Annotated in this window: 98 protein-coding genes, 1 tRNA gene and 1 other RNA gene (2 of these 100 only partly in view); 67 read left to right on the top strand and 33 right to left on the bottom strand. The window is 67.5% G+C overall.

Going from position 1 to position 115343, the window contains the following annotated elements; all coding sequences use genetic code 11:
- From urtC to CEK29_RS17885, 17 genes are all read left to right on the top strand, one after another.
- Positions 1 to 191 carry the 3' end of an urea ABC transporter permease subunit UrtC gene (gene urtC, locus CEK29_RS17960; protein ID WP_094858866.1) on the top strand. Its footprint begins 931 nt before the window's first position, so 191 of the gene's 1122 nt are visible here — the last part of the coding sequence; the start codon falls outside the window, past its left edge; the stop codon is at positions 189 to 191.
- Positions 188 to 931 (top strand): urea ABC transporter ATP-binding protein UrtD, encoded by a 744-nt coding sequence (gene urtD, locus CEK29_RS17955; protein ID WP_094802771.1) that lies wholly within the window; start codon positions 188 to 190, stop codon positions 929 to 931. Before urtC ends, urtD begins: the two co-directional genes overlap by 4 nt.
- A gap of 17 nt (positions 932 to 948) precedes the next feature.
- The gene (gene urtE, locus CEK29_RS17950) at positions 949 to 1641 is read left to right on the top strand and encodes an urea ABC transporter ATP-binding subunit UrtE (protein WP_094858865.1); all 693 of its coding nucleotides are present in this window, start codon (positions 949 to 951) and stop codon (positions 1639 to 1641) included.
- A 33-nt stretch (positions 1642 to 1674) separates the two neighbouring features.
- Positions 1675 to 2904, top strand: a complete 1230-nt coding sequence (gene fmdA, locus CEK29_RS17945; protein WP_094802767.1) for a formamidase — start codon at positions 1675 to 1677, stop codon at positions 2902 to 2904.
- 10 nt (positions 2905 to 2914) lie between these two features.
- Positions 2915 to 3247, top strand: a complete 333-nt coding sequence (locus CEK29_RS17940; RefSeq protein WP_094802765.1) for an FmdB family zinc ribbon protein — start codon at positions 2915 to 2917, stop codon at positions 3245 to 3247.
- Positions 3248 to 3483: 236 nt separating this feature from the next.
- Positions 3484 to 4695 (top strand): MFS transporter, encoded by a 1212-nt coding sequence (locus CEK29_RS17935; RefSeq protein ID WP_094858864.1) that lies wholly within the window; start codon positions 3484 to 3486, stop codon positions 4693 to 4695.
- 68 nt (positions 4696 to 4763) lie between these two features.
- The gene (locus CEK29_RS23950) at positions 4764 to 4928 is read left to right on the top strand and encodes a hypothetical protein (RefSeq protein WP_170948535.1); all 165 of its coding nucleotides are present in this window, start codon (positions 4764 to 4766) and stop codon (positions 4926 to 4928) included.
- Between the two features lie 98 nt (positions 4929 to 5026).
- Positions 5027 to 7696, top strand: a complete 2670-nt coding sequence (locus tag CEK29_RS17930; RefSeq protein ID WP_094858863.1) for a PD-(D/E)XK nuclease family protein — start codon at positions 5027 to 5029, stop codon at positions 7694 to 7696.
- A 4-nt stretch (positions 7697 to 7700) separates the two neighbouring features.
- Entirely contained in the window at positions 7701 to 11132 is a 3432-nt protein-coding gene (locus tag CEK29_RS17925; RefSeq protein ID WP_094858862.1) for a UvrD-helicase domain-containing protein, read from the top strand.
- Positions 11133 to 11419: 287 nt separating this feature from the next.
- An RNA gene (ffs, locus tag CEK29_RS17920) (signal recognition particle sRNA small type) lies at positions 11420 to 11517 on the top strand.
- 157 nt (positions 11518 to 11674) lie between these two features.
- On the top strand, positions 11675 to 13927 hold the full coding sequence (locus tag CEK29_RS17915) for a DNA polymerase III subunit gamma/tau (protein WP_094858861.1): 2253 nt from the start codon (positions 11675 to 11677) through the stop codon (positions 13925 to 13927).
- Positions 13928 to 13966: 39 nt separating this feature from the next.
- Positions 13967 to 14293 (top strand): YbaB/EbfC family nucleoid-associated protein, encoded by a 327-nt coding sequence (locus CEK29_RS17910; RefSeq protein WP_094802755.1) that lies wholly within the window; start codon positions 13967 to 13969, stop codon positions 14291 to 14293.
- Positions 14294 to 14357: 64 nt separating this feature from the next.
- Complete coding sequence (recR, locus tag CEK29_RS17905) at positions 14358 to 14969, top strand: recombination mediator RecR (RefSeq protein WP_094803285.1); 612 nt, start codon at positions 14358 to 14360, stop codon at positions 14967 to 14969.
- 187 nt (positions 14970 to 15156) lie between these two features.
- Positions 15157 to 16437 (top strand): CaiB/BaiF CoA transferase family protein, encoded by a 1281-nt coding sequence (locus CEK29_RS17900; RefSeq protein ID WP_094802753.1) that lies wholly within the window; start codon positions 15157 to 15159, stop codon positions 16435 to 16437.
- Between the two features lie 111 nt (positions 16438 to 16548).
- Complete coding sequence (locus CEK29_RS17895; RefSeq protein WP_094802751.1) at positions 16549 to 17589, top strand: ABC transporter substrate-binding protein; 1041 nt, start codon at positions 16549 to 16551, stop codon at positions 17587 to 17589.
- Complete coding sequence (locus CEK29_RS17890; protein WP_094802749.1) at positions 17582 to 18391, top strand: ABC transporter ATP-binding protein; 810 nt, start codon at positions 17582 to 17584, stop codon at positions 18389 to 18391. Before CEK29_RS17895 ends, CEK29_RS17890 begins: the two co-directional genes overlap by 8 nt.
- A 3-nt stretch (positions 18392 to 18394) precedes the next feature.
- The gene (locus tag CEK29_RS17885) at positions 18395 to 19189 is read left to right on the top strand and encodes an ABC transporter permease (protein ID WP_094802747.1); all 795 of its coding nucleotides are present in this window, start codon (positions 18395 to 18397) and stop codon (positions 19187 to 19189) included.
- A 93-nt stretch (positions 19190 to 19282) separates the two neighbouring features.
- Here CEK29_RS17885 and CEK29_RS17880 read toward each other — a convergent pair whose 3' ends face one another.
- Both CEK29_RS17880 and tal read right to left on the bottom strand, forming a co-directional pair.
- Complete coding sequence (locus tag CEK29_RS17880) at positions 19283 to 20782, bottom strand: amino acid permease (RefSeq protein WP_094858860.1); 1500 nt, start codon at positions 20780 to 20782, stop codon at positions 19283 to 19285.
- Positions 20783 to 21067: 285 nt separating this feature from the next.
- Complete coding sequence (gene tal, locus CEK29_RS17875) at positions 21068 to 22027, bottom strand: transaldolase (RefSeq protein WP_170948534.1); 960 nt, start codon at positions 22025 to 22027, stop codon at positions 21068 to 21070.
- A 312-nt stretch (positions 22028 to 22339) separates the two neighbouring features.
- Here tal and carA point away from each other — a divergent pair, with 312 nt between their 5' ends.
- From carA to CEK29_RS17855, 4 genes are all read left to right on the top strand, one after another.
- Entirely contained in the window at positions 22340 to 23494 is a 1155-nt protein-coding gene (carA, locus tag CEK29_RS17870) for a glutamine-hydrolyzing carbamoyl-phosphate synthase small subunit (protein ID WP_170948533.1), read from the top strand.
- Positions 23495 to 23504: 10 nt separating this feature from the next.
- Positions 23505 to 26738, top strand: a complete 3234-nt coding sequence (carB, locus tag CEK29_RS17865) for a carbamoyl-phosphate synthase large subunit (protein WP_094802739.1) — start codon at positions 23505 to 23507, stop codon at positions 26736 to 26738.
- A gap of 65 nt (positions 26739 to 26803) precedes the next feature.
- Entirely contained in the window at positions 26804 to 27700 is an 897-nt protein-coding gene (lpxO, locus tag CEK29_RS17860; RefSeq protein WP_094802737.1) for a lipid A hydroxylase LpxO, read from the top strand.
- Between the two features lie 102 nt (positions 27701 to 27802).
- Complete coding sequence (locus tag CEK29_RS17855; protein ID WP_094858948.1) at positions 27803 to 28570, top strand: SDR family oxidoreductase; 768 nt, start codon at positions 27803 to 27805, stop codon at positions 28568 to 28570.
- 87 nt (positions 28571 to 28657) lie between these two features.
- Here CEK29_RS17855 and CEK29_RS17850 read toward each other — a convergent pair whose 3' ends face one another.
- From CEK29_RS17850 to CEK29_RS17830, 5 genes are all read right to left on the bottom strand, one after another.
- On the bottom strand, positions 28658 to 29299 hold the full coding sequence (locus CEK29_RS17850) for a histidine phosphatase family protein (RefSeq protein ID WP_094858859.1): 642 nt from the start codon (positions 29297 to 29299) through the stop codon (positions 28658 to 28660).
- Entirely contained in the window at positions 29292 to 30209 is a 918-nt protein-coding gene (locus CEK29_RS17845) for a LysR family transcriptional regulator (protein WP_094802733.1), read from the bottom strand. The genes CEK29_RS17850 and CEK29_RS17845 overlap by 8 nt, the downstream gene beginning before the upstream one ends.
- A 55-nt stretch (positions 30210 to 30264) precedes the next feature.
- Positions 30265 to 31350: an ABC transporter ATP-binding protein gene (locus CEK29_RS17840; RefSeq protein WP_094802731.1), complete on the bottom strand. Its 1086-nt coding sequence runs from the start codon at positions 31348 to 31350 to the stop codon at positions 30265 to 30267.
- Positions 31347 to 33056: an ABC transporter permease gene (locus CEK29_RS17835; protein ID WP_094802729.1), complete on the bottom strand. Its 1710-nt coding sequence runs from the start codon at positions 33054 to 33056 to the stop codon at positions 31347 to 31349. The genes CEK29_RS17840 and CEK29_RS17835 overlap by 4 nt, the downstream gene beginning before the upstream one ends.
- A gap of 92 nt (positions 33057 to 33148) precedes the next feature.
- Complete coding sequence (locus CEK29_RS17830; protein ID WP_094858858.1) at positions 33149 to 34471, bottom strand: ABC transporter substrate-binding protein; 1323 nt, start codon at positions 34469 to 34471, stop codon at positions 33149 to 33151.
- 185 nt (positions 34472 to 34656) lie between these two features.
- On the opposite strand from CEK29_RS17830, the gene CEK29_RS17825 reads away from it, so the two are divergent.
- Together CEK29_RS17825 and greA are read left to right on the top strand one after the other, a co-directional pair.
- A complete protein-coding gene (locus CEK29_RS17825) occupies positions 34657 to 35982 on the top strand; it encodes a solute carrier family 23 protein (RefSeq protein ID WP_094858857.1) in 1326 nt (441 codons plus the stop codon).
- A gap of 378 nt (positions 35983 to 36360) precedes the next feature.
- The gene (greA, locus tag CEK29_RS17820; protein WP_094802723.1) at positions 36361 to 36837 is read left to right on the top strand and encodes a transcription elongation factor GreA; all 477 of its coding nucleotides are present in this window, start codon (positions 36361 to 36363) and stop codon (positions 36835 to 36837) included.
- Between the two features lie 476 nt (positions 36838 to 37313).
- Here greA and CEK29_RS17815 read toward each other — a convergent pair whose 3' ends face one another.
- Positions 37314 to 37931 carry a YhbY family RNA-binding protein gene (locus tag CEK29_RS17815; protein WP_094858856.1) on the bottom strand — a complete coding sequence of 206 codons (618 nt, stop codon included), beginning with the start codon at positions 37929 to 37931 and terminating at the stop codon, positions 37314 to 37316.
- An 18-nt stretch (positions 37932 to 37949) separates the two neighbouring features.
- Here CEK29_RS17815 and CEK29_RS17810 point away from each other — a divergent pair, with 18 nt between their 5' ends.
- The 5 genes from CEK29_RS17810 (at position 37950) to CEK29_RS17790 (ending at position 44023) form a co-directional block, all read left to right on the top strand.
- Positions 37950 to 38582, top strand: coding sequence for an RlmE family RNA methyltransferase (locus CEK29_RS17810; protein WP_094802719.1), 633 nt, complete (start codon positions 37950 to 37952; stop codon positions 38580 to 38582).
- A 279-nt stretch (positions 38583 to 38861) separates the two neighbouring features.
- Complete coding sequence (gene ftsH, locus CEK29_RS17805) at positions 38862 to 40745, top strand: ATP-dependent zinc metalloprotease FtsH (protein ID WP_094802717.1); 1884 nt, start codon at positions 38862 to 38864, stop codon at positions 40743 to 40745.
- Between the two features lie 39 nt (positions 40746 to 40784).
- Complete coding sequence (gene folP, locus CEK29_RS17800) at positions 40785 to 41627, top strand: dihydropteroate synthase (RefSeq protein WP_094802715.1); 843 nt, start codon at positions 40785 to 40787, stop codon at positions 41625 to 41627.
- The gene (gene glmM, locus CEK29_RS17795; protein ID WP_094802713.1) at positions 41624 to 42970 is read left to right on the top strand and encodes a phosphoglucosamine mutase; all 1347 of its coding nucleotides are present in this window, start codon (positions 41624 to 41626) and stop codon (positions 42968 to 42970) included. The genes folP and glmM overlap by 4 nt, the downstream gene beginning before the upstream one ends.
- Before the next feature lie 231 nt (positions 42971 to 43201).
- Positions 43202 to 44023 (top strand): GNAT family N-acetyltransferase, encoded by an 822-nt coding sequence (locus CEK29_RS17790; protein ID WP_094802672.1) that lies wholly within the window; start codon positions 43202 to 43204, stop codon positions 44021 to 44023.
- A gap of 65 nt (positions 44024 to 44088) precedes the next feature.
- Here the strand turns inward: CEK29_RS17790 and ppx are convergent, their stop codons facing one another.
- Complete coding sequence (gene ppx, locus CEK29_RS17785; protein ID WP_094802670.1) at positions 44089 to 45576, bottom strand: exopolyphosphatase; 1488 nt, start codon at positions 45574 to 45576, stop codon at positions 44089 to 44091.
- A gap of 257 nt (positions 45577 to 45833) precedes the next feature.
- Between ppx and ppk1 the strand changes: the two genes are divergently transcribed.
- The 8 genes from ppk1 (at position 45834) to CEK29_RS17745 (ending at position 55464) form a co-directional block, all read left to right on the top strand.
- A complete protein-coding gene (gene ppk1 / locus CEK29_RS17780; RefSeq protein ID WP_094802668.1) occupies positions 45834 to 47909 on the top strand; it encodes a polyphosphate kinase 1 in 2076 nt (691 codons plus the stop codon).
- Between the two features lie 318 nt (positions 47910 to 48227).
- Positions 48228 to 49274 (top strand): phosphate ABC transporter substrate-binding protein PstS, encoded by a 1047-nt coding sequence (gene pstS, locus CEK29_RS17775; protein WP_094802666.1) that lies wholly within the window; start codon positions 48228 to 48230, stop codon positions 49272 to 49274.
- A gap of 141 nt (positions 49275 to 49415) precedes the next feature.
- Positions 49416 to 50426 (top strand): phosphate ABC transporter permease subunit PstC, encoded by a 1011-nt coding sequence (gene pstC / locus CEK29_RS17770; protein WP_094802664.1) that lies wholly within the window; start codon positions 49416 to 49418, stop codon positions 50424 to 50426.
- Positions 50427 to 50451: 25 nt separating this feature from the next.
- Complete coding sequence (gene pstA / locus CEK29_RS17765; protein WP_094802662.1) at positions 50452 to 51306, top strand: phosphate ABC transporter permease PstA; 855 nt, start codon at positions 50452 to 50454, stop codon at positions 51304 to 51306.
- 59 nt (positions 51307 to 51365) lie between these two features.
- Positions 51366 to 52142 carry a phosphate ABC transporter ATP-binding protein PstB gene (pstB, locus tag CEK29_RS17760; RefSeq protein ID WP_094802660.1) on the top strand — a complete coding sequence of 259 codons (777 nt, stop codon included), beginning with the start codon at positions 51366 to 51368 and terminating at the stop codon, positions 52140 to 52142.
- Positions 52143 to 52187: 45 nt separating this feature from the next.
- Positions 52188 to 52264 (top strand) — tRNA-Pro (locus CEK29_RS17755).
- 433 nt (positions 52265 to 52697) lie between these two features.
- The gene (locus tag CEK29_RS17750; protein WP_094802658.1) at positions 52698 to 53708 is read left to right on the top strand and encodes a Bug family tripartite tricarboxylate transporter substrate binding protein; all 1011 of its coding nucleotides are present in this window, start codon (positions 52698 to 52700) and stop codon (positions 53706 to 53708) included.
- 19 nt (positions 53709 to 53727) lie between these two features.
- Positions 53728 to 55464 carry an IlvD/Edd family dehydratase gene (locus CEK29_RS17745; RefSeq protein ID WP_094858855.1) on the top strand — a complete coding sequence of 579 codons (1737 nt, stop codon included), beginning with the start codon at positions 53728 to 53730 and terminating at the stop codon, positions 55462 to 55464.
- Positions 55465 to 55466: 2 nt separating this feature from the next.
- Here the strand turns inward: CEK29_RS17745 and CEK29_RS17740 are convergent, their stop codons facing one another.
- Positions 55467 to 56360, bottom strand: a complete 894-nt coding sequence (locus CEK29_RS17740; RefSeq protein WP_094802654.1) for a LysR family transcriptional regulator — start codon at positions 56358 to 56360, stop codon at positions 55467 to 55469.
- Positions 56361 to 56563: 203 nt separating this feature from the next.
- A complete protein-coding gene (locus tag CEK29_RS17735; RefSeq protein ID WP_094858854.1) occupies positions 56564 to 58120 on the bottom strand; it encodes a sensor domain-containing diguanylate cyclase in 1557 nt (518 codons plus the stop codon).
- Positions 58121 to 58374: 254 nt separating this feature from the next.
- Between CEK29_RS17735 and CEK29_RS17730 the strand changes: the two genes are divergently transcribed.
- From CEK29_RS17730 to CEK29_RS17690, 9 genes are all read left to right on the top strand, one after another.
- Positions 58375 to 58881 carry a sigma-70 family RNA polymerase sigma factor gene (locus CEK29_RS17730; protein WP_094802650.1) on the top strand — a complete coding sequence of 169 codons (507 nt, stop codon included), beginning with the start codon at positions 58375 to 58377 and terminating at the stop codon, positions 58879 to 58881.
- On the top strand, positions 58878 to 59858 hold the full coding sequence (locus CEK29_RS17725; protein WP_094802648.1) for a FecR domain-containing protein: 981 nt from the start codon (positions 58878 to 58880) through the stop codon (positions 59856 to 59858). Before CEK29_RS17730 ends, CEK29_RS17725 begins: the two co-directional genes overlap by 4 nt.
- Positions 59859 to 59982: 124 nt before the next feature.
- Positions 59983 to 62460, top strand: a complete 2478-nt coding sequence (locus CEK29_RS17720; RefSeq protein ID WP_094858853.1) for a TonB-dependent siderophore receptor — start codon at positions 59983 to 59985, stop codon at positions 62458 to 62460.
- A gap of 2 nt (positions 62461 to 62462) precedes the next feature.
- The gene (locus CEK29_RS17715; protein WP_094858852.1) at positions 62463 to 64340 is read left to right on the top strand and encodes a PepSY-associated TM helix domain-containing protein; all 1878 of its coding nucleotides are present in this window, start codon (positions 62463 to 62465) and stop codon (positions 64338 to 64340) included.
- Positions 64337 to 64696, top strand: a complete 360-nt coding sequence (locus CEK29_RS17710) for a DUF3325 domain-containing protein (protein ID WP_094858851.1) — start codon at positions 64337 to 64339, stop codon at positions 64694 to 64696. The genes CEK29_RS17715 and CEK29_RS17710 overlap by 4 nt, the downstream gene beginning before the upstream one ends.
- Before the next feature lie 350 nt (positions 64697 to 65046).
- The gene (locus CEK29_RS17705; RefSeq protein WP_094858850.1) at positions 65047 to 65973 is read left to right on the top strand and encodes a DUF6963 family protein; all 927 of its coding nucleotides are present in this window, start codon (positions 65047 to 65049) and stop codon (positions 65971 to 65973) included.
- Positions 65960 to 66595 (top strand): TetR/AcrR family transcriptional regulator, encoded by a 636-nt coding sequence (locus CEK29_RS17700; RefSeq protein WP_094858849.1) that lies wholly within the window; start codon positions 65960 to 65962, stop codon positions 66593 to 66595. The genes CEK29_RS17705 and CEK29_RS17700 overlap by 14 nt, the downstream gene beginning before the upstream one ends.
- Before the next feature lie 42 nt (positions 66596 to 66637).
- The gene (locus CEK29_RS17695) at positions 66638 to 68227 is read left to right on the top strand and encodes an ABC transporter substrate-binding protein (RefSeq protein WP_094858848.1); all 1590 of its coding nucleotides are present in this window, start codon (positions 66638 to 66640) and stop codon (positions 68225 to 68227) included.
- Entirely contained in the window at positions 68224 to 69663 is a 1440-nt protein-coding gene (locus tag CEK29_RS17690) for an N-acyl-D-amino-acid deacylase family protein (protein WP_094858847.1), read from the top strand. The genes CEK29_RS17695 and CEK29_RS17690 overlap by 4 nt, the downstream gene beginning before the upstream one ends.
- On the opposite strand, the gene CEK29_RS17685 is transcribed toward CEK29_RS17690, so the two are convergent.
- Positions 69660 to 70883: an MFS transporter gene (locus CEK29_RS17685; protein ID WP_255176187.1), complete on the bottom strand. Its 1224-nt coding sequence runs from the start codon at positions 70881 to 70883 to the stop codon at positions 69660 to 69662. The two genes, CEK29_RS17690 and CEK29_RS17685, sit on opposite strands and share 4 nt — an antisense overlap.
- A 94-nt stretch (positions 70884 to 70977) precedes the next feature.
- Here CEK29_RS17685 and CEK29_RS17680 point away from each other — a divergent pair, with 94 nt between their 5' ends.
- On the top strand, positions 70978 to 71787 hold the full coding sequence (locus CEK29_RS17680) for a helix-turn-helix transcriptional regulator (protein WP_094858846.1): 810 nt from the start codon (positions 70978 to 70980) through the stop codon (positions 71785 to 71787).
- Positions 71788 to 71895: 108 nt separating this feature from the next.
- Here the strand turns inward: CEK29_RS17680 and CEK29_RS17675 are convergent, their stop codons facing one another.
- The 5 genes from CEK29_RS17675 to CEK29_RS17655 all read right to left on the bottom strand — a co-directional run bounded on the left by CEK29_RS17675 (position 71896) and on the right by CEK29_RS17655 (position 77474).
- The gene (locus tag CEK29_RS17675) at positions 71896 to 72768 is read right to left on the bottom strand and encodes a lysozyme inhibitor LprI family protein (RefSeq protein WP_094858845.1); all 873 of its coding nucleotides are present in this window, start codon (positions 72766 to 72768) and stop codon (positions 71896 to 71898) included.
- Positions 72769 to 72787: 19 nt separating this feature from the next.
- Entirely contained in the window at positions 72788 to 73993 is a 1206-nt protein-coding gene (locus CEK29_RS17670) for a hypothetical protein (protein WP_094858844.1), read from the bottom strand.
- Between the two features lie 40 nt (positions 73994 to 74033).
- Positions 74034 to 74693 (bottom strand): hypothetical protein, encoded by a 660-nt coding sequence (locus CEK29_RS17665; protein ID WP_094858843.1) that lies wholly within the window; start codon positions 74691 to 74693, stop codon positions 74034 to 74036.
- A 137-nt stretch (positions 74694 to 74830) separates the two neighbouring features.
- Positions 74831 to 76429 carry a gamma-glutamyltransferase family protein gene (locus CEK29_RS17660; RefSeq protein ID WP_094858842.1) on the bottom strand — a complete coding sequence of 533 codons (1599 nt, stop codon included), beginning with the start codon at positions 76427 to 76429 and terminating at the stop codon, positions 74831 to 74833.
- Between the two features lie 31 nt (positions 76430 to 76460).
- Entirely contained in the window at positions 76461 to 77474 is a 1014-nt protein-coding gene (locus tag CEK29_RS17655; RefSeq protein ID WP_170948532.1) for a Bug family tripartite tricarboxylate transporter substrate binding protein, read from the bottom strand.
- Positions 77475 to 77641: 167 nt separating this feature from the next.
- Between CEK29_RS17655 and CEK29_RS17650 the strand changes: the two genes are divergently transcribed.
- Complete coding sequence (locus CEK29_RS17650) at positions 77642 to 78568, top strand: LysR family transcriptional regulator (RefSeq protein ID WP_094858841.1); 927 nt, start codon at positions 77642 to 77644, stop codon at positions 78566 to 78568.
- Here the strand turns inward: CEK29_RS17650 and CEK29_RS17645 are convergent.
- Entirely contained in the window at positions 78556 to 79344 is a 789-nt protein-coding gene (locus CEK29_RS17645) for a class II aldolase/adducin family protein (RefSeq protein ID WP_094858946.1), read from the bottom strand. The two genes, CEK29_RS17650 and CEK29_RS17645, sit on opposite strands and share 13 nt — an antisense overlap.
- Positions 79345 to 79492: 148 nt before the next feature.
- Between CEK29_RS17645 and CEK29_RS17640 the strand changes: the two genes are divergently transcribed.
- The 4 genes from CEK29_RS17640 to CEK29_RS17625 all read left to right on the top strand — a co-directional run bounded on the left by CEK29_RS17640 (position 79493) and on the right by CEK29_RS17625 (position 84119).
- Positions 79493 to 80407: a LysR substrate-binding domain-containing protein gene (locus tag CEK29_RS17640; protein WP_094858840.1), complete on the top strand. Its 915-nt coding sequence runs from the start codon at positions 79493 to 79495 to the stop codon at positions 80405 to 80407.
- An 87-nt stretch (positions 80408 to 80494) separates the two neighbouring features.
- Positions 80495 to 81199, top strand: a complete 705-nt coding sequence (gene pepE, locus CEK29_RS17635; protein ID WP_094858839.1) for a dipeptidase PepE — start codon at positions 80495 to 80497, stop codon at positions 81197 to 81199.
- A 333-nt stretch (positions 81200 to 81532) separates the two neighbouring features.
- On the top strand, positions 81533 to 82627 hold the full coding sequence (locus CEK29_RS17630; protein ID WP_094858838.1) for a porin: 1095 nt from the start codon (positions 81533 to 81535) through the stop codon (positions 82625 to 82627).
- Between the two features lie 376 nt (positions 82628 to 83003).
- Positions 83004 to 84119 (top strand): porin, encoded by a 1116-nt coding sequence (locus CEK29_RS17625; RefSeq protein ID WP_094802614.1) that lies wholly within the window; start codon positions 83004 to 83006, stop codon positions 84117 to 84119.
- 274 nt (positions 84120 to 84393) lie between these two features.
- On the opposite strand, the gene CEK29_RS17620 is transcribed toward CEK29_RS17625, so the two are convergent.
- The gene (locus tag CEK29_RS17620) at positions 84394 to 85197 is read right to left on the bottom strand and encodes an SDR family NAD(P)-dependent oxidoreductase (RefSeq protein ID WP_094802612.1); all 804 of its coding nucleotides are present in this window, start codon (positions 85195 to 85197) and stop codon (positions 84394 to 84396) included.
- Between the two features lie 125 nt (positions 85198 to 85322).
- Here CEK29_RS17620 and CEK29_RS17615 point away from each other — a divergent pair, with 125 nt between their 5' ends.
- The gene (locus CEK29_RS17615; protein ID WP_094858837.1) at positions 85323 to 85676 is read left to right on the top strand and encodes a DOPA 4,5-dioxygenase family protein; all 354 of its coding nucleotides are present in this window, start codon (positions 85323 to 85325) and stop codon (positions 85674 to 85676) included.
- A 53-nt stretch (positions 85677 to 85729) separates the two neighbouring features.
- Here the strand turns inward: CEK29_RS17615 and CEK29_RS17610 are convergent, their stop codons facing one another.
- The 4 genes from CEK29_RS17610 to CEK29_RS17595 all read right to left on the bottom strand — a co-directional run bounded on the left by CEK29_RS17610 (position 85730) and on the right by CEK29_RS17595 (position 90590).
- Positions 85730 to 86779 carry a LacI family DNA-binding transcriptional regulator gene (locus tag CEK29_RS17610; RefSeq protein ID WP_094802608.1) on the bottom strand — a complete coding sequence of 350 codons (1050 nt, stop codon included), beginning with the start codon at positions 86777 to 86779 and terminating at the stop codon, positions 85730 to 85732.
- Between the two features lie 29 nt (positions 86780 to 86808).
- On the bottom strand, positions 86809 to 87972 hold the full coding sequence (locus CEK29_RS17605; RefSeq protein ID WP_094858836.1) for an iron-containing alcohol dehydrogenase: 1164 nt from the start codon (positions 87970 to 87972) through the stop codon (positions 86809 to 86811).
- A gap of 14 nt (positions 87973 to 87986) precedes the next feature.
- A complete protein-coding gene (locus CEK29_RS17600) occupies positions 87987 to 89435 on the bottom strand; it encodes an aldehyde dehydrogenase family protein (RefSeq protein WP_094858945.1) in 1449 nt (482 codons plus the stop codon).
- Between the two features lie 237 nt (positions 89436 to 89672).
- The gene (locus tag CEK29_RS17595) at positions 89673 to 90590 is read right to left on the bottom strand and encodes a LysR family transcriptional regulator (protein ID WP_094858835.1); all 918 of its coding nucleotides are present in this window, start codon (positions 90588 to 90590) and stop codon (positions 89673 to 89675) included.
- Between the two features lie 138 nt (positions 90591 to 90728).
- Here CEK29_RS17595 and CEK29_RS17590 point away from each other — a divergent pair, with 138 nt between their 5' ends.
- The 7 genes from CEK29_RS17590 to CEK29_RS17560 are packed head-to-tail and all read left to right on the top strand — an operon-like array spanning position 90729 to position 97413.
- Complete coding sequence (locus CEK29_RS17590) at positions 90729 to 91694, top strand: tripartite tricarboxylate transporter substrate binding protein (protein ID WP_094858834.1); 966 nt, start codon at positions 90729 to 90731, stop codon at positions 91692 to 91694.
- A gap of 37 nt (positions 91695 to 91731) precedes the next feature.
- Complete coding sequence (locus tag CEK29_RS17585; RefSeq protein WP_094858833.1) at positions 91732 to 92664, top strand: NAD(P)-dependent oxidoreductase; 933 nt, start codon at positions 91732 to 91734, stop codon at positions 92662 to 92664.
- Positions 92661 to 93479 carry a shikimate dehydrogenase family protein gene (locus CEK29_RS17580; RefSeq protein WP_094858832.1) on the top strand — a complete coding sequence of 273 codons (819 nt, stop codon included), beginning with the start codon at positions 92661 to 92663 and terminating at the stop codon, positions 93477 to 93479. The genes CEK29_RS17585 and CEK29_RS17580 overlap by 4 nt, the downstream gene beginning before the upstream one ends.
- Positions 93480 to 94289 carry an SDR family NAD(P)-dependent oxidoreductase gene (locus tag CEK29_RS17575; protein ID WP_094802596.1) on the top strand — a complete coding sequence of 270 codons (810 nt, stop codon included), beginning with the start codon at positions 93480 to 93482 and terminating at the stop codon, positions 94287 to 94289.
- Between the two features lie 11 nt (positions 94290 to 94300).
- The gene (locus tag CEK29_RS17570) at positions 94301 to 95911 is read left to right on the top strand and encodes a GMC family oxidoreductase (protein WP_094858831.1); all 1611 of its coding nucleotides are present in this window, start codon (positions 94301 to 94303) and stop codon (positions 95909 to 95911) included.
- Positions 95912 to 95940: 29 nt separating this feature from the next.
- The gene (locus tag CEK29_RS17565; RefSeq protein WP_094802592.1) at positions 95941 to 96357 is read left to right on the top strand and encodes a carboxymuconolactone decarboxylase family protein; all 417 of its coding nucleotides are present in this window, start codon (positions 95941 to 95943) and stop codon (positions 96355 to 96357) included.
- 42 nt (positions 96358 to 96399) lie between these two features.
- Complete coding sequence (locus CEK29_RS17560; protein ID WP_255176186.1) at positions 96400 to 97413, top strand: Bug family tripartite tricarboxylate transporter substrate binding protein; 1014 nt, start codon at positions 96400 to 96402, stop codon at positions 97411 to 97413.
- A 56-nt stretch (positions 97414 to 97469) separates the two neighbouring features.
- On the opposite strand, the gene cynS is transcribed toward CEK29_RS17560, so the two are convergent.
- The 7 genes from cynS to CEK29_RS17525 all read right to left on the bottom strand — a co-directional run bounded on the left by cynS (position 97470) and on the right by CEK29_RS17525 (position 103604).
- A complete protein-coding gene (gene cynS / locus CEK29_RS17555; protein WP_094803275.1) occupies positions 97470 to 97913 on the bottom strand; it encodes a cyanase in 444 nt (147 codons plus the stop codon).
- Positions 97914 to 97959: 46 nt separating this feature from the next.
- The gene (locus CEK29_RS17550; protein ID WP_094802588.1) at positions 97960 to 98748 is read right to left on the bottom strand and encodes an ABC transporter ATP-binding protein; all 789 of its coding nucleotides are present in this window, start codon (positions 98746 to 98748) and stop codon (positions 97960 to 97962) included.
- A 4-nt stretch (positions 98749 to 98752) separates the two neighbouring features.
- Positions 98753 to 99604 (bottom strand): nitrate ABC transporter permease, encoded by an 852-nt coding sequence (gene ntrB / locus CEK29_RS17545; RefSeq protein WP_094802586.1) that lies wholly within the window; start codon positions 99602 to 99604, stop codon positions 98753 to 98755.
- Entirely contained in the window at positions 99604 to 100956 is a 1353-nt protein-coding gene (locus tag CEK29_RS17540; RefSeq protein ID WP_094858829.1) for a CmpA/NrtA family ABC transporter substrate-binding protein, read from the bottom strand. The genes ntrB and CEK29_RS17540 overlap by 1 nt, the downstream gene beginning before the upstream one ends.
- 16 nt (positions 100957 to 100972) lie before the next feature.
- Complete coding sequence (locus tag CEK29_RS17535; RefSeq protein WP_094802582.1) at positions 100973 to 101653, bottom strand: DJ-1/PfpI family protein; 681 nt, start codon at positions 101651 to 101653, stop codon at positions 100973 to 100975.
- 140 nt (positions 101654 to 101793) lie between these two features.
- A complete protein-coding gene (locus CEK29_RS17530; protein WP_094802580.1) occupies positions 101794 to 102429 on the bottom strand; it encodes a response regulator in 636 nt (211 codons plus the stop codon).
- Positions 102426 to 103604 (bottom strand): PAS domain-containing sensor histidine kinase, encoded by a 1179-nt coding sequence (locus tag CEK29_RS17525; protein ID WP_094858828.1) that lies wholly within the window; start codon positions 103602 to 103604, stop codon positions 102426 to 102428. Before CEK29_RS17525 ends, CEK29_RS17530 begins: the two co-directional genes overlap by 4 nt.
- Positions 103605 to 103936: 332 nt before the next feature.
- Here CEK29_RS17525 and CEK29_RS17520 point away from each other — a divergent pair, with 332 nt between their 5' ends.
- The 8 genes from CEK29_RS17520 to CEK29_RS17485 all read left to right on the top strand — a co-directional run bounded on the left by CEK29_RS17520 (position 103937) and on the right by CEK29_RS17485 (position 113562).
- A complete protein-coding gene (locus tag CEK29_RS17520; protein ID WP_094858827.1) occupies positions 103937 to 105556 on the top strand; it encodes a methyl-accepting chemotaxis protein in 1620 nt (539 codons plus the stop codon).
- Between the two features lie 24 nt (positions 105557 to 105580).
- Positions 105581 to 106099: a chemotaxis protein CheW gene (locus tag CEK29_RS17515; protein ID WP_094858826.1), complete on the top strand. Its 519-nt coding sequence runs from the start codon at positions 105581 to 105583 to the stop codon at positions 106097 to 106099.
- Complete coding sequence (locus tag CEK29_RS17510) at positions 106096 to 107460, top strand: CheR family methyltransferase (protein ID WP_094858825.1); 1365 nt, start codon at positions 106096 to 106098, stop codon at positions 107458 to 107460. Before CEK29_RS17515 ends, CEK29_RS17510 begins: the two co-directional genes overlap by 4 nt.
- Entirely contained in the window at positions 107453 to 108124 is a 672-nt protein-coding gene (locus CEK29_RS17505) for a chemotaxis protein CheW (protein ID WP_094858824.1), read from the top strand. The genes CEK29_RS17510 and CEK29_RS17505 overlap by 8 nt, the downstream gene beginning before the upstream one ends.
- Positions 108121 to 110460, top strand: coding sequence for a hybrid sensor histidine kinase/response regulator (locus CEK29_RS17500; RefSeq protein WP_094858823.1), 2340 nt, complete (start codon positions 108121 to 108123; stop codon positions 110458 to 110460). The genes CEK29_RS17505 and CEK29_RS17500 overlap by 4 nt, the downstream gene beginning before the upstream one ends.
- Entirely contained in the window at positions 110457 to 111470 is a 1014-nt protein-coding gene (locus CEK29_RS17495) for a chemotaxis response regulator protein-glutamate methylesterase (RefSeq protein ID WP_094802566.1), read from the top strand. The genes CEK29_RS17500 and CEK29_RS17495 overlap by 4 nt, the downstream gene beginning before the upstream one ends.
- A 36-nt stretch (positions 111471 to 111506) precedes the next feature.
- Entirely contained in the window at positions 111507 to 112571 is a 1065-nt protein-coding gene (locus tag CEK29_RS17490; RefSeq protein ID WP_094802564.1) for a response regulator, read from the top strand.
- 283 nt (positions 112572 to 112854) lie between these two features.
- A complete protein-coding gene (locus CEK29_RS17485; protein WP_094802562.1) occupies positions 112855 to 113562 on the top strand; it encodes a flagellar brake protein in 708 nt (235 codons plus the stop codon).
- Positions 113563 to 113596: 34 nt separating this feature from the next.
- Here the strand turns inward: CEK29_RS17485 and CEK29_RS17480 are convergent, their stop codons facing one another.
- From CEK29_RS17480 to CEK29_RS17470, 3 genes are all read right to left on the bottom strand, one after another.
- The gene (locus CEK29_RS17480) at positions 113597 to 113827 is read right to left on the bottom strand and encodes a hypothetical protein (RefSeq protein WP_094858822.1); all 231 of its coding nucleotides are present in this window, start codon (positions 113825 to 113827) and stop codon (positions 113597 to 113599) included.
- A gap of 99 nt (positions 113828 to 113926) precedes the next feature.
- A complete protein-coding gene (locus tag CEK29_RS17475) occupies positions 113927 to 114619 on the bottom strand; it encodes an aspartate/glutamate racemase family protein (protein WP_094802558.1) in 693 nt (230 codons plus the stop codon).
- 302 nt (positions 114620 to 114921) lie between these two features.
- Positions 114922 to 115343 carry the 3' portion of a hypothetical protein gene (locus CEK29_RS17470; RefSeq protein ID WP_094858821.1) on the bottom strand. 250 nt of this gene lie beyond the right edge of the window, so 422 of the gene's 672 nt are visible here — the last part of the coding sequence; its start codon lies beyond the right edge, outside the window; it ends in the stop codon at positions 114922 to 114924.

Genomic DNA, 115343 nt, shown 5'->3' with positions numbered 1-115343 from the left:
TGAACTTCGGCAAGAGCTACTTCTCGGAAAGCTTTCCGCAGCTGTGGCTGTTCCTGATGGGCGGTCTGTTCATTGCGGTGGTGATGGCGTTTCCCAACGGTCTGGCCGGCCTGTACGGTCAGTACATCAAGCCCCGGCTGGCGCGCAGGCGCAAGGCCGATACGGGCAGCGGTGTGACGGAGGCAGCATGAGCACGCAAGCGTTCGCACTCTACATCGAAAGCCTGACCGTCTCGTTCAACGGCTTCGTCGCCGTCAACGACCTGAACCTGTACGTCGATCAGGGCGAACTGCGGGTCATCATCGGTCCCAACGGCGCCGGCAAGACCACGCTGCTCGACCTCATCTGCGGCCGCACGCGCGCCACCTCCGGCTCGATCCGGTTCAAGGACGCCGAGCTGACCCGCATGGCCGAGTACGAGATCGTGCGCGCCGGCGTGGGCCGCAAGTTTCAGACGCCCTCCATTTACGAAACCCTCAGCGTGCGCGAGAACCTCGAGGTGTCGTTTCCGCGCGGCCGCAGCGTGTGGGGCGCGCTCGCGTTCCGCCGCACGCCGGATGTGGTCGAGCGGGTCGAGCAGGTCGCAGAAGAGATTTTCCTGTCGGGCATGCTCGATCGCTCCGCCGAGCTGCTGTCGCATGGGCAAAAGCAGTGGCTGGAGATCGGCATGCTGCTGATGCAGGAGCCCGAGCTGATGATGCTCGACGAGCCCGTGGCCGGCATGAGCGTGTCCGAGCGAGAGCGCACCGCCGAACTACTCACGCGCATCAGCCGCAATCGATCGCTCATCGTGATCGAGCACGACATGGAGTTCGTGAAAAACATCGCGCACAAGGTGACGGTGTTGCACCAGGGCCAGGTACTCGCCGAGGGCAGCATGGACCACGTCCAGTCGGATCCCCGCGTGATCGAAGTCTATCTCGGCCATTGACGGGCCACGGAGGCGAAATGTTCAACGTAAACGGGCTGATGTCGGGCTACGGCCAGAGCCGGGTGATCCACGGCGTGGACCTGCATGTGGGGCAGGGCGAGATCGTGGCGATCATGGGGCGCAACGGCATGGGCAAGACCACGCTGTTCAAGACCCTGATGGGACTGCTGCCCGCGATGCACGGCTCGATGTCGATCGATGGCAAGGACCTCGGCGGCCTGGAAAGCCACCAGCGTGTGCGCAGCGGCGTGGCCTATGTGCCGCAGGGCCGCATGATCTTTCCCACGCTCACGGTCGAGGAGAACATCCGTACCGGCCTGCGCGGGCGGGCGCTGCGCGATGCCGTGCCGGCGGATATCTACGCGCTGTTTCCGGTGCTGCACGACATGCGCAACCGGCGCGGCGGCGATCTGTCGGGCGGACAGCAGCAGCAACTCGCGATCGCGCGGGCCCTCGTGACCGAGCCCAAGGTGCTGCTGCTGGACGAGCCCACCGAAGGCATCCAGCCGTCCATCATCAAAGACATCGCGCGCAGCCTGCTCGAGATCCGCCAGCTCAAGAACCTGGCGATCGTCGTGTCGGAGCAGGTACTCAGTTTCACGATGCAGATCGCGGATCGTCTGATCGTCATCGACAAGGGCCGATTCGTTCACGAAGACCTGCGCGATAACGTCGACGAGCAGTCGATCAGCAAGTACCTGTCGGTCTGAGGCCGACGCTGTTCATCCCCAAAGGAGCAAGCCATGCCTGAAACGTTGATCAAGGTGGACCTGGCGCAATCGCCCTACGAGAACGAGATGGTGCACAACCGCTGGCACCCCGACATCCCGCTGGCGGTGTGGGTCAAGCCGGGCGACGACTTCGTGCTCGAGACCTACGACTGGACCGGCGGCGCCATCAAGAACGACGATGACGCCTCGGACGTGCGCGACGTCGATCTTTCCACGGTGCATTTCCTGTCCGGGCCGGTCGGCGTCGAAGGCGCGGAGCCCGGCGATCTGCTGGTCGTCGATCTGCTCGACATCGGCGCCAAGCCCGACAGCCTCTGGGGCTTCAACGGCTTCTTCAGCAAGAAGAACGGCGGCGGCTTCCTGACGGATCACTTTCCGCTGGCCCAGAAATCCATCTGGGACTTCGAGGGCATGTTCACGCGCTCGCGCCATATCCCCGGCGTGCGCTTCGCCGGCCTCATCCATCCCGGGCTGATCGGCTGCCTGCCGGATCAGGCCATGCTCGATACGTGGAACAAGCGCGAGCAGGCGTTGATCGACACCGAACCCGACCGCGTGCCGCCGCTGGCCAATCCGCCGGCGCCCAAGACCGCCCACATGGGCAAGCTGCAAGGGGAGGCGCGCGACCGCGCCGCGGCCCAGGGCGCGCGCACGGTGCCGCCGCGCGAGCACGGCGGCAACTGCGACATCAAGGATCTGTCGCGGGGCTCGCGCGTGTTTTTCCCGGTGTATGTGAAGGGCGGCGGGCTCTCGGTGGGCGACCTGCATTTTTCGCAGGGCGATGGCGAGATCACCTTCTGCGGCGCCATCGAGATGGCGGGATGGGTGCACATGCGGGTCTCGCTCATCAAGGGCGGGATGGACAAGTACGGCATCCGCAATCCGATCTTCAAGCCCAGCCCGATCGTGCCCAACTACAAGGATTACCTGATTTTCGAGGGGATCTCGGTCGACGAAGGTGGCAAGCAGCATTACCTCGACGTGCACATCGCCTACCGGCAGGCCTGCCTCAACGCGATCGAGTATCTCAAGAAGTTCGGCTATTCCGGCGCTCAGGCGTATTCGATCCTGGGCACGGCGCCGGTGCAGGGGCACATCAGCGGGGTGGTCGACATTCCCAATGCCTGCGCCACCCTGTGGCTGCCGACCGAGATCTTCGAGTTCGACATCCAGCCGCAGGCGTCCGGTCCCGTCAAACACATCAAGGGCGACGTCGACATGCCCATCGCCCAGGACCGCTGAGGAGACCGGCATGCCGCTCTACGATTACCGGTGTGAAGCGTGCGGCGAGTTCGCCGTGCTGAGGCCATTGGCACAGTGGCGCGATCCGGCGGCCTGCCCGGACTGCGGCGCATCGTGCGCGCGGTACGTCAGTGGCGCGCCGGCGGTGTCGGCGCTGTCCTCGGCGGTCAACCGCGCCCGCGCCCTCAACGAGCGCAACGCGGCCGAACCGCGCAGCTCGCGTGGCGGCCATGGGATGGGTTGCGGTTGCTGCCAGGGGGGCAAACTGCCTTCCAAGACGCGCCGCACGGCCGACGGCGGCAAGACGTTCGCCGGGGCACGACCCTGGATGATCAGTCACTGACCCGCGCCGGCCGGCGCACGGGGCGGTCCCTGGCGGGGCCGCCCTTTTTGTTGCGCGTGCGCCAACCCGCGGAGGGCCTGCCCAGACGCCGGCCGACAGGACTATGATGGAGCGGCCCGCGCTTCACGGCGCGGGCCGCCCACGGGAAAGGGGGGCGGATACCAACAGCAGCGGCGCCAGGCTCGCAGTGTGGGCAGGGGTGCCAGCGGCACATAACACGCGAGACAAACCTGCTTATGTCCAATACAGAAGCGGTATCCGTACGCACGATCGTCATCGGCACGATCGTGGTGTTGCTGGCGATGGGCGTGCGCGCCACGTTCGGGCTCTTCATGCAGCCCATGGGCCTCGATCGGGGCTGGGGGCGCGAGGTTTTTTCCTTCGCCTTCGCGCTGCAGAATCTGGTCTGGGGTATCTCCTGTATTTTCATGGGCATGCTGGCCGACCGCTACGGCTCGGGCCGCACGGTTGCGCTCGGCGCCTTGCTCTATGTGCTGGGCCTGATCGGCACCCGCTATGCCGCCGATCCCTTTACCCTCTGTTTCATGAGCGGCGTCGTCGTCGGCCTGGGACAGGCGGGCACCACCTTCCCGATCATTCTTCCCGTCATTGCCCGCGCGGTGCCGCCGGCCTACCGCAGCACCGCCATGGGAATCGCCAGCGCGGGCGGATCGCTGGGGCAGTTTCTGGTGGTGCCGGCCGGTCAGCAGATGATCGTGCACGCCGACTGGACCGGTGCGCTCTGGCTGCTGTCGCTGCTCGTGGCGGTGGCGCTGCCGCTGGCGTGGTTCCTGCGCGGCAAGCCCGCGCCGCACACCGGTCCGCAGGCGCTCGGCTTCGCCGTGCGCCAGGCCATCACGCATCCCTCGTTTCACTTTCTGTTCGGCAGCTACTTCGTCTGTGGTTTCCACACGGCGTTCATCACGCTGCATCTGCCCGCCTTCGTGGGCGACGCGGGTCTGAACGCCGGGCAGGGCGCCACCGCCATCGCGCTGATCGGGCTCTTCAATGTGTTCGGGTCGTTCTATGCCGGCAAGCTGGGCGGGCGCTACAGCAAGAAGTGGCTGCTGGCCATCATGTATGCGATGCGGGCCGTGGGCATCGCGCTGATCCTGGTGCTGCCGCTCACGCCCTGGGTGCTGTATGGCTTCGCCGCCTGGATGGGGCTGTTCTGGCTCGGCACGGTGCCGCTTACGCAGGGGCTGATCGGCGAAATCTACGGTTTGCGCTATGCCGCCACGCTTTCGGGTATCGTCTTTCTTGGCCATCAGATCGGCAGTTTCATCGGCGTGTGGCTGGGCGGTTATGTCTATGCCCAGACCGGCGCCTACACCTTGATCTGGTGGATCGGTCTGGTCCTGGCGGTCGTCGCCGCGCTGCTCTGCCTGCCGGTGCGCGAGCGCCCGGTCGGCTCGGCGCACCCGCCGGGCTTGGTGCGCAGCGTGTAACGCTCGCCGAGTCCGCGCGTCGCCGCCGTCCTCGCATTGCCTTGCACACTCGCCTCTCGCCCTGAGTCATGACCTCGCCCGCCGACGTTCGCGCTTCGTCTCCCCGCCGCTCCGCCTGGCGCTGGACCGGCTATGGCGCGCTCGCGCTGGTCATGGCGCTGGGCTTCTGGGGCTATCTGAGCCCGTCCATGCGGCTCAACTGGGAAAGCGTCGCCGCCTTGTGCGGCTTCTGATCGCCCCGATTTGTTCGGTATCCTAGGGCCCATTCGCTGGCGCTCGCGCCGGCGCTTCCCTTGTTGCCCGCCTCGCCGGGCTTCCGTGAGCCGAATTCATGCAGGACGACCTGCTTTCTTCATTGCCCGTGTGCCCCTCGGATGCGTTGGGCGAGCTGCCCGCCGATGGCACGCTGGTCCTGACCGTCAACAACCGTCTTGCGCGCCGCCTCACGCTCGAGGTCGCCGCGCGCTTGCGGCACGAGCGCCAGGTGAGCGAGTTGCCGCGCATCCTGCCGCTGTCGGCCTGGCTGGTCGAGGCCGCCGCCGAGCTGGCCTTCGCGCCGCAGGCGGAGCTGCCCGCGTACCGCCTGGGATCGTTCGCGACCCAGCTGGTGTGGCGCGAGGCGATCCTGGCCGAGCAGCGCGATCATGTGCTGCTCGATACCGATCAGGCGGCCCGGCTCGCGCTCGACGCCGATCTGTTGTGCGACGAATGGCAGCTCGACGTCCCCGAGCCCGCCCAGACCGACGAGTACCGGGGCTTTCTGCGCTGGCGCGCCCGCTACCGCGCGATGCTGGCGCAGCTTGATGCCGAAGACGCCAACCAGGGCTATGCGCGGGTCGCGCGCGCCGTGATGCAGGGCGAGCTGCGCCTGCCCGAACGCGTGGTGCTGGCCGGCTTCGGCGAGCTCTCGCCGCGTTTCGCGGCCCTGCTGACGGCCCTGCAGTCGCAGGGCGTTGCGCTGTCGTCGTGGCGGGAAGCCCAGCGCGAGGCCGCGCCTGCGGGCCGCTATGCCGCCCATGACCGGGGCGCGGAGTGGCGTGCCGCCGCGGCCTGGGCCGCGGAACGTCTGCGCGCGCAACCTCACGGACGCTACGCCATCGTCTCGGCCTCGCTCGAGGCCGAGGCGCCGTTCGCGCGGCGGGTGCTGAGCCACGCGCTCGCGGCCGCCGGCGGGCAGCCCGCCTTGCCCTTCAACGTCGCGGTGGGCCGCTCGCTCATCGAGTGGCCGGCCGTGCATGCCGCGCTGTGCTGGCTGGAGGCGCTGGCCGCGTTCGCCGCCGACGGACATGTCGATGCGCCGGCGCTGGGCGCGGCGCTGCTGGCGGGACATTGCGCCGGAGATCGGAGCGAGGGCGCCCGCCTGGGCGCGATCGATGTGCGCTGGCGCCGCCAGGGCCGTGTGCGCGTGACCGCCGAGGGCTGGAAAAAAGACCTGGAGCTGTCGCCGCGGCTGGCGCAGGGCTGGGAGGCGGCGCTCGCCACCTGGCGTGATGGCCCCGGACGGGCGCCCTGCGATGTCTGGGCGCCGCGCATCAAGGCCACGCTCAAGGCGCTCGGGTTTCCGGGCGAGCACGCGCTCGATAGCGTGGGCTATCAGGTGATGGGCGCCTTCGGCGAGCTGCTGGGCGATTTCGCCGCGCTGGCGCCCGCCGTCGGCCCGATCAACGGCAAGGGCGCCGTACGCCTGCTGGCCAGCGCGGCGCGCGCCGGTGCCTTCCAGCCGCAGCGCGATCCCGCGGCGCGCCTCGACGTGCTCGGTCTGCTGGAGGCCGAAGGCGGCGCCTGGGACGGGGTCTGGATGCTGGGCCTCACCGATGATGTGCTGCCCGCCTCGCCCAAACCCAATCCCCTGATTCCGCTGGCCGTGCTGCGCCAGGCCGGCGCGCCGCGCGCCACGCCCGAGCGCGAGCGCCTGTGGGCCGACACGCTGTTCGACGCGCTGTCGCGCTGCGCGCCCGAGCTGGTGGTGAGTCATGCCGAGATGGATGGCGAGCGCGAACTGCGGCCGTCGCCGCTCATTGCCGAGGTGCCCTTGCTGCGCTGGCAACCCGCCTCGGGCGATGCGGCCGAGCCCTGGGCCCAGCAGTCGCTCGACGATCATCAGGGCCCGCCGCTCACCTCCGACAACACCAGTACGGGCGGCCTGGACGTGCTCGACACCCAGGCGCGCAATCCCTTGTGGGCGTTCGTGCGGCACCGCCTCGGCGCGCGCGCGCTGGCGCCGTACGCGGATGCCGCCAGCGTCAACGTGCGCGGCCAGTTTTTGCACGGCGCGCTCGAAGTGATCTGGCGCATGCTGCCCGATCAGGAGGCGCTGCATCAGGCCATGACCGAGGGCCGTCTGGCGGCCCTGGTCGATGGTGCCGTGGCGCAGGCAGCGGATGTCGAGCTCAAGGCCTATCCGGCCGCGCTGCGCGCGCTCGAGTGCGATCGCGCACGCAGCGTGATCTCGCGCTGGCTCGAGCTCGAGGCCAGCCGTCTGCCCTTTGCCGTGGCGCAGGTCGAAGAGACGCATCAATGGCGCCGTGGCGCCCTTGCGCTCAAGGTGCGCCTGGATCGCATGGACACGCTGGCCGATGGCCGCGCCGTCATCATCGACTACAAGACCGGCGCCAATGCGGCCCGGCCCGAATCCGACTGGGCGCGCGCGCGGCCGGTCAATCTGCAACTGCCTTTTTACGCCTCGGTGCTGGCGGGCGACGCGCCCGACACGCGCGTGGCCGGCCTGTTGCTGGCCCAGGTGCATGCGCGCCAGGTCACGGCACAGGGCCTGGCCGAAGAAGACCTCGGCATCGACGGCGTGACCGAAGCGGCCGACAGCAAAGCGTTCGAAGGCCGGCCCTGGAACGACATCGTGCGGCATTGGCGCGATGCGATCGAGATGCTGGCCGACGAGTACGCGAGCGGCCACGCGGCCAACCTGAGCTGGCGCCGCGACGATCTGAAGTATTGCGATGCCGGGCCGTTCCTGCGCCTGGACCTGGAAGACGAGGAAGCCTGAGCGCATGGCCCATCACGACGAACGCCTGCCGCAGGACCACGAAGCCCGCCTGCGCGCACTGGATCCGCAGCGCTCCTACCTGGTGCAGGCGCCTGCCGGCTCCGGCAAGACCGAGCTGCTGACCGACCGCATCCTCGCGCTGCTCGCCACGGTGAACAAGCCCGAAGAAATCGTGGCCATCACCTTCACGCGCAAGGCCGCCTCCGAGATGCATGCCCGCGTGCTGCAGAAGCTCGCGCGCGCGCGGCCCGGTGAACCCGAGCCCGAAGCCGCGCACGAGCATCGCAGCTGGGTGCTGGCGCGCGCCGCGCTGGCCCGCGACGCCGAGCGCGGCTGGCATCTGCTGCAGCATCCCGCGCGGCTGGCGATCCGCACCATCGATTCGTTCTGCGCGGGGCTGGTGCGCGGGATGCCGTGGCTGTCCGGCTTGGGCGGCATGCCCGAGATCGCCGACGACGCGCGCGTGCATTACGAAGCGGCCGCGCGCGCCACGCTGGCGCTGGCCGATCAACACGAGGCCGTGCGGACCTTGCTCGCCCACCTCGACGTCGACGTGCAGGCGGCGCAGCAGGCGATCGCCGACATGCTGGGTCAGCGCGATCAGTGGCTGCGCCTGCTGCATCACGGTCTCGACCGCGAAGGGCTGGAGCGCGCGATGGCCGAAACGCTCGCCGCCGAGCTTGCGGGCCTGGACGACAGCCTGCCCTTCGGCTGGGACGAGACGCTCTGCGGCATCGCGCGTCTGGCCGCGGCGCAGCTGGGCGACATCGGCGACGCGCGGCTGCAGGCCCTGTGCGATTGGGATGGCCCGATCGAGGTCGACGCCGAGGCCTTGCCGCAGTGGCGTGCGCTCGCCCATCTGCTGCTCACCGGACAGGACGAGCTGCGCAAACCCAAAGGCATCAACAAGAATCTCGGCTTTCCGGCCGGCTGCGCGCACAAGGATCCGTTCACGGTCTGGCTGGCCGGCTTCGACGGCAGCGAGCCCTGGGTGCGCCGGCTCGCCTCGGTGCGCAGCATGCCCGACGCGCGCTTCACCGATGCGCAGTGGGATGTGCTGTCGGCCCAACTCATCACGCTGGCGCTTGCGGCCGGGCAGTTGCAGCACGTTTTCGGCGCCGCGGGCGAGGTCGATTTCATCGAGATCGCGCAGCGCGCGTCGCGAGCCCTGGGCAGCGCCGATGATCCGGGCGAGCTGCTGCTCAAGCTCGACGCCTCCATCCGTCATCTGCTGATCGATGAGTTTCAAGACACCAGCCAGACACAGATCGAGCTGCTGCGCACGCTGACCGCGGGCTGGCAGGAAAGCGATGGCCGCACGCTGTTCCTGGTGGGCGACCCGATGCAGTCGATCTACCGCTTCCGCAAGGCCGAAGTGGGCCTGTTCCTCGAGGCCGCCGCGGGCGGCGTCGGCGAAGTGCCGCTCGATTTCCTGCAGCTCACCGACAACTTCCGCTCGCAGGGCGGGGTGGTCGACTGGGTCAATGCCTCGTTCGCGCGGCTGCTGCCGGCCGACAACGATCCCCAGGCGGGCGCGATCCGCTATAGCGCCTCGGCGGCCTTCCATCCGGTGCTGCCGGGCCCCGCCGTGCGCTTTCATCCGGCCTGGAGCCCCGACGGACTGTCGTCCGGCGACGCGCTGGCCGAAGACATCGCGGTGGAACTGGTGCGCGAGGCCCTGGCGGAATACGCCGGCGCGGCGCATCCGGTCGCGATCCTGGTGCGCGCGCGCTCGCATCTGGGCAGCCTCACGCGCCGGCTGGCGCAAGAGGGCATCCCGAGCCGGGCGGTCGAGCTGGTGCCGCTGGCGCAGCGTCCGGTCGTGGCCGACCTGGTGCAACTGCTGCGCGCGCTCACGCATCCCGGCGACCGCATGGCGTGGCTGTCGGTGTTGCGCGCGCCGTGGTGCGGCCTCACGCTGCGTTCGCTCGAAAGCCTGTGCGGCGCCGACCACATCACGCCGATTCCAGATCTGCTCGCCCGCAGCCTGCGGCCGCAGACCGACGTGCCGGCGCAGGGCGGACTCTTCGGCGACGAGACCGACGCCGTGACGCCGGTGACTACCCTGGGCGACAGCACGGCGCGGCAACGCCTCGCGCCCGACGAATACGCCCGCCTGACCCGGGTGGCCGCGATCCTGCTCGACCGCGCCAACGCCGCGGGCACGCTGCCGCTCGCGACCTGGCTCGAAACCGTCTGGCGCCGCCTGGGCGGGCCGCGCCTGTATGGCGGCGGCGCCGCCAACACCGATGCCGAAAGCCTGTTCCAGCTGGTCGAGCGGCTCGCGCCGCACGGCGCGCTCGACATGACGGCCTTCGACACCGCCGTGGCGCGTCTCTTTGCCGCGCCCGATGCCGTGGGGCAGGGCGGCGCGGTCGAGATCATGACCATGCACAAGTCCAAGGGTCTGCAATTCGAGTCCGTGATCCTGTTCGGCCTGCACAAGGCGCCGCGCGGCGATCAGGCGCCGCTGGTGCGATTCGAGCAGCAGGGCGGCAAGGTGCTGCTGGGCCCGATCAAGCCGCGCGCCGAATCCGAAGCCGATCCGGTGTCGCGCTATCTCGGCGCCCGCGAGGCCCGCCGGGCGGCCTTCGAGACCGATCGTCTGCTGTACGTGGCCGCCACCCGTGCGCGCAAGCGCCTGCACCTGGTCGGCAACGTCGCGCTCGACCGCGCCAGCGGCGCCGTGCGCGATCCCGCCGCCGCCAGCCTGCTGGCGCGCCTGTGGCCCTACGTGGGGCCAGTGGCCGCGCCCGAAGGCATCCAGCCGCCCGCCGCCGACGAACAGGCGCAACCGCAATGGCGCGGCGAACCGCTGCGCCGCATCGACGCCAGCGTGCTGCGGCAGGCCGAGGCGCCCATCCTGCCCGCCGGTCTGGTGGGCGTGACGGGCGCACAGGCCGGCGAACATCCGGCCTGGCAACTCGACGCCGGCTACGAGGCCGCCGTCGGCACCCTCGCGCACGCCTGGCTGGCCCGCATGGGCGAGGAGGGCGCCGCCGCCTGGAGCGCAGACCGCCTGGCGCACAGCCTGCCCGCCATGCGCCGCCAGCTCACCCGCGCCGGCATTCCCGACAGCCAGGCCGACGAAGCCGCCGACGCCGTCCTGCACACCCTGCAGGCCACACTCGACGACGAGCGCGGCACCTGGCTCCTGGCCCAATCCCGCGCCCGCCGCGAATGGCCCCTGATCGACGCCGCCGGCCGCGTCTCCGTCATCGACCTCGCCCTCTCCACCGACGCAGGCTGGCTCATCGTCGACTACAAAACCGGCCAACCCCACCCCGGCGAATCCTCCGACGCCTTCGCCCAACGCATGCGCCTGCGCCACGCAGACCAACTCGCCCGCTACTGCGCCCAAGTCACAGCCCTGGACGGCCGCCAAGCCCAAGCCGCCCTCTACTTCCCCAGAGCCAAAACCTGGATCGAGGTGTGAAAGGCGCGAGCAGCCTGATAGCAGTCCTGACGGACTGAATGCCCGCCAAATAGCTGTCCTGACGGATTGAACACCCACAAGGAAACTGCAAGCGGGCAAAGCCCGCGAGCAGTTTCCAAACCCCTGGGAGACGAGCGGGCAAAGCCCGCAAGGCTCCCCCAACCACAAAAGCTCCCTCCCCCTCGGGGGGAGGGCGGGGGGCGGGGGCACACCGTCAGGCCCCCCCGGGGACCGCCAAATGAGAGGCTGGCAAGCGGGCGAACGCCCGCTCTGCTAGAATCTCATTTGGCGGGCCCCTTCGCATGGTTCGACGGTGAACCTGGTCAGGTCGGGAACGAAGCAGCCATAGTCGTTTAGGACCAGTGCCGGAGTAAGGCTCGCCTCCGGTTTCCCCAGAAAAGGGGCGCCGCGAGCGGAATCCTCGATGCCCAGCGCATCGTGCAGGTTTCGCCCGCGGCGCCCCTTTTTTGCATTTCACGCGCCCTCCGTCCCCCAGTCCGGCTGCGGTGGCCCGGGGCGCCCAGAGGCTCTACAATCCCGGCATGACTTATCTGGTACTGGCCCGCAAGTGGCGCCCGCGATCGTTCGACACCCTGGTGGGCCAGGATCACGTGGTGCGCGCGCTCACCCACGCGCTCGACACCCAGCGCCTGCACCATGCCTGGCTGTTCACCGGTACGCGCGGGGTCGGCAAGACCACGCTGTCGCGCATCCTGGCCAAGTCGCTCAACTGCGAAACCGGCATCACCTCCAAGCCTTGCGGCGTGTGCCGGGCCTGTACCGAGATCGATGCCGGGCGTTTCGTCGACTACCTCGAGCTCGATGCCGCCTCCAACCGCGGCGTCGAAGAAATGACCCAGCTGCTGGAGCAGGCGGTGTACTCGCCCGGCGCCGGCCGCTTCAAGGTCTACATGATCGACGAAGTGCACATGCTCACCGGGCACGCGTTCAACGCGATGCTCAAGACGCTCGAAGAGCCGCCGCCGCACGTCAAGTTCATTCTCGCCACCACCGATCCGCAGAAGATCCCGGTCACGGTGTTGTCGCGCTGTCTCCAGTTCAATCTCAAGCAGATGCCGTCCGACTCCATCGTCGGGCATCTGCAGGCCGTGCTCGGCCAGGAGCAGGTCGCGTTCGACGTGCCGGCCCTGCGTCTCATCGGCCAGGCCGCGGGCGGTTCGATGCGCGACGCGCTCTCGCTCACCGACCAGGCCATCGCCTATAGCGCCGGCAATCTCACCGAAGACGCCGTGCGCGGCATGCTGGGCACGATCGATCAGCGCCATCTCGTGCGCCTGCTCGACGCCCTCGCCGCGAACGACGCCGCCGGCGTGCTGGCCGTGGCCGACGAGCTGTCCACCCGCGGGCTCTCATACGCCGGCGCGCTGGCCGACCTGGCCGTGCTGCTCTCGCGCGTCGCGATCGAGCAGCGCGTCACCGGCGTCACCGCCGCCGATGATCCGCTGGCCGCCGACATCGCGCGCCTGGCGCTCGCCCTGCATCCCGATGCGGTGCAGCTGTTCTACTCGGTCGCCGTGCACAGCCGCGGCGAGCTCACGCTCGCGCCCGACGAATACGCCGGCTTCATCATGGCCTGCCTGCGCATGCTGGCACTGCATGGCGACGCCGGTCCGGCCACGCAGGCCGAATCGCCCGCGCGTGTCGCGCCGGTGCCGCGCGCCGAGCCGGTCGCCGCCGCCGCGCCCGCGGCCGTCGCGGCTCCGGTGACGCCGGCTCAGCCCGCCGCGCAGCCCGCACCCTCTGCGGTCGAGGCCCGGGCGCCCGAGGCTGCACCCAGCCCCGCCGCCGACACTCCCGCTGCCGCTGCCGCTACGCCCGCCGCCGGTACGCCGGCCGCCGGTACGCCGGCCGCCGACGCGCCGTCGCAGAGCGCGGCGCTGGCGCGCAATCCCGTCGCCGCGGTCGTGTCGGCCCCGGCCTCGCCTCCGGCACCCCCCGCGCCGCCCGCCGTCTCGGCCGGCCCCGCGGGCGTGCCGCCCTGGGAAGACAATCCCGCGGCCACGTCTGACGCGGCCGCGTCGGGTTCCGTTGCGTCGGGCGCCGCCGCGCCGGGCGCCGCTGCGCCTGAACAGGCCGCACCTATGCCGGCCGCGCCCCAATCCACGGCGGTGGCTGATGCACGGCAGGCCGTCGCTACGCGCGACGTCGCGACCTCCGCCGCGCCCGCCGACGACGACGGCCCGCCGTCGTGGGTCGACGAAGCCATCCCGGACGAGGCCGAAGGGGGCTATGCCGCCGAGGCCTTCACCCAGGATCCTGACGACGATTTCGAAACGCTCGCGCCCGCCGCCAGCGCCGAGCGCGCGCCGCCGCCCAGCCGCGGCCCCGCCGCGCCCGCGCCGCGCCGCGCGCGCGGGGGTTCGCGCAGCCGCGTCACCGACATGTCGTCCGAGGCCTGGCCCGATCTCGCCGCCAAGCTGCCCGTCACCGGGCTGGCCGCCGAGCTCGCGCGCCAGAGCGAATGGGCGGGCGTGCAGGGCGACGCCGTGCTGCTGCGCGTGGCCGTGCGCACGCTGGCCGAGAGCGAGAGCCGTGTGCGCCTCCAGACCGTGCTGTGCGAGCACTTCGGCCAGGGCCTGCGCCTCGAGATCGAGGTGGGCGCCACCGGCGATGCCACGGCGCACGCCGTCGCACAGATCGAACGCGCGGCGCGCCAGCAGGCCGCCGAAGACGCGGTTCAGGTCGATCCTTTCGTACAAGCCCTGGTTGCCGATTTCGGCGGCCAGGTGGTGCCCGGCTCGGTGCGCCACGTCGACAATCCGCCGGCCGCCTGAGGCGCCGGCTTTTTCACCCGAACACAGGAAGACTCCATCATGATGAAAGGTCAATTGGCCGGCCTGATGCGCCAGGCGCAGCAGATGCAGGAAAACATGAAGAAGGCCCAGGAAGCCCTCTCCGAGGTCCTGGTCGAAGGCGAATCCGGTGGCGGCCTCGTCAAGGTCACCATGACCGCCCGCAACGACGTCAAACGCGTCGCGATCGATCCCAGCCTGCTGGCCGACGACAAAGACATGCTCGAAGACCTGGTCGCCGCCGCGTTCAACGACGCGCTGCGCAAGGCCGAAGCCACCGCTCAGGAAAAGATGGCGGGCGTCACCGCCGGCATGCCGCTGCCCCCGGGCATGAAGCTGCCTTTCTGAGTCTGGCGTTTTTCGGCCGCCCGCGGGCGGCCGTCCTCAGCGCCCCTGGCGGCGCATGGTCACGATGGACAACTCGCTTCCCGAACCCGAACCGCTCGTCACGCTGATCGAGGCGTTGCGGCGCCTGCCCGGCGTCGGCGTGCGCTCGGCGCGCCGCATGGCCTATCACCTGCTGCAGCATGATCTGCAAGGGGCCGACATGCTCGGCCGCGCGCTCACCGGCGCCTTGCAGAACCTGCGGCATTGCGTGCGCTGCAACAGCTTCACCGAAGAAGAAATCTGCCACGTCTGCGCCAATCCCAAGCGCGATGGCGCGGTGCTCTGCATCGTCGAGACCCCGGCCGACCAGAACGTCATCGAATCCAGCCATGGCTATCGCGGGCTGTATTACGTGCTGATGGGCAGGCTGGCGCCTCTCGAGGGCGTGGGGCCGCGCGAGCTGGATTTTCAGCGCGTGTTCGATCGCGCGAGCGATGGCGTGGTGCAGGAGGTCATCCTGGCCACCAACTTCACCGCCGAAGGCGAGACCACCGCGCACTTCCTGGGCGAAGCCCTGGCCGAGCGCGGCCTCAAGGTCACGCGTCTGGCGCGTGGCGTGCCGGCCGGCAGCGAGCTCGAGTACGTCGATGCGGGCACGATCGCCTGGGCATTGATGGAGCGGCGCAGCGCCAGTTAGCCGCGGCGTCCAGGATCCGGTCACTCTCCCTGCCTGCCCTGGGCGAGCCGCAAAAAAAGGCGTAGTCTGACGGCTCCTGGCGGGTTCGCCCTCGCGGCGCCGACCAGGATGCAGCCGTTGCGTCATCCGAGGGTTTCGAGTCCCGGCGCCGGCCGAGTCTAAAAAAGAAACTGGAGGAAGACTGCGCATGTCAGCCCTGAACGGTCTGAAAGTGCTGGAATTGGGCACGTTGATCGCCGGGCCGTTCGCGGCCCGCATGTTCGGCGAGTTCGGCGCCAGCGTCATCAAGGTCGAGACCCCGCATGGTCCCGACGGCAAGGGCGGCGGTGATCCGATCCGCAGTTGGCGCCACCTGCACGAGGGCAACTCGCTGTGGTGGACCGTCCAGGCCCGCAACAAACAATCCATCGCGCTCAACCTCAAGCATCCCGCAGGCCGCGAGATCGCGCGCAAGCTCGCGCTCGAAGCCGACGTGGTCGTCGAAAACTACCGGCCCGGCGTGCTCGAGAAGTGGGGCCTGGGCTACGAAGACCTGCGCGCCATCAACCCGGCCATCATCATGGTGCGGCTCTCCGGCTACGGCCAGACCGGCCCCATGCGCGATCAGCCCGGCTTCGGCGCCATCGGCGAATCCATGGGCGGCCTGCGCTACGTCTCGGGACATCCCGACCGGCCTCCCGTGCGCGTGGGGATCTCGATCGGCGACTCGATCGCCGCGCTGCACGGCGTGATCGGTGCCCTGATGGCGCTGCGCCATCGCGACGCCACCGGCGGACGCTGGAACGGCAAACTCGGCGCGGACTGCGTGGCGGGGCAGGGCCAGATGGTCGACGTCGCGCTGTACGAATCGGTGTTCAACCTCATGGAAAGCCTGGTGCCCGAGTACGACGTGGCCGGCGTGATCCGCGAGCGCACCGGCGGCGCGCTGCCCGGCATCGTGCCCTCCAACACCTACACCACCAACGACGGCCAGAACATCGTGATCGCCGGCAATGGCGATGCGATCTTCCATCGCCTGATGCTGGCCATGGGCCGCGACGACCTCGCCCACGATCCCGATCTGGTGCGCAACGACGGCCGGGCGCGCCGCGCGGCCGAGATCGACGGCGCGATCCAGGCCTGGTGCGACGGCCGCCCGATCGACGAGGCGCTCGCCACGCTGCGCGCCGCCGATGTGCCGGTGGGCAAGATCTACAGCGTGGCCGACATGTTCACCGACCCGCAGTTCATCGCGCGCGGCATGATCGAGCAGCACGCCTTCCCCGATGGCCGTCCGGTCAAGCTGCCGGCCGTGGTGCCCAAGCTCTCCGAGACCCCTGGCGGCACGCGCTGGCTGGGCCCGCGCTTAGGGGAACATACCGAGGAAGTCCTGAAAACGCTGGGGTATGATGCAGCGGCGATTGCGGAACTGGCTCAGACCGGCGCGATCAGCCTGGGGATCACACCAGAATCTTCGCCGCGCTCCTGAGGGGGCTGCCACAGGCAGTCCGGGAGCACGGCGTAATGCCTATTGCCGGCGCGGCGTCATGGTCCGCGCCGCCGACATTGCCGTCATTCGACGGCGCCAGAGGAGACACCCATGTCAGTCACGCGTCGTGATTTGCTCAAATTTGCCGGTGCCGCCGGTGCCCTGAGCATGGCCCCCGCCTTCGTGCGGGCCCAGAAGCTCGAACGGGCCAAGGTCCAGATCGCCGTGGGCGGCAAGGCCCTTGTCTATTACCTTCCGCTGACCATCGCCGAAGTGAAGGGCTTCTTCAAGGACGAAGGCCTGGATGTTTCGATCGCCGACTTCGCGGGCGGCTCCAAGGCCCTGCAGGCCGTGGTGGGCGGCAGTGCCGACGTGGTGTCGGGTGCCTTCGAGCACACGCTCGCCATGCAAGGCAAGGGCCAGATGTACCGCGCCTTCGTGCTGCAAGGCCGCGCGCCGATGATCGGCGTGGGCGTGTCCAAGAAAAACATGCCCAACTACAAGGGCCCGGCCGACCTGAAGGGCAAGAAGATCGGCGTGACCGCGCCGGGATCGTCCACCAACATGGTGGTCAACTTCTTCCTGGCCAAGCACGGCCTCAAGCCCAGTGATGTGTCCATCATCGGCGTGGGCGCCGGCGCGGGCGCCGTGACCGCGCTGCGCAGCGGCCAGATCGACGCCATCTCCAATACCGACCCCGTCGTGTCGATGCTCGAGCTCGCCGGCGACATCCAGACCATCGTCGATACGCGCACCCTCAAAGACACGCTCGACATCTTCGGCGGCAACATGCCCGCCGGCTGCCTCTACGCGCCGCAGAAGTTCGTCGAAGCCAATCCCAACGTCGTGCAGGCCCTCACCAATGCCATGGTGCGCGCCGACAAGTGGATCCAGAAGGCCGGCGTCGACGAGATCGTGAAGGTCGTGCCCGAATCCTATCTGCTGGGCGATCCCACCGTATACAAGGCCGCCATCGCCAAGAGCATGGAAGGCCTGTCGCCCGATGGCCTGATCCCCGACGACGGCGCCGCCACCGCGGTCAAGGCGCTGGCCGCATTCTCGGCCGAGTTCGATGCAGGCAAGATCGATCCGGCCAAGGCCTGGACCAACGACTTTGCGCGCCGCGCCAACGAGAAGTATCCCAATGTCTGAAGCTGCACTGACGCTGGAAAACATTACTTGCACGTTCGTCGCGCGCGACGATCGCAGCAAGCGCTACACCGCGGTGCAGGACACCACGCTGTCCATCGCGCCGGGCGAGTTCGTCTCCGTGGTCGGTCCGACCGGCTGCGGCAAGTCCACGCTGCTCAACGTGGGGGCCGGCCTGCTGTCCCCCTCGTCGGGGCAGGTCAAGGTGTTCGGTCAGCCGCTCACGGGCATCAACGAACGCGCCGGCTACATGTTCCAGGGCGAAGCGTTGCTGCCCTGGCGCAGCGCGCTCGAAAACGTGATGGCGGGTCTCGAGTTCGCGGGCGTTGCGCGCCCCGAACGCGAGGCCAACGCCCGCGAATGGATGCGCCGTGTGGGTCTGGGCGGTTTCGAAGATCGTTATCCGCACCAGATGTCCGGGGGCATGCGCAAGCGCGTGATGCTGGCCCAGACGCTGATCCGCGATCCCGACATCATTCTGATGGACGAGCCGTTCTCGGCACTCGACATCCAGACGCGCCAGCTCATGGAAAACGAAGTGCTCGAGCTCTGGATGGCCAAGCGCAAGGCCGTGCTCTTCATCACGCACGATCTCGACGAAGCCATCGCCATGAGCGATCGCGTCGTGGTGCTGTCGGCCGGTCCGGGTACCCACCCGATCGGCGAGTTCCAGATCGATCTGCCGCGTCCGCGTGACGTGGCCGAGGTGCGCGTGCACCCGCGTTTCGTCGAGCTGCATGCCGCCATCTGGGGCGTGCTGCGCGAAGAAGTCCTGAAGGGCTATGCCCAGCAGAAGCGAGCCTGAACCATGTCGAAGCTGATCAAACCGGGCTCCGCGAGCCTGCGCCTGTGGCAATTGTTGCTGCTGGTCATCATCCTGGCCGTGTGGCACATCGCCACCCGTGATTCTCAAATTGCCTTCTTCTTTGGCGAGCCGCTCAAGGTGGCGGGCCGGATCTGGGCGTGGTTCGTCACCAACGGCGATATCTACGGCCATCTCTGGGTCACCCTCACCGAGACCGTGCTGGCGTTCGTGATCGGCACCGTCGCCGGCCTGGGCTTCGGCCTGTGGCTGGGGCTCTCGCCGGTGGCCAGCGCCATTCTCGATCCCTACATCAAGGCGGCCAACTCCATGCCGCGCGTGATTCTGGCGCCGATCTTCGGCATGTGGTTCGGCCTGGGCATCTGGTCCAAGGTCGCGCTGGCCGTCACGCTGGTGTTCTTCATCGTGTTCTTCAACGTCTACCAGGGCGTGCGCGAGGTGAGCCCCACGCTGCTCGACAACGCCCGCATGCTGGGCGCGCGCCGCCGTCAGCTGCTGCGCCACGTCTACCTGCCGTCGGCCACCAGCTGGGTGTTCTCCAGCCTCCACACCTCCGTCGGCCTGGCCTTCGTGGGTGCCGTGGTGGGCGAGTACCTGGGCTCGGCCAGCGGCGTGGGCTACCTGATCCTGCAGGCCGAAGGCACGTTCGACGTGAACACGGTGTTCGCGGGCATCGTGGTGCTGACCGCCTTCGCGCTCGTCCTCGATTACGTCGTGGGCGTGGGCGAAAAGCGCCTGATGAAGTGGCAGCCCAAATCGGGCGAGACCGAGAAGCTCTAGCGCGCCTTCGGGCTCCGCGGCTTCCAAAACAGAAGAGCCAGGGCGATGCCCTGGCTCTTCTGTTTTGTGCGCCCGGCGGGGCGTCGGCGATGCCTATCCGCCGTTGCGCGCGGGCTCGTGGCGGATCTCCGTGGGCTCGAAGCGCATGGCGTCGTACGGAACCCAGGTCGGGCCATTAATCAGCCGGTAGCCCAGCCACATCAGCAGGAACATCGGGATGCCGATGTAGGTCGCCGCCGCGCCGATCCAGTCGATCCGATCCTGCATGAAGGCCTGGTAGTTCTGGCCCAGCGTCACAACCAAGCACAGCACGAAGGCGAGAATCGGCGCCACCGGAAAAGCGCCGGCGAGATAGGGCAGGCGCGCCAGGTCCAGGCCGTGGCGCACGTAGCCGCGGCGAAATCGATAATGGCTGACCACGATGCTCAGCCACACGATGAACTCCGTCATGCCGGCCAGATTCAGCAGCCAGATGTACACGGCGGCCGGGCTGTAGATCGCGCTCGCCAGGCACAGGCAGGCCAGCGCGGTGGTGCCCAGCAGCGCATAGAGCGGCACGCCCGCACGCGTCACGCGCGCGAAGATGCGCGGCGCCTGGCCTTCGGTGGCCATGTTGTAGAGCATGCGCGTGGCCGCATACATTCCGGAGTTGCCGGCCGACAGCACCGAGGTCAGGATCACCGCGTTCATGACCGAGGCGGCGGCCAGCAGGCCGGCGTGTTCGAACACCAGCGTGAACGGACTCACCGCGATGTCGCTGACCTCCGAGCGCAGCAGCTGCGGGTCGGTGTACGGGATCAGAAAGCCGATCACCACGATCGACAGCACATAGAACAGCAGGATGCGCCAGAACACCTGGCGGATCGCGCGCGGCACGTCGCGCTGCGGGTTTTCGGACTCGCCCGCCGCCACGCCGACCAGCTCGGTGCCCTGAAACGAATAGGCCACGATCATCGCCACGCCCACCAGCGTCGCGAGGTTGCCCACGATCGGCGCATCGCCCACGGTCCAGTTCTGGAAGCCCGGCATGTGGCCGGTGTGCAGAATGCCGGTGATGATGGCGACGCCGGTCACCAGGAAGCAGATGACGGCGATCACTTTGATCAGCGCGAACCAGTACTCAGACTCCGCGAAGCCCCTTGCCGAGAAGGCGTTGAGCCCGATCATCAGCAACAGAAACAGGCCGCTCCACAGGATGCCGGGTATATCGGGCAGCCAATATGCCATCACGATCTGGGCCGCGACCAGGTCCACGGCGACCACGATGGCCCAGCTGAACCAGAAGTTCCAGCCCAGCGCGAACCCGAAGCCGCGATCCACGTAGCGCGCCGCGTAAGTGGAGAACGACCCGGCCACCGGCATGAAGGCCGCCAGTTCGCCCAGGCTGGTCATGATGAAGTACACCATCAGCCCGATGACGAGGTAGGTGAGGAGCGCGCCGCCCGGCCCGGCCTGGGCGATGGCCGATCCCGATGCCACGAAGAGCCCGGTGCCGATGGCCCCGCCGATGGCGATCATGTTCAGGTGGCGGGTTTTCAGCACGCGGCGCAAGCCCTCGGGGGCGCCCTGCGTGGGGCCAGACGGTTCGGCCATGGATGTTCTCCTCAATTCGATAGCGGTGGTGCGGGCGTGGCGTGCGGGAGCATGCGATGCCCCGCGCGGTCCGCCGGGCGCAAGTGTACGACTCGCGCCCGCCCGGCCGCGGCGGGCGCGCCAACGCCGGGCGCCGGCTCACCGTGCGCGCGGGCGGGTCCGCCTCGGGCGCGTGGGTGGTGAGCACGTTCCATACCGGAAGCGCGCCACATCGGAAGAAAGGGAACAATAGGACAGCGGCGTGGGCTGCTCGGCCACGGCGGGACGCCGTGGCCGGGGGCGGGCTCAGCGGCCGGCCTGTGCCTCGAGCAGGGCGTCGAGCTTGCGGCCATCGGCCACGAACGCGCGGATGCCTTCGGACAGCTTTTCGCTCGCCATCGCATCTTCGTTGAGCAGCGTGCGGAAGCTCACCTCGTCGGCGGGCACCACGGCCGGCACCTCCTGAGTGGCCTGCGCCGGGTCGAGGCGCGCGGGCGCGTCGCCCTGCGCCTGCGACAGTTCCGTGAGCAGCTCCGGACTGATGGTGAGCAGGTCGCAGCCCGAGAGCGCGAGGATCTGCCCGCTGTTGCGGAAGCTGGCGCCCATGATCTCGGTGGCGATGCCGTGTGCCTTGTAGTAGCGGTAGATGCGCGCCACCGACAGCACGCCGGGATCACGCTCGCCGCTGTTCGAGGCTTCGTCCCAGGCGGTGCCGGCGCTCTTCTTGTACCAGTCGTAGATGCGGCCCACGAACGGCGAGATCAATTGCACGCCGGCCTGCGCGCAGGCCACGGCCTGGGGCAGCGCGAACAACAGGGTGAGGTTGCAGCGGATGCCTTCCTGCTGCAGCACGCGGGCGGCCTCGATGCCTTCCCAGGTGGACGCGATCTTGATCAGGACGCGCTCGCGCGGCACGCCCGCCGCCTGATACAGGGCGATCAGCCCGCGGGCCCGCTCGACGGTGGCGCGCGTGTCGAACGACAGGCGCGCATCGACTTCGGTGGACACGCGGCCCGGCACGATGCCGAGGATCTCGCGGCCGAACGCGACCAGCAGCCGGTCGGTCTGCTCGGCCAGGCTGGCGCCGCGATGGTCGCGCACGGTCTGCTCGAGCAGCGGCCGGTAGGCGTCTTTCTGGACGGCCTTGAGAATCAGCGAGGGATTGGTGGTGGCGTCGGTGGGGCGCAACGCGCGCATCGTTTCGAAATCGCCGGTGTCGGCGACGACGGTGGTGTGGCGGCGCAGGGCATCGAGCTGACTGGTCATGACGGGACGGCGTGCCTTCAAAGGTTGGGAAGAGGAATCTCCCAAGCGTAGCATCGGCCCGGCGACAGCCGGCTCTGGCGGGCGGCTACAGAGCGCAACAATATGGGGACAAAAGATGCGGGGGGCGGGGCAGGCGCGGCGAGGCGGGCAGGGCGCGGAGGAGGAATCGGACCGAAACCTGGACGGCCGCGGGGTGGGTTCGCCCCCCCAAAACGGGCGTTTCAGCCTTTAACGGCGCGGTTTTTACGGGAAGATGACCGGTCGAGGTATAATCTGAAAGTTTGATTATCGATTCAGAAACCGGGGTTTACTGTGCTGCCGCAACTTTTTCCCGAGGGGATCAACCGCTTCCCTCCTGCAATTCTGGCTTTGGCGGACGGTACCATTTTTCGGGGCGTATCGATAGGCGCGCCGGGTCATACCGTGGCCGAGGTGGTGTTCAACACCTCCATGACGGGCTACCAGGAAATTCTCACTGATCCCAGCTACAGCGAACAGATCGTCACGCTGACCTATCCCCACATTGGCAATACCGGCGTCAACACCGAAGACGTCGAAGCCAACCGTGTGTACGCCTCCGGTCTGGTGGTGCGCGACTGTCCCGCCCGAGTGTCCAATTTCCGTTCCACCCAATCCCTGCCCGAGTACCTCGCGGCCCAGGGCGTGGTCGCCATCGCGGGTATCGACACCCGCAAGCTCACCCGTATCCTGCGCGACAAGGGCGCCCAGGGCGGGTGCATCTTCGTTGGTGATGATGCCGAACGCGCCGTCGAGCTGGCGCGCAGCTTCCCGGGCATGTCCGGCCAGGATCTGGCCAAGGTCGTTTCCCAGAAAGACACCACCTCCTGGACCCAGGGAACCTGGGAGCTTGGCAGCGGTTTCTCCGCGCCGTCCCAGGACCAGTTCCATGTGGTCGCCTACGACTACGGCGTGAAGCAGAACATTCTGCGTCTGCTGGCCGACCGCGGCTGCCGCATCACGCTGGTGCCCGCCCAGACCAGCGCCGACGAGGTGCTCAAGCTCAATCCCGACGGTGTGTTCCTGTCCAATGGCCCCGGGGATCCCGAGCCCTGCGACTACGCCATCGCCGCGACCAAGGTGTTCCTCGAGCGCAAGCTGCCGGTTTTCGGCATCTGCCTGGGTCACCAGATCATGGGCCTGGCCGTCGGCGGCAAGACCGTCAAGATGAAGACCGGTCACCACGGTGCCAACCACCCGGTCCAGGACATGCAGTCCAAGCGCGTCTTCATCACCAGCCAGAACCACGGCTTCGCGGTCGACGCCGCCAGCCTGCCGGCCAACACCCGCGTGACCCACGTGTCGCTGTTCGACGGCACGCTGCAAGGCTTCGAACTCACCGACCGTCCCGCGTTCTGCTTCCAGGGCCACCCCGAAGCGAGCCCCGGTCCGCACGACATCATCGTGCTGTTCGACAAGTTCATCAGCCTGATGGCCGGCCAGAAATAAAGATTCCACCATGCCCAAGCGTACAGACATAAAGAGCATCCTCATCATCGGCGCCGGCCCGATCATCATCGGGCAGGCCTGCGAGTTCGACTATTCGGGCGCGCAGGCGTGCAAGGCGCTCAAGGCCGAGGGCTATCGCACCATTCTGGTCAACAGCAATCCGGCCACCATCATGACCGACCCGGAGACGGCCGATGTCACGTACATCGAGCCCATCACCTGGCAGGCGGTCGAGAAGATCATCGAGCGCGAGAAGCCCGATGCGCTGCTGCCCACGATGGGCGGCCAGACCGCGCTGAACTGCGCGCTCGACCTGGCCCACAACGGCGTGCTGGCCAAGCACAACGTCGAACTGATCGGCGCCAACGAGCATGCCATCGAGAAGGCCGAAGACCGCCAGAAGTTCAAGCAGGCCATGACCGACATCGGTCTCGAGTCGGCCAAGTCCGGCGTGGCGCACAGCATGGACGAAGCCTGGGAAGTGCAGCGCCGCATCGCGGCCGAAGTCGGCACCTCCGGCTTCCCGGCGGTGATCCGCCCCAGCTTCACGATGGGCGGTTCGGGCGGCGGTATCGCCTACAACGCCGAAGAATTCGAAACCATCTGCCGCCGCGGCCTCGAGGCTTCGCCGACCAGCGAACTGCTGATCGAAGAATCGCTGCTGGGCTGGAAGGAATTCGAGATGGAAGTGGTCCGCGACAAGGCGGACAACTGCATCATCGTCTGCTCGATCGAAAACCTCGATCCGATGGGCGTGCACACCGGTGACTCGATCACCGTGGCGCCGGCCCAGACGCTGACGGACAAGGAATACCAGATCATGCGTGACGCCTCCATCGCGGTGCTCCGCGAGATCGGCGTCGACACCGGCGGCTCGAACGTGCAGTTCGCGGTCAATCCGCAGAACGGCCGCATGATCGTCATCGAAATGAACCCGCGCGTGTCGCGTTCGTCGGCGCTGGCCTCCAAGGCCACCGGCTTCCCGATCGCCAAGGTCGCCGCGCGTCTGGCCGTGGGCTACACGCTCGACGAGCTCAAGAACGAAATCACCGGCGGCGCGACCCCGGCCTCGTTCGAGCCCACGATCGACTACGTCGTCACCAAGGTGCCGCGTTTCGCCTTCGAAAAATTCCCGCAGGCCGATGCGCGCCTGACCACCCAGATGAAGTCGGTGGGCGAAGTGATGGCGATCGGCCGCACGTTCCAGGAATCCTTCCAGAAGGCCCTGCGTGGCCTCGAGGTCGGCGTCGACGGCCTCAACCAGAAAACCACCGATCGCGAAAAGCTGCAGGTCGAACTGGGCGAGCCCGGTCCCGAGCGCATCTGGTACGTGGGCGATGCCTTCGCCCAGGGCTTCTCGCTCGACGAAGTGCACAACATCACGCACATCGATCCGTGGTTCCTGGCTCAGATCAAGGAAATCGTCGACATCGAGCTCGCGCTCGAACAAAAGACGCTGGCCGATCTCGACTACGCCACGCTGTTCGAACTCAAGCGCCGCGGCTTCTCCGATCGCCGTCTGGCCTTCCTGCTCGACTCGTCCGAGTCCGAAGTGCGCAAGCTGCGTCATCAGCTCAACGTGCGCCCGGTCTATAAGCGCGTCGACACCTGCGCCGCCGAGTTCGCCACCCGCACGGCGTACATGTACTCGACCTACGAGGAAGAGTGCGAGTCGCAGCCGACCGATCGCAAGAAGATCATCGTGCTGGGCGGTGGTCCCAACCGCATCGGCCAGGGCATCGAGTTCGACTACTGCTGCGTCCACGCCGCGCTGGCGCTGCGCGAAGATGGTTACGAAACCATCATGGTCAACTGCAACCCCGAAACGGTTTCCACCGACTACGACACCTCCGACCGCCTGTACTTCGAGCCGCTCACGCTCGAAGACGTGCTCGAGATCGTCCACAAGGAAAACCCCGCCGGCATGATCGTGCAGTACGGTGGCCAGACCCCGCTGAAGCTCGCGCGCGCCCTCGAGGCCAACGGCGTGCCCATCATCGGTACCAGCCCCGAATCGATCGACGTCGCCGAAGACCGCGAGCGCTTCCAGAAGCTGCTCAACAAGCTCGGCCTGCGCCAGCCGCCCAACCGCACGGCCCGTACCGAAGGCGAAGCCCTCGCGCACGCCGCCGAGATCGGCTACCCGCTGGTGGTGCGTCCGAGCTACGTGCTCGGCGGCCGCGCCATGGAAATCGTGCACGAACAGCAAGACCTCGAGCGCTACATGCGCGAAGCGGTCAAGGTGAGCAATGACTCGCCCGTGCTGCTCGACCGCTTCCTGAACGACGCCACCGAAGTCGACGTCGACTGCCTGTCCGACGGCGAAACCGTCTTCATCGGCGGCGTCATGGAACACATCGAGCAGGCTGGCGTGCACTCGGGCGACTCCGCCTGCAGCCTGCCGCCGTACTCGCTGTCGGCCGAGGTCATCGCCGAGATCAAGCGCCAGACCGCCACCATGGCCAAGGCGCTCAACGTCTCCGGCCTGATGAACGTGCAGTTCGCCATCCAGGGCGGCGACGTCTACGTGCTCGAAGTCAATCCGCGCGCCTCGCGCACGGTGCCTTACGTGTCCAAGGCCACCGGCCTGCAGCTCGCCAAGATCGCCGCGCGCGCCATGGCCGGCCGCACGCTGGCCGACCAGGGCATCACCAAGGAAGTCGTGCCCTCGTACTTCTCGGTCAAGGAAGCCGTGTTCCCGTTCGTCAAATTCCCGGGCGTGGACACGATCCTCGGCCCCGAGATGAAGTCGACCGGTGAAGTCATGGGCGTGGGCCAGAGCTTCGGCGAGGCCTTCGTGAAGTCGCAACTCGCGGCCGGCGTGCGCCTGCCCGAGGGTGGCACCGTGTTCATCAGCGTGAAAAACCAGGACAAGCCCCGCGCCGTCGAAGTGGCCCGCGGTCTGTTCAACCTGGGCTTCTCGCTGGTCGCCACGCGTGGCACCGCGGCCGAGATCCAGGCTGCCGGCATCCCGGTGCAGGTCGTCAACAAGGTCACCGAAGGCCGTCCGCACATCGTCGACATGGTCAAGAACGGCGAGATCTCGCTGGTGATCAACACGGTCGAAGAGCGCCGCAACGCCATCGTCGACTCGCGCACGATCCGTACGCAGGCGCTGGCCAACCGCGTGACGTTCTTCACCACGATCGCCGGTGCCCGCGCCGCGGTCGAGGGCATGCAATACCTGCGCCAGGGCCTCGGCCTGCAGGTGTATCCTTTGCAGGAGTTGCACGCCGCGCTCTAAGGCGTGATGCAGGACCACCCCGGGTGCGTGCGCTCACGCACCCGGGACATTCGGAGACTCATCCCATGAAGTGGATCATTCTCGCGATTTTCGTTGCCACCGCAGTGGTGGTGCATTACCGCGGACGCGTGCGCCATCGGTTCGCGCGCCAGGCGTTGGATCACTCCACCTTCACCGCCCCGCTCAACGTCTTCATGTACGCCTTCTCTGGCGTGCCCAATCAGCCTTATCTCGATCTGCAGTCGTTTCCGCAACTCAAGGTGTTGCAGGAGCGCTGGGAAGAGATTCGCGCCGAGGCCGAGCAGTTGTTCGGTGATGGCCACATCAAGGCCTCGGGCAAGTACGACGACGCCGGCTTCAATTCCTTCTTCAAGAGCGGCTGGAAGCGGTTCTACCTGAGCTGGTACGACCAGGCCCATCCCTCGGCCAAGGCGCTCTGTCCGGTCACCACCGAGCTGGTCAGCCAGATCCCCGGCATCAAGGCCGCGATGTTCGCGGCGCTGCCCCCGGGCAGCCGCCTGCCGCGTCACCGCGACCCCTATGCCGGTTCGCTGCGCTATCACATGGGCCTCATCACCCCGAACAGCCCGGACTGCTACATCAACGTCGACGGCCAGGACTACTACTGGCGCGACGGCGAAGCGGTGATGTTCGACGAGACCTACATTCATTACGCCGAGAACAAAACCGACCAGAACCGCATCATTCTGTTTGCCGACATCGAGCGGCCGATGCGATATCGCTGGGCCCAGGCCATCAACGCGTTTTTCGGCAAGCTGCTGCTGAAGGCGGCCGCCTCGCCCAACCAGGACGGCGATCGCACCGGCGGCATCAACCGCATCTTCGGCACGGTCTATGCCGTGCGGCGCTTCGGCAAGCGCCTCAAGAAGAAAAGCAAGCCGCTGTACTATGCGTCGAAGTGGTTGCTGGTCATCGGCATCTTCGCGCTGATCTTTTTCTGATCGGGCGCCTGCCCGGCCGGTGCGCGCCCGCCACGGAGGCCTCCGTCGCGGGCGTTTTCATTGTCGTGTCCTTCAGGAGTGCTCCGGCCCATGCCGCATCCCGTGCAGAATGTCTTCATCACCGGCGCCAGCAGCGGTCTGGGCGTGGCCCTGGCGGAACGCTATGCCGCCGCGGGTGCCCGGCTGGCGTTGGTCGGCCGGCGCGGAGAGGCCCTGCGCGCGCTGGCCGATCGGCTGCCCGGAGACCATCGTTGCTACGCGCTCGACGTGCGTGATCGCGCCGCCCTGCATGCGGCGGCGCACGATTTCATCGGGGTGTGCGAAGGCCGGGTGGACGTGGTCATCGCCAGCGCGGGCATCAGCGCCGGCACCGTCACGGGCGAGGCCGATGACTACACCGTGTTCAAGGCCATCTTCGACACCAATGTGCTGGCCATGTTCGCGACCTTCGAGCCGTTTGTCGAACTCATGCGCGAGCGGGGGGCCGGCCGGTTGGTGGGGATCGCCAGCGTGGCGGGGATCCGGGGGCTGCCGGGCGCCGGTGGCTACAGCGCGTCGAAATCGGCGGTGGTGAGTTATTGCGAAAGCCTGCGGCTCGAGCTGTCGGGATCGGGCGTGGAGGTGGTCACGATCGCGCCGGGCTACATCAAGACGGCCATGACGGCCAAGAATCCCTATCGCATGCCGTTTCTGATGCCGGCGGAGCGCTTCGCCGAACGGGCCTACGAGGCCATCGAGCAAGGCGTGTCGTACACGGTGATTCCGTGGCAGATGGGCATCGTGGCAAAGCTCATGCGCCTGCTGCCCAATGCGCTGTACGACAGGCTCGCCCGCAACGCGCCGCGCAAGCCCCGGCACGGCGCCGACTGAGCCGCGGCCCGCGTGCGGGCCACGAGCCGCCGCACGTCGGTGGCGCCGCAGCGGTCGGACCTGCCCAGGCGAGACAGCGGGACAGGCTCAGGGCGTGACGTCGTCGCCCACTTCGTCAAGCACGTGGCTCACGTCGCCCCAGTCGATCACGCGCCACTGACGCGGCGCCACCTCGACCCGATTGATGCTGACATTCAGCAGCGCCGCGTCGCGCGGGCCATTGAGCGGCACGCCGCTGGCGTGGCGCCAGATGATGTCCAGCACGCCGCCATGCGTGAACGCGAGAATGCGTTCGCCTTCGTGACGCGCGGCGATGTCTTCGACGGTGGCGATGATGCGCGACTGGAACTGGCCGAGCGTTTCGCCGCCTTCGAGGGCGCGCAGGGGATCGCGGCTCTTCCAGGCCGCGGCGGCCTCGGGTGCCTTGGTGTCGAGCGAGTCGTAGTCCAGGCCTTCGAGCACGCCGAAGCCGCGTTCGCGCAGCCCGGGCTCGGTGCGCACGCGCAGATCGAGCACCGCGCTGACCGGTTCGGCGGTGTGCAGCGCGCGCTGCAGATCGCTGCTGTAGATGGCCGCGAAGCGCGTGTCGTCGAGCTGGCGCATGCGATGGGCCAGCAGGCCGGCCTGGTTGCGGCCGTTGTCGTTCAGCGGGATGTCCTGCCAGCCCTGCAGGCGGCGCTGGTGATTCCAGTCGGTTTCGCCGTGGCGGATGAACCAGATTTCAGTCATGAGATGCGAGAGCCAGTGCGGAAGCCGGTCCCGGCTTCCAGATTTTGCGGATCATGGAGCTTAACGCCACCATCAAGGCTTCGCCAGCCCGTTCCGGCGGCACGATGAAGCCCAGGGTCGCGTCGGCGCGCGCCTGGCCCCAGACGATGAACTCGCGCGAGGCGGCGCCCGCCAGCGCGGTTTCTTCGCGCAGCAGCGCGCACCCGGCGCCGGCGCGCACGAGCGCGTCGATGTTGGCCTGGTCGTCGTTCTGCATCACGACGCGCGGCGTCAGCCCATGGCGCTCGAACATATCGCGCAGCAGCAGATGCGTGTGGCTGCCCGCCGGGCCGTCGAGCCAGGGCAGCTGCGCGATATCGCGCCAGCCCGCGCGCTTGAGCGTGTCGCCCAGCGCGTTGGGCAGCGCGATGCGATAGCGCACGCTGCGCAGCGCCAGCCATTGCACGCCTCGCGGCGGATTGGCCACGATGGCGAAGGCGGCCGCGAGCTTGCCCGTGCCGACCTGCTCGAGCAGTTGCGCCGCGGGCAGGACGTGGGTCTTGAGCTCGACCAGGGGCAGGCGCTGCGTCAGCGCGGCGGCCAGCTCTCCCAGCCGCAGAAAGTCGGGCTGCTCGCTCGGCACGCCCAGGTCCACCGCGCCCTGCAGCGCGCCCTGCATCTGTTGCGCTTCGGACTTGAGCTGTCCGCCCAATACGAGCAGGGATTCGGCGGTGGGCAGCAGCAGCTCGCCCGACTTCGACAGTGTCATGCGCCCGGCCGCGCGCTCGAAGAGCGCCACGCCCAGGCTCTGCTCCAGGGCCTTGATCTGCGCCGTGACGGCGGGCTGGGTCAGCGACAGGGCCTCGGCCGCGCGCGTGAGGTTGCCCAGCCGCGCGACGGTCACGAAAGCCCGGATCTGATAGATTTCCATGGCGTAAGGGTAGGGTCGACCCGTTGCGTGCGCAACGGGTCTTACCCCGAGGACATCAGGCCGCGAGCAGGCGGATCTGCGTGGGCTCCAGGCCCACCGATACCGGCGCGCCGACCGGGAACGGCGAGAGCCCGGCCAGATGCGTCTGGTCCGCCGTCAGGCGTTGCTCGCCCACCTGTACCTGATAGCGCGTGAACTCGCCCAGGAACTCGCTGGCCTCCACCACGCCGGGCAGCCACACGTAGCGCGCGTCGCCCAGGCCGTCGGCCATCTCGATCTGCACGGTGTGGGGCCGGAAGCTGGCCGCCAGTCGCGGCGCATCCGGAATCTCGCCCGCGACCGGCAGATGCAGTTCGCCCACGCCCTCGACGCTGAGCAGCACGCCGCCGCGTCCGCGCTCGCGCACCGCGCCCTCGAGCACATTCATCGTGCCCACGAAGTTCGCCACGAAGCGATTCACCGGATAGTCGAACAGGGTGGTGGGCGAGCCGATCTGCTGCACGACGCCGTGATCCAGCACGGCCATGCGGTCGGCCGTGGTCATGGCCTCCTCCTGATCGTGCGTCACGAAGATCGTGGTGATGCCGAGACGACGCTGCAGCGACAGCAGGTCCTGGCGCATCTGCACGCGCAACTTCTTGTCGAGGTTGGAGAGCGGCTCGTCGAGCAGCAAGACCTGCGGCTCGATCACGATGGTGCGCGCGAGCGCCACGCGCTGCTGCTGCCCGCCCGAGAGCTGGTTGGGCCGGCGTTTGCCGAACGCCGACAGGCCGACCAGATCGAGCGCGGCCTGCACCTTGGCGCGGATTTCCTCGCGGGGCAGCTTGCGCTCGACCAGCCCGAAGGCCACGTTGTCCCACACCGTCATGTGCGGCCACAGGGCATAGTTCTGGAACACCATGCCGATGTTGCGCTTCCAGGGCGGGGTGCCCGAGACGTCGCGGCCATCGATCAGCAGCTCGCCGTGGCTGTGCTGATTGAAGCCGGCGATCAGGCGCAGCAACGTGGACTTGCCCGAGCCCGAGGGGCCGAGCAGGGCGAAGAACTCACCCGGCTCGATGTCGATGTTCACATCCTTCAGCACTTCGTTCTTGCCGTAGGAGAGCCGGATATTGCGGCATTGGACGCTGACTTTCTTCATGCGGATTCCTCGTTGCGTGCGGGGCGCTGCCGGACGGAGGCGCGCTCGACCAGGAGATGCGAGATATAGGTGCCGATGCCGACCGCCACGACGGCCAGAACACCGAGGGCGGCGCCGGGCCCGCGGCCCGCGGCGCTCTGCATATAGAGATAGATGCCGTAGCTCATGGGAGCCTGGCTGTCGCGCGTGACGAGCATGATGGTGGCCGACAGCTCCACGGCCGCGGTCACGAAGCTCGTGACGAAGCCGGCCAGCATGCCGCCCGCCATGAGCGGAATCACGACCCGCCGGATCGTGCTCATCCGGTTCGCCCCGAGCGACTGGGCGGCTTCCTCGAGCGACACGTTGATCTGCTGCAGCGCGGCCACGCACGACCGCAGCGCATACGGCAGTCGCCTGACCGAGTACGCGATCATGATCACGATCCACGACGAGGTGAGCAGCGTGCCGGTGCCCGGGATCTCCACGCCGCGGAAGGTGCGCAGGAAGCCGATCGCCAGCACGATGCCTGGGATCGCCAGTGCGGCGGATGCGAGGAAGTCCAGCCATTGGCGCGCGGGCAGCCGCGTGCGCAGCATCAGGTAGGCGATCGCGGTGCCCAGGATGACGTCGATGCCGGCGGCCAGGCCGCAATAGAGCAGGGTGTTGCCGATCATGCCCTGCGACTCGCTGAACACGGCCGTGTAGTGAGCCAGCGTGTAGCCGTCGGGCAGCGGAGCAAAGCTCCACACGCTCGCCAGCGACAGCAGCAGCACGCCAAGGTGGGGCGACAGCACGAGCAGCAGAACGAGGCCGATCCAGCCATAGGCCAGCACCGACTCCGCGGGGCGCAGCTTGCGCTTCTGGATCGACGAGCCGCCTTTCTGCAGCGTGGAGTAGTCTTTGCCGCGCAGGACGCGGGCGGACAGCCACAGCGCCAGAATCGAGAACGCGATCATGATCACGCTGATCACGTAGCCCAGCGGATCCTCCAGCCCGACCTGCGTGATGCGCAGATAGGCTTGCGGCGCCAGCATGTTGGTGGTGCCCAGTACCAGCGGCGTGCCCAGATCGTCGAACACCTTCACGAACACCAGCGAGGTGCCCGCCACATAACCGGGCAGTGCCAGCGGGAAGATGACCCGTCGGAACAGACGAAAGCCGCGCGATCCCAGATTGAACGCCGCCTCTTCCATCGAGCCGTCGATATTGCGCAGCGCCACCACCAGGTTCATCAGGATGAACGGGAAGTAATGCAGCGCTTCGACGAAGATCACGCCGTTCAGGCCATCCATGAACGGAATCGTGAAGCCGAACCACTCATCGAGCAGCAGGTTGACCGTGCCCGAACGGCCGAACAACAACTGCATCGCGACCGCGCCGACGAAGGGCGGCATGATGAGCGGCAGCACGCCGAGGGTCTGGATCAGCAGCGCGCCGCGGAAGTCGAAGCGCACGGTGAAGTACGCGAGCGGCACCGCGATCAGCGAGGCCAGCAGTGCCGACCACCCGGCCACATACAGGCTGTTGAAGAACGCCTCGCGCATCAGCGGCTGCGCCGCGAAGGCGCCGAAGTGCCCGAGCGTGAAGCTGCCGTCGGCGTTGACGAAGGCACTGTAGAAAACGGTGCCCACCGGGAACACCAGGAACAGGCCGAGAAACCCCAGCACCAGCAAGGCGGCGAACAGGGGACCGGCAGGCAAGCGGGAAGAGCCCGATAGCATCATGGACCATCCAGGAAAAAAACGGGAAAGAGTAGGGGGAGCGGGCGGCCAGAAACCTGGCCGGCCGCTCCAAGCCGGTCGTTACCGGCCCTCGATCAGAGCGCGGCGGCTTGGCGGGCCAGCTTCACCGCTTCTTCATAGTTGGCGCGGGCCTTGCCGTTCCATTCGCCTTCCATCTGCGTGATCTGCTGGTTCACCGCGGCATCTTTCTTGTTGCCGGCGAAGATCTTCAGGAACGCGGGATCGGCGGCGCGCTTGCCGTCGACCAGCGGTGCCCAGGTGAGTTTGCGCGCCTGCGCCAGCAGCTCGGCCGGCTTGCCGCTCTTGGCCTTGTCGCCCAGCTTGGCTTCCGCCTCGTAGATGGCGCGCGTGGCCGCCTGCAGCTCCTTCAGGCGGAACGTGATGGTCTGGTCGTACAGGCTCTGCACCACGTAATAGCGCGACTGCGACAGGTCGGCGTCGAAGTGCACCTTGCTGCGCTTGGCGATCTCGGCCGGATCCGGGTAGCCCTCCGGAATCTTGCCCTTCATCTGGTCGTAGGGCAGCACGGGCAGGCGCGAGATCTTGGGTTCGAGCAGCAGCTCCTGACCGGCTTCGCTCAGCGTGAAGGCGATGAACTTCTTGCCTTCCTCGCTATTCTTCGCGCCGTCGATCAGCGCGATGTTGGCCGGCACGATCGCGGTCTCGGAGGGATACACGAACTCCACGGGGAACTTCGAATACTTGCTCGACAGGCCGAAGAAGTCGATCACCGGGCCGGCGGCAAACTGGCCGTTGTTCACGCCATCGGGCACGCCGAACGAGCGTTCGGTGACCGCGCTGGCGTTGCCCGACATGCGCAGCAAGGTCTGCCACCCTTCGTCCCAGCCCTCGCCCTGCAGAATGGTCTCGACCGTGAGGTGCATCGTGCCGGAGCGCGACGGCGCCGTGATGCCGACGTGGCCGAACCATTGCGGCGCGAGCAGATCCTTCCACTCGACCGGCGGCGTCAGCTTGTGCGCCTTGATATAGCGGGTGTTGTACATGATGCCGTAGCCGGCCAGGGCCTGGCCCATGTACATGCCCGAGGGGTCGTTGATCGGGTAGCTGCCGATCTTGTCCGGCACATTCTTGTTCAGCGCGTCCGGCGCCTTGGCGAGCAGCTTGTCGCGGTTCAGCACCTCGAACGCGTCGGGCGCGCTGGCCCAGAACACTTCCGGGCGCTGGCCGGCGGGCGTCTCGCGCACGAACGCGATGCCCGCGACGGTGTTCTTGTTGAGGATTTCCAGCGTGATGCCGGGATTGGCCTTCTCGAAGGCCGTTTTGTAGGCCTGGGTCAGGTCCTTGGGAAAGGACGTGATCACCGTCACGGTGCCGGCCAGGGCCGGCCCGCAGGCGGCCAGCAACGCGGCTGCCAGCGTGGGACGCAGGATGCGCATGGTCTGTCTCCTCTTGTATTGGATTTGTAGGACGACCATAGACGCGCCCCCGCGGACCGTCCAATCACAAATTCTGATGTGCCCGATCATTGCGAACGCGCGCCCATCGGCATAAATCCCGTTGCAGGCTGTTTGCCGTGGCCCTTACACTTGCGCCCGCCTATCCCTTCCTGAGTGGAATTTCCATGTCCGACTCCTATTTCCCGCGCTGGCGTCAGGTCGACGACTCGGTCCCCGGCACCATCATCGCGCCCGACGAGCGCCTGTCCTGGCCCAAGAACGTGGCCATGGGCGCGCAGCACGTCGTCGCCATGTTCGGCTCCACCGTGCTCGCCCCGCTGCTGATGGGTTTCGACCCGAACGTGGCGATCCTGATGTCGGGCATCGGTACCCTGATCTTCTTCCTGTTCGTGGGCGGGCGCGTGCCCAGCTATCTCGGCTCGAGCTTTGCCTTCATCGGCGGCGTCGTCGCCGTCACGGGCTACGCCGGCTCGGGGCCCAACGCCAATATCGGCGTGGCGCTCGGCGCGATCATCGCCTGCGGTCTCGCTTACACGCTGATCGGCGTGCTGGTCTGGTTCGTCGGTGACCGACGCGGCGGCGGCGCGCGCTGGATCGAAGCGCTGATGCCTCCGGTCGTGACCGGCGCGGTCGTGGCCGTGATCGGGCTGAACCTGGCGCCGATCGCCGCCAAGGGGGCGATGGGCACGTCCACGTTCGATGCCACCATGGCCATCGTCACCATGTTCTGCGTGGGCGGGATTGCCGTGGCCACGCGCGGCATGGTGCAACGCCTGCTGATCCTGGTGGGCCTGATCCTGGCCTGCGTGATCTACGCGATCTGCGCCAACGGGCTGGGCCTGGGCAAGCCGATCGACTCTTCCGGCGTGGCCGCCGCGGCCTGGGTCGGTCTGCCGACCTTCGCCGCGCCGGTGTTCAAGGCCGAGGCCATGGGCCTCATCGTCCCGATCGCGATCATCCTGGTGGCCGAGAATCTCGGCCACGTAAAGGCCGTGAGCGCCATGACCGGCCGCGACATGGACCGCTACCTGGGCCGGGCCTTCGTGGGCGACGGCGTGGCGACCATGGTCTCCGGCGCCGTCGGCGGCACGGGCGTCACCACCTACGCCGAGAACATCGGCGTCATGGCGGTCACGCGCATTTATTCCTCGCTGGTGTTCGTGCTGGCCGCGCTCATCGCCATCGTGCTGGGCTTCTCGCCCAAGTTCGGCGCGCTCATCCAGACCATCCCCGGTCCGGTGCTGGGCGGCATGTCGGTCGTGGTGTTCGGTCTGATTGCCATCGCCGGCGCGCGCATCTGGGTGGTCAACCAGGTCGACTTCGCCGATAACCGCAACCTGATCGTGGCGGCCGTCACGCTGGTGCTGGGCGCGGGCGATTTCACCCTCAAGATCGGCGACTTCCTGCTCGGTGGCATCGGGACCGCCACGTTCGGCGCCATCATCCTGTATGCGGTGCTGGGCCTGCTGCGCCGGCCCGCGCGCCGTTGAGGGTTCTGTGGCGATACGACGATAACGACGGCGAAATCATGCCGAAATAGGGTCGAAATCGCAGCAACATCGGCAGCCGGTGGGGCCACTTGCATTTTCTTTCGGCTTTGACCACAATGATGACTTGATTGCCCCGGTTCCGACCCGAGCCGGGGTTTTGTTTTGGTCGAAGCCTCGCCGCATCACGACGGCAGTGCCGGCCCAGGAGACAAAAAAGGGGAGCGTGGGCTCAGGCCCTCGAACTCTCCCGGGTCCCCCTTGCTCGCCTCGCCCGGCCGTGCCGTTTGCTCAAGCATCGGACGCGGGGGTGCAGCTCGGCCTAGACCTTCACCGAAGCGCTCCATCGGAGCGTTTTCATTTTTTTGTTTGGGAAACGACATGTCTGCCATTCCGTTGACAGTGCGCGGGGCCGAGCGCTTGCAGGCCGAGTTGCACCGCTTGAAAACCATCGAACGCCCGTCCGTGATCAATGCGATCGCCGAAGCGCGTGCGCAGGGTGATCTGTCGGAAAACGCCGAATACGACGCCGCCCGCGAGCGTCAGGGTTTCATCGAAGGCCGCATCGCCGAACTCGAGGGCACGCTCTCGAACGCCCACTTGATCGACCCCACGGCGCTGGACGCCGAAGGCCGTGCCGTGTTCGGCGCGACCGTCGACATCGAAGACCTGGATTCGGGCGACCGCCTGACCTACCAGATCGTCGGCGACGTCGAAGCCGATATCAAGTCCAACCTCATCTCCGTCTCGAGTCCCGTCGCGCGCGCGCTGATCGGCAAGAGCGAAGGCGATGTGGTCGAAGTGCAGGCCCCGTCGGGCGTGCGTGAGTACGAAGTCCTCGGCGTGCGTTACCTCTGACGCCGATTCCGCCCCCGCGGAGCCCGGCCGCAGTTTCCTGCGCGCCACGCAACGGCAGCCCGAGCGGCGCCGTCGATCCAGGCACCTGAGCGGTGCCGCCCTTTCCAGCCCGGCTAGTGGCCAGGAACGGGTGCAAAGCGTGGTTCCGAGCTCCAGGCCCAGGGTATGCCAGACGCAGGTCTGGTCGTCCCGATCCGGGTTGGGGGCGCGGTTTTATCTTCTTGGAAGTTTCCCTGCGAGTCCCGGCCGCGCGCCCGGGTGCCGTCCTTAAGGCTGGGCACCAGGTGCCGTCGTTATAGGCCGTGCACGACAGCTCGTGCCTGAGCGGCAGTGCGCCTTACAGGCCGTGCGTTACCGGCCCTGCCTTACGAGCGCACGCAAGCGTGCCATCTGCCTGGGCAGATCGCAAAGGACGGACAGGGGAAAAAAGAAAACGCAGCCGGCGCCGCATGAGCGGCGACGGCTGGTAGAGAGACTTACTTGCGGCCCGTGCGGGTCGTCTTGCGAACGGCGCCGGTGCGCACGCCGCCGCCCGAACGGGCACCGGCTCGTAGGCTGAGCGCGCTGCCGGCGCGGCGCGGCACACCGTGCGGCGTGGCGGCGGCCTTGCGGTTGCTCGGGCGGGCCGGACGGCCGTTTTCGTTGAGCAGCTCGCGCGCCTTCGAATGGCCCAGCTTGTCGGGCACGGCGGCCTCGGGCTTGCTGCGGGCGGGACGGCTCTTGGTGAGCGTCTTGCCTTCGGCGGCGAGCTTCTTGGGCGTGTGCGGCTCGGACGCGCGGCGCTTGGTGCCGGTGCTTTCCGATTCGGCTTGCGCGCGGGTATCGTGGCGGTAGAGGATGAACAGCTTGCCCAGGTGATGCACCGGGGCGCACGACAGCGTGTCGCAGATGGTCGCGAGCATGGCTTCGCGGGCCTCGCGGTCGTCGCCGCCAGCGCGAACCTTGATCAGTTCGTGGGCGTTGAGGGCGCGGTCGATTTCTTTGAGCACGGCCTCGGTCAGGCCGTTGTCACCGATGAGGACGACCGGGCGCAGGGCATGCGCGGCGGACCGCAGGTCGCCGCGTTCGCGAGAGGTGAGTTCTAATATAGGCATGCGTGGAATTGTACGGTAATGGCCAAGAATAAATTCTCCAAAGACTGGATTCACCAGCACATCAACGATCCTTATGTGAAGCTGGCGCAACAGAAGGGTTATCGCGCCCGGGCGGCGTTCAAGCTGATCGAGATCGTCGATGCCGAAAAGCTGCTGCGCCGCGGCGACGTCGTCGTAGATCTGGGGTCGGCCCCCGGTAGTTGGTCGCAGGTCGCGCGCGAGCGTCTGGCCGGACCCGGCGGCGTGGTCGACGGCCGCATCATCGCGCTCGACATGCTGCCGATGGAGCCGATCGCGGGCGTCGAGTTCTTCATCGGCGACTTCCGCGACGACGAAGTCCTGCACGAGCTCGAAACCCGCGTCGGATCGCAGGCGGTAGACCTTGTAATCTCCGACATGGCCCCCAACTTGTCCGGGGTAGGCTCTGCCGACTCGGCGCGCATTGCGCACTGTTGTGATCTGGCCCTTGAATTTGCCCGGTCGCACCTGAAGCCCAATGGCGCCCTGATCGTCAAAGCCTTCCATGGCAGCGGGTTTTCTCAGATCGTCCAGTCGTACAAGCAGGTGTTCAAGCGGGTCGTCGAGCGCAAGCCCAAGGCTTCGCGCGATCGGTCCTCCGAAACTTTCCTGGTGGCACGCGATCTGAAATAGCCGTTTTGTCGCAGTAACGCCCCGCAGTACCGTCCAAAGGGGGGGCGCCCGCCTTCTGCACGATCCGCTCTCACGGCCTGCGCCCTGGGCCGCAGACCGGCAAATGTCACTGGCAAATCCCTACGGCAAAAGTCTTACACCAAACGAAACCGTCCGGTCCCGGGCGGCGTCCCACGCGAACCGCTCTGACAGGGTAGAATGGGCCATTGACAAATTTGTTGGCTGGGTTTTCTCGCGGGAAGCCAGCCACCGGTCGGAATCGATAGCAGGAGATCGACCTTGAACAATTCGTTTTCTAAAGTCGCGGTCTGGATGGTGATCGCACTGGTCCTGTTCACGGTATTCAAGCAGTTTGATGGCCGTGCACAAAGCCAGGACGGTGTGTCGTACACCCAGTTCATGGACGACGCCAAGGCGGGTCGTATCCGCAAGGTCGATGTGCAGGGCGACGTGCTTTACGTCACGCCCGACTCCGGCCGCTCGTACACCCTGACGTCGCCCGGCGACCTCTGGATGGTGTCCGATCTGCTCAAGTACGGCGTGCAGGTCTCCGGCAAGGCGCGCGAAGAGCCGTCGCTGCTGATGAGCATCTTCGTGTCGTGGTTCCCGATGCTGCTGCTGATCGGCGTGTGGATCTTCTTCATGCGACAGATGCAGGGGGGAGGCCGTGGCGGCGCGTTCAGCTTCGGCAAGTCGCGCGCTCGCATGCTCGACGAAAACACCAATCAGGTCACCTTCGCCGACGTCGCCGGTTGCGACGAAGCCAAGGAAGACGTGCAGGAGCTGGTGGATTTCCTGCGCGACCCCAGCAAGTTCCAGAAGCTCGGCGGCCGCATTCCCCGCGGCGTGCTGATGGTCGGTTCGCCCGGTACCGGCAAGACCCTGCTCGCCAAGGCCATTGCCGGCGAAGCCAAGGTGCCGTTCTTCAGCATCTCGGGTTCCGACTTCGTTGAAATGTTCGTCGGCGTGGGCGCGGCCCGCGTGCGCGACATGTTCGAAAACGCCAAGAAGCACGCGCCTTGCATCATCTTCATCGACGAAATCGATGCGGTGGGCCGTCAGCGCGGCGCCGGTCTCGGCGGCGGCAACGACGAACGCGAGCAAACCCTCAACCAGATGCTGGTCGAGATGGACGGCTTCGAGTCGGGCCAGGGCGTGATCGTGATCGCGGCCACCAACCGTCCCGACGTGCTCGATCCCGCGCTGCTGCGTCCGGGCCGCTTCGACCGTCAGGTCGTGGTGCCGCTGCCCGACATCCGCGGCCGCGAGCAGATCCTCAAGGTGCACATGCGCAAGGTGCCCCTGTCGCCCAACGTCGACGCCACCATCCTGGCGCGCGGCACCCCGGGCTTCTCCGGCGCCGATCTGGCCAACCTGGTCAACGAAGCCGCGCTGTTCGCCGCCCGCCGCAATGGCCGCACGGTCGATATGTCCGACTTCGAAAAGGCCAAGGACAAGATCATCATGGGTGCGGAACGCCGCTCCATCGTGATGCCCGAAGAAGAGCGCAAGAACACCGCTTACCACGAGTCCGGCCATGCCATCGTGGCGCGCATGCTGCCCAAGACCGACCCCGTGCACAAGGTCACCATCATCCCGCGCGGTCGTGCGCTGGGCGTGACCATGCAGTTGCCCGAGGGTGACCGCTACAGCATGGACAAGGAGCGTCTGCTCAGCACCATCGCCGTGCTGTTCGGTGGCCGTATCGCCGAAGAGATCTTCATGAACCAGATGACGACCGGTGCCTCGAACGACTTCGAACGCGCCACCGCCATCGCTCGCGACATCGTGACCCGCTACGGCATGACCGACGAGCTGGGCCCGATGGTCTACGCCGAAAACGAAGGCGAAGTGTTCCTGGGCCGCAGCGTGACCAAAACCACGCATGTGTCCGAAGCCACGATGCAGAAGGTCGACAGCGCGATTCGTCACATCATCGACGAGCAGTACGGCGTAGCCCGCCGCATCCTCGAAGACAACCGTGACAAGGTCGAAGTCATGACCAGCGCGCTGCTCGAGTGGGAGACGATCGACGCCGACCAGATCGACGACATCATCTCGGGCCGCCCGCCGCGTCCCCCGAAGACCCCCCAAGGTCCGTCCGACACGCCGGATTCGCCCGCGTCGGGCGTGGCGTCGGGCAGCACGCCTGCCGCGGTCTGATCCCGATCAGACCGCCTTCGCGGCCCCACTTGCAGTTCCATGGCCAGTAACCTTCTTTGCGGGCGTTTCGAGTTGGATCTCGAACGCCCGCTTGTCATGGGCATCGTCAATTGCACGCCGGACTCGTTTTCCGATGCCGGTGAGCACCCCGATGCCGATGCCGCCATCGCGCACGCGCGTCAGCTCGTCGCCGAAGGCGCCCATATTCTCGACCTCGGTGGCGAATCCACCCGGCCGGGCGCCGATCCGGTGCCGGCCGACGAAGAGCTGCGCCGGCTGCTGCCGGTGATCGAGGCGATGCGCGACTGCGGCGTGCCGGTGTCGGTCGACACCTTCAAGCCCGAGGTCATGCGCGCCGTGCTCGACGCCGGCGCCGACATGATCAACGACATCTACGGCTTCCGGCAGCCCGGCGCCATCGAGGCGGTGGCGCAATCGCGCTGCGGCCTGTGTGTCATGCACATGAAGGGTGAGCCGCGCACCATGCAGACGGCGCCCGAGTACACCGACCTGATTGGCGAGATCGGCGTGTTCCTGGGATCCCGGGCGCAGCGTCTGCGCGCCGCCTGGGTCGACCCGAAGCGCATCGTGCTCGATCCCGGTTTCGGCTTCGGCAAGACGCAAGCCCAGAATTATGAATTGCTGCGCAGGCTTCCCAGCCTGCGGGCATCCGGATATCCGCTGTTGATCGGCGTTTCACGTAAATCCATGATCGGGGCGGCGACGGGCCGCCCGGTGGAGGAACGCCTGGCGGGAAGTATTGCCGCCGCCCTGGCAAGCGTGGCTCGGGGTGCCGCGATCGTGCGTGTGCACGACGTGGCGGCCACGGTAGATGCCCTGAAAGTGTGGCAGGCGGCCGAACAAGGAGGACTACCTTTATGAGTCAACGCAAGTATTTCGGCACCGACGGCGTGCGCGGCGAAGTGGGTGGGCAGGTCATCAATGCCGCCTTCGCCCTGCGCCTCGGCTATGCCGCGGGCCGGGTGCTCGCCAAGCGGCACGCGGGCAAAAGCACGACGGGTCGTCCGACGGTCGTGATCGGCAAGGACACGCGGATTTCCGGCTACATGCTGGAATCGGCGCTGGAAGCAGGGCTGTCGGCCGCGGGGATCGACGTGCTGCTGGCCGGCGTGATTCCGACGCCGGCGGTCGCCTACCTCACGCGCGCATTGCGTCTGGTGGCCGGCATCGTGATCAGCGCCTCGCACAATCCCTACCAAGACAACGGCATCAAGTTCTTCTCGGCCGAGGGCACCAAGCTGCCCGATGACGTCGAAGCAGAGATCGAGGCCGCGCTGGAAGGCGAAGTCGGCTGCGTCACGTCCGAGCATCTCGGCCGCGCCCGCCGCATGTCCGACTCCCAGGGCCGCTACATCGAATTCTGCAAGAGCACGGTGCCGCACACGCTCGACCTGGACGGTTTCCGTCTGGTGGTGGACGCGGCCAACGGCGCCGCGTATCACATCGCCGCGCATGTGTTCCGCGAACTCGGTGCCGAGGTTCACGCCATCGGCGTTTCGCCCGATGGCTTCAACATCAACAAGGGCGTGGGCGCCCTGCACCCCGAGGCGCTGGCCGCCGAGGTCCAGGCCCGCGGCGCGCAGCTGGGCATCGCGCTCGACGGCGACGCCGACCGTCTGCAGATGGTCGACAGCACCGGCCGCATCTACAACGGCGACGAGCTGCTGTACGCCATCGTGCGCGAGCGCATGCAGCGCACCACCGTCGAAGGCGTGGTGGGCACGCTCATGACCAATTACGGTTTCGAGCGCGCCATGGAAGAACTCGGCGTGGGCTTCGAGCGCGCCAACGTGGGCGACCGCTACGTGCTCGAGCAACTGCAGGCGCGAGGCTGGCTGTTCGGCGGCGAGAGCTCCGGGCATCTGCTTTGCCTGGATTGCCACACCACGGGCGACGGCATCATCGCCGCGCTGCAGGTGCTGGCGGCGCTGCGCAAGAGCGGCCGCACGCTGGGCCAGTGGGTCGCCGAACTGCGTCTGTACCCGCAGGTCATGATCAACGTGCCGCTCAAGCCGGGCCAGGACTGGCAGTCGCACGAAGGTCTGGCGCAGGCCCGCAAAGAGGTCGAGGCCGAGCTCGCCGGCCGCGGCCGGGTGCTGATCCGGGCGTCGGGCACCGAGCCGAAGCTGCGGCTCATGGTCGAGGCCGAGGACGAGGCGCTGGCACAATCCAACGCCCAAAAGCTGGCCGATAGTCTGGCCTGAGCCTATCGTCCCCTAATTTGTCGGCTCGCCGGCAAATTGCCCGAAGGCCCGCCTCGCGCGGGCCTTCGGCATTCAGGCATGTGAAGTTATGCAAAGCGTCGTCGTTTTTTTGCGCCGCAACAAAGCGGCCGTCCGACGGCCGGCGTAAACTTCATGGTCACGTAACATATCGGTCAGATTACTGACATGACGCTGGGCCAAACTTGCGCCACGTCTTAGGAGTTTCCCGCAATGCTCGAACTAGTTCGTTTGGATTCCAGCGGCAAGGGCTCGGCCAATTGGGCAGGTGCAACAGCCCCTGCGCTCGCTGTGGGACTGGCACGAACGGCCGATGAGGTCGAGCAAAGCCAGCGTCTGCGCTACCAGGTTTTCACGGAAGACATGGGTGTGGTTTTCCCCGACGCCCAGGACGGCATCGAGCAGGATCGCTTCGACCGCTGGTGTGAACACCTGATCGTGCGCGAGCTGGACTCCGGCCGCGTGGTCGGCACCTACCGCATCCTCACGCCCGAGAAGGCACGCGAGGCGGGCGGCTACTACTCCGAATCCGAATTCGACCTCTCCGGCCTGGGCGCCATGCGCGACCAGGTCGTCGAGCTGGGCCGCTCGTGCACCCACGCCGACTATCGCGGCGGTGCGGTCATCATGCTGCTGTGGTCCGGCATCGCCAACTTCCTGCACCGCAACGGCTACCGCTACGCGCTCGGATGCGCCAGCGTAAGCCTGCGCGACGACGGCGTCACGGCGGCCGAGGTGTGGCGCACGGTGGCGCGCCAGATGCCCGCCGACGGCGAGCTGCGCGTGGCGCCGCTGCACCGCTATCCCGTCGAAAAGCTCGACAGCACGCTGCCTGCGCGCGTGCCGCCGCTCATCAAGGGCTATCTGAAGGTGGGTGCGCGCGTGTGCGGCGAGCCGGCCTGGGATCCCGATTTCAATGCGGCCGACTTTCCGGTGCTGCTCGACATGGAAGCCATGGACGAGCGCTACCGCCGCCACTTTGGCCTGGACGAGCCGGGCGCAGCGGCGCCGCTGGCCGCGACCGGGACGCGCTGATCATGCGCCGGTTACTGCGTCGCATGAAAGTTCGCTTCGTGCGACGCGTAACCCGGCAAATACGTTTAGAGCTCAAGCAGCTCGAACGAGAAACCGATCTTGCTCCATTCTGATTCTTCGCCCCGCAGGGTGAAGTCGGAGAGCGGATGGCTGTCGAGCCAGCTGCGCTCGGCCTGAACCACGATCGACGTGCCCTTGACCGACACCTTGATCGGCAGAGGATCCACGTCCTCGCGACGGCGCAGCAGCAAGGCCGCCAGCCTGAGGCAGAGAATCGCGATCCACTGCTCACGCGAGCGGACCATGCCCTCGACCTTGCCGAGTTTGCCCTGGTGCGTGAGCGCGAGCAGGGCCATCAGCTGCTGGTCGGCGCGCGAGAAGCCCGGCATGTCGGCATTGTCGAGCACGTAGGCCGTGTGCTTGTGATACGCGTTGTGCGCGATGGACAGGCCCAGCTCGTGCAGGTCGGCGGTCCAGCCGATGGCGTTGCGCAGCTCGGCGCGCTCGGCGCCCTCGGGCATCAACTCATCGAACAGCGCTAGGGCCGTGTTGCGCACGCGCTTGGCCTGGTTCACGTCGACGTGATAGCGCTTCATGAACTGCCGCACCGACTCGTAACGCTTGTCGTGTTCGTCGTCGCGGCCCAGCAGGTCGTACAGCACCCCCAGGCGCAGGGCGCCGTCGCCCGTGTGCATGGTGTCGATGTTGAGCTCGTCGAACAGCGCGCTCATGATGGCCAGCCCGCCGGGCAGCACGTCGGCGCGCTCGAGCTTGATGCCGGGCAGCTCGCTCGGCACCACGCGGCCCGAGCGGATGATGCGGTCTTTCAGCTTGGCCAGGCCGGCGCGCGTGATGCCGCGGTCGGAGAAGCCGCATTCGGTCAGGATGGCGTACAGCGCCTTGGCGGTGCCGGAGGACGCGTAGGCTTCTTTCCAGCCCGTCTTGCGATACTGCTTGGCGATGACTTCGATCTCGCGGCGCGCCGCGAGCTCGGCCAGCTTCATCTGATAGGCGTCGACCGAGCCGTCACTGAAGAACTGGCGGCTGTAGCTGACGCAACCCATGTACAGCGAAGACATCAGGTTGGGCTCGAAGCCCTTGCCGATGATCACTTCGGTGGAGCCGCCGCCGATGTCGATGACCAGGCGCTTGTTGGGCGAGGGCGGCAGGCTGTGCGCCACGCCCGAGAAGATCAGGCGGGCCTCTTCGCGGCCGGCGATGACTTCGATCGGGAAGCCCAGCGCGGCTTCGGCGCGCGGCAGGAATTCCGGCGTGTTGCGCGCCACGCGGAACGTATTGGTGGCGACGGCGCGTACGCGATTGGGATGGAAACTGCGCAGTCGCTCGCCGAAACGCTCGAGCACGGAGACGGCGCGGTTGATCGCGTCGTCGTCGAGGCGGCGGTCGCTGGACAGGCCGGCGGCAAGGCGTACGGTTTCTTTGAGGCGGTCGATCTGGTAGATCTGAGCCACGCCGTTCTCGAGAACGACGCGGCCGATGGACAGGCGAAAGCTATTGGACCCGAGGTCCACGGCAGCCAGTAGATGATCCATGCGGCGTGTGGGTGAGGCTTGATGACTTGAAGTGCCGGCCATTATAGAGACCCCATATGACAGCTCCGTCCGTAGATGCGATTTCCATGACAAGAAAAACGTAACTGTCATATGTCCCGCATTTGGCGTACGCTAGATGCGCGCAGACATATCATGACGCAACTCCGCAGGCCCCGCGAGCCGCGGGTGCAGTGTCATGGAACCGTCACGAATTTGCAGTAAAAACCGAAGCTGCTATTTTTGCCATGGAATCCGGTATGTCCACTCGTTCGTCCACCGAGCCGCTGCTCCTCAATCGTGAACTCTCGCTGCTGAAATTCAACGAACGGGTGCTGGCGATGGCCGAAAACCCGCGGACGCCGTTGCTCGAACGCCTGCGCTATGTGTGCATCGTCAGCTCCAACCTCGACGAGTTTTTCGAGATCCGGATTTCGAGCCTGAAAGAGCAGAAGCGCCAGGATCCGGACGTGGTCGGCGTGGACGGCCGCACGCTGCGCGAGGCGTTCAACGAGGTGCAGAGCGGGGTGCACGCGCTGGTGCAGCGCCAGTACGACCTGCTCAACGATCAGATCCTGCCGCGTCTGCAGGCCGAAGGCATCGTGCTGCACCACGCCTCGGAGTGGAACGAGGCACAGTCGGCGTGGGCGCTCGAGGTGTTCAACCGCGACGTGATGCCGCTGCTCACACCGATCGGTCTGGACCCGGCCCATCCGTTTCCCCGCGTCTACAACAAGAGCCTGAACTTCATCGTTGCCCTCTCGGGTGCCGATGCCTTTGGCCGCCAGGCCTCGATCGCCGTGGTGCAGGCGCCGCGCGCGCTGCCGCGTCTGATCAAGATGCCGCCGGAAATCTCCGGCCATCCCGATGGCTACATCCTGCTCACTTCGCTGCTGCGCGCCTTCGTGGGCGAGCTGTTTCCGGGCCTGGAGATGCTGGGCTGCTATCAGTGGCGCGTCACCCGCAACAGCGACCTGTTCGTCGACGAGGAAGAAGTCACGAACCTGCGTCACGCGCTGCAGGGCGAGCTGTCGCAGCGCAACTTCGGCGCCGCCGTGCGCCTGGAGATCGACAAGCTCACGCCGCCCGATCTCGAGGCCTATCTGCAACGCGAGTTCTCGCTCAAGCCCGAAGACACCTATCGCGTGAGCGGCCCGGTGAATCTGTCGCGCCTGATGCAGATCTGCAATACCAATACCCGGCCCGACCTGCTGTTCCCGTCGTACCACGCGCCGGTGCCGGCGCCGTTCGACGAGGTGAGCGACAAGCCCGCCGAGTTGTTTGCCGCCGTGGCCGAGCGCGATCAGCTGCTGCACCATCCTTATCAATCGTTCCAGCCGGTGATCTCGTTCCTGACCGCCGCCGCGCGCGATCCGGATGTGATGGCCATCAAGCAGACCATCTACCGCACCGGCGAAGACTCCGAGCTGATGCAGATCCTGCTGGCGGCCGCACGTGCCGGCAAGGAAGTGACGGTGGTCGTGGAGCTGATGGCGCGCTTCGACGAGCAGACCAACATCAACTGGGCCGCCCGCCTCGAAGAGGTGGGTGCGCATGTGGTGTACGGGGTGGTCGCGCACAAGACCCACGCCAAGATGGCGCTGGTGCTGCGCCGCGAAGGTGGCCGCCTGAGGCGTTACGCGCACTTGGGCACCGGCAACTATCATCCCCGCACGGCACGGCTTTACACCGACTTCGGCCTCATCACCGCCGATCCGCGTCTGTGCGAAGACATGGACAAGGTCTTCGGCCAGCTCACCGGCCTGGGCGCGCGGCGTCAGCTCAAGTCGCTGCTGCAGTCGCCGTTCTCGCTGCACGAAGGCATGGTGCACCTGATCCGCGCCGAGGCGAAGGCGGCCAAGGCCGGCAAGCGGGCCCGCATCATGGCCAAGATGAATTCGCTGCTGGAAGAGCAGGTGATCGAAGAGCTCTACAAGGCCAGCCAGGCCGGGGTCAAGATCGATCTGATCGTGCGGGGCGTGTGCGCGCTGCGCGCCGGTGTGCCCGGCCTGTCGGAGAACATCAAGGTGCGTTCCATCATCGGGCGCTTCCTCGAACACTCGCGCGTGTTCTATTTCTACGCGGACGGCGCGGAGACGGTCTATCTTTCGTCGGCCGACTGGATGGACCGCAACTTCTTCCGCCGCGTCGAGATCGCGTTCCCGATCTACGACAAGACGCTCAAGAAGCGCGTGATCGACGAGGCCTTCACGTATGCCCTGCGCGACAACCAGCTCTCCTGGCAGGGGCTGCCGGACGGCAGCTACGCCCGCGTGCGCAGCCGCCGCGAGCCGTTCGATCTGCACGATCATCTGATGCACAAGCTCGGCGGCTGACCGCCGCGCGAGCGCAAAAAACGGGGCCGGCATTGCCGGCCCTTTGTCATGAAAGTGGATAGGGACGGATCGGACGCCGCCGCTTGGGCTGGCCGCGTTCTTGCGTGGATTTGCCTGAAATTGCGCGTAATTCGGCGCTTTTTACCCGCGCGCCGCATGTGGCCCCGGGCTGCGAATGAAAATTTTTATTCATTTTGCCCGCCGTTTATGACTGTCACTATCCCGTCATATTGAGGCTCTACCATTCGTTCCGTGCCCAGACAGGCGACCTCAGAAAGCCTGCAGGACCTCTTTAAACGAGCACAGAAGGAACCCTCAATGTTCAACCGTGTCTTCAAGCAAGTTTCCCTCGGCGTCGCCCTGAGCGCCGCTGTTTTCGCCGTGCAAGCCGCCGACATCACCGGCGCCGGCGCATCGTTCCCGTACCCGATCTACGCCAAGTGGGCGTCGGATTACAAGGCAGCCACCAACAACGCCGTGAACTATCAGTCGATCGGTTCGGGCGGTGGCCAGCAACAGATCAAGGCCAAGACGGTCGATTTCGGCGCTTCGGATGACCCCCTCAAGGCGGAAGACCTCGAGAAGAGCGGTCTGCTCCAGTTCCCGGCCGTGATCGGTGGCACCGTGGCCGTCGTGAACGTCGACGGCGTGGCCCCGGGCCAACTGAAGCTGTCGGGCAAGGTTCTGGCCGACATCTACCTCGGCAAGGTCAAGAAGTGGGACGACGCGGCCATCAAGTCGCTGAACGGCGATCTGAAGCTGCCCTCGACCGACATCGTCGTGGTGCACCGTTCGGACGGTTCGGGCACGACCTTCGGCTGGACGAACTACCTCTCGAAGGTGTCGCCCGAGTGGAAGTCGCAAGTCGGTGAAGGCAAGGCCGTGAAGTGGCCCACCGGTCAGGGCGGCAAGGGTAACGAAGGCGTCGCCGCCTACGTCGGCCAGCTGAAGAACTCGATCGGCTACGTCGAATACGCCTACGCCAAGCAGAACAAGCTGGCCTGGACCCAACTGCAGAACGCCGATGGCAAGTTCGTGCAGCCCGAGCAGAAGGCCTTCGCCGCCGCTGCCGCCAACGCCGACTGGAAGAGCGCGCCTGGCATGGGCGTGGTCCTGACCAACGAGCCGGGTGCCGAGTCGTGGCCCGTCACCGCCGCCACCTTCATCCTGATCCACAAGAATCAGGACAAGCCGGCGCAAGGCAAGGCCGTGCTCGAGTTCTTCGACTGGGCCTTCAAGAATGGCGCCAAGTCGGCTGAAGCGCTCGACTACGTGCCGCTGCCCGACGCCGTGACGAACCAGATCCGTACCGCCTGGCAAGAAGTGAAGGGCGCCGACGGCAAGCCGGTCTACACGTCGAAGTAATACCCGCGTGACCGGCCGCCCTCGGGCGGCCGGCACGAAATGCCGGCCGGGTCACACCGGCCGGCGTGCCCAGAAGACCTTGTCGCTGTTCCTTGTGCAGCGCGTGCAGCAACGACAGAGCAACTACAGGAAAGCCTTTCCATGAGCGCGGTAATGGATAATAGTGTGCCGCTGTCCAAACGGGCGGACTCCACAACCGGTACGCCTTCGCCTATGAAGCCTAGCAATAACGCGCTGATGGATGCGCTTTTCAAGAACCTGACCCGCCTGTTCGCCTTCCTGGTGTTCATTCTGCTGGCGGCGATCATGGTCTCCCTGATCTACGGTAGCCGCGAATCGCTCGCCAAGTATGGCCTGTCGTTCCTGTGGCTCAACGACTGGGACCCCGTCAATCAGAACTTCGGCGCGGTCGTGCCGATCATCGGCACGCTGCTGACCTCGGCCATCGCGCTCATCATCGCGGTGCCCGTGTCGTTCGGCATCGCCGTCTTCCTGACCGAACTCTCGCCCACGTGGCTGCGCCGTCCGCTCGGCACCGCCATCGAAATGCTGGCCGCCATCCCGTCGATCATCTACGGCATGTGGGGCCTGTTCGTGTTCGTGCCGGTGTTCCAGGTCTACGTGCAGCCCTATCTGATCGCCACGCTCGGCAGCCTGCCGGTGATCGGCGGCCTGTTCGCGGGGCCGCCGTTCGGTATCGGCATCTTCACCGCCGGCCTGATTCTCTCGATCATGATCATCCCGTTCATCGCGGCGGTCATGCGCGACGTGTTCGAACTGGTGCCGCCGCTGCTCAAAGAGTCGGCTTACGGCCTGGGCAGCACGACCTGGGAAGTGATGTGGAAAGTGGTGTTGCCGTTCACGCGTTCGGGTGTCATCGGCGGCATCATGCTGGGCCTGGGCCGCGCGCTCGGCGAAACGATGGCGGTCACGTTCGTGATCGGTAACGCGTTCCGCTTTTCCGAGTCGCTGTTCTCACCGGGCAACTCGATCGCCTCGGCACTGGCCAACGAATTCAACGAGGCCGGTGGCATTCAGAAGTCCGCGCTGCTCGAGCTTGGCCTGATCCTCTTCCTGATCACGACCGTCGTGCTGGCCATCGCCAAGGTGATGCTGGTTCGCCTGTCGGCCAGCGAAGGCACCAAGACCTGACGCCCACGTACCGAGAAGACGACTCATGGCTTACTCCGCCCTCTCCATGCACAACAGCGTGTACCAGCGCCGCCGCATCATCAATCGCCTGATGCTGACGGTCTCGCTGGGCGCGCTCGTGTTCGGCCTGTTCTGGCTGTTCTGGATCATCCTGACGCTGCTGACGAAAGGCGCGCCCGCGCTGTCGTTCGCGCTCTTCACCGAGATCACGCCGCCGCCGGGCCAGACCGGTGGTCTGCTGAACGCGGTGGTGGGCAGCCTGATGATGGCCGGCATCGGCACGCTCATCGGCACGCCGATCGGCATCCTGGCCGGCACCTACCTGGCCGAGTACGGCCAGCGCGGCTGGCTCGCGCCGGCCACGCGCTTCCTGAACGACGTGCTGCTGTCGGCGCCGTCGATCATCATCGGTCTGTTCATCTACGCCGTGTATGTGGCGCAGGTGGGCCACTACTCGGGTTGGGCCGGTGCGCTGGCGCTGTCCATCCTGGTGATTCCGGTGGTGGTGCGCACGACCGACAACATGCTGCTGCTGGTGCCCAACAGCCTGCGCGAGGCGACCGCCGCGCTGGGCTGCCCGAAGTACCGCATGATCACGCTGGTGTGCTACCGCGCTGCCCGCAGCGGCATCATCACCGGCATCCTGCTGGCGGTGGCCCGCATCTCCGGCGAAACCGCGCCGCTGCTGTTCACCGCGCTGTCCAACCAATTCATGTCCTGGAACATGAACGCGCCGATGGCCAACCTGCCCGTCGTGATCTACCAATACGCCGCCAGCCCCTTCAAGGACTGGAATGACCTGGCCTGGGCCGGCGCCACGTTGATCACGCTGCTGGTGCTTGGCATCAACATCCTGGCCCGTAACCTGTTCCGCAAGTAATTCATCGACGCCCGCCGGCGGGGGCAACACGACCCGCCGCCGGCACCAAGGAAAGTCAAATGGAAAACACCGCTACCGCCGTCAAATCCAAGCTTGAGGTCAAGAACCTCAACTTCTACTACGGCAAGTTTCATGCGATCCGCAATGTGAACATGTCGATCCGCGAAAACAAGGTCACGGCCTTCATCGGTCCGTCGGGCTGCGGCAAGTCGACGCTGCTGCGCACCTTCAATCGCATGTTCGAACTCTATCCGGGCCAACGCGCCGAGGGCGAAATCCTCCTCGACGGCGAGAACCTGCTCACCTCCAAGACCGATATCTCGCTGATCCGCGCGAAGGTCGGCATGGTGTTCCAGAAGCCCACGCCGTTCCCGATGAGCATCTACGACAACATCGCCTTCGGCGTGCGTCTGTTCGAGAAACTGAGCAAGGGCGAAATGGACGAGCGCGTCGAATGGGCGCTCACCAAGGCCGCGCTCTGGAACGAAGTGAAGGACAAGCTGCACCAGAACGGCAACAGCCTGTCGGGCGGCCAGCAACAGCGTCTGTGCATCGCGCGCGGCGTGGCCATCAAGCCCGAAGTGCTGCTGCTCGACGAGCCCTGCTCGGCCCTGGACCCGATCTCGACCGCCAAGATCGAAGAGCTGATCGCCGAACTGAAGCATGAATACACCGTGGTCATCGTGACCCACAACATGCAACAGGCTGCGCGCTGCTCCGACTACACCGCCTACATGTACCTGGGCGAGCTGATGGAGTTCGGCGCGACCGACCAGATCTTCGTGAAGCCCTCGCGCAAAGAAACCGAGGACTACATCACAGGCCGCTTCGGCTGATCGCAGTACAGCCGCCCACCCCGATCTGGTATAGTTTCGGTCCTTCGGGGCGTAGCGCAGCCTGGTAGCGCATCTGCTTTGGGAGCAGAGGGTCGTGAGTTCGAATCCCACCGCCCCGACCAATAAAATCAAAGGGTTAGCTCAATGTTGTTGAGCTAACCTTTTTTTTTGCTCGGCATATGGGACAACATATGGGACAACGAACCTGCAGTTGGCGGTGAGCAAGTTCAGGCGGCATCAAGGCAAGGATGTGCACTCGGTGGCAGCAGCGCATTTCGGGACTTGCCGGGTCTCTGCCTGGTTCGGGTGGGCGGGCGCTTTCGCTGCGCTTCGCGCCCATCAGGCCCATCCCGTGGGTTGGGGGCTGACATCGGCCCGCGGGTGGTCGCGTTGGCCCGAGAAACGGAAAGATTGCTGGGACTTGCCTGACCGGCTCCGCCTCCGAGCGTAGAGATTTTTTGGACAGAACATAAATTTTTTTTTCTTTTCCCGGACGATAGTTTGCGAACATGCGCCTAGAGCTTTAAGGCCATAAGAACGCATCGGGAGACAAAAATGTTCTGTAAGAATGCCGCGCGCAAGCGCATACACATCGCGGCGGCTGCGTTCATCGCGGCCGCTGCGTTCACCGTTTCCGGTCATGCATCCGCGCAGGCTGCCGACACCTATCCCAGCAAGCCCATTCGCCTGATCATCCCGTACCCGCCCGGCGGCGCGACCGACGTCATCGGACGTATCGTAGGCCAGCGCCTGAGCGAGCAGATCGGGGGCCAGGTCGTGATCGAGAACCGGGGCGGGGCGGGCGGCAATATCGGCGCTGCCGAAGTGGCGCGCGCGCAGCCTGACGGGTACACCCTCCTGATGGGAGCGCTGACCTCGCACTCGGTCATGGCGACCCTGGAAAAGGACACCATTGCCTATGACCTGCGCAAAGACTTTGCGCCGGTCGGGGTAGTTGGTTTCGTCCCGCTGGTGGCGGTGGTCAATCCCGAGCTGCCGATCAAATCCTTGGCCGAGCTGGTGAGCTACGCAAAAGCCAAACCCGGAAAACTCAACTTCGCCTCATCGGGCGCCGGCGCTCCCCAGCGCATGGCCATGGAACTGTTCAAGCAGATCACGGGCGTCAACATCGTGCACGTGGCTTACCGCGGCAGCGGCCCGGCCATGACCGACCTGGTCGGTGGCCAGGTGGAGACGATGACGGAGACGGTCCCGGCCGCGATCTCCTTTATCAAGTCCGGCCAGCTGCGGCCGCTGGCCGTGTTGACGCCGCAACGCGTGTCGATGCTGCCGGACGTCCCGACCGCAGAGGAGCAGGGCTTCAGCGGCTTCAACGTCAGTTCGCTCTTTGGCGTCATGGCGCCGGCGGGCACGCCGGCTCCCATCGTCGCCAAGATCAACAAAGCGCTGGTGACTGCGCTGGCCAAGGACGATGCCAAGGCCCAGCTGCTGCAGCAAGGCGTCTACGCCGACGCGCTCGACGTCGATGCCTCCAAGGCGCGCCTGAACGCGGAAATCGAGCAGTGGGCCAAGGTCATCCGCGACGGTGGCATCACCGCAAAGTAACTGGAAGCAGCCGAACAAGATGAGCAAGAGAACTAACGTGGCGGCGCAGGACGAGGCTAGCGGCCTGCGCAAGGGCCTTACCAGCTACGGCGACAGCGGATTCTCGCTGTTCCTGAGAAAGGCCTTCATCAAGGGTGCGGGGTATACGGACGGGGCGCTGGATCGGCCCGTCATCGGCATCGCCAACACGGGCAGCGCCTACAACCCCTGCCATGGCAATGCGCCGCAGCTGCTGGAAGCGGTCAAGCGCGGCATCATGTTCGCCGGCGGGCTGCCAATGGACTTCCCGACCATCTCCATCCACGAGAGCTTCTCCTTTCCCACGAGCATGTACCTGCGCAACCTCATGTCCATGGACACCGAGGAGCTGATACGCGCGCAGCCCATGGATGCGGTGGTGTTGATAGGCGGATGCGACAAGACCGTGCCTGCCCAGCTGATGGGCGCCGCCTCCGCGGACATTCCTGCGATCCAGCTGGTGACGGGATCGATGCTGACGGGGTCGCATCGCTCTGAACGAGTCGGCGCATGCACGGATTGCCGCAGGTACTGGGGCAAGTACCGGGCCGAGGAGATCGACGACCAGGAGATCGCCGACGTCAACAACCAGTTGGTGGCCAGCGTGGGCACCTGTTCGGTCATGGGTACCGCAAGCACCATGGCGTGCATCGCCGAAGCGCTGGGCATGACGGTGCCTGGTGGCGCCACGCCTCCCGCAGTGACGGCGGACCGAATGCGCATCGCCGAACTCACCGGCGCGCAGGCCGTCGAAATCGCGAGGCAACGCCTGCGCATCTCGAAGATCCTCACCGCGGATGCGTTCGAGAATGCGATGCGGGTGCTGTTGGCCATAGGAGGATCGACGAACGGCATCATCCATCTCACCGCCATCGCCGGGCGGTTGGGCCTGGACCTGGACCTCAAAGCGCTGGACCGCATGGGCCGCGAGACGCCAGTTCTGGTGGACTTGAAGCCTTCCGGCCAGCACTACATGGAAGACTTTCACAAGGCTGGCGGCATGGCCACGCTGCTGCGCGAGCTCAAGCCCTTGCTGAAGCTCGATGCGCTGACGGTGACCGGCAGGACGCTTGGCGAGGAGATCGAGCGCGCGGGACCGGGGTTCACGCAGAGCGTGGTCAAGACAAGGCAGGACCCGATCTATCCGCAGGGAGGGATCGCCGTGCTGTCGGGCAACCTGGCGCCCGAAGGCGCCATCATCAAGCAGTCGTCTGCCAATGCCGCGCTGATGGAACACGAAGGGCGCGCCGTGGTGTTCGAGAACGCCGAGGACCTGGCGAGCCGTATCGACGCCGCGGACCTGGACGTCACGCCGCAGGACATACTGGTACTGAAGAACATCGGGCCGAAGGGGGCGCCCGGCATGCCGGAGGCGGGCTACATCCCTATCCCGAAGAAACTGGCGTCTCAGGGCGTGAAGGACATCATCCGGATATCGGACGGCCGCATGAGCGGCACCGCCTTCGGCACCATTGTGCTGCACGTCACGCCGGAAGCCGCCATAGGCGGGCCGCTGGCCTATGTGCGCAACGGCGACCGCATACGGCTTAGCGTCAGCCAGCGGGAGATTTCCCTGTTGATCCCCGAAGAAGAGCTGGAACGCCGCCGCCGCGAGCAGCCCGTCACGCCTCCCACGGCCGAGCGCGGCTACAAAAAGCTCTTCCTGGATACGGTGACTCAGGCCGACAAGGGCGTCGATTTTGATTTCCTGCGCGGCGTGCCAGCCAAACCGAAGTAGGGTTACTCCTTTGCCTCGCGTTCTTCCAGGCCCCCGAAAATGGCGCGGGCGTCCTGGGAAATCGACGCGGCCATCTTGGCGTGATGGCCGCGGGTGTTCCAGATCAGGCCGTTCCTGCGCACGGGGGCGCGGTTGGGCAGGGGGATGCGCGCCACATCCAGCGACTTCCACATGGAGGACCAGTCCGGAATCAGCGCGACGCCCAGGCCTTCGTGCACCAGGGCGACGATGGCAAGCAGGCCGTCGATCTCCAGGCGCTGTTTCGGCCAGATCTGATGATCGCGCAGATAGCGGTCCGCCAGCTGACCGCCATAGATATTCCGGTCATAGCGTATGAAGGGTTGGGTCGACAGCAGGGTGTGGGCGTCCTGCCCGGCAAGATGGGAAGGGGCCACGACGACCAGCGGCTCTTCCATGAACGGCTGCCAGAGACAGCTTTTAGGCACGGAGAACTGGGGCTCCACCACGATCGCCGCATCGAGCTCTCCGTTGACCACCTTGGCGCACAGGTCGATGGAGCCGCCCGGCGTAACGAACACCGATGCATCCGGATGCCGGCGGTACAGGGACTTGAGGATGTGGGGCAGCACGTTCGTGAGCGCCGAGACGAAGCAACCGATGCGGAACTCGCCGGGCTGGTCCCCATCGATGGCAATGGCGCGCAGGTCACGGATATTCCGGATGGCCGCCTTGGTGCCTTCCAGAATCCGCATGCCGCTTTCGGTTGGCCTGACCGAGCGGCCCGATCGCTTGACCAGTGCTACGCCCAGGTCCATCTCCAGCGCCTTAATGCGGGCGGCGATGGCGGCCGAGGTCAGGTCGAGCTTGCGCGCCGCTTCGGCGAACGAACCGGCTTCGACGACCTCGACGAAGCTTTGCATGCACTTTATGTCCATGATGCGCCGGGCTCTCGCCCTGGAGGGAGTAACTTCAGATTGAAGATCGCACGAACCGCTACGAGCCCGGCCGCGAAAGCTGCAGGCTTGTCGCGCCAATTGCCCCCTATGCTAAAGCATCGAGGCTGAAACCCATGATGGCCCCTGAACTGGCTGCAGCGCGCCAGGAAACAGAAAAAGCCCCTGTGGATGGAAGCAGCGGCTCACCCTTCCACGCGATTGCGGCCCTGGCGCTTGGCCTCGTACAGGTGCTCGTCGGCCCGCTTCAGGATAGCGGCGGCCGCCGGCGTGCCGGCCGATGTGGCGGCCACGCCGATCGAGATGGTCAGGTTGCCCACGCCCTCGATCGGCATGCCGGCGATGCGCGCGCGAATGCGCTCCGCGATGCGCCGGGCGGCGTCCAGGTTGGCATTGGGCAGCAGCAGGCAGAATTCCTCGCCGCCCGCGCGACAGGGCAGGTCGTTGTCGCGGGCGCTGTCGGCGATGGCAGCGGCCACATGCTGGAGCGCGACGTCGCCGACGTCGTGGCCGAAGGTGTCGTTGACGCGTTTGAAGTGATCGATGTCGAGCGCGAGCAGGGCGTACGGCTGACCGCCGTCATCCCACTGCGCCAGCGCCGCATTCATGGCGCGGCGGTTCGCGAGTCCGGTCAGCGGGTCGGTGTCGGCGGCCCGTCGCAGGCCGGTGATCTTCTGGTGCAGTAACTGGACGCCGGCGATCAGCGCCTGCCGGATCGCCGCCGCCTCGGCGTACCAGGCGCGGATCGCATTGATGCGCGTGGCGGCCTCGGGATCGGCCAGATGCGTCGCCTGATCGGACAGCTGGCGCAAGGGGCGCGTGATCAGCATTGCGCCCAACAAGATCACCGCCAGCCCGACCACACCGGCCGGAATCATGCCGATCAGCATGTCGCGCATCATCACCTTCACCGGAGCCAGCGCTTCGTCGCGCGGCTGTTGCGTCACGACGGCCCAACGCGCGTTCGGCACCTCGGCGAAGCCGGCCAGCATGGGGATGCCCTGGTAGTTGATCGCTTCCATCCCGCCCGCTTCGCCGCGCAGGGCGGCATCCACCGTGGCGCTCGAGGACAGCACCTCACCGATCCGTCGATGATCCGGGTGGTAGAGCAGGCGGTGATTGTCGTCGGCGACGAAGGCAAAGGCGGTCTGGAACTGGTGCTCGCCGATCAGCGAGTGCAGCACGCCGTGCTGTTCGAGATAGACGGAGCCACCGACTACGCCCAAAAACTCGCCGGTGGGACTGTGGATGGGCCACGACACGAAAACGAGCAGGTTGCCGGTCTGGCCGCGGTAGGCGTGACTGATCGCGGGCTTGCGCTCGCGCAGGGCCTGGGTCAGCTCGGCGGAGCGGATCACGGTGCCTTGCAGCGTGGGCAGGGCAGGATAGGTTTGCACGACGCGCCCCTGCGCGTCGATGATCACCACCGAATCCAGCTCGGAATCCTGAACCTGCAGCCGCCTGGCCTCGGTCTCGCGCAGCGCCGCGTTGGAAAAGTCGGCGCCCAGCAACGCGCTGCTGAAGGCGAGGCGCTCCTGCACCGAACTGAGGAACTTGCTGATGCTGGAGGCCGTCTTGAACGCGTAAGCGCGATTGGCGTCGATCGCCGAACGGACCAGGGCATCGCGTTGCACGCTGTAGGCGACGGAAAGGCAATTGGCGAGGGTGGCCAGGACGGCGACCAGCACCAGACTCAGCATGAGCCCTCGCAGGCCCACGGACTTGACATCGAATCTGTGCATGAGCCTGCTGTTTCCTCTGCGCTGGAATGTGTCTGAGATCGATCTCTGGCAGGCAGCGTAGCGCACATTCATGTCGGTCAATTTGGGCAATTACCCTAGCCCAAGGCCGTTCAACCGCGTTTGTGCGAGACCGCCGGCGGCCGTCGTCGCTTCGACTTCCGACAGCGCGCAGCGCGGCGGCACCGCGCGGATGCCTTGCCTGCGTCCGGTCTCTTCACTAAAATTAATAATAATTATCATTTGCAAGCGCTGCGATGCCCCCCACGACGCAAGACCGAGTCGAGACGCTGTATGCGGACCACCATGGGTGGTTGCAGGGTTGGTTGCGCCGTCAACTGGGCAATTCGTGCGAAGCCGCCGATCTGGCGCACGATGTGTTCGTGCGGCTGCTGCGCCGGCCGGCCGCGGTCGAGACACGCGAGCCGCGGGCGTATCTGAGCACGATCGCCCGCGGCTTGCTGGTCGACCACTGGCGCCGCCGTGAGCTCGAGCGCGCCTGGCTCGATGTGCTGGCGCGCACGCCCGAAGAGCTCGCGCCGTCGCCCGAGAGCCGGATGCTGGTGCTCGAGGCGCTCATCAAGATCGACCAGATGCTGGATGCGCTCAAGCCCAAGGTGCGGGAGGCGTTTCTGTGGGCGCAACTCGAAGGCATGAGCTGCCCGCAGATCGCGCAGCGGCTCGGGGTGTCGCTCGCCACGGCCGAGCGCTATGTGGCGGCGGGCCTGCGGCAGTGCTATGCGTATCGGTTCGGTGAAGCATGAGCGAGCTCGCGCCCATCCCGTCCGCGGTCGTCGACGAAGCCATCGCCTGGTCGGTGAAGCTCCATTTCGGTACCCCTGATTCCGCCACCTGTGCGGCCTTCGAGCGCTGGCGCAAGGCGGCGGCGGTGCACGAGCGCGCGTGGTCGCGCATGCAATCCCTGAACGCCGATTTCGCCGCCGTGCCGCAGCGCCTGGCGCTCGACACCCTGACCGCCATGGGCGGCGCGCACGCGGCGCGCCGGCAGCAGCGGCGCGCGGTGCTCAAGGGCCTGGTCCTGGCGGGCGGGTTGCTCGGCACCGGCTGGGTGGTGCGCGAACAGACGCCTTGGCAGCGCGTGCTGGCGGACGTCAGCACGGGGGTGGGCCGTCGCGAGCGGCTGACGCTCGCCGACGGCACGCTGCTCGTGCTCAACACGGACAGCGCGGTCGGCGTGGAGATGGGGGGCGCCGAACGGGTGCTGACCCTGCATCGCGGCGAGGTCTACATCGAGACGGGCGCCGACGCGGCCTCGCCGCAAAAGCGGCCTTTTCTGGTACGCACGCCGTTCGGCGTGGTGCAGGCGCTGGGCACGCGTTTCGTGGTGCGGCTGGACGACGATAGCGCCCGCGTGAGTGTGCAGCAGGATGCCGTGGCCCTGCGGCCCGCGGGAGGCGGCGAGCCGGTGGTGGCCCAGGCCGGACAGGCCTGGCGTCTGGCACGCATGGGCGCGCATCAGGAAGCCGCGCCGGTGATGGCGCCCGATACCTGGGTGGACGGCGCCATCGTGGGCAAGAACATGCGGCTGGCCGATCTGCTGGCCGAGCTGGGGCGGTACCGCCACGGGCGCATCCGCTGCGCGCCGGAGGTGGCCGATCTGCGCGTCTCGGGCACGTATCACGTCAACGACGTCGATCAGGCGCTGCAATTCCTGGCCCAGACGCTGCCGATCCGCCTGCGCTACTGGACGCGCTACTGGGTCACGGTGATGCCGGCCTGACATCGGCGCATGCGGGGCAGCGCAGCCCTGCGAAAAATATTTTCGGAAAAAGTGAGGGGATCCGAGTTCTTGACCGGCCTACAGGGAAAGAAGTCTCTCAACCTGGCCCTTTCAAGAAGAAGCAATGACCTCCGCTCGTCTCCATCCGCTGGCACGCCGTCTGCCCGTCCCGACCGTTTTGTCTGTCGCGCTGTCCACGGCGCTGTGCGGCGCCGCCGCCCTCTGGCATGCTCCCGCGGCACATGCCCAGGCCACGGCGGCCACGCAGGAAGCCGAGCATGTTTTCGCCATCGGCGCGGGGCCACTCGACCAGGTGCTGAACCAGTTCGCCCGTGTCGCGGGCGTGAATGTGTCGTTCGACGCGGGCCAGGTCGAAGGCCTGCGCAGCCCCGGGCTGCAGGGCCGGTGGACGGCGGGACGCGGCCTCGGGGCACTGCTCGCGGGCACCGGCTTCGAGGGGGCGCGTCTGGCCGGGGGCGGGTTTGCCGTGCGGCGCGCGGCGTCGGGCGGTGCGGCCACGCTGGAGCCGGTCACGGTGACCGGGCAGGAATTCCGCCTGATGACCGAGGGCACGGGCTCGTACACGACGCCCGCCGTCACCATCGGCAAGGGCGAGACCACCTTGCGCGAGCTGCCGCAGTCGGTCAGCGTGGTGACGCGTCAGCGCCTGGATGAGCAGAACCTCACTTCGGTGTACGACGCGCTCGAGAACACGACCGGCGTCACGCTGCAGCAGAGCCCGCAAGGCGGCAAATACTTTTATTCGCGCGGCTTCGAGGGCAGCGTCATCCAGTACGACGGTGTGCCGCTGGAACGCAGCATGTACGGCCGCGCCAGCAACTACTCGGGCGGCACGGCGTTCTACGACCGTGTCGAGGTCTTGCGCGGCGCGGCCGGTCTGCTGCAGGGGTCGGGCTCGCCGGGTGGTGCGGTCAACCTGGTGCGCAAGCGTCCGCTCGCCGAAGACCGCTTCATGGTCGAGACCAAGGCCGGCAGCTGGGACCGCTACGGTCTGCAGCTCGACGGCAGCGGCGTGCTCAACGAAGAGGGCAGCCTGCGCGGCCGTGCGCTGGTCGATCGCCAGGACAACCACTCGTTCGTGGATCGGGTGGACATGCAGAACACCACCTTCTACGGCACGATCGAGTACGACATCACGCCGCGCACGCAGATCAATCTGGGCTATAGCCACGAGGACCTGCGCGGCCGGCCGTCGCTGTCGGGCCTGCCCCGCTACGCCAATGGCGAGGAGGTCGGCTTCAAACGCTCCACCAGCTACGGCGCCAACTGGAACCGGCAGGAGACGCGCAACGATGGCTTCTACGCCGACTTCACGCATGCCTTCAACGACGATTGGCGCGTCAAGGTGACCGGCGCCTATGTGAAGGAAAAGCAGTATCTCAAGTACACGACCTCGAGCCGCGCCGTGAATCCGGTCACGCAGATGGCGCTGGTCAATGTGGCCCGCACGGTGGCCGACATCGACACCTCGGGCCTGGACGCCAACCTGGTGGGCAAGGTGCATGCGTTCGGCCGCGCGCACGAGGTGGTGCTGGGCGCCAACTACTCGCACAACCGCATCGATACCGGCTACTCGTACCTGCTGAATTACCACAGCTTCAACGCGTTTCACTTCGATCCCGATCTGCCGGAGCCGTCGAGCGACGCGATCCGGGCCGGCACCAACGAGCTGCGCATCGGTTCCGCGCGGGAGCTGGGCTTCTACGGCACGACGCGTCTGCATCTGGCCGACCCGCTCAAGCTGGTGCTCGGCGGCCGCTTCAGCCGCTCCGCGCGCTTCTGGGATACCGACACGACCACCGGCGGCGTGCTGACGCGCGGTCAGACGGCCCAGAAGAACACGCATTTCACGCCCTATGCCGGCATGCTGCTGGACCTGACGCCGCAATGGACCGCGTACGCCAGCTACACCGACATCTTCCAGCCGCAGAGCGCGGTGAATGCGGCCGGCCAGAGCCTGAAGCCCATCATCGGCGAGAACTACGAGCTGGGCCTGAAGGGCGAGCTGCTGGACGGCCGGGTGAACACCGCGTTCGCCATCTTCCGCATCGACCAGAGCAATCGCGCGCAGGTGGACTTCAACAGCAGTCCCACCTGCGCGGCCGATTACTACTGCTATACCGACTCGGGCAAGGTGCGCAGCCAGGGCTTCGACGCCGAGATCAGTGGCGAGCTCACGCGCGGCTGGAATCTCTACGCCGGCTACACCTTCAACACCACCAAGTACATCAAGGATGAAAGCAGCGAGGGCATGTCGTTCGCCTGGTACACGCCCAAGCACATTTTCCGGCTCTGGAGCACCTATCAGCTGCCGGGCGAGTGGAACGCGTTCACGGTGGGCGGCGGCGTGAATGTGCAGAGCGGCCAATCGCGTCAGGTGGGCGCGCTCACGGCCAATGCCAGCGGCCGTGCCGTCTGGAATGCCTACGCCAAGTACCAGATCAACCGCAACTGGGCGGCCACGCTCAACGTCAACAACCTGTTCGACAAGACCTATTACGCGGCAGTGGGCAACATGGTCAACGGCATCCATTACGGCGAGCCGCGTAATGCGATGCTGACCTTGCGCGGCACGTTCTGACGATGAAGGCGGGCCTGCGCCAGCGCATGAGCTGGCTGCATACCTGGTGCGGACTGGTGTGCGCCTGGCTGCTGTGCCTGATTTTTCTGGCGGGCAGCATCAGCGTCTTTCGCGCACCGATCACCGCGTGGATGAGCGCCGAGCCGGCGCTGCCCGAGGCGTCGGCAACGCTGTCCCGGGATGCCGTGCTCGCGGCGGCCTCGCGCCACCTGGCCGCGCAGGATCCGAGCCCGCGCTTCTGGCGCATCGAGCTGCCCGGCGAGTCCGGGCAGGCGATGCGCCTGTTCTGGCGCGGCCAGGATGGCGTCACGCACGACGCCGCCATGGATCCGCGCAGCGGCGAACTGTTGCAGGGGCCGTGGGGCCGCAAGACGGAGGGCGGCCGGCACTTCATGACCTTGCACTACACGCTCTATGGCGGGGGCTTCGGCTTCTGGCTCGTCGGCTGGCTGACCGTCGGCATGCTGGTGGCCTTGATCTCCGGCGTGGTGGTGCACAAGCGCATCTTCAAGGACTTTTTTCTGTTCAGGCCGGGCCGGGGGCAGCGCGCCTGGCTCGACGGGCACAATGCGTCGGCGGTCTTGACGCTGCCGTTCCAGTTGATGATCGCGTACACCGGGCTGGCCGTTTTCTATACGAGCTACATGCCGGCGCCGCTACAGACCATGTACGGCGAGAACGGGGCGGGGCGCTGGGCGGCCGAGCTGGCGCTTGCGGTCACGCCGGACGCGTCCGAGCCGTTGCCGGCGCGGCCCGCCTATGTGGCGGGCACGCCGGTGCGCGAACAGCTCGGCGTGGTGCTGGATGCCGCCGAGCGGGCGATCGGCAGCCCGGCGCGGATGGTCATGGTCGAGCGGCCCGGCCAGGCACGCGAACGCGTCGGCGTGTATGCGCGTCCCGACCCCGCGGCCGAGCTCCGGCAACTGAGCGGTGCGGCGGGGCGCGCCTTCCTCGATGGCGCGGGCGGCGCCTTCACGGCCGTGCAGCGTGCCGGGGCCGAGCCCGCGGATGCCGCGCACGAGGTGATGGAACGCCTGCATCTGGCGCGCTACGGCGGCTGGACCATCCGATGGCTTTACTTTCTGTGCGGACTGGCGGGCACGCTGATGATGGCGACCGGCGCCGTGCTGTACACGCTCAAGCGACGCAACCGGGGCGAGAGCGAGTTCGGGGTGTTCACGCCCGTCTTCTATCGCCTGACCGAATCTCTCAACGTGGCCGCGATCGCGGGGGCGTGCCTTGCCTGTATCGGTTATTTCCATGCCAATCGTCTGCTGCCCGCGGCGCTGCCCGGGCGCGACGCCTGGGAGATCAAGGCCTTCTTCGCGCTATGGCTCGCGAGCCTTGTGCAAGCTTTGCTGCGGCCCGTGCAGCGCGCCTGGTTCGAGCAGTTCGCGGTAAGCGCATTGCTGTGTCTGCTGCTGCCGCTGGTGAATGCCGTCACGACCGGCCAGCACGCGTTCGCGTATGCGCTGGCGGGTCAGTGGCCGTCCGCGATGGTGGAAGTCACCGTGGTGCTGTTCGGCGCAGGCTTCGCGCTGCTCGCGCGCCGTATGCGGCGAGGGGGCTGGGCGGCGCCCAAGGCCGGCCGCATCGTGGCGGCCCCGCCCGGGCACCGTTGGCGCGTGGCGGGGCGTGTGCTCTGCGCCATCGTCGGCGGGTACGGCTGCTCGGCGGTGGCCGCGACGGCGCTGGCACAGGCCATGGCACGCCTCGGCGTGGTGTCGCCGGCGCTCGGCGTGGTGGTAGGCAGCCTGCTGAGCTTTTTGTTGTATGCGCTGGCGGCGCTGTGGGTCTTCGGCGCGCGCCGCGGCTGGCTGGGCGTGCTGGTCTCGACCGCCGTGCTGGCGCTCGCCGTGCGGCTCATGGGGGCGGCATGAATACCTTGATCGCCGCGCTGAGCACCCTGATGTTGTGCTTCGCGGGCTTCAGCTGTCTGGCGCTTGCCATGGACAGGCATTACGAGCAGGTGAGCGGCGAGGTCAGCACGACCCCGACGCTGAGGCTCACCTTGCGCCTCGGCGCCGCCGTCCTCGGGATGGCGGGCCTGGCGGCCTGCCTGCAGGGCTGGGGCACCGCCGTAGGCAGCCTGGTGTGGCTGGGCATGCTGTCCTGCGGCGCGCTCGGCGTGGCCATGATGCTGAGCTATCGGCCGAGCCGCCTGGTCGGCACGGCCTGCGCGGCGGCGGTCACGGGGCTGGCGCTCGCCGTGGTGGCCCGCTTCGTAGCGACTTGAGGCGCGGCGCCTTGCTGGAAGGCTCTCTGCAACGCCGGGCGACCCGCCGCGCGGGGCCGGCTGCGTCTCGTCCTCAGCCGTTCTGCAGCGGTGGCGTGGCGACCCGGTCGGCCGCGCCCAGGCCGATGCGTGCGCGCTGGACCCACTCGCGGTTGTTCTTCTGCGCATGGCGCGGCAGATGCCGGGCGTCGTTGAGGATAAAACAGCGCGATGATGACGTGAAGACCGAGTCCGATATAGGGCATGGTGATCGATGCCGCGCCTCCCGAACGGGTTTTCCCTCTCTTTTCCGCGGCAAGGGCCCGCACTAGCATCGGCGTGTGACCACTCGGTCACATTGCGGAGGCCTTATGACCATCGGGGTAGCCGCCGCCGGCCCTCACGCGGGCGCGACGGTTTATGACGCAGTGTTGACCGCAGAGCTGTTGGGCCGCGGCGCCATCGGCGGCTTCGCCGTGCTCGCCGTGCTGCACGCCGACGGCCGGCTCGAATACCGCACGACGCAGCGCGAGGGCATCAGCAGCCTGGACCTGCCCGCGGCGTGGCGCGATGCGCCGTACGCCGCCGTGATTTCCAGCGGGCCGGACCGGCCCGAACCCCTCACCCAGTTCCTTGCCGGAGAGGCCGGCGTGGGGCTGGTCGCGGGCCATCGGCTGCCGAATCTCGCGGGCACCGATGGTGTGCCGCTGAATCAGTCGGTGCTGCGCCGGATGGCGCAGGGTGAGGCGCCGCAGGCCGCCGTGGATGCGGTGCTAGGGACACACGCGCAGTGGGATGCGGGGCTGCTCGCGCTCGATACCGGTGGCCGCATCGGCCTGGCCGACACCGCGCGCGTGCTGCGCCGGAACGACCTCGGACGCTTCGAGCGGCGGACCCCTGCGGCGAGTCTGGCGCTGTTGCACAACTCGATTTACGCGCGCGGCGACCTTGCCGCGCAGGTGGGCGAACGAGCGTGGTGCACGCTGACCGGGGCGCCGGCCGCGCTGCGGTTCGTGACGCTCACGCGTGCCACGACGCTCGGCACCGCGCCGCACGATCGGGTCGACATCGATGCCCAGGGCCACATCACCGCCATCGCAACCGCCAATCCGCGTCTGGCGCGTCTGGATCGGCGCGGCACCGTGATTTATCTCGGTACCGAAGTCTGGAGCGAAGGGGCGATGGTGGGGCACGCCGCGACCGAGCTCTACGTCGAGGTTCGGGATGGCCGGGTGTTGCCGGCCAGCCTGGCGGCGAACAACACCTTACTGATGCGGAGTGCCCATGTCGCGCCGTGAGCAGACCGAGCGCCAGATCATGCAGGCGCTCGAAGACCAGATTCGCGAGACCGGCATGGCCGGCGCCGGCATCAACGCCATCGCCAAGCGCGCCGGCGTGAGCAAGGAGCTCATTTACCGCTATTTCGACGGCATGCCGGGCCTGCTGCTGGCGTGGATGCGCGAGCAGGATTACTGGACGGGCCGCGCCGACCTGCTCAAGGGCGGCGAATCGAGCGAACAGACCCCCGCCGAGCTCATCCTGGGCATGCTGCGCGCGCAGACCGAGGCTTTGGCAAACAACGAGGCATTGCGCGAGATCCGGCTGTGGGAGCTCGTCGAGCGCAACGAAGTCACCGCGCAACTGGCCGATCGGCGCGAGCGCACGGCGCGCGCCTTCATCGACCGCGTGGACGGCCTGACCCGTGACGCCGATGTGCCGGCGCACGTCAGCATCATGCTGGCCGGCGTGCTGTACCTGTCCTTGCGCGCCAAGACCGAAAGCCATTTTCTGGGCGTGCCGCTGCGGACGCCGGAAGGCTGGCAACGCATCGATGATGCGCTCACACGGATGGTGCACGACCTGCCCGAGGCGCTGCGCAGCGAACCGCTCAGCGCGCTGGAGTCCGGTCGCGCCGACTAGACCACAACAAGCTGTATCCATAACGACTCAAGGGAAAACGACATGAACCTCAGCAAACGCATGCAGGCAGTCCTGGGCAGTTGTTTCGTGGCGGCGGCACTGGGCGCCGGCCTGGCGCCGCAGGCCCGGGCGCAGACGGTTACGGTGGTGATGCAGGCCGGGCTGCGGGTCCTCGATCCCGTGATGACCACGGCATTTCTCACGCGCGATCATGGCTACATGATCTACGACACCCTGCTGGGCACCGACGCGCAGTTCAAGGTGCAGCCGCAGATGGCGAGCTGGACGGTGTCGGAAGACAAGAAGACCTACACCTTCACGCTGCGCGACGGGCTCAAGTGGCACGATGGCGGCCCGGTCACCGCGGAGGATTGCGTGGCCTCGCTCAAGCGCTGGGCCGACGTGGATGCCACCGGGCAGGTGTTGATGCGCATGACCGACAGCATCGACGTGATCGATGCGAAGCAATTCCGCATCGTGCTCAAGCAGCCGACCACACTGTTGCTGGAAGGCCTGGCCAAGCTCAGCTCGCGCCCCGCCTTCATGATGCCCAAGCGTATCGCCGACACGCCCAGCGCCCAGCCCATCAAGGAGTTCGTGGGTTCCGGCCCGTTCAAGTTCGTGGCGGACGAATTCAAGGCCGGTCTGAAGGTCGTGTACGCGAAGAACACCGACTACGTGCCGCGCGCGGAGCCGCCCAGCTGGACCGCCGGCGGCAAGGTGGTGAACGTGGAGCGGGTGGAGTGGGTGGCGATGCCCGACCAGATGACCGCGGTGAGCGCGCTGCAGAGCGGCGAGGTCGACTATCTGCAGCAGGTGCCGTTCGATCTGCTGCCCATGGTGCAAGGCCAGGATAACTTGCAGGTCAAGGTGCTGGACACGCTGGGCGCCTGGACCTACTTCCGCATGAATCATTTGCATCCGCCGTTCGACAACAAGCTGGTGCGTCAGGCCGCGATCGCGGCGGTGAGTCAGGAGGATGTGCTGAAGTCGCTGGTGGGCGATCCCAAGTACTACAAGACCTGCGCCGCCGTGATGGGCTGCGGCAATCCGTTGGGCGACAACTACGGCGAAGACTGGGTCGTGCCGGCGCGCCTGGAGCGCGCGCAGGCGCTGCTGAAAGAGGCCAAGTACGACAACACGCCGGTCATCGTGCTGCAGCCTTCCGACCTGGCGATGGTGGCCGCGCAGCCCGTCGTCGTCGGCGCCGCGTTGCGCAAGGCCGGCTTCAACGTGGTCATGAAAGCGATGGACTGGCAGAGCGTGGTGTCGCAACAGGGCAACCAGAAGGCGCCGTCCGAAGGCGGCTGGAGCATCTTTTCCACGTACAGCATCCTGGCCACGAGTGGCGATCCGTTCGGCAACACGACGCTGCAGTCCAACGGTGTCAAGGCGTGGGCCGGCTGGCCCGACGTCCCCGAGATCGAAGCGCTGCGGCTCAAGTATGCGCAGGCCAACGACACCGCCGAGCGCAAGCAGATCGCCACGCAGATCCAGAAACTCGCGATCGACGAGGGCGTGGTGGCGCCGCTCGGGCAATTCCAGATTCCGGCGGCTTACAGCACCCGCCTGACCGGCATCCTCGAAGCGCCCGTGACGCTCTTCTGGAACCTGAAAAAGGCCGCGCAATGAGCCCCGTGCACGATCTGGTGATACGCGGCGGCGAGATCGCCGATGGCAGCGGGGCGCCGCGTTTCGAGGCCGACGTGGCGGTCGATGGCGGGCGCATCGTGCGCGTGGGCGATCTTGCCGGCGCCCGCGGCCGTGAAGAGGTCGATGCGCGCGGGCTGCTGCTCGCACCCGGCTTCATCGACGCCCACACGCACGACGATCGGGCGCTGCTTTCGGACGGCGCCATGACACCGAAGGTGAGCCAGGGCGTGACCACGGTGATCGGCGGCAACTGCGGCATCTCGCTCGCGCCGCGTCCGCCCCGGATCGTCCCGCCGCTCGACCTGCTCGACAACGACGGCCAGTGGTTCCGTCATGCCCGCTTCGGCGACTATCTTCAGGCGCTGCGCGAACAGCCCGCCGCCACGAACTGCGCCATGCTGCTCGGCCACATCACGCTGCGCGTGCTGGCGGTCGACGACCTCGAGCGCCCGGCCACGGATGCCGAGATCGCGCGGATGCGCGACCACGTGGACGAGGCGATGCAGGCGGGGGCGATCGGCGTGTCCACCGGGCTGGCCTACGGGCCGTCGCGCGCGGCGAGCACCGAAGAGGTCATCGACGTGTGCCGGCCGCTGCGTGCGCACGGCGGCATCTTCACCACGCATCTGCGCGATGAGGGCGATACGGTGATGGATTGCCTCGAAGAGACCTTTCGCATCGGGCGCGAGCTCGGCGTGCCGGTGGTGATTTCGCACCACAAGGTGGTCGGGCAGGCCAACCATGGCCGTTCGGTCGAGACGCTGGCGCGCATCGCCGAACAGATGCGGCAGCAGGCGGTGTGCCTCGACTGTTATCCCTACAACGCCTCGTCGACCATCCTGGAGCAGGAACTGGTGGATGGCGCGGCGCGCGTGATCGTCACCTGGTCCAAGGCGATGCCACGGTTTTCGGGACGCGACCTGTCGGACGTGGCACGCGAACTCGGCTGCCCGGTCGAGACGGCGGTCGAACGCCTGCAACCGGCCGGGGCGATCTACTTCCGCATGCACGAAGACGACGTGGCGCGCATCCTGCAGTTCGACGACACGATGATCGGCTCGGACGGGCTGCCGCACGACGAGACCCCGCACCCGCGGCTGTGGGGCAGCTTTCCGCGCGTGCTCGGCCATTACGCGCGCGGCATGGGGCTCTTTCCGCTCGAAAAGGCGATCCACAAGATGACCGGTCTCACGGCCGATCGGTTCGGCCTCGCCGACCGGGGGCACATCCGCGAGGGCGCCTGGGCCGACCTCGTGCTGCTCGACGCGGCGACCGTGGCCGACCGGGCGACCTTCGCGCAGCCGGTCCAGCCCGCGATGGGTATCGCGCGGGTCTGGACCAATGGCGTGGCGGTGTGGCGCGACGGCCGTACGACTGGAGAGCGCCCCGGCCAGGTGCTGCGGCGTCAGCCTTAGGCCGCGCGGGACCGCGCCGAACGACGCACCTGAAGCGCCTGCAACAGCGTGCCCGCCACGCCGAGCAAGGCGGCCGTGAAGGCCAGCCTGCCCACCGGCCATTGCAGCGCCAGCAGCAGGCCGCCCGCGGCGGCGCCGATGGCGCTGCCGAGATAGAGGGCCGATTCGTTCAGCGCCACGGCGAGATTGCCGTCGCCCTGCGCGGCGCGCGCTGCGATGAGCTCGCTGTTCTGCGGGACCTGCAACGCCCAGCCGGCGGCGCCCCACAGGGCGATCGGCGCGAGCGCAAGCCAGGGATGCAGACTCGAGGCCAGGGGCAGCAGCACCAAAGCCGCACTGAGCGCCGCCATGATCCAGAGGGCCAGCACCGGCCCGCGCATGCGGACCGCGAGCGGCGCGACGAGCACGCTGCCGGCGATGCCGCCCAAGCCCCACACCCACAGATAGGGCGCGATCGACGTGACCGCGCCATGGTCCGGCGATTGCAGCAGCGGGGCGATGAAGGTGTACATGCCGAGGCTCGCCACCGCGGCCAGCAGGGACACCATCAGGATGGTGAGTACCCGGCCGTCGCCCAGCAGCGCGAGCTTGCGGCGCAGCGGCGCGTCGTCGGCGGGCAGCGGCGGCAGGCGTTTCGCCAGCCCCACGAGGGCGCATGCGCCCAGCGCGGTCACGAGCCAGAGCGCGCTGGCCCAGCCCAGTTTCTCGGCCAGCACCAGCCCCATCGGCACGCCCAGCACGGTGCCGCTCGCCATGCCGCCCATGATGACGGCAATGGCCTTGCCCCGCAGCGCCGCGGGGCACACGGCCGCGCTGGCCGCGATGCCGGCCGCGAGATACACGCCCGAGCCGACGCCTGCCAGCGCGCGAAACGCCAGCAGCCACGAGAAGCCGGTCGCCAGCGCGCTGCCTGCATTGGCCAGCACGAACAGCGCCAGTGCCGCGAGCAGCGCGGCGCGCTGGCGCCGGGCGGGGATCAGGGCCACGATCACCGGCGAGCCAAGGCCATAAGCGAGGGTGAAGGCGGTCACCAGCTGCGCGGCGAGCGCCACCGGCACGTCGAAGGCGGCCTGCACCAGGGGGATCAGACCCGCCATCACGTACGACGCCATGCCGAGCGCGAAGGCGCCGAGTGCCACGAGGTAGACCGTGCGCGGCAGGGTGGGGCGGACATCGAGGCCGGACAGGGAAGGAGGGCAGGTGGATGAGACCGGATTCACGTAAGGCTCCTGATACGAAAGCGGCCATTCTCGTGCTCCCTTTAAGCCATTACAATTTAGCTGTTTATGCTATTACTAGAGGCAATCGGCTGCGATGCGTGATCTGAGTCGAACGCGGCACGAGCTGGCGGCTTTCCTGCGCGCGCGCCGGGAGCGAGTGTCGCCTCATGAGGTGGGCCTGCCCGTCGGCGGACGTCGGCGCACGCCGGGCCTGCGGCGCGAAGAGGTGGCCGCGCTCGCCGGCGTCGGCGTCACCTGGTACACCTGGCTCGAGCAGGGCCGCGACATCGGGGTGTCGGCCGCGTTCCTGGACAATCTGGCGCGCGTGCTGCGGCTCGATGCCGCCGAGCGGCGTCATCTCTTCCTGCTGGCCCATGCGCGGCCGCCGGCCGAGCCGGCCCGCACCTTCTGCGTGGTGCCGCCGATGGTGCGGCGGCTGATGCATGATCTGGCGCCGCACGCGGCCTATGTGCTCAATCTGCGCTGGGATGTGCTGGCCTGCAATGCCCCGGCGGACACGCTGTTCGGGTTCTGGCAGCACGCGCCGGCCCGCCGCAATCTGCTCTGGCTTTTGTTCACCGATCCCTTTCTGCGCGAATGCTTTCACGATTGGGAAACCCAGGCGCCGCTGATGCTGTCGAGCTTTCGCCGGGATTACGCGCATGCCACGCAGGAGGCCGACATCCATGCGCTGGTGGCGGAGCTGCGCAAGGTCTCGCCCGAGTTCGCGCAATGGTGGGCGCGCCATGACGTGCACGCGCCGTGCGAAGGCGTGCGCACGCTGTGCGTCGACGGCCGGCTCGCGCGCTACGAACACACCTCGCTCACGATCGATGCCGACCGCCATCTGCGGCTGGTGGTGTACGCGCCTGCCGCGTCTGCCGGCAGCGCCGAGAGCGGCTGAGCAGACGAGCGCACGGACGCATCGGCGTGCGCGCGCGGGCAAGAAAAATCCCCACGGCAAGCCTGCGCGTGGGGATCTGTTTGCCCGGCGTACACCGGATTGCGTGTTTCAGCGGCGGGGTGTCTCGCCGGAGTCGCCGGGATCCGCGAGCGGAAAGCGCTTGTCCGTGAGGCAGACCTGCAGCCACGCGTGATCGTCGACGTCGTAGATTTCCGCGTCGACCTTGGGCAGCCCCCTGGCGTAGAACTCGCGTTCGAACGGCGGCGGGCTGGTGTTCCAGCGGCCCGTCGCGTCGCCCGGTTGCGGGCAACCCGATTCTCCGCCGCTGAAATTGCAGGTCGCGATCAGGGTGGGCTTGCCTTCCTTCACGTCGGCCACGTAGCGATGGGTATAGGCCGCGTTGGTGGCGAAATACTCGTCGACGCTGCAGATGCGATCATCGTTCTGGTAGTGGCGGGTGGCGAAGCAGGCGTAGTTTTTGTAGTCGGGCGGAAGCACGTCGCAGCTGGTCTGATAGCCCGCATATTCGCCGCCCGAAAACTTGGCCAGGAACTGGCGCTGCGCCGCGGCGCGTGCCAGCAGATCCGGTTTGCCATCGCGGGACTTCGCCTTCAGGGCATCCGTGCGGGCCGCGAGCATTTCGAGCGCGGCATCCGCGAGCGTGCCCTCGCGGTCGCCGGCCTCCAGGTTTTCCTGTAGCGTGTCGAGCCCGCGGTCGCGCGCCAGCAGCCAGCGGCGCTGACTCTCGCGGACCATGGTGCGCAGGCCGTCGTCGCCCGCCTGCTTGAGCAGATCGGCATAGGCGCGGTTCAGCTCGGCATCGGCCTTCTTCAGGCGTGCATCGCTGCAGATCAGCTTTTCGGGCGCGGTCTGGGCCTTGGCGCAGTCGATGGCGAGCGCCGGCGTGGCCGCGAGGGCCAGCGTGACGCAGGCCGCCGCGCGCGACAGCAGCGCGGCAAGGGGAAGGCGGGAAAAGCGCATAAGAAACTCCGTCCGGTGGTCAGCGGCTGATGACTTCGCTGTCTTCCATGACGATGCGATAGCCGTTGCGCAGGTCCAGCACATACGTGAAGTTCGAGGTGCCGGTGGCGGTGCGGCCGCGTTCCGGGCTGGACACCTTGAAGTCATAGATGCCGCGCACCTGGCACAGTCCGCTCTGGCACTTCGCGGTCAGCGAATTCTGATCGACCGTGAAGCGGCGCACCGGCCAGCGCGCGAAATAGCGTTGCTTGTCGTCGAGGATCTCCGACTTCGGCCGCTGCTTCTTGAAGTAATCGACCTCGTTGGCGTAGAACTCGCGCGTGAAGTTCATCGCTTCTTCGTTGGTGGCGCTGCCGGCCTGGATCATCAGCGCGGCCGCGTTGATGGCGCGTTGTTCGTCGGTGGGCTTGGCGGGCTGCGCCGGCGTGTTGGGCGGCGTGTTGGGCGGCGTACCCGCGGGCTTGTCCATGTAGGGATTGGCCGTGGTGCCCGCGGCGGGGGCGGCGCCGCGCGGCGGCAGCTTGGCCGGCGCCTCGCTTTGCGTGACCCCCGTGCGCGGCTGCGCGGCCGGTTGTTGCTGCTGCTGCGGCTGGCCCTGCTGCGGGCTCGACGCCTGCGCGGTGCGAGTGGCGCCCGTGCGGTTGATCCCGTACTTCTCGATTTCCTGCGGCGTGAAGAAATACATGCTCTTGGCCGGCGTGCTGAACATGATGCCCAACACATCGGCCGAGACGCCGTACTTGGGCAGCGTCGACACGATATCGGACACGCCGAACTGCGCCGCCTCGCCTGTCAGCTCGGGCGCCGAGATCTGATGCACGCCCAGACGGCCGTCGGCGATGCGCACGCGGCCCGCGAAATATACGAACGCGCATGCGGACGCGCAGAAGCTGTCGGGCGGGATGTAGGTGTTGAGCCCGCGATCGTAGACCTCTTCGGCCACGACCAGCCCGATGTGCACCAGGCCGCCGGGATTGTCTTTCAGGATCAGGGTGTTGATCGTCGGATGCTCGCGCAGCGCCTTCTTCAGGTTCAGCAGGTCGTTCGCCCCGACCCCGCCGGTGTAGAGCAGCATCGTGGGCTGGCTGGGCAGATAGAAGAACGGGCCGAAGCGCTCGACGTTGCTGGGCGCTGCCGGGGCGGCGGGCGCCTGCTGCGCCTGCGCGGCGGCGCCGAGCGCCAGGGACCATGCCAGGCCTAAAGATACGAGCGATTGTTTGAGCATGTGTTGTTCTTCGGTCGGAGTGGAAAAGAATGCGGCGGGTTCAGTTGTCCACCGAGCGCATGTCGCAGGTGGTCACGGCGTTGGAGCACACCCCGCGGAACCAGGCGCGGCCGCGCGTGCGTTGCGCTTCGGGCAGGCGCTGCATGCCGGTGCCGCGGTCGATCTCGTAATCGAGCAGCACCCACGGAGCCTGACAGGCCACGATATGTCTAATGGTGCCACGATCCGTGAGCCAGTCGTCGCCCAAATCCAGCAGGCGCGCGCTCGCGCTGTCGGGGCGGGCATATCCGCGGGCCGACTGGATGCCGATGCGCGCGTCGTCCGAGCGGATCCATCCGGTGCCCCGGTACACGGGACGCGGCCGGGTGTGGTCGCCCGCGCTGTCATCGTCGTTGGCATCCGAAATCCGCAGCCAGCCCGCGCGCGCTTCGTGCACCTGGAAGTTGACGCTGTAGTAGTCGGCGTCGGCATCGTTGCGGGTGGTGGGCAGGGAGCCCACGACCGCCGCGTCGGCGGCCGGTGCGGCATGCACGCGGATCGCGGGTTTGGCGTCCTGCGTCCAGGCGCCGAAGTCGCAGGCCGTGGCGCCCGCGGGTGTCCAGGGGCCGGCCGGCTGCGCGGCGGCGGGGGCCAGCACGGCGCACGAGAGCACCAGGGCCAGCCCACGCACGGATAAGGCGTGCTTGTCGGTCTTTTGCATGGGGCTCGGGTCGGTCTGCGGCGCCGGTTGCGCGCGCGAGGAATTTTCCCTCAAGGCCCCCGCGCCCGTGCCGCAATAATGAAACCAAATCCAACACGAGGAAACTCGACGCTGCCTTATGGCGGCGTGCGCCCCGCTCAGAGACCCACGGCGTAACCATCCTTGCGATGGTCGGATGCGGCGAGATAGCCCGACGGCAGGCGCATGGCCATCTGTGCGCTGCCGAACTCCAGGTCGAAGCGGGGCGACACCGTAATGTCGTGCCCCATGTCACGCAGCTGCGCGACGACCTCGGGCGGGCAGTTCCATTCGACCGCGATGCCGACGTTGTCGTCTTTGACGCGCCAGCGCGGCGCATCGCTGGCCGCCTGCGGGTTTTGCCCGAAGTCGGCCAGACGGCTCATCATCTGCACATGCCCCTGCGCCTGCATCGATCCGCCCATGACGCCAAAGCTCATGAGCGGCTCGCCGTTGCGCGTGACGAAGCCGGGAATGATGGTGTGGAACGGGCGCTTGCCCGGCGCCACGACGTTGGGATGCCCCGCGCGGGTGCTGAAGCCCCAGCCGCGATTCTGCAGCGCGATACCGGTGCCCGGCACGACCACGCCGGAACCGAATCCCTTGAAGTTCGATTGGATGAACGACACCATGGTGCCGTGGCGGTCGGCGGCCGTGAGATACACGGTGCCGCCGCTGTGCGGGGTTCCGGGACGCGGCGTGCCGGCGCGGCGCGGGTCGATCAGGCGGGCGCGCTCGGCGAGGTAGGCGGGGTCCAGCAGTTGCGCGTGGCCGAGCGGCATGTGGGCCGGGTCGCCCACGTGTTCGTACATATCGGCGAAGGCAAGTCGCATCGCCTCGATCTGCAGGTGCAGGGTTCGCGCCGTGTCCAGGCCGGCCTCCGCGAGGTCGAACTCGCGCAGCATGCCCAGCGCCATGAGCGCGCCGATGCCCTGACCATTGGGGCCGATCTCGTGGAGTTCGAGATCGCGATAGGCGGTGGAGATCGGCTCGACCCAGTCGGCCCGGTGCGCGGCGAGGTCGGCTTCGGTCAAGAGGCCACCCGTCTCGCGGGCATGGCGCGCGATGCGTTCGGCCAGTTCGCCTTGATAAAAGCTATCGCCTTTGCTGAGCGCGATGCTCGCCAGCGTGGTGGCCTGGCCGGGGCAGCGAAAGCGTTCGCCGGGCAACGGTGCGCGGCCGCCGGGGGCAAACGCCTCCATGAATCCCGGCTGGCCCTGCAGCTTGGGCACCTGCCGCTGCCACTGGCGGTGCACGGTCGGCGAAACCAGAAAGCCGTCCCGCGCGTAGCGGATGGCGGGCTCGAACAAATCTTCGAACGGCAGCGAGCCGAACTTTTCCCAGATCTCGCGCCAACCCGACACCACGCCCGGCACGGTCACGCTGCCCCAGCCGATCGCGTCCATGCCATCCAGGTGCGCGAAGCGGGCGGTTTCCCAGGCGGCCGGAGCCCGGCCGGATGCGTTCAGACCGTGCAATCGGCCCTCGTGCCACACCAGCGCGAACATGTCGCCGCCGATGCCGTTCATGCACGGCTCGACGACTGTGAGCGCGATGGCGGTGGCCAGCGCCGCGTCGACCGCGTTGCCGCCGCGCGCCAGCATCTGCAGGCCGGCCGCGCTGGCCAGCGGCTGCGACGTGCTCACCACGTTGTCGGCGAGCACGGGCATGCGTTGCGAAGGATAAGGGAACTGCCAGAACGAGTCGGAATGAGGCATGTCGCGAGTCAGGGATGTCGAAGGGAGCGGCTTACTTGCCGGTGTTGATGTTCAGCGTGCGGACCTTGTCCTTCCAGAAACGCTGCTGGTCCAGGATGAACTGCGGCAACGCGGTGCCGGAGATCTCGCTGATTTCGAAGCCCTGCGCGCCGATCGCCTTGCGGAAGGCCGCGTCCTGCTGCACCTTGTCCATGGCCTGGGCCAGTGCCGCGATGCGGTCCGGCGGCGTGCCTTTGGGCACCATCAGCGCGAACAGGTTCTCGGCCTCCAGCCCCTGCACGCCCAGCTCCTTGAACGTGGGCACGTCCGGCAGCACCGACAGGCGCTTGGCCGACGCCACGCCCAGGATGGCAATGCGCCCGGCGTCTTTGTGCGGCAGCGAGCTCGTCACGCTGTCGAACATGAACGCGGAGCTGCCGTTGATGACCTCGGGGATCGCCTGGCTGCTGCCCTTGTACGGAATCTGCAGCGCCTGCACGCCGGTCTGTTCCTTGAAAATCTCGGCCTCGAGATTGGACAGCGTGCCGGCGCCCATCGACGCGTAGTTGTATTTGTCGGGAGACGCCTTGAGCAGCTGCACCAGTCCGGCCATGTCACGCACGCCCAGCTGGGTCGGCGCCACCAGAATGTGCGGGGCGCTGGCGATGCCGTCGACGGCATCGAAGTCGCCGTCCAGCGAGATCTGTTGCTTGCCGTTGAGCGCTTCGTAGATCGAGTTCGACATCACCGAAGAGATGTAGAGCGTGTAGCCGTCGGCCTCCGAGCGGGCGGCCGACTGCATGCCGATCAGGCCGCCCGCGCCGGGCCGATTCACCACCACGACCGACTGCCCGAGCACGGCGCCGAGCTTGAGCCCGAGCTCGCGCGCCAGCACGTCCGTCGCGCCACCGGGCGGGAACGACAGAATGAGCTGGAGGGAGCGATCGGGGTAGGCCGCGGCCGCCGCGGAGGCGGCGCACAGCGTGGTCGTCGCGAGCAGGCCGGCGAGCGCGTGGCGCCACCGGCGTGTCGTACTGCGGAAGGCTTGGAAGGCGTGAGCGTGCATGGTCGTTTCCCTTGTGTTGGTATGACGACGCTTCCTGTGCATGCGAGCCACGGGCGTCGTTCAGGCCATTCTAGAAATTGCGATTTGGGCAATCAAGTTCGATAATTCGCACTCAGATTGCCTTTATTAGATGTGGCGTGCCGTGCCCGGCGCGCCCGGGAGTGCCCATGCTAGACACCGCCCATCGCTACTTTCTGGAAGTGGTGCGCACCGGCAGCATCAAGGACGCGGCGGCATGTCTGCACGTGGCCGCCTCCGCGGTCAGCCGGCAGATCGCCAAGCTGGAGGACGCGAGCGGAACGCCGTTGTTCGAGCGCCGCCCGCACGGTATGGTGCCGACGCAGGCGGGCGAGCTGCTGGCGGGATATGCGCGCCGGACGGCGCTCGAGGCCCAGCGGGTGCGCCACGAGCTGCGCAGTTTGCGGCACGCCGAACGCAGCACCATCCGCATCGGAGCCAATGAGGCGGCCGGGCGCAACCTGTTGCCGGGCATCATGGCGGCCTGGCGCGAGACGCATCCGGAGGTGGCATTCCAGGTGCTGGTGGGGCCGCCCGGCGTGCTGGCGCAGCGTCTGGCTGAAGGCGGCATCGACATCGCCGTGGCGTTCAGCCTCAAAACGGCCAGTGGCGTCACGGTGCGCCATGAGATCGACTCGCCCGTGCGGGCGCTGATGGCGCCCGACCACCCGCTTGCGCGACGCGCGTTCGTATCGCTCGATGACCTGCGGGCGTATCCGATCGCGCTCACCGACGCGGGGGCGACCGTCAAGCTGTTGTTCGATGCGGCATCGGGCGGGCTCGACGGCACGCCCTTCGATCTGGCCTACTCGTCGAACTCATCTTCCGTGATTCATGCGGTGGTGAAGGCCGGGCAGGCCATCACCCTGTCTGGCGAAATCACGTTGCGGGCGGCGTTGGCGCGCGGTGAGCTGGTGGCGGTGCCGCTGGCGGAGGCGGGCTTCGCGCTGCGCACGCTGCAAGTGCAGACGGCCGCCGGGCGGGTATTGCCCGAGGCGGCCGAGCGCTTCATCGGCACGCTCATCCAGGCGCTTCAGGCCGAGGCCGACGCGCCGCCGGTGGCTCAGGTCGCGTAGCCGGGGTTGCGGCGGTCGAGCCGGCGCAGCAGTCCGGGCCAGGCCAACGCCGCCTTGGCCGCCCGATCCGCGCGCGACTCCACACGCGCGCGTTCCAGCACATCGGAAGGGATCTCGATCAGCTCGGCGCCGCCGGATTGGGCGCGAACCTGCACCATGCAGGCGGCCTCGAGGCGATGCATCGCCTGGAACGCATCGGCCATGGTCGAGCCCACGGTGAGCAGGCCGTGGTTGCGCAGGATCATGTATTGACGCTCGCCCAGATCGCGCACCAGGCGCGGCTGCTCGTCGGGATTGAGCGCCAGCCCTTCGTAATCGTGGTACGAGAGCGAGGGCAGCACGATGAACGCGAATTGCGACAGCGGCAGCAGGCCGCGCTTCTGTGCGGACACCGCGGCGCCGTTGATCGAATGCGTGTGCAGCACGCACATGGCGTCCTTGCGCGCCGCATGGATACAGCTGTGGATGGTGAAGCCCGCCGGATTGATGTCGTACTCCGACTCCATCACCTTGCGGCCTTCCAGGTCGATCTTCACCAGGCTGGAGGCCGTGATCTCGTCGAAGGTCATGCCGTAGGGATTGATCAGGAAATGCTCCGTGCCAGGCACCTTGGCGGTGATGTGGGTGAAGATCAGATCGTCCCAGCCGAACAGCGCGACCAGCCGGTAGAGCGCGGCGAGGTCGCAGCGCACTTGCCATTCGGTCTCGCCGACGCGCTCGCGCAAGGCGGCGCTGGCGGCGGAGAGGGGGGCGGAAACATCGTCAGAAAAACTCATGAAGTCGGGCTCGCTGGCTGAGGCCGCGTCCAGGGCGCGGTCGGGATGCATGGCTGGAATAAGCAAGGAAACTGGCTGTCATGGTAGAAAGGGCGTCCGCTAACTCAAACCGGCAAAAGCTCATCGTCCTGATGAGTTTTATGAATATATGTTCCTGCGCAGGCTGACCCCCTCGATGTCGCAATTGCTGGCCTTCGAAGCCGCCGCGCGCCTGGGCAGCTTCACCGCGGCCGCGGCGGAGCTGCACCTGACGCAAAGCGCCGTGAGCCGCCACGTGCAGGAGCTCGAGTCGGCATTGCAGGCAGACCTCTTCCTGCGCAGTGGCCGGCGGGTGAGCCTGACGCCCGAGGGTGCGCGCTACGCGCGCGAGGTCGGCGCCGCGCTGGCCCGCATTCGCAGCGCGAGCATCGACGTGCTGGAGTCGCGCACGCGCGCCGGCGCGCTGCAACTGGCGGTGCTGCCCATCTTCGGCTCCAAATGGCTGATGCCGCGGCTGGGCGAGTTCCAGGCGCGTCATCCCGAGGTGTTGATCAACCTGCATTCCAGGCCGGGCGACATCGAACTGGCCGCGGAGGGGATGGACGCCTGCATCGTGGTGGGCGATGGCGACTGGCCGAACATGGTTTCGCATCCCTTGATGAGCGCGCGCGCGGTGGTGATCGGCAGCCCCGCGCTGCTGGCGCGGCAACCCGTGCGGCGCAAGGCCGACCTGCTGCGCCACACGCTGCTGCACATCACGTCCAACGGCGCGGGTTGGCGCGATTGCCTGCTGGCCAACGGGCAGGACCCGCGGCGCGCCCGCATGGGTTCGCGCTTCGAATACACGGCGCACCTGGTGCAGGCCGTGACGAGCGGACTCGGGCTGGGTCTCGTGACCGAGCTGTTCGTGCAGGAAGAGCTGCGCGCGGGCACGGTCGCGGTGCCGCCGATGCCCGGCTTCGTCGCACCCCTCAAGCACTACTACCTGCTGCATCGGCCGGACAAGGCGGCGCACCCGGCGTTGCAGGCGTTCATTGCCTGGCTGCTGCAGGCCTGCCGCAGCGATCAGCCCTCCCTCGATTGAGTTCATGCGCGTAGCGGCTCGCCTCATGCTTCAATTCTTCTCGTTCCGGGCCGTGCGGCGCACGGCTCTCTTCCTGGATTTCACTTCATGAATCTTCTGCTCCTGAGCAACTCCAGCAGCGACGCCGGCTACCTGGTCCATGCGCTCGCCGACATCCGCGCGCTGATCGCGGACCTGCCGGCCGGCGCGCCCGCCATCTTCGTGCCGTTCGCGGGCGTCACTCGCGGTTGGGACGACTACGGCGCGCTGGTGGCCGAGGCCCTGGCCGACACCGGCCTCGACCTGCAATCGCTGCATCGCGCCGCCGATCCCGTGGCCGCGCTCGAGCAGGCGGCCTTCATCATCGTGGGCGGGGGCAATACCTTCAATCTGCTGGGTGAGCTGCGCCGCCAGGGCCTGCTCGAGGTGATCGCACGGCGCGTGCGTGCCGGCGTGCCGTATCTGGGCTGGAGCGCCGGATCCAATATGGCGTGCCCCACCATCTGCACGACCAACGACATGCCGATCACCGATCCGGGCGGCTTTGATGCGCTGGGTCTGATCCCGTTCCAGATCAATCCGCACTACACCAATGCGCATCCGCCCGGCCATCGTGGCGAAACGCGCGCACAGCGCCTGGCCGAGTTCTGCGCCAAGAACCCGGCCATGCCGGTGCTTGGCCTGCCGGAAGGCACGGGGCTGCGCGTGCACGGCGCGGCGATGACGCTGGTCGGGCCGCACGACGCCACCGTGTTTCTCGGTCAGCAGGCGCCGCGCGCCTGCGCGCCGGGCGCGCTGGATATGCGGGCATAGAGGCCGCCCGCAACGGCCCGGGCCAACGGGCCGCGCCAACGTTTACGCGACGTCAGACGCCAGACCTTCGGGTCTGGCGTTTTGCATTGCGCGTCCTGCGTCCCGCGTCCTGCGTCCCACGTCCTGCCTCCCGCGTCCTGTCGCGGGGAGCCGCAACGGAGCGTTTGCCTGACGCGACGGGAAACGTCCTATTTCAGGCCGGAATCGTGGCAGTCGAAGTGTGCCCGCCAAGAATGGCAACACGCCTTCGCCGGTGCACTCGTTTTCACCGCGATGTGGCCGCGGGACCTCTCTCCGGCCTTCGTGCGCAGACACCACTCAACAGGAACAACCATGAAAAAAACCTTGCTCAGCGCTGCCGTTCTGGCCCTCATGGCGGGCGCTGCCCATGCCGACTCGTCGGTCACGCTGTACGGCATCCTCGATACCGGCCTCGGCTACCAGAAAATCAAGGGCGCCAAAAATGCCGAGGAATCCAAGTTCGGCATGGTCAGTGGCGTTTCCAGTGGTTCGCGTTGGGGCCTGCGCGGGGCCGAAGACCTGGGCGATGGCCTGAGCGCGGTGTTCACGCTCGAGAGCGGCTTCAGTTCAAGCACCGGCACGATGGGACAGACCGGCCGTCTGTTCGGCCGCCAGGCCACCGTCGGTCTTAAGAGCAACGCCTGGGGCCAGCTCGACTTCGGCCGCCAGACCAACATCGCCTCGAAGTACTTCGCGGCCATCGATCCGTTCGGTGCCGGCTATGGTCAGGCCAACTACGGCCAAGTGTTCAGCTCGGCCAACACCGTGCGCTACGACAACATGGTCATGTATCAGACCCCGTCGTTCAGCGGCTTCCAGGGAGGCATCGGCTACTCGTTCAGCATCGACGAGCAAAACCTTCAGCCGGGCTACGCCACGATGGACAACGCGCGCGCCTTCACTGCCGGTCTGCGCTATGTCAACGGCCCCGTCGCCGTCGCGCTGAGCTACGACCAGCTCAATCCCAGCCATAAGAGCTCGGTCGCGGATGTCAAACCCAATGCCTGGATCGTGGGCGGCGCCTACGACTTCACCGTCGTGAAGGTATCCCTGGCGTACGGGCAGACGCGCGACGGCTGGTTCGCCGGTCAAGCACTCAGTCCGTTCGGCGCGAAAAGCCAGTTCCCGAGCTACCCGAGCTTCAGTGTCTCGGATAGGTACAAGGTCCAATCGTTCCTGGTGGGCCTGAGCGCGCCGGTCGGTCGCGCCGGCAACCTGATGACGTCCTGGCAACACGGCCGGATCGACAGGTCGGATAACGACATCGACGTGCTGAGCGCGGGCTACACGTATGACATGTCCAAGCGCACCAACATGTACGCCGTGGTCTCGCACACCGAGAACTTCCGGGGCGTGGAAGACCTGTCGAGTTCGGTGGGCATGGTGGGCGTGCGTCATCGCTTCTAAGCGCGATGCAGCACCCGGATTTGGGCAGGTCTACCTTCGCATAGCCCTTGTCTGATCCCGACCGAATCGGCGGCGCGCATGCGCCGCCGATTCTTTTTTGCGTGACGCGCATGTGTCCGCGCGTCCCACATATCGGGCCATGCCCTCCTTGTTAACACAGGCGCGTGACATGGCTTTTTCGCGCGCCCGACTCTTACATTGCGTGCACCTTCTGCAACACAAAACCCCTTGTTATCAGGCGTTTCGAGGGTATTCCCTCGTCTGTCACCGAAATTAAAAATGCGGTCCCTAGGATGCGTTCCTGTCATGCGCCTAGGCCGAGGGCGACACGTTCCGGCTGTCATGCGCATGCTTCTTCAATCAATGGGAACAACCAATGAAAAAGACTTTGCTCGGCGCCGCCGTTATTGCCGCGATGGCCGGTACCGCACAGGCGGAAACCTCGGTCACCCTGTATGGCCTGATCGACACCGGCATCGGTTATCAGCGCATCAAGGGCGCTGACACGCACGAATCCAAGTTCGGCATGGCCAATGGCGTGTCCAGCGGTTCGCGTTGGGGCCTGCGCGGCGCCGAAGATCTGGGCGATGGCCTGAGCGCCGTCTTCGTGCTGGAAAGCGGCTTCAACTCGGCCAACGGCACCTCGGGCCAGAGCGGTCGCCTGTTCGGCCGTCAAGCCACGGTGGGCCTGAAGAGCAGCTCGTGGGGCCAGCTCGATTTCGGCCGCCAGACCAACATCGCGTCGAAGTACTTCGGTGCGATCGATCCATTCGGCGCCAGCTACGGCCAGGCCAACATCGGCAACGCCTTCAGCGCCGCCAACACCGTTCGCTACGACAACATGGTCATGCTGCAGACCCCGTCGTTCAGCGGCTTCCAGGCTGGCGTGGGCTACTCGTTCAACGTGGCCGACACGACCGCCGCGCAAACGGGCTTCGCCACCGCCGACAACACCCGTGGCATCACCACCGGTGTGCGCTACGTGAATGGTCCGCTGAACGTGGCCCTGGCCTACGACCAGCTGAACCTGTCGAACCGTGTCGCGACGTCCGACGATCCCACGCCCAAGTCGTGGATCGTGGGCGGTTCGTACGACTTCGAAGTGGTCAAGCTCGCCCTGGCCTACGGCCAGACGCGTGACGGCTGGTTCGGTGGCCAGAGCATCAACGCCTTCGGCAGCGGCAGCCCCGCCGCCTCGAGCTTCGGCAGCAACGTCGCCGCCGACGGCTTCAAGGCCACCTCGACCCTGGTGGGCCTGACCCTGCCGCTGGGCGGCGCGAGCAACGTCATGGTGTCGTGGCAGCGTGCCGACGCCAAGAACGACAGGCTGAATGGCGATGACGCCACGATGAACGTCTACAGCCTGGGCTACACCTACAACCTGTCCAAGCGCACGAACCTGTACGCGCTGGGCTCGTACGCCACCAACTTCGCGTTCCAGGACGACGTGAAGAGCACGGTCGCCATCGTGGGTGTGCGTCACCGCTTCTAAGCAGTACGAGAGTCCGGTGGCGCACCTTCGCCGCGCCGCCGGATTTTCCCGAACCGGGTTCGGGTGAGTGGACTGGGCGTCTTACCCGGCCACAGACGCGAAAAAGGCGGCCACCTCCCTAGCTCCACCCCCAGTCCGCTCTCCCGAGCCCGGTTCCCTGTCGTGCGCTGCCGTCGCGGCGTGCGGCACAACAGACTTTCCTGCGAACACGTGTCGTTGCCTGCCGATCCGAGCGCAGGCGCGGCGCGAAGCTCGCGCCGACGCGTGCGTCGTCTCAGCGCGAGGGCCGTGTTTGCGTGAGTCCGGTAGGCGGGCCGTCGATGGCCGTCCAGCCGCCGTCCACGGACAGACTGCTCGCCGTGATGTAGCTGGCGGCGTCGGAGGCCAGGAATGCCACCGCCGCGCCGACTTCGTGGGCTTCGCCCCAGCGATTGAGCACCGTGTGCCCGGCATAGGCCCGGTGGATCTCCGGCTTTTCTTTCAGCGGTGCGGTCAGGCGGGTCTCGATGACGCCGGGCATGACGGCATTCACGCGCACGCCGTGCGGACCGGCTTCGGCCGCGAAGGCCTTGACCAACTGCTCGATGCCGGACTTGGTGGCGGCGTAGACGCCCAGCCCCGGTTCGATCGTGACGGCCCGCATCGACGAGCACAGGATCAAGCTGCCGCGGCCCTGCGCCATCATGGGCCGGCCGAACGCGCGCATCACGCGGAATGCGCCCTTGAGGTTGAGATTGACCACCTGATCAAATTCGTCTTCGCTGGTGTCCACCAGCAGCTTGCGGATGTTGAGCGCGGGCGTGGCGACCGCGATATCGATCTGGCCGTATGCGTCGAGGGCGTGCGCGGCCAGCGCCTCGATGGCGGCGCCGTCGGCGGCATCGCAGACGGACCAGCGCGCATGCGCGCCGATCTGCTCGGCCGTGGCGCGCGCGCCAGCCTCGTCGCGGTCGGCACACAGCACCTGGGCGCCGAGTTCGCCCAGGGCGAGGGCGCTGGCCTGGCCGATGCCGGAGGCGGCGCCCAGCACCACGGCAGTCTTGCCATGCAGGCGGAAGCGGTCGGAATAGAAGCTCATGGGATCGGGCGATAGAGAGTTCGGGGCCGCGAGCCTAGCGCGAGCCCATGACAGGGCGGCGACAGCGGGTGCGGGATAATGAGGCCAGGGCGGCCCGCGGGCGGGCTGCCGCCATCGAGAGCACCATGAACCCTACCGAATTTCCCGTCGTGCAAAGCTGGCACGCCCACGTCTATTTCGATGCCGCGAGCCGCGACGCCGCGTTCGCCCTGCGCGAGCGCATCGTGGCCGAGTTCGGCAACCGCATCGAGATGGGGCGCTTTCACGAGAAGCCCGTCGGACCGCATCCGTGCTGGAGCTATCAGGTCGCCTTCCTGCCGGCCGAGCTGGCGCCGTTGCTGACCTGGCTGGCGCTGCACCATGGTGAGCACGATGTGTTCGTGCATCCCAATACCGGCGAGACACTGCGCGATCACCGCGACCGCGCGATCTGGATCGGCCGCAGCCACGCGCTCAACCTGGCGGCGCTGGGCGGCTGAGCCGCGAGGCGCTTCGCAACAAAACGCGCTCCGCGGCCCGGGCCGCGTGGCGCTCAGCGGGCCGGCAGACCGCAGGATTCGCGCAGCACCAGCTCCGTCGGAATCTGGATGCGCGTGTGGCTGGGAGGCTCCTGGCCTTCCATGCGGCGCAACAGCAGCATCGCGGCCTCGGCGCCGAGGGCGTGTGCGTCGTAGCGGATCGCGCTGATCGCGGGGGTGGCCAGACGCGCCAGCGGCGTGTCATTGGAGCAGACCAGCGAGAGTTGGCGTGGCACCTCGACCCTGGCCGCGCGCAAGGCCGGCAAGACGCCCTCGAGCAGGTGCATGCCGGCCGCGATGATCGCCGTGGGGGGCTGCGCAAGACCGAGCAACATCTGCGTTTCGCGGAAGGCGTAATCGGGCGAGAAGCTGTCGAGGCGCAGCAGATCGGGATCGAGGGCCAGGCCGGCATCCTGGTGCGCCTGGGTCAGCCCGGCGAGACGATCGCGCCCCACGCGGTTGCGGCGTCCGCCGCTGATCAGCGCAATGCGGCGATGGCCCAGCCCGATCAGATGGCGCGTGGCCTGCGCCACGCCGGTGTAGTGGTCGGCGCCCACCGCGTTGATGGGCAAGGTCATCTCGCGCTCGATCAGCACGGTCGGGAAACTGGCCGCTTCGAGCGCGCGCATGACGCCGGCATGCGATTCGTCTTCGACACCGAACAGCAGGCCGTCGGCGCGGCGCCGCTGAAACAGTGCCAGCAGCGCCAGCTCGCGTTCGGAGGATCCGCCGCTGCTGGCGACCATCAGCGCGTAGCCATGCTGGCTCAGCACGTCCTCGGCGCCCTTGATGGCCGAGGCGTACATGGGATTGCGCACGTCGGAAAAGATGAAGCCGACCATGCGCGTGGCCGCGCCGCGCATGGCCTGGGCGGCCAGGCTCGGCACCCAGCCCAGTTCCTTGATGGCCGACTCGACCCGCTCGCGGATATCGGAGGCGACGCGCGGCGCGCCATTGACGACGCGCGACACGGTGCTGATGGCGACGCCCGCGCGTTGCGCGACGTCGTGCACGGTGACGCGGGCCGGCCGGGTCGAGGCGGAGGAGGGAGGACGGTTCTTCAAGGTGTGTCGGAGGCGGCCCGCGCCGGGCCTCAATAGGCCTGTTCGAACAGGCCGCGGAAGTCGGCCTGGCTGGTCTGGCGCGGATTCCAGCGATTGTATCCGGCCTCTCCACTCAGCCGCGCCAGCTCGTCGAGCATGTCGGCGCGGGCGCCGACATCGCGCAGCCGGGCCGGAATGCCGAGGTCGCGGCAGAGCGTTTCGATCGCGTCGACCGCGGCGCGGGCGGCGTCGAGTTGAGGCAGGCCCTGCACCGGACGATCCATCGCGGCCGCGATCCGTGCGAACTTCGCCGGGTCGGCGGCGAGGTTGAAGCGCGCCACGACGGGCAGGCACACCGCGTTGGAGAGCCCATGCGAGATATGGCAGGCGGCGCCCAGAAAGCGCGCCATGCAATGCACATTGCCCAGGCCCGTCTGGCCGAAGGTGATGCCGGCGAGCGCCGAGCCCACCAGCATGTTCATGCCGGCGTCGAGGTTCTCGCGGTTGGCGACGAACGGCCGGATGTTGGCCGACAGCAGCGCGATCGCCTGCAGATTGATGGCATCGGTGATGAGATTGGACTGGCGCGAGATGAACGATTCGAACGCATGCACGAAGGCGTCCATGCCCGAGTGCGCGGCGACGTGCGCGGGCACCGTGCGCAGCGCCAGCGGGTCGAGGATGGCGTAGGCGGCCGGGTTGAGCGACGCGTGGCGGATCGACATCTTGCGGTTGGCCTCGGTGTCGGTGATCACGCAGGAGCCCGACACTTCGGAGCCCGTGCCCGCCGTCGTGGGCACGGCGATCAGGGGCAGGCCGGGCGTGCTGAACTTCTCGATGCCCTCGTAATCGTGGATGCGGCCGCCGTTGGTCGCGAGGATGCCGACCGCCTTCGCCACGTCCATCGTGCTGCCGCCGCCAATGGCGAGCAGCAGGGTGGCCTGGTGGGCGTGGCAGGCCTCGAAGGCGCGCGTCACCGTGTGGGCGCTGGGGTCGGGTTCGATCTCGGCGTAGTGCGCCAGCGCCACCCCATCATCCTCGAGCATGCGGCGGATGTCGGCATAGAACGCGCTGTCGAGCAGCGCGGCATCGATGGTGATGAAGAGCCGCTTGCAATCGTGCTTGCGCACGATATCGGCGATGTTGCGATGCGCCCCGGCGCCGAGATACAGGCGCGTGGGGCAGAAGAACGTGGAGAGGGAGGTGGGCTGCATGGCGGGGCGTGGCGTCAGGGATTGAAGATCACGAGGCGTTCTTCGGTCATTTCTCGAATCGCGTAGGCGGGGCCTTCTTTGCCGAAGCCGCTGTCCTTGACGCCGCCGAACGGCATGACGTCGGAACGCGCGCTCGAGCTTTCGTTGATCTGGACCGTGCCGAAGCGCAGGACGCGAGCGGCTTGCAGCGCGCGCTCGAGATCGCGGGTGAATATGCCGGCCGAGAGGCCGAACGGGGTGTCGTTGGCGCTGGCGAGCATCGCGTCGAAGTCGTCGAACGGGCGGATGGCGATCAGCGGCGCGAAGGCTTCCTGGCACCAGACCCGGCCGTCCTCGGGCACGCCGGTGAGAACCGCGGGCGAGATGACGCAGCCTTGGCGCTCGCCGCCGCAATGCAGGCGGGCGCCGCCCTGCACGGCCTCGCGCAGCCACTGCTCGGCACGCTGGGCTGCCGCGATGCTGATCAGCGGGCCGACGCGGGTGGCGGGATCGCGCGGGTCACCGGCCTTGAGCGTGCCGGCGAATTCCACCAGCCGCGCGGTGACCTCGTCGGCGATGTTGCGTTCGACGTACAGCCGCTGGACGGAGGTGCAGACCTGGCCGGCCTTGCGCAGTCCGGCGTTGGCGATGCGCGGGATCGCGCGGTCCAGATCGGCGTCCGCGCACACGATGGTGCTGGCGATGCTGCCCAGCTCCATCTGGGTGCGGCGCAGGCCGGCGGCCTGCTGGATCAGGCGGCCGACCCGCGTGCTGCCGGTGAAGGTGTAGAAGGCGATGTCCTGCTCTTCCAGGAGCCAGTTGCCGACGGTATCGCCTTCGCCCTGCAGAATCGCCAGGAATCCGGCCGGCATGCCGGCTTCGAGCAACACCTCGCCCAGCAAAGCGCTGGTCAGGGGCGTGAGGGCCGAGGGCTTGAGGACGACGGCGTTGCCCGCCGCGTATGCCGGCGCCACCTTGTGCAGCACGGTGTTGAGCGGCGAGTTGAAGGGCGTGATGGCGCAGACGACGCCCACCGGGAAGCGTTGGGTGAAGCCCAGCCGGCCATGCGCGCCGGGGCTGGCCGCGAACGGCACCATCTCGCCGGTCAGGCGCACGCCTTCTTCGGCCGAGAGCGCCAGCGTGATGCGGGCGCGGTCGACCTCGCCGCCGGCGTCGGCGAGCGTGAAGCCCGCCTCGGCGACCATCACGTCGACGAAGCGCTGGCGATGGACGTCGAGCAGGGCGGCGGCGCGGTGCAGAACCTGGCCGCGTTCGTGCGGGGGCGGCGCGCCATGCTCGACCGCGGCCCGGCCGATGCGCACGGCCTGCGAGACCTGCTCGCGGCTGGCGGCGCAGACCTCCGCCACCGCGCGGCCGGTGAATTTGTCCACCACCGGAAAGCGCGAGCCGCCCTCCGTCCAGGTGCCGTTGATCAGATTGCCGGTCGGCGGCAGGCCGGGCAGGGTCATCGAAGCGTCGTTCATGAAGGCGTGTTCGCGTGGGGTGGCCATCGGCCGCGAGGCGCGAGGGCGGATGAAAGGGGTTTTGGAAAAACGTTTTTTTATGATGTGGCTGGGAGAGTTGCGGTGTCAAGGGGGGGAATCCACACCGGCCCGCGCCCGTTCGCGCCTCCGATGCCCGCCCGACACGCCGGCCTGTGAATTGGTGTCAAAGCTCGAGGCGCCGCGCCGTCTCGGCCGCGCGCTCGGCACGCCGGATAGCTATCGGGCGCGGCTGATGCGCGCAAGGCCTTCGGGCGCATGACCGAAGCGCCGGTCCAGGAAATCGATGAAGGCCTGGACCTTGGGCGTGAGGTACTTGCGGCTCTTGTAGATCATGAAGAGCGGCTCCGCATGGTCTGGCTGCAAGGCCTGCAACACCGGCACCAGGCGGCCCGCCTCGATCTCGCCGCGGATGTGGAATTCGGCGAGCCGCACGAGACCCGCGCCGTGGATGGCCAGTTGCATGAGCATGTCGCCCTGGTCGGCGGCAAGGGTGCCCACGGCCTTTACGCCCCGCGGCGCTGTGGTGAGGGGCCAGGTGTTCCAGTGCGTGCGGTGGGTGAAGTTCAGGCAGTTGTGCGCCGCCAGGTCTTCCGGCGTGGCCGGCGTGCCGTGCCGGCGCAGGTAGTCGGGCGAGGCACAGATGATCCATCGGCTGCCCAGCAGCCGGCGGGCGATCAGAGACGAATCGGGCAGCGCGCCACTGTGGATCGCCACGTCGATGTTGTGTTCGACCATGTCCAGCGGATCGTTGTTGAGCAGAAACTCGACGCGGATCTCCGGGTTCTCGTGCATGAACTCGGTCATGACCGGGGCGAGCTGATATTTAGCGAAGGTGAAGATCGAGTGGACGCGCAGGGTGCCGCGGGCGTCTTCGGCGTGCAGCTGCAAGGCGCTTTCGGCCTCGGTGAGCGCTTCCAGCACGCGCAGGCCTTCGCGGTGCAGCGTGTGTCCCGCCTCGGTGAGCCGCACTTCGCGCGAGGTGCGTTCGAACAGCAGGGTGCGCAGGCGCGCCTCCATGCGAGAGACCAGCTTGCTCACCGCGGATGGTGTGCGCGACAGGCGGCGCGCCGCCGCCGAGAAGCTCCCGGTCTCGACCACCGCGATGAACACTTCCAATTCGGCGAGCTGGTTCATCGGGCTGTCTCCTGTGAATTTTCGTCATGCCCCTATGACTGGGGATTGCTGTTCAAACCCTGGCCTGCGGCCTCATCATCCTGCCGGTGGCAACCATACTTTGAAAAAACGTTTCGATCAATAAAAGAGGAGACCTGTATGTTGACCCGATTTCTGGCCGTGGCCGCGCTCGGCCTGGCCGCTCTGGCCCCCGCCGCCCAGGCGTTTCCGGACAAGCCGGTCCGGCTCGTCGTGCCGTTCAGCCCGGGCGGAGGCACCGACATCCTGGCCCGCCAGGTGGCCGAGGCCCTCAGCAAATCCGAAGGCTGGAATGTGGTGGTCGAGAACCGCCCGGGCGGTAACGGCGCGATCGCGCTCGGCGCGGTGGCACGCGCGCCCGCCGACGGGTATCAGATCATCCTGGCGCTGCGCGAGAACATCGTGATCGCGCCGCTGCTCAGCAAGGACAAGCGCCAGTTCGATCCGCTCAAGGACTTCACCGCCATCGCCAACGTGGCCGATGCCCCGATGGTGATCGCCGCCGGTCCCGAACCCAAGTACGGCACGATGAAAGAGACCCTGGACGCCGCGAAACAGAACGGCCAGGCGCTGCGCTTCGGCACGTCGGGCCAGGGCAGCATGTCGCATCTGCTGCTCGCGCTGCTGACCAAGACGGCGGGCGCTCACATGATCCATGTGCCGTACAAGGGCTCGAACCCCGCGCTCACCGATCTGATCGGCGGCCACGTCGAGCTCGTGGGTGGGTCGGTCGCGTCGGCCAAGACCTTCATCGATGCGAAGCGCGTGCGGCCCCTCGCGGTGTCGTCGGCACAACGGGTGGAGGCGCTGCCAGGCGTACCCACGATCGCCGAGCTCGGATACCCCGACTTCCATGTCGTGACGTGGTACGGGCTCTATGGCCCCGCCGGCATGCCGAAGAACGTGGTGGCGAAGATCAATCAGGCCACCAACAAGGTGCTGGCCATGCCGGAGTTCAAGCGCATCCTGTCCGAGCAAGGCATGCAGCCCCAGCCCGGCACGCCCGAGCAATTCGACCAGATGTTCCGCAAGGACTACGTGGACCTGGAGGCGCAGATGAAGGACCTGGATCTGTCGGGTCAGTAAGGCGCCCGCCGCGCCGGATTTCAACGAAGGAAACAGTATGTCGAACGAGAATGTCGCAGGCTTTATCGGCCTGGGCGCAATGGGCGCCGCCATCGCGCGGCGCCTGGTGGGCGCGGGGGTGACGCTCCATGTGCATGACCCCGACGCGAACCGCGCCGCGGCGTTGCGCGAACGGGGCGCGATCGTCCACGACAGTCCGCGTGCCGTCGCCGACGCGGCGCCGATCGTCTACGCCTGCCTGCCCGATGCCCGGGTGAGCCGCGACGTGGCGTTCGGGCAGAACGGCGTGGCAGGCGGCAAGGCGATACAGGTGTACGTCGAGATGTCGACCATCGGCCGCCAGGCAGTGGTCGAGATCGCACAGGCGCTGTCGGCCCAAGGCATCGACATGGTGGACGCGCCGGTGAGCGGCGGTCCCAAGGGCGCGGATGCCGGCACGCTGTCGATCATCATGGCCGGCGCCCCGCAAGCGCTCGCGCGCATCCGGGGCCAGGTCGGCGGCATGGGCAAACACGTCTTCGACGTGGGGGCGGAGCCCGGCATGGCCCAGATGATGAAGCTGGTGAACAACCTGATCTCCGCGGCCAACATGGTGTCGGCCTACGAGGCGCTCGTGCTCGGCGCCAAGGCAGGACTCGATCCGGATCAGATGGTCGACATCATCAACGTGAGCACCGGCCGCAACAGCGCCACGACGGACAAGATTCCGAAGGCGGTCCTGCCGGGCACCTTCGACTACGGCGCCAGCATCCGCACCATTCACAAGGATGTCTCGATCGGCCTGGACGAGGCCCATGCGCTGGGCGTGCCCATGTGGCTCGGCCAGTCGGTGCGTCAGGCCTGGGAGTTCGCCATCACGCAGGGGGGCCAGGATCTCGATTTCACCGCCCTGATTCAGTACATGGAGCGCTGGGCCGGCGTCGAGGTGCGCGGCCGCGCTGCCGGAACCAAGAAGGAAACGAAGTCATGATGCCAATCTCCGGCAATACGGCGCTGATGTGCATCCTCGCCGATCCCATCGGGCAGGTTCGCACGCCGCAGATGGTCAACGCGCTGTTGCAGGCGCGCGGCACGGACGCGGTCATGGTGCCGATGCACGTCGCGCCCGCCGACCTCCCGGACGTCATGCAGGCGCTGCGCCGCACACGCAACCTCAAGGGCATGGTGATTACGGTGCCGCACAAAATGAGCGTGGTGCCGCTGTGCGACGAGATCGAGGACGACGCCGCGGCGGTCGGCGCGGTCAATGTGGTGCGCCGCGAGCCCGACGGCCGACTGGTGGGCGGCATGCTGGACGGCACCGGATTCCTGCGCGGCCTGGAGGCGCTGGGCGTGCCGGTGCGGGGGGCATCGGTGTACCTGGCCGGCGCCGGCGGCGCGGCGCATGCGATTGCGTTCTCGCTCGCGCAGGCCGGCATCGGCCGCCTGACCATCGCCAATCGCAGCCGGGCCCGGATCGATGCGCTGGCGCGGCGCCTGACCGAGCGCTATCCCGCGCTGCCGGTCAGCGCCGGCTCCGCCGATCCCGCGGGCCACGACATCGTCGTCAACGCGACCTCGCTGGGCATGGCGCCCGGCGATCCCCTGCCGCTGGACGCGGCAGGCCTGAGCGCCGGGCAGGTGGTGGCCGACATCATCATGCAGCCCGCGGAAACGGCGCTGCTGGCCCAGGCGCGCGCCCGCGGCTGCCGCCTGTACGGCGGCGCCGGCATGCTCGAAGGACAGGTGGCGGACATGGTCGCGTTCATATCCGGCCGTGCAACGTCTCAAGCCGGGGAGGCCTGAATGCGACTGAAAGACAAAGTGGCCGTGGTGATCGGCGCGGGGCAGAGCCAGGGCGAAACGCTCGGCAACGGGCGTGCCACCGTATTGCGTTTCGTGCAGGAGGGCGCACGCGTGCTCGCGGTGGACCGCGATCTGGCGTCGGCCGACCAGACCTGCGCCAAGGCGGTGGAACTCGCGCCACAGGCGCAATGCCTGCCCTGGCAGGCCGATGTGCTGCGCGAAGACGAACTGGCCGAGGCGCTGGCGCAAGCGATGCGGCTGTGGGGGCGTATCGATATCCTGCACTACAACGTCGGCATCAGCGTGTCGGGCGGCGATGCCAGCCCCACCGAGATCAGCGAGGCGGCGTTCGACCGCATCTGCGCGATCAACCTGCGCGGCTGCGTGATGGCGGGCAAGCACGTGCTGCCCATCATGCGCCGGCAGGGCGGTGGCGTCATTCTCAACATCGCTTCCGTCTCCGCCTGGCAGCGCTATCCATGGGTGGCGTACAAGGCGTCGAAGGCCGGCATGATCGCCTACACGCAGCAGCTCGCCATCGAGAACGCCGAGTACGGCGTCCGCGCCAATGCGATCCTGCCCGGGCTGATCGACACGCCCATGGCCGTGGACACCCGCGCGCAGACCTTCGGCCGCAGCCGGGCCGACGTGGTGGCCGAGCGCGACGCGCGCGTGCCGCTGCGGGCGCGCATGGGCACGGCCTGGGATGTGGCCAACGCCGCGGTGTTTCTGGCGTCGGACGAGGCCGGTTTCATCACCGGCGTGGAGCTGCCGGTCGACGGTGGCGCGCTCGTGAACATCGTGCGTTGAGAGGCGGCCTCATGTCGACTGACGCGCAATTCGATTTCATCCTCGTGGGGGGCGGCACGGCGGGCTGCATCCTGGCCAACCGGCTGAGCGAGTGCGGCCGGCACTCGGTACTGATGCTCGAGGCGGGCGGCGAGGCCCGGGTGCCCTGGGTGTCGATTCCGGCCGGTTTCAGCAAGCTGCTCACGCACCCGCGCCTGAACTGGTCGTTTCGCAGCGAGCCCGAGGACAACGTCATGGGCCGCAGCATCTCGATTCCGCGCGGCAAGGGGCTGGGCGGCTCCACCCTGATCAACGGCATGATCTACGTGCGGGGCCAGCCGGGCGACTACGACCACTGGGATGCCCTCGGCGCGCATGGCTGGGCCTGGCGCGACGTGGCGCCCTATTTCGTCCGCGTGGAGCACACGGCGGTGGGCGGCGCCGAGCGCGGCCGCCACGGCCCCATGCACATCACGGAGGTGAGCGAGCGCTTTCCGCTGGCCGACGCCATGATCGACGCCGCCGCCGAAGACGGCCAGCCGCGCAACCCCGACTACAACGGCGCGCGCCAGGACGGCTTCGGGTATTACCAGGTCTGCCAGCGTGACGGGCGGCGCTGGAGCGTGGTGGATGGCTATCTCAAGCCCGCGCGCAAGCGCCCCAATCTGACGATCCGTACCGGTGCCCGCGTCACCGGGCTGATACTCGAAGGCAAGCGCTGCGTCGGCGTGCGGTATCGCCGTGACGACGGCAGCACCGGCGAAGCTCGGGCGCGCGTACGCGTGGTGCTCACCAGCGGCGCCATCCAGTCGCCCCAGTTGCTCGAGCTCTCCGGTATCGGCCGACCCGAGGTGCTGCAGGCCGCCGGCCTGCCGGTACACCATGCGCTGCACGGCGTCGGCGAGAACTACATCGACCACTTCGCCACCCGCATGAACTGGCGGGTGCAGGGCGCGGCCACCCTGAACGAGGGCACGCGCGGGCTGGGCCTGGGCACGGCGGTGCTGCGCTACGCGCTGGCGCGCAAGGGCATCCTCACGCTGGGCACCGGGCTCGTGTTCGGCTTCGTGAAGACCGATCCGGCGCTGGCGACGCCCGACGTGCAGTACTTCTTCATGCATGCGAGCTACGCCGATGCGGCCGTGCGCAAGCTCGATACGCGGCCGGGCATGACCCTGGGCGTGGCGCAATTGCGGCCGCGCTCGCGCGGCTCCATCCACGTCGCCAGCGCCGATCCGCTGGCCGCGCCTTTGATCCGACCCAATCTGTTGGCCGAAGCCGGCGACCAGGCCTGCCTCGTGGCGGGCATGCGCATCGCCCGGCGCATCGTGGGCCAGCCGGCGATGGCGCGCTTCGTCAAGACGGAGCTCAACCCCGGTCCGTCGGTGCAGACCGACGCGCAATGGCTGTCGTTCGCACGCGAAAACGGCCAGACGATCTATCACCCCATCGGCACCTGCCGCATGGGCGCGGGCCCCGAGGGCGTCGTGGACGCGCGTCTGCGCGTGCATGGCATCGAAGGGCTCGGTGTGGTGGATGCCTCGGTGATGCCTGCCATGGTCTCGGGCAATACCCAGGCCGCCGTGATGATGGTGGCCGAGAAGGGCGCCGATATGTTGTTGCAGGACGCCCGCGCGTCCTGACCCATCCCGTTAACACCCAAGGAGCACTCATGACAGACAGCAAGTTCGAACCGGTCAAGCCGGAAACCGTGGAACTGGGCCACCGTAACCGTCGCGCCACCCTGGGCGACGAGTATGTGGATCGCTCGATCGCGCGGGCGCGCGACGACGACTTCTTCGCGCCGTTGCAGGAGGCGGTCACGGGCCTGGCGTGGGGCGCCGTGTGGGGCCGGCCCGGCCTGTCCGCCAAGCATCGCAGCCTGGTGACCGTCAGCGTACTGATCGCCACCGGCCGCCGTCACGAGCTCGCCCTGCATCTGAACGGCGCGCTCAACAACGGCTGGACCCGCGAGGAGCTGCAGGAAATCCTGCTGCACGCGGCCTGCTATTGCGGCATGCCGGCGGCCGTCGACGGCTTCCGCGTGGCGAAGGAAGTGCTGGACGAGCGCGCCAAGGCCGGCAAGTAGATCCGGCCGCGCGTCATCACAGGAGACATGAGGAGACATGAAGTGAAAAAAACGATGCAGCAAGGCCAGGCCGCGCGCCACTGGCAACGTATCGGCCTGGCGGCCGCTGGTCTGTTGGCCAGCTTCGCCGTGGCCGCGCAGGACTATCCCGCACGGCCGCTCGCGATGCTGGTGCCGTTCACCGCGGGCGGCGCGACCGATGTGCTGGCCCGCGCCGTGGCCGAGGCGCTGTCCAAAGAGCTCAAGCAGCCCATCGTGGTCGAGAACGTGCCGGGCGCCGGCGGCTCGGTGGGCCAGGCGCGCGCGGCGCGCGCCGCGCCGGATGGCTACACGCTGCTGCTCGGCAACGTGGGCACGCTGGCGGCGAACGCGTCGCTCTATCGCAACCTGCCGTATGACGTGCTGAAGGACTTCACCGCCATCGCATCGGTCGGCGACGCCCCGCAGGTGCTGTCGGTGCGCGCGGACTTTCCCGCGAAGTCGCTGGACGAGTTCGCGGCCTATGCCAAGACCCATGCCGCCACCATGAATTTCGGCACGGCCGGCGTGGGGTCGGGATCGTTTCTGGGCGGCGTGCTGCTGAACGCCGCGCTTGGCGTCAAGGTGCCGCCGGTGCATTACCGCGGCGCGGCGCAGGCCACCGCCGACGTCATGGCCGGCCACATCGACTACACCATCGAAAGCAGCAGCACGGCGGTGAGCTCGATCTCGTCGAAAAAGGTGAAGGGGCTGGTCATCGTGGGCGACAAGCGCGTGGGCGTGTTGCCCGACGTGCCGGCCGCGAGCGAAACCGCCTACCCGGCGCTGAAGTACGACATCTGGAACATGGTGCTCGTGCCCAAGGGCGTCAAGCCCGAGGTGGCCACCCGGCTCAATGCGGCGCTGACCAAGGTGCTGACGGATCCCGCGATGCAGGAGCGCTATGCCCAGATGGGCCTGGCCGTGCCGAGCGAGGCGCATCGGTCGCAGGCCGGGTCGGCGAAGTTGCTGGCCGACGAGGTGGCGCGCTGGCGCAAGCTGCTGGCCGACGCCGGGGTCAAGCCCGAAGGATCCTGACCCGATCCGCCTGCACGCGAGCGGCGGGGGCCGCTCGCGATCCGGCCGACTGGCGATCAGTACGTCTTGTAGGGCAGGAACTTGCCGCTCATCAGGATCTGCACGCGATCGCCGTTGGGGTCGGCCTGGCGCTGCAGATCCATCTTGAAGTCGATGGCGCTCATGATGCCATCGCCGAATTCTTCGTGGATGAGGGCCTTGAACGTCGTGCCGTACACGCTGATCAGTTCGTAGAAACGGTAGATCAGCGGGTCGGTGGGCACCGTGGTGGGCAAGGAACCCTTGTAGGGCACCACCTGCAGCTGCACCACGGCGTCGGCGGGCAGATCGAGGATGCGGGCGGCGGCCTGGGCCTGCGCTTCGGTGAGCGTCATCTGGCCGAGCAGCGCGGCGGTGGTCCACTCTTTGCTCTGGCCGACGGCCTCGGCGATGGCGGACCAGCTCAGTTTCTTTTCCAGCTTGCGCGTGACGATCAGTTCGGTCACTTCGTTGCGGGTCATCATGGCGAACTCCTTGGGGTGAGACGGAATAGGAAAACAGCGGGCTTCAGTGCGCGGCCTTGTCGACGAGGAAGTCGACCAGGTGATTGCGGATCTCGTAGTAGCGCGGCTCGTGATGCAGACTGGCGCGCGTGCGGTCGCGCGGCAGATCCACCGTGACGGTGTCCGCGATGCGGGCGTGCGGACCGGCGCTCATGAGCAGAATTCGGTCGGACAGCAGAATCGCCTCGTCCACGTCGTGGGTGATCATGAACACCGTCTGCTGCGTGCTGGACACGATGGCGCGTAGCTCGTCCTGGATGGTGCCGCGGGTGAGCGCGTCCAGCGCGCCGAACGGTTCGTCGAGCAGCAGCATCTTCGGCTGGATGGCGAAGGCGCGGGCAATGCCGACGCGCTGCTTCATGCCGCCGGAGAGTTCGCTGGGCCGCTTGTCGAGCGCGTGCTTCAACCCCACCATCTCGAGGTAGCGCACGCTGTGCTCGCGCACGGCCTCGCGCGATTTCTCGGGCCAGCGCGAGCGCACGCCGAAGGCCACGTTCTCGAGCGCGGTCAGCCACGGAAGAAGTGCGTGCGCCTGGAACACCACGCCGCGGGCGAGCGACGGGCCCGCGATCTCGCGGCCGTCCATGATCACGACGCCGTCGCTGGCCTCGTCGATGCCCGCCAGGATGTTGAGGATGGTGGTCTTGCCGCAGCCGGAATGGCCGATCACGCTGACGAACTCGCCGCGTTCGATGCCGAAGTCGATCTGGTCGAACACGGGCGCCTGCGGCTTGCCGCCGCGGCCCGGGTAGCGCTTGGCGAGACCCTGTACCTGCAGGAAAGAGGTGCTCATGGCGTCATTCCTTGTAGCTCACCAGTCGCGCCACGCGCGCCAGCAGCGTGTCGAGCAGCATGCCCACCAGGCCGATGAACAGAATGGCGCAGATGATGTTGGTGATCGAGAGGTTGTTCCATTCGTTCCACACGAAGTAGCCGATGCCGGTGCTGCCGATCAGCATCTCGGCGGCCACGATCACGAGCCAGGCGATGCCGACCGAAATGCGCATGCCGGTCATGATGGTGGGCGCGGCCGCGGGCAGCACCACTTGCAGCGCCGTGCGCAGACGCGAGACTTCCAGCGTGCGCGCCACGTTGAGCCAGTCCTGCCGCACGGCACCCACGCCGAAGGCCGTATTCACCAGCATCGGCCACAGCGAGCAGATGAAGATCACGAAGACGGCGGAGGTGTTGGCATCTTTGATGGTGTAGAGCGCGAGCGGCATCCAGGCGAGCGGCGAGATCGGCTTGAGCACCTGGATGTAGGGGTCGAACGCGCGATACACCACGGGCGACATGCCGATCAGAAAGCCCAGCGGAATCGCGACCAACGCGGCCAGCGCGAATCCACTGAGCACCCGCACGATGGAGTGCCCCAGCTGAATGCCGATGCCCTTGTCGTTCGGGCCGCGGTCGTAGAACGGATCGGCCAGGTGGCGCCAGAGCTGCGCGCCGACCTCGGCCGGCCCGGGGAAGGGCGTCTTGCTGCCGCTCGCGGCCGCATTGCCCACCAGCGCGGCATACGCGGGATCGACATTGGCCGTGCCGGCGACCGGCCGCGTGCTGACGTGCCACACGATCAACAGCAGCACGAGCAACGCGATCGACAGGGCCACGGCCTGCAGGCGGACGCGAGGAGGGACGGCTGCCATCAGGTCCTCCGGATCGGGAAGCTGGCGAGGTATTCGTCGGGCTTGGCCGGATCGAAGGGCTTGCCCATGATCGAGAAGGACTTGCTCGTCTCCGCGGGCGGCGTGAGGCCGGCTTCGCGCATCAGCCGCACCGCGTCGGTGGCCAGGAACACCTCGTTGGCCACCTGCGCATAATCGACGTCGCGCTTGAGCTGGCCCCAGCGTTTCATCTGGGTCAGGATCCAGACCGCGAACGACTGCCACGGCATGGGATCGAAGTCGATGCGCTCGGGGACGTTCAGCACGTTGCCCAGGCCATCGGCAAAGGTGCCTGTGAGCACCTGTTCGACGACGGTTACGGGCTGGTTGAGATAGTTGGGCGTGGCGATCGCCGCGGCGATCTCCTTGCGGTGGGCCGGCTGGCGCGCGTAGGCGGTGGCCTCGATGATCGCCTTGAGCAGCGCCTGGTAGGTGTTGGGCATCGTGGTGACGAACTGCCGGCTGGCCGAGAACGCGCAGCACGGATGGCCGTCCCAGATGGCTTTCGACAGGATGTGGATGAAGCCCACGCCGTCATACACGGCGCGCTGGTTCACGGGGTCGGGAGCCAGGAAGCCGTCGATGTTGTCGGCCCGCAGGTTCGCGACCATCTCGGGCGGCGGCACCGACCGGATCTGCACGTCCGTGTCCGGATCGATGCCGTGCTCGGCCAGGTAGTAGCGCAGCAGGTAGTTGTGCATCGAGTAGTCGAACGGCACGGCGAGCCGGAATCCCTTCCAGGACTTCGGATCGCGCTTGTCCTTGTGCTTGACCGACAGCGTGATGGCCTGACCGTTGATGTTCTCGACCGCCGGCATCGTCCACGGGATGGCGCTGCTCGTGCCGACGCCGAGCGAGATCGCCAGCGGCATGGGCGAGAGCATGTGCGCGGCGTCGTACTCGCCGGAGATCGCCTTGTCGCGGATCAGGGCCCAGCCGGCCGTTTTCACGACCTCGACGTCGAGCCCCTGCTTGGCGTAGTAGCCCATGGGGTGCGCCATGATGATGGGCGTGGCGCAGGTGATCGGAATGAAGCCGACCTTCAGTTTCTGCTTTTCGAGCGGGCCCGTGCTCTGGGCGAATGCCTCTTTGGCGGCCGCGAGCGGAAACAGCGAGGCCACGGCCGCCAGCGCGGTGCCCGAGCCGACCGCGCGCAGGAAGCGGCGCCGCAGCATGTCATCGGGAAACAGCGCGCGCATGATGGCGCCTTCGACGGCGCGCTCATGGAGCGCGTCGCCGGCCAGGGCCTGGTCGTGCTCGGCGGCGCTGGCGTGCTGGCCGCAGGCGCAGCTCAGGCGGCTGCGGGCGTCGAACGGATTGCGAAACAGAGACATGAGGAGCTCCGGGCGGTCAGTGGGGTTGGGGGGAGGCGGGGCTGGCCGTGGCGTATTCCACGTCTTCGCGATACAGGTCGTAGGCGCGGCGGTACTCCATCACGCGCGCGATCTCGTCGATCAGCGCTTCGGGGTGGCCGGCGCGGCGCAGCAGATGGAGACCGAGATCGATGCCGGCCGAAGGCCCGGCGCAGGTGATGAGGCGGCCGCTGTCGACCACGCGGGCGCGGCGGGTGCGGCAGGCAGGGGCGAGCATCTCGAGGCGCGCGAGCGGCGCGCAGCCCAGGTGCGTGGCTTCGAGGCGGTCGGCCTCCTTGCGGCTGGTGGCGCACTGGCCGTCGAGCAGGCCCATGGCCGCGTAGATCCAGGCGCCTTCGCCCGTGGCGGCCAGCAGGCAGCGCTCGGGCAGCGCGGCGATGTAGCGGTGCAGACGGCGGTTGTGGATCTGTTGCCGCGCGCCCGGGCCGCCGGGTATCAACAGGGCGTCGATCGCCGGGGCGTCGCTCATCGCGAGGCCGGGCAGCAGCGTCAGGCCACTGGCGGTGCAGACGGCCTGCAGCGTGTCGCCGATCACGCAGACTTCGATCTCGGGATCGAAGCGGCGCGCGATCGACATCACGCCGTGCGGCGTTGCGTAGTCGAGGATCTCGGCATCGCGATATACATAGATGCCGAGCCGAAAGCCCGCGATTTTCATCCTGCTGCTGCTCCGAGTGGGTAGGCAGGAAGGATGATGCGGCGCGCGGGCGAACGCGCCTATCCCGGATTCAGTGATATGCGTGTAGTGGGCGCACTACGCGGTGCACGCCATGCGCCGCGCCGGTGCGCGAGGGTGTCTCATGCACCCAGCTGGTGCTCGTGGGCATACGAGACCAGCTCCACCAGCGAGCGCACGCGCAGTTTGTCGAAGATGCGCGAGCGGTAAGTGGAGATGGTGTTGGCGGACAGCGAGAGCTGCTCGCCGATCGCCGACACCGACTTGCCCGCCACCAGCAGCTGCAAGACCTGGAACTCGCGATCCGACAGGCTGTCGTGCGCCGCCTGGGCGCCGTCCTGGCGCACGTTGTGCGCAAGCAGTTCCGCGACCTCGGAGGTGATGTAGGGCCGGCCGGCGGCGGCGTTCACCAGCGCGCCGATCAGCGCCTCCGGATCGCAGCCCTTGTTGAGGTAGGCCTGCGCGCCGGCCCGCAGCGCCCGCACCGCGAACTGCGCTTCGGGATAGACCGAGAGCATGACCACGCCGACGCGCGGTTGCTCCGCGCGCACGGTCTTGAGCAGGTCCAGGCCGTCGCGCTCGCCCAGCGCCACGTCGAGCACGATGGCGTCGTAATGGCTGTTGCGCAATGCCCGCAGCGCGGCCGCGCCGTCGGCGGCTTCGTCTGCGCGGGCGATGCGTGGGTCCTCGGCGAGCAGGCGGGCGAGCCCGCGGCGGATGATGAGATGGTCGTCGACGATCAGAATGTGCAGGCTCATGGCGGGATCTCAGTCGTGGCGTTCGTCAGCGCGGGCACGGGCAGCCCGTCGATCCGCAGGCTGGCGCGGGTGCCCGCGCCGGGCGCGCTGTCCAGAACCAGGTCGGCCCCGATGGCGCGGGCGCGCTCGCGCATGCCCAGAATGCCGAACGAGGTGGCGGCGGGCGTGGTGCTCATGCCCACGCCGTCATCCTCGACGGTGATGTCGAGCACGCCGTCGCGCGCCGCGATGATGACGCTGGCGTGACGGGCACGGGCATGGCGCTGCACGTTGGTCAGCAGCTCCTGCACGATCCGGTAGACCTCGATCTCCGCAGCGCGGCCGAGCCGCAGGCGCTCCAGCGCGGGCGGACACAGGTAGCGGCAGACCAGGCCGCTGCGCGTCTGCACGTCTTGCAGCAGGCTCTCGAGCGCGGCCCACAGGCCCAGATGGTCGAGCACGACCGGGCGCAGATCGTTCAGGATCCGGCGCGTCGCGCCCATCGCGCTCGCGGTCACGTCGAGCATGCGGGCGAGATGCTGCTGCAATGCCGGCTCGGGCGGCAGGCGCCGGAGCAGCCAGTTCAGATCGAGCTGGAGCGCGGTGAACGACGCGCCGAGGTCGTCGTGGATGTTGCGGGCGATATGGGCTCGCTCTTCCTCGCGCAGGGTGCTCAGGTGGGCGGTGAGGCGGCGCAGCGTGTCGTGGGCGCGGCTGAGTTCGGCGGTGCGCTCGTCGACGCGGCGTTCGAGCAAGGCATGGGTGGCCTGCAGTTCGCGCTCGATGCGCTTGCGCGCGGAGATGTCCGCGAAGGTCACCACCGCGCCCACCACCTGATCGTTGTCGCGGATGGGATATGACGCGTACTCGGCAGGAAAGCTGCTGCCGTCGCGGCGCCACAGGACCTCGTCATCGACCTGCACGCCTTGCCCTTCACGAAAGGCCTGGAAGATGCGGCAGTCGTGCACCGGCATCAGCCGGGCGTCGGCGTGCGAGTGATGAATGAGGTAGTGCATGTTGCGCCCGATCACTTCGTCGGGCGTGTAGCCGAGCAGCGAGGCACCCGCGCCGTTGATGAAGATGCACCGTCCGCGCAGGTCGATACCGTAGATGCCGGAGCCGGCCGACTCGAGCAGCATCTCGAGCTGGCGGCGCCATGCCGCGTGGTGCGACAGATGATTCAGGTCGGCGAACATGCGATGCCCCTTGGCGCAATGCCAAGGCAACGCCGGCGGCCGCGGAGGCGTCCGCGGCCAGACCATCCCCTGGCATTGTCTCTATGTCGAGCCCCATCGAACGTGCGGCTTCAGCCGGGCAGTGTAGCGAGGCCCCGAGGGCGTGTCAGCGCAGGGTTTGCCCCCAGCGGTGCATTGCCGTTCTTTTCACACTATGAAATTTGCCGCGGCATTCGTGCAATCGTCTGTGTTAATTTTCGCGCCATTCTTGCAAAGCGCTGCAATAATCGTGACGTGGCCGGGTCATCGGGACGCCGGCCGCTCGCCCCGTCGCATCCAGAGGCCCGCCCACTATGAAAAACTTCACCCTGCGCCAGCGTATCGGGACCAGCTTCCTGGTCATTCTCGCGATCATGGCGCTCATGGTTGTCGTGGATTACCGGCGCCTGCTGCACATCGAGGCCGAGGCCGATCTCATCAACCGCGACGCCGTACCCGGCATCTACTACAGCACCTCGGTGCGCGCCGCCTGGTTTGGCGGCTTCGTGCTGGTGCAGGATGCGTACGTGCAGGAAGACGAGGGCGAGCGGCGCGCCGGCCTGGCCGGACTTCCGGCGAGCGACAAGGCGCTCGAAGAACTCTATACGGCGTATGAAAAAACCGTCATGCGCGATGACGACCGCCAGCTCTTCGAAGCCTTCAAGAAGGCGCTCGCCGACTATATGCGCATACGCGCTGCCGTGCTCACGCCGCAGATGCTGGGCAATCCCGAGCAGGCACGCGAGTACATCCGCACCCAGTTGCGCCCGGCCTTCTATGTCGGGCGAGACATCCTCGCGCAGATGGTGGCGGAAAACAAAAAGCAGGCCGACCAGGCGACCCAGGGCATTCAGGACGCCGTGGACAATGCCGAGTTCGGCATGCTGACCTCGCTGGGGCTGGCCATTCTGGCGGCGCTGATCTGCGGCTGGCTGCTGATGCGCGCGATTGCCAACCCGATGCGCACCATCGTGGGCACGCTCGAGACCACGGGCAGTGGCGACCTGTCGCGCCGGCTCAAGCTCGAGCGCAACGATGAATTCGCCATGATCGAGAACGGCTTCAACGGCATGGTCGACGAGCTGACCGGTCTGGTGGGCCGCACCCAGCGTTCGGCCGTGCAGGTCGCGACCTCGGTGACCGAGATCGCCGCCACGTCCAAGCAACAGCAGGCGACCGCCTCGGAAGTGGCCGCCACGACGACCGAGATCGGCGCGACCTCGCGCGAGATTTCCGCCACGTCGCGGGATCTGGTGCGCACCATGACCGAAGTGTCGGGCGCCGCGGAGCAGACCGCCTCGCTGGCCGGCAGCGGCCAGGTCGGCCTGGCGCGCATGGAAGACACCATGCGCAACGTGGTCGATGCCGCAGGCTCGGTCAACACCAAACTGGCCGTCCTGAACGAGAAGGCCGGCAACATCACGCAGGTGGTCACCACCATCAACAAGGTGGCCGATCAGACCAACCTGCTGTCGCTGAACGCCGCGATCGAGGCCGAGAAGGCGGGCGAGTACGGCCGCGGCTTCGTCGTGGTCGCCACCGAGATTCGCCGTCTGGCCGACCAGACCGCCGTCGCGACCTACGACATCGAGCAGATGGTCCGCGAGATCCAGTCCTCGGTGTCCGCGGGCGTGATGGGCATGGACAAGTTCTCGGAAGAGGTCCGCCGCGGCATGAACGAAATGCAGCAGGTCGGCGACCAGCTCAATCAGATCATCCAGCAGGTCCAGACGCTGGCGCCGCGCGTGCAGATGGTCAACGAGGGCATGCAGGCCCAGGCGACCGGGGCGGAACAGATCAACCAGGCCCTGCAGCAGCTGAGCGACGCCGCGCAGCAGACCGTCGAATCGCTGCGCCAATCGAGCCTGGCCATCGACGATCTCACGCTCGTGGCCAACGACCTGCGCAACGGCGTGTCGCGCTTCAAGGTCTGACGCGTCCGCCCGGACCCGCCCGCCATGGCCAGCCTGCCCGCCGCCGCCCCGCCCACCAGCCATATCGGCGGGCGCCGGCTCTATCTGCTGTTTCGTATCGGCCAGGACCGCTATGCGCTCGAGGCGCGCGATCTCGTGACCGTGCGGCCGCTGGTGCAGCTCAAAGCGATCCCGCACGCCCCGGACTACGTGGCGGGGGTGTTCGATCATGAAGGCGTGCCCGTTCCGGTGGTGGACGTGAGCGCGCTGGCCGGTGCCGGCCCCGCGCCGCGTCTGACCAGCACCCGCATGGCGCTGGCGCGCTATCGCCCGGATCCCGGCGGCGCATCGCATGTGCTTGGCCTGATCCTGCCCGGCGCCACCGAAACCGCCCACTTCGACCCCGCGACCTTCCAGCCCAGCGGCGTCACGCAGGAGCAGGCCCGGTATCTCGGGCCGGTGCTCAACGACGCGCGCGGCATGGTGCAGAAAGTCTATGTGCAGGACCTGCTGACCGACGCGGCGCGGGCGCTGCTGTTCGTCGCCGCAGAGGGTGCGGCATGAATCTGCTGCCGGAGTTCAGCGCGATGCTCAAGCGCGAGATCGGCCTGGACACCGGCTCGGTGGGGCAGGCCGCCATCGAACGCGCGGTGCGGCTGCGGCTGAGCGCCTGCGGCATCCACGACGAGCGGGCCTACCTGCAGCACGTGCAGATTTCCGCGGCCGAACGCCAACAGTTGATCGAAGCGGTGGTGGTGCCGGAGACCTGGTTCTTCCGCTATCCCGAATCGCTCGTGACGCTCGCGGAGCTCGCGCGCAAGCGCCTGCAGAACTCGGCGGGCGTGGGCCTGTTGCGCGTGCTCAGCATTCCCTGTTCGACCGGCGAAGAACCGTATTCGATCGCGATGGCCTTGCTCGATGTCGGCGTGCCGGCCGATCAGGTCGTGATCGATGCCATCGACATCAGCGAGCGGGCGCTCGAGACCGCACGCAACGGGCGCTACGGCCGCAACTCGTTTCGCGGCGAAGACCTGTCGTTTCGTGACCGGCATTTCGCGGGCGAGGCCGATGGCACGTATGTGCTGGCGCCCGCGCCGCGCCGTGGCGTGCGCTTCGTCCAGGGCAATCTGTTCGATGCCGGCCTGCTGCAAGACCAGCTCCCCTACGATTTTGTGTTCTGCCGCAACTTGCTCATCTATTTCGATACTGCCACGCAGGACCGCGCGATCCAGGTGCTCGCGCGCCTGACGCGACCGGAGGGTGTGATGTTCTTCGGTCCGGCCGAGGCCAGCCTGCTGACGGCGCGCGGCTATGCCGCGGTGGCCTCGCCGCGGGTGTTCGCGTTCTATCCCCGCACCCGAGCCGACGGCGCGCATGACAGTCACGGCGGGCGTCCCGGGTCCGGCATGCCGCCACTCAAGCCCGCGGCTGCCGCTCCGACGTCGTTTGCTCGGCGGGTGGGGGCGGGCGCCGTGGCATCGCCAGCCGCGGCATCGACCTCGGCATTGGCCGCCACGGCATTGGCCGCAGCTGCGCGGGCCGCCGTGCCCCGCGCCGCGCCGCGCTTCGCGGCGCCGCCCGCGGCCCCGGCCGCCACGACGGCCGGTGCCGCGGCCGACGCCGCGCTGGACGAGGTGACGGCGCTGGCCGATCAGGGACGGCTCGAAGACGCGCTGGCAGCCTGCAACCACTATGTGGCCACCCACGGCGGTAGCGCACGCGCGTTTCATTTGAGCGGTCTGTTGCACGACGCGGCCGGACGGCCGCGCGACGCCGAGTCGGCCTACCGCAAGGCGCTCTATCTGGCGCCGCGCCACCGCGAGGCCTTGCTGCATCTTGCGGCGCTGGTCGCGGCCCGCGGCGACGCCGAGGGTGCGCAGCGTCTGCAGGAGCGCGCGCAGCGCGCGGGAGACGGCCATGAATGAGCTTCGCGCCGATCTGCCCGATGTGGACGACTGCTGGAATCGTATCGGGATTCATGGCGATGGCAGCTGCGAGCGATTGCGCGAGCATGTGCATTGCCGCAACTGCGCCGTGTATGCCAGCGCCGCGCGTCAGTTGCTGGACCGCATTCCGGTGCAGACCGCCTCGGCGCAGAGCGTCGCGCCGCTGTCCGCGCCGTTGTGGCACGCGTCCGACGAGCGTGCGCTCGTCGTGCTGGTGTTCCGCGTGGCGCGCGAGTGGCTGGCCTTGCCGTCGCGCGCATTGATCGAAGTGGCCGCGCCGCGTCCGATCCACAGCCTGCCGCACCGGCGGGATCGCGCGGTGCTCGGCCTGACCAATGTGCGCGGCACCTTGACCGTGTGCGTGTCGCTGGCCCGTCTGCTCGAACTCGAAGGCGGCGGTGTGCGTGACCGGGCCGAGGCGCGCGTGCTGGTGTTCGGCGGCAAGGATCGCCGGCTGGTGCTGCCGGTGGACGAAGTCTCGGGCATGCACAGCGTGACGGGCGCCGCCCTCGAGGCCCTGCCGAGCACGCTGGCGCAAGCGCCCGTCAAGTTTTCGCGTGGGGTGATACGGGTCGATGGCCGGGCCGTGGGCCTGCTCGACGAATCGCTGCTGAAGCAGGCCCTGGAACGGAGTCTCGCGTGAATCCCGATCAGATGCGCGACGCCTCGCTGCTCGAGCTGTTTCAGCTGGAGACCCGCACGCAGGTGCAGGTGCTCAACCACGGTCTGCTGGCCCTCGAACAGAATCCGGTATCGGCCCAGCATCTCGAGGACTGCATGCGGGCCGCGCATTCGCTCAAGGGCGCGGCACGCATCGTCGATCTCGATCCGGCCGTGCGCATCGCGCACGCCATGGAAGACTGCCTGGTCGCGGCCCAACAGGGGCGGCTGCGGCTCGCGGCCTCGGATATCGACGCGCTGCTGGCCGGCGCCGACCTGCTGCAACGCGTGGCCGAGCCCGGCGCCCAGCTGGACGCCGAGATCGATGCGCTGGTGGCGCGCCTGAGCGCGCAGCCTGCCGCCGTGCCCGCGCCGCCGGTGTTCCGGCCGACCGCGCCGGCGATGATGCCGCCGGCCGCCGATCCGGTCGGCTCGCCCGCCCTGTCGCATCCCGCCTCCGTGCCCATGCCCATGCCGGCGGCCGCGCCCGCCGCGCCGTCGACCGCGCCGCCCGAGTCCGCCACCGCGCTGCCGAGCCGCCGCAGCGGGGATCAGAGCGAGCGCGTCGAACGCAATGCGGATGGCGAGCGCGTGTTGCGCGTGACCGCCGACACGCTCAATCAATTGCTGGGGCTGTCGAGCCAGACGCTGGTCGAATCGCACTGGATGGCGCCGTTCTCGGCGTCGATGCTGCGGCTCAAGCGGCTGCAGGCGCAAGCGGGCCGCGCGCTGGACGTGGTGCGCGCGGAAGGCGAAGGCGCGCTGGCGCAGGCCGCCTTGCAGGACGCGACGCGCCTGCTGCAACAGTGCCAGCAGGAGCTGACCTCGCGTCTGAGCGAGGTCGACGATTTCGGCTGGCGCATGTCGCACCTGGCGCAGCGCCTCTACGACACCGCGCTGGCCTGCCGCATGCGGCCCTTCGGCGATGGTCTGGGTGGCATGCCGCGCATGGTGCGCGATCTGGGGCGCTCGCTGGGCAAGCAGGTGCGCCTGGAGATCCGCGGCGAAGCCACCGAAGTCGATCGCGACATCATGGAGAAGCTCGACGCTCCGCTCATGCAGCTGCTGCGCAACGCGGTCGACCACGGTATCGAGGATGCCGCCACGCGCGCGGCGGCGGGCAAGCCCGCCGAGGGCGTGGTGACGCTGTCGGCGCGCCATAGCGCCGGCATGCTGCTGATCGAACTGGCGGACGACGGCGGAGGCATCGACCTCGACCGTCTGCGGCGCGAGGTGGTGGAACGCAAGCTCACCACCACCGAGACGGCGGAGCGCCTGAGCGAAGCCGAGCTGCTCGAATTCCTTTTCCTGTCCGGTTTCTCGACCCGGTCGGCCGTGACGGAGATCTCGGGACGCGGCGTGGGTCTGGATGTCGTCCAGACCATGGTTCGCAAACTGCGCGGCACCGTGCGGGTGCACCAGACGCTCGGGCAGGGCACGCGCTTCGTGCTCGAGATGCCGCTGTCGCTGTCGGTGGTGCGCAGCCTGCTGGTCGAGGTGGGCGGCGAGATCTACGCATTCCCGCTGGCGTACGTGGCGCACGCGCTGCAGGTGCCGGTCGCCGACATCGAGCAGCTCGAGGGGCATCCGCATTTCCGCTTCCAGAACCGCCAGATCGGCCTGGTTTCGGCACGGCAGTTGCTGCGCTACGATGGGGAGGCCGCGTCCCGCGACGAGGTGGCGGTGGTGGTGCTGGGCGACCATGACCAGTTCTACGGCGTGGCGGTCGACCGGTATATCGGCGAGCGAACCCTGGTGGTGCAGCCCCTCGATCCGCGCCTGGGCAAGGTGCAGGACGTGCTGGCGGGCTCGCTGATGGACGACGGCACGCCCTTGTTGATTCTCGACGTCGAGGATCTGCTGCATTCGGTGCAGAAGCTGATCGACGGCGGCGGGGTGGGCCGGGTCGAACACCGGGCCCAGGAACGGGTCGCGTCGCGACGCAAGCGCGTGCTGGTGGTCGACGACTCATTGACGGTGCGTGAGTTGGAGCGCAAGCTGCTGCTCAACCGAGGTTACGATGTGGCGGTCGCGGTCGACGGCATGGATGGCTGGAACATGCTGCGTGCCGAGCCGTTCGATCTGGTAGTAACCGATGTCGACATGCCGCGCATGGATGGCATCGAGCTGGTCTCGCGGATCAAGGCGGATCCGCAGTTGCAGGTTTTGCCGGTGATGGTGGTTTCTTACAAAGATCGCGAGGAGGATCGGCGCCGCGGGCTGGATGCGGGTGCAGATTACTACCTGGCGAAGGGCAGCTTCCATGACGACGCCCTTCTGGACGCCGTCGCAGACCTGATCGGGAATCCTGGATCGTGAGAATAGCGATCGTCAATGATATGCCGCTGGCCGTCGAGACCTTGCGGCGCGCGTTGTCGCTGGAACCGGACTTCACCGTCGCCTGGGTGGCCACCGATGGCGCACAGGCCGTGGCGCATTGCGCCCACGACCGGCCCGACGTGATCCTGATGGATCTCATCATGCCCGAGATGGGCGGGGCGGAGGCCACGCGCCGCATCATGGCCGACTCGCCCTGCGCCATCGTCATCGTCACCTCCGACATGACGCGCAACACGGCGGGCGTGTTCGAGGCGATGGGCCACGGTGCACTCGACGCCGTCGATACGCCGGTGCTGGGTGGCGCCGACCCGCGTGCCGCGGCCCAGCCGCTGCTGCGCAAGATCCGCAATATCGGCTGGCTGATCGGGCGTTACGGCAAGACCCGACCCACGCTGGCGCCGGTCACGGCCAGCGCGTCGTCGCCGGGGTCGCAGCGCATGGTGGTCATCGGCGCCTCGGCCGGCGGGCCGCCGAGCCTGGCCAAGCTGCTGTCCGCGCTGCCGGTCAACTTTCCGGCGGCTGTCGTGCTGGTGCAGCATGTGGATGCCATATTCGCGGCCGGCATGGCGAGCTGGCTCAACGACCAGGTGGCGCTGCCGGTGCGGCTGGCGGCGCATGGCGAGATGCCGGCGCCCGGCGAAGTGCTGCTGGCCGGCACCGACGATCACCTCGTGATGCAGGAGGATGGTAGGCTCGCCTATACCCGCGAGCCCCGCGAGAGCCTGTACCGGCCGTCGATCGATGTGTTTTTCCACAGCGTGGCGCGCCATTGGCGAGGCTCGGTCGTGGGCGTGCTGCTTACCGGAATGGGGCAGGACGGCGCCCAGGGACTGAAGGCCTTGCGCGATCGCGGCTGTCTCACCATCGCGCAGGATCAGGCCACCAGCGCGGTGTATGGCATGCCCAAGGCCGCGGCGGCGCTGGGCGCAGCCAAGGAAATCAAGCCGCTGGAGACGATCGCGCCGAGACTGGTGCAGGCGTTTGCCTGACGCGCGTCGTCATCATGACATCAAGGAACTCAAACTATGTACCCTCCTAACGACGATCGGCCAGAGCAGGCGGTTGTGCAACCGCATGCCGCGATGGTGTTGTTGGTGGATGACCAGGTCATGGTGGGCGAGGCAATCCGGCGTGCGCTGGCGTCCGAGCCCAATGTCGACTTTCATTACTGCTCCGATCCGCACGAAGCGCTGCAGGTCGCGATCCAGACGCGCCCCACCGTGATCCTGCAGGATCTGGTGCTGCCGGGCGTCGATGGCCTGACGCTGGTGCAGGCGTACCGTTCGCATCCCGTCACGCGCGACATCCCGATCATCGTGCTCTCGACGAAAGAGGATCCCGAAATCAAGAGCGCGGCCTTCAGTGCCGGCGCCAACGATTATCTGGTCAAGCTGCCCGACACGATCGAGCTGGTCGCGCGCCTGCGCTATCACTCGCGCTCGTACCTGGCGATGGTCCAGCGCGACGAGGCCTATCAGGCCTTGCGGCAGAGCCAGCAGCAACTGCTCGAAAGCAATATGGAGCTGCGCCGCCTGACCAACTCCGACGGCCTGACCGGCCTGGGCAATCGGCGCTATCTCGATGAGTATCTGGGCGCCGAGTGGGCGCGGGCGGCGCGCGACGGGCGCGAGATCAGTCTGCTCATGATCGACGTCGATCATTTCAAGGCCTACAACGATATCTACGGGCACATTGCCGGCGACGAGGCGCTCAAGCGCGTGGCCGGCACCATCTTCGCCTGCTGCGATCGTTCCACCGACCTGGCCGCGCGCTTCGGCGGCGAGGAGTTCGCGATGGTGCTGCCCGGCAAATCCTCGGGCGCCACCCGCCTGATCGCCGAAAAGCTGCGGCGGGCGGTCGAGGCCATGCAGATCCCGCACGCGGGCGGCAGCGGCCAGTGGCTCACCATCAGCGTCGGCGCGGCCACGCTCTCGCCCAACGGCGAGCGCCCGAGCACCGAGCTGATCCAGGTGGCCGATCGCGGGCTCTATCAGGCCAAGCGCCAGGGCCGCAACCGGGTCGTCGGCGGCGAGCCCGGGGCGGGCGACGGCCTCGAGCCGGGCGCGGCAGACCCCCCGCCGCGCCACTGACATTGCCGTCACCCCCAACGCCGCGCCTGTCGCGGCGTTTTTCATGGCGCGCGCGGATGCGGCACCGTGCAGATACAAATCGCCGAAATATTGCGTTATGTCGACAAAATGGCGCGTTGTTGCAAGTTTGCGCTTACTGGGCGAGAGAGCGCGGGTGTAAACTCTCGTAAATTCTAAGTGGAATTGTCACAATTTGTGGGCATGCTGACAGCGCCCGGACGCGCCGCCGTCCGACTGAGCTGAACTTGCGCGCTTCCTCACTATTTACCCCGCAGCCACGGCCATGGACCAAGAAGATTACCTGGTGACGACGCCTCTCGAGATCGCGCACCTGATGCTCACCATTTTGCAACGCCAGAGTCTGGTGTTCGTTCATGTTCCGGGCCGCCCGATCAACAGTGTGACCTCGATCCTGGCCGTTGACGCGCAGCGCGGCACCCTGGTGCTCGACGCCGCCCAGGAACACGCGATCAACGAACGCATCGCCGCCGGCGATCGCGTGTCGTTCGAGACCGCACTCGACAATATCCGCGTGGCCTTCTCCGGCCGCAACGTGCGGGTGGGCGAGTACGAGGGCCGTCCGGCCCTGATCATGCCGCTGCCGGAATCGGTCTCGCGCATGCAGCGCCGCGACTCCTTCCGCATCGAAGTGCCGGTGCTCAAGCCCGCCACCTGGTCCATGTCGGGCCGCCGCCTGACGCTGTCGCTCAAGGACATCAGCTCCACGGGTCTGGCGCTGGTCGACGACGCGCAGGAGCTCGACGTGACGCCCGGCGGGGATTTCGAGGGCGTCCTGAGCCTGCCCGACATCGGCGCTTTCGCCATCACGCTGCGCGTGGTCCATCACAACGATCACGAGGCCAGCCGCGGCAAGACCCTGCGCCGCGTCGGCTGCTCGTATGTGAATCTCGAGGCCCCCACGCGCATCCGCATCCAGGCCTACGTCAACAACCTGCAGCGCGAGCAGATCGCGCGCCAGCGCGGCAATTGAGCCCGCGGCGCGCCGGTGAGCGCGCCGCTCTCTTCTAATGCAACGGCACCCCCGGCGGTGACGCGCGTGGCGTCACGAGCTCGGGGTCCGCGATCATGGCCATCACGTCACAGGGCTCGAACGGCACCTTGAACCGATGGGACAGCAGCGCCATGGCCTGGGCGGTGGCGGTGATGTCCAGCGCCTCCAGCGCCAGCAGATAACCCGCCAGCTCCGCGTCCGTGGCGGCGAGATCCAGCAGCTTCAGAACATTTTCCTTGCTCACGGTGATCTCCTGCTCGAAGACCCGCCTGGCCCAGGAAACGCGCAGCGCGCGTTCGGGGCGGCACCGGGCGGGTGAAGAATCCCGTCGGGGGCCGGGGGCTCAGCGGTAGGCCCGGCGCAGGGCCGCGCGCGCCAGCAGGCGCGTGGAGTCCAGCGTGGGCATGCCGCAATTCGTATCGTCCAGAACCAGGGGCAGCTCGGTGCACGCGAGCGCGATGCCGTCGCAGCCATCGAGCCGGAACTGCGCGGCGATCTTACACAGCCGGTCGATCGACGAGGAGCGCTGTACGCCCTTGACCAGCTCGTCCATGATGATCCGGTCGATCGTCGCGCGCGTGTCTGCATCGGGGCGCACGCATTGCAGTCCGCGTGCGGACAGCGCGGTCGGGTACACCTCGCTTTCGGTGAGCCAGCGGGTGCCCATCACGGCGACCCGCCGCAGCCCTTGCTGCGCGGCGTGGCGCGCCACTTCGTCGGCGATATGCAGCCAGGGCAGCGGCGAACGCGCCTCGATATGGGGCAGTGCCTGATGGATGGTGTTGTCGGGGCAGATCAGAAACTCGGCCCCGGCTTCTGCGAGGTGATGCGCCGACGAGAGCATCAGCGCGCCGAGTCCGTCGATATCGTCGGCCTGCAGGCGTTGCACGTAATCGGCGAGCGAGTGGCCGTGCAGCAGGATGTCGGGGTGAGCATAGGGCCGGCCCGCCAGACCCGGGGCCTCGGCGCACAGCGTGCGATAGCAGAGTGCGGCCCCTTCGGCGGAACAAGCGACGATACCGATACGCAAAGGCATGGGAATCTCCGGCGAGCGGGCGCTGCTCGCGCCCTGACCTCCACTATAGGGCACCTTGGCCGGATTGGCGCATGTTTGACCTCGATCAAGGCCGGGGCCGGGGCGCGTAACTACTATGGTTCTGCCGCGGCTTTTCCCCGAACCGGTCGCGGCAATTCGCAATAGGAACCTCGAGTTGGCCCCGGGCTTCGCGCCCGGGGCACTTTTTTTTGGGCTGACGCAGTGCGGGGCAGGGCCCGCTGACGCGCCGGGGGCGCCCGGCGCACGAACGCCCGGCCGCCCGGGTGCCGTCGTGCGCGGGGTTAGGGTGCGGGCGTGGCCGGCATCGACTCGATCACCTGACGCACGAGCGCCTGGTGACCTTGCGCGTTATCGGCGCGCGACACGATCTGCACCACTGCCAGCTTGGGCCCGGAGCCCGCCAGCAGACTGGTCGAGACGATGGGCGCGCCGTTCATGGTGCTGGTCGCGTCGATCTGCCGCAGGCCCAGGCCTTTGCTCACGAGCGACTTCTCGCCCGTCTTCTTGTAGTCGGCGGAGATCTGTTTCTGCTGCTCCATGAAGCCCACGGCCGCGCCGGTCAGGAAGGCCGCATCGTTATCGGATGTCTCGACGCCGCTCATGGTGGGCGTCTCGCTGACGACGATGACCTGGCGCGACTCCTGCTGCACGTAGAGCTTGCCTTCGGCCCCGGCGGTGCCGTTCTGAGCGGTGCCGGCGGGCA

It is taken from the genome of Bordetella genomosp. 5, from assembly GCF_002261475.1.
Lineage (GTDB): Bacteria > Pseudomonadota > Gammaproteobacteria > Burkholderiales > Burkholderiaceae_B > Bordetella.
This window is presented reverse-complemented; position numbering and strand designations above follow the sequence as displayed.

Coding starts and splice junctions, on each gene's coding strand:
- CEK29_RS17615 (WP_094858837.1), top strand. CDS start 85,323: ATGAACCCTACCGAATTTCCCGTCGTGCAAAGCTGGCACGCCCACGTC.
- lpxO (WP_094802737.1), top strand. CDS start 26,804: ATGAAGTGGATCATTCTCGCGATTTTCGTTGCCACCGCAGTGGTGGTG.
- ppx (WP_094802670.1), bottom strand. CDS start 45,576: ATGGATCATCTACTGGCTGCCGTGGACCTCGGGTCCAATAGCTTTCGC.
- recR (WP_094803285.1), top strand. CDS start 14,358: ATGGACAACTCGCTTCCCGAACCCGAACCGCTCGTCACGCTGATCGAG.
- CEK29_RS17815 (WP_094858856.1), bottom strand. CDS start 37,931: ATGCCTATATTAGAACTCACCTCTCGCGAACGCGGCGACCTGCGGTCC.
- pstA (WP_094802662.1), top strand. CDS start 50,452: ATGGCTTACTCCGCCCTCTCCATGCACAACAGCGTGTACCAGCGCCGC.
- ntrB (WP_094802586.1), bottom strand. CDS start 99,604: ATGGCAGCCGTCCCTCCTCGCGTCCGCCTGCAGGCCGTGGCCCTGTCG.
- CEK29_RS17475 (WP_094802558.1), bottom strand. CDS start 114,619: ATGCCTTTGCGTATCGGTATCGTCGCTTGTTCCGCCGAAGGGGCCGCA.
- CEK29_RS17735 (WP_094858854.1), bottom strand. CDS start 58,120: ATGCACAGATTCGATGTCAAGTCCGTGGGCCTGCGAGGGCTCATGCTG.
- CEK29_RS17665 (WP_094858843.1), bottom strand. CDS start 74,693: ATGCAAAAGACCGACAAGCACGCCTTATCCGTGCGTGGGCTGGCCCTG.
- CEK29_RS23950 (WP_170948535.1), top strand. CDS start 4,764: ATGACCTCGCCCGCCGACGTTCGCGCTTCGTCTCCCCGCCGCTCCGCC.
- urtE (WP_094858865.1), top strand. CDS start 949: ATGTTCAACGTAAACGGGCTGATGTCGGGCTACGGCCAGAGCCGGGTG.
- CEK29_RS17740 (WP_094802654.1), bottom strand. CDS start 56,360: ATGGACATAAAGTGCATGCAAAGCTTCGTCGAGGTCGTCGAAGCCGGT.
- CEK29_RS17660 (WP_094858842.1), bottom strand. CDS start 76,429: ATGCCTCATTCCGACTCGTTCTGGCAGTTCCCTTATCCTTCGCAACGC.
- CEK29_RS17725 (WP_094802648.1), top strand. CDS start 58,878: ATGAGCGAGCTCGCGCCCATCCCGTCCGCGGTCGTCGACGAAGCCATC.
- pstC (WP_094802664.1), top strand. CDS start 49,416: ATGAGCGCGGTAATGGATAATAGTGTGCCGCTGTCCAAACGGGCGGAC.
- CEK29_RS17830 (WP_094858858.1), bottom strand. CDS start 34,471: ATGCGCATCCTGCGTCCCACGCTGGCAGCCGCGTTGCTGGCCGCCTGC.
- CEK29_RS17935 (WP_094858864.1), top strand. CDS start 3,484: ATGTCCAATACAGAAGCGGTATCCGTACGCACGATCGTCATCGGCACG.
- CEK29_RS17810 (WP_094802719.1), top strand. CDS start 37,950: ATGGCCAAGAATAAATTCTCCAAAGACTGGATTCACCAGCACATCAAC.
- CEK29_RS17670 (WP_094858844.1), bottom strand. CDS start 73,993: ATGCTCAAACAATCGCTCGTATCTTTAGGCCTGGCATGGTCCCTGGCG.
- CEK29_RS17720 (WP_094858853.1), top strand. CDS start 59,983: ATGACCTCCGCTCGTCTCCATCCGCTGGCACGCCGTCTGCCCGTCCCG.
- CEK29_RS17825 (WP_094858857.1), top strand. CDS start 34,657: ATGTCCGACTCCTATTTCCCGCGCTGGCGTCAGGTCGACGACTCGGTC.
- glmM (WP_094802713.1), top strand. CDS start 41,624: ATGAGTCAACGCAAGTATTTCGGCACCGACGGCGTGCGCGGCGAAGTG.
- CEK29_RS17710 (WP_094858851.1), top strand. CDS start 64,337: ATGAATACCTTGATCGCCGCGCTGAGCACCCTGATGTTGTGCTTCGCG.
- CEK29_RS17690 (WP_094858847.1), top strand. CDS start 68,224: ATGAGCCCCGTGCACGATCTGGTGATACGCGGCGGCGAGATCGCCGAT.
- CEK29_RS17885 (WP_094802747.1), top strand. CDS start 18,395: ATGTCGAAGCTGATCAAACCGGGCTCCGCGAGCCTGCGCCTGTGGCAA.
- cynS (WP_094803275.1), bottom strand. CDS start 97,913: ATGACCCGCAACGAAGTGACCGAACTGATCGTCACGCGCAAGCTGGAA.
- CEK29_RS17745 (WP_094858855.1), top strand. CDS start 53,728: ATGAGCAAGAGAACTAACGTGGCGGCGCAGGACGAGGCTAGCGGCCTG.
- CEK29_RS17580 (WP_094858832.1), top strand. CDS start 92,661: ATGATGCCAATCTCCGGCAATACGGCGCTGATGTGCATCCTCGCCGAT.
- CEK29_RS17910 (WP_094802755.1), top strand. CDS start 13,967: ATGATGAAAGGTCAATTGGCCGGCCTGATGCGCCAGGCGCAGCAGATG.
- CEK29_RS17930 (WP_094858863.1), top strand. CDS start 5,027: ATGCAGGACGACCTGCTTTCTTCATTGCCCGTGTGCCCCTCGGATGCG.
- CEK29_RS17490 (WP_094802564.1), top strand. CDS start 111,507: ATGTACCCTCCTAACGACGATCGGCCAGAGCAGGCGGTTGTGCAACCG.
- fmdA (WP_094802767.1), top strand. CDS start 1,675: ATGCCTGAAACGTTGATCAAGGTGGACCTGGCGCAATCGCCCTACGAG.
- CEK29_RS17880 (WP_094858860.1), bottom strand. CDS start 20,782: ATGGCCGAACCGTCTGGCCCCACGCAGGGCGCCCCCGAGGGCTTGCGC.
- CEK29_RS17505 (WP_094858824.1), top strand. CDS start 107,453: ATGAATGAGCTTCGCGCCGATCTGCCCGATGTGGACGACTGCTGGAAT.
- CEK29_RS17900 (WP_094802753.1), top strand. CDS start 15,157: ATGTCAGCCCTGAACGGTCTGAAAGTGCTGGAATTGGGCACGTTGATC.
- CEK29_RS17675 (WP_094858845.1), bottom strand. CDS start 72,768: ATGCGCTTTTCCCGCCTTCCCCTTGCCGCGCTGCTGTCGCGCGCGGCG.
- CEK29_RS17730 (WP_094802650.1), top strand. CDS start 58,375: ATGCCCCCCACGACGCAAGACCGAGTCGAGACGCTGTATGCGGACCAC.
- CEK29_RS17570 (WP_094858831.1), top strand. CDS start 94,301: ATGTCGACTGACGCGCAATTCGATTTCATCCTCGTGGGGGGCGGCACG.
- CEK29_RS17940 (WP_094802765.1), top strand. CDS start 2,915: ATGCCGCTCTACGATTACCGGTGTGAAGCGTGCGGCGAGTTCGCCGTG.
- ppk1 (WP_094802668.1), top strand. CDS start 45,834: ATGTCCACTCGTTCGTCCACCGAGCCGCTGCTCCTCAATCGTGAACTC.
- CEK29_RS17565 (WP_094802592.1), top strand. CDS start 95,941: ATGACAGACAGCAAGTTCGAACCGGTCAAGCCGGAAACCGTGGAACTG.
- CEK29_RS17575 (WP_094802596.1), top strand. CDS start 93,480: ATGCGACTGAAAGACAAAGTGGCCGTGGTGATCGGCGCGGGGCAGAGC.
- CEK29_RS17700 (WP_094858849.1), top strand. CDS start 65,960: ATGTCGCGCCGTGAGCAGACCGAGCGCCAGATCATGCAGGCGCTCGAA.
- CEK29_RS17915 (WP_094858861.1), top strand. CDS start 11,675: ATGACTTATCTGGTACTGGCCCGCAAGTGGCGCCCGCGATCGTTCGAC.
- CEK29_RS17485 (WP_094802562.1), top strand. CDS start 112,855: ATGGACCAAGAAGATTACCTGGTGACGACGCCTCTCGAGATCGCGCAC.
- CEK29_RS17600 (WP_094858945.1), bottom strand. CDS start 89,435: ATGAACGACGCTTCGATGACCCTGCCCGGCCTGCCGCCGACCGGCAAT.
- CEK29_RS17845 (WP_094802733.1), bottom strand. CDS start 30,209: ATGGAAATCTATCAGATCCGGGCTTTCGTGACCGTCGCGCGGCTGGGC.
- CEK29_RS17590 (WP_094858834.1), top strand. CDS start 90,729: ATGTTGACCCGATTTCTGGCCGTGGCCGCGCTCGGCCTGGCCGCTCTG.
- CEK29_RS17510 (WP_094858825.1), top strand. CDS start 106,096: ATGAATCTGCTGCCGGAGTTCAGCGCGATGCTCAAGCGCGAGATCGGC.
- CEK29_RS17640 (WP_094858840.1), top strand. CDS start 79,493: ATGTTCCTGCGCAGGCTGACCCCCTCGATGTCGCAATTGCTGGCCTTC.
- CEK29_RS17535 (WP_094802582.1), bottom strand. CDS start 101,653: ATGAAAATCGCGGGCTTTCGGCTCGGCATCTATGTATATCGCGATGCC.
- CEK29_RS17715 (WP_094858852.1), top strand. CDS start 62,463: ATGAAGGCGGGCCTGCGCCAGCGCATGAGCTGGCTGCATACCTGGTGC.
- greA (WP_094802723.1), top strand. CDS start 36,361: ATGTCTGCCATTCCGTTGACAGTGCGCGGGGCCGAGCGCTTGCAGGCC.
- CEK29_RS17625 (WP_094802614.1), top strand. CDS start 83,004: ATGAAAAAGACTTTGCTCGGCGCCGCCGTTATTGCCGCGATGGCCGGT.
- CEK29_RS17585 (WP_094858833.1), top strand. CDS start 91,732: ATGTCGAACGAGAATGTCGCAGGCTTTATCGGCCTGGGCGCAATGGGC.
- CEK29_RS17835 (WP_094802729.1), bottom strand. CDS start 33,056: ATGATGCTATCGGGCTCTTCCCGCTTGCCTGCCGGTCCCCTGTTCGCC.
- CEK29_RS17630 (WP_094858838.1), top strand. CDS start 81,533: ATGAAAAAAACCTTGCTCAGCGCTGCCGTTCTGGCCCTCATGGCGGGC.
- CEK29_RS17520 (WP_094858827.1), top strand. CDS start 103,937: ATGAAAAACTTCACCCTGCGCCAGCGTATCGGGACCAGCTTCCTGGTC.
- tal (WP_170948534.1), bottom strand. CDS start 22,027: ATGACCAGTCAGCTCGATGCCCTGCGCCGCCACACCACCGTCGTCGCC.
- CEK29_RS17840 (WP_094802731.1), bottom strand. CDS start 31,350: ATGAAGAAAGTCAGCGTCCAATGCCGCAATATCCGGCTCTCCTACGGC.
- CEK29_RS17645 (WP_094858946.1), bottom strand. CDS start 79,344: ATGAGTTTTTCTGACGATGTTTCCGCCCCCCTCTCCGCCGCCAGCGCC.
- folP (WP_094802715.1), top strand. CDS start 40,785: ATGGCCAGTAACCTTCTTTGCGGGCGTTTCGAGTTGGATCTCGAACGC.
- CEK29_RS17605 (WP_094858836.1), bottom strand. CDS start 87,972: ATGCAGCCCACCTCCCTCTCCACGTTCTTCTGCCCCACGCGCCTGTAT.
- CEK29_RS17595 (WP_094858835.1), bottom strand. CDS start 90,590: ATGAACCAGCTCGCCGAATTGGAAGTGTTCATCGCGGTGGTCGAGACC.
- CEK29_RS17680 (WP_094858846.1), top strand. CDS start 70,978: ATGCGTGATCTGAGTCGAACGCGGCACGAGCTGGCGGCTTTCCTGCGC.
- CEK29_RS17925 (WP_094858862.1), top strand. CDS start 7,701: ATGGCCCATCACGACGAACGCCTGCCGCAGGACCACGAAGCCCGCCTG.
- CEK29_RS17750 (WP_094802658.1), top strand. CDS start 52,698: ATGTTCTGTAAGAATGCCGCGCGCAAGCGCATACACATCGCGGCGGCT.
- CEK29_RS17620 (WP_094802612.1), bottom strand. CDS start 85,197: ATGAGCTTCTATTCCGACCGCTTCCGCCTGCATGGCAAGACTGCCGTG.
- pstS (WP_094802666.1), top strand. CDS start 48,228: ATGTTCAACCGTGTCTTCAAGCAAGTTTCCCTCGGCGTCGCCCTGAGC.
- CEK29_RS17895 (WP_094802751.1), top strand. CDS start 16,549: ATGTCAGTCACGCGTCGTGATTTGCTCAAATTTGCCGGTGCCGCCGGT.
- carB (WP_094802739.1), top strand. CDS start 23,505: ATGCCCAAGCGTACAGACATAAAGAGCATCCTCATCATCGGCGCCGGC.
- CEK29_RS17850 (WP_094858859.1), bottom strand. CDS start 29,299: ATGACTGAAATCTGGTTCATCCGCCACGGCGAAACCGACTGGAATCAC.
- CEK29_RS17530 (WP_094802580.1), bottom strand. CDS start 102,429: ATGAGCCTGCACATTCTGATCGTCGACGACCATCTCATCATCCGCCGC.
- CEK29_RS17515 (WP_094858826.1), top strand. CDS start 105,581: ATGGCCAGCCTGCCCGCCGCCGCCCCGCCCACCAGCCATATCGGCGGG.
- CEK29_RS17705 (WP_094858850.1), top strand. CDS start 65,047: ATGACCATCGGGGTAGCCGCCGCCGGCCCTCACGCGGGCGCGACGGTT.
- urtD (WP_094802771.1), top strand. CDS start 188: ATGAGCACGCAAGCGTTCGCACTCTACATCGAAAGCCTGACCGTCTCG.
- CEK29_RS17655 (WP_170948532.1), bottom strand. CDS start 77,474: ATGCACGCTCACGCCTTCCAAGCCTTCCGCAGTACGACACGCCGGTGG.
- pstB (WP_094802660.1), top strand. CDS start 51,366: ATGGAAAACACCGCTACCGCCGTCAAATCCAAGCTTGAGGTCAAGAAC.
- CEK29_RS17525 (WP_094858828.1), bottom strand. CDS start 103,604: ATGTTCGCCGACCTGAATCATCTGTCGCACCACGCGGCATGGCGCCGC.
- CEK29_RS17540 (WP_094858829.1), bottom strand. CDS start 100,956: ATGTCTCTGTTTCGCAATCCGTTCGACGCCCGCAGCCGCCTGAGCTGC.
- CEK29_RS17550 (WP_094802588.1), bottom strand. CDS start 98,748: ATGAGCACCTCTTTCCTGCAGGTACAGGGTCTCGCCAAGCGCTACCCG.
- CEK29_RS17790 (WP_094802672.1), top strand. CDS start 43,202: ATGCTCGAACTAGTTCGTTTGGATTCCAGCGGCAAGGGCTCGGCCAAT.
- CEK29_RS17650 (WP_094858841.1), top strand. CDS start 77,642: ATGCTAGACACCGCCCATCGCTACTTTCTGGAAGTGGTGCGCACCGGC.
- CEK29_RS17890 (WP_094802749.1), top strand. CDS start 17,582: ATGTCTGAAGCTGCACTGACGCTGGAAAACATTACTTGCACGTTCGTC.
- pepE (WP_094858839.1), top strand. CDS start 80,495: ATGAATCTTCTGCTCCTGAGCAACTCCAGCAGCGACGCCGGCTACCTG.
- CEK29_RS17695 (WP_094858848.1), top strand. CDS start 66,638: ATGAACCTCAGCAAACGCATGCAGGCAGTCCTGGGCAGTTGTTTCGTG.